The following is an 87,934-nucleotide window of genomic DNA, read 5'->3' on the forward strand; positions in this document are numbered from 1 at the left end:
AGCATCCGGCCGGTCACCGCGGACTCCGGCCCGAGGGCTGCGACCCCGCGCTCGTCATCACGGACGAGGGGCATCCCCAGACGCTCGGCCAGGATGGCGACATCGAGCCCGCCGTCCTCGATATGCACTTCGTGAGGCAGTGGCACGCAGTGCTCGCCCTTGCAGGCGCCATGTGGCTTGATGCTCCATCCGGTGTGGTCGGCGAAACCGGATGAACTCACAGAATTCGATGTCACGAGCATGGCTAACCTCTTTGCACGTTGGGGTTGTGGAAGCGCACCTGCACCGAACTCTCGGTGGCGGTAGTGGACTCAGCTCCTTCTTTCATGCGAAATCCACCCGGCACTAGATCTCGACAGGTTTGAGGGCGTAGTGGTCGAGTCGGGATCTTGCGGAAACCGCCTCCGCAACACGGTCCTCTGTCTGTGCGATGAAGTAGGCCAGCAGCTTCTCGTCGTGCTCGGGACCGGCGCTCATCACGAACTGTTCGAGTTCTTGATCGGCTTGTCGCCAGTCTGTGGGGCGATGGCCGAGGATCTCGCTGAGCCGGTCGAGATCGCGGGCAGCATTCTCACGCCCCACGGCGATGAGTGCTCCTGCCCACTGAGACAGTGCGATTGCCGCATCGCGATTCGCTTCGTCGGTGGGACTCGATGGTGTCATGCGGGTGATCGTGCCCTCGAGAACCTTGGTCACGCGAGAGTAGTACCCCGATGGCGGTGTTACGGGGGCTGCCGGCTCGATGTCGATGCCGACGACCTCGGCGATTGCCCACAGCACGGCGCGGCGGGTCATCAGGTCCCATTGAAGGTACTCCGCCGGTAGGTCATGGGGCGCGAGATTCGACAGTGGGCCACTGAGCGAACTGACCGCGGTCAGCATGAAGGCGGCAGTGTAGAAGCTGAGCACCCCCTGGATCGACGGCCTCGCCCGTTGCCTCTTCGTAGCGTCTCACCAGATGGGCGATGTCAGCTCCGAGCGGTTCCGTGCCCGCTCTGGTCCGCAGCGAAGCCAGATCGAACAGCGGGTCACCGACGTGTGCGGCTTCGAGATCGTAGACGCAGGTGATCTTGCCATCGACATAGAGGAACTGCCCGGTGTCGGCGAGGATGAATGCCGGCCGCCGCCGGCCCTGCGGGACGTGTCGCCGGACCCAGCGAAGCGCGAACTCGACAAGCGGTTCCGGTCCGGTCTTAGTACGACGGTACAGCTTTTCGTTGGCATCTACGTACGCGAGAGCGATACCTTCGGCACTGTCCGGCACCGTGATTCCGGCATCGATGAAGGGCTGGAGATCGAGGCGATGGATCGCGGCGAGTTCATCGATGTACTGCTCCGCGATCGACTCCCGCTGGGCGTCATCGACCGCCTCTGCGATGTCCCGCGTTCCGGGGACTCGGTCCATGATGATGCCGACAGGATCGGTGGACATTCCATAAACATGTGGCACCCTGATCCCGCCGGCCTCGAGTGCCGTGAGGATTGCCGCCTCGCGGTCGAGCCCCGGGAACGGCTCGGCATCGATTTGCTTGTCGCCGCGTACGTAGATGGGGATCTCGTCGCCGTCCCGTTCGACGGTCGCATACCACGCCTTCCGCCAACGGGCCTGGCGTTCCAAAGCCGTGACCGTCCCGCCGACCAACTCTTCTATCTGCAGAGCCAGGCGCTCTTCCTCTGGTGCAGCCTTCGGGTCAGTTCTCCGAGGCGGTTCGTGAGTATCCGTGGCATCCTCGATTCTGACAGGGTGACGTCTAGAGTCGAGCAGCGTTCTCGGCGTATTTGCTGCGCACAGAAGGAAAATGGCATAGCTGCTCTGGTCTGGACAAGCCGCTACGTGGCGTATCTGACACTTCATACACTAGTATGAGCCAGATCACGCCGTCAAGGAATCGGTCGGACCCGCGGGAAAACCGTCGCGCTTCCCGTGCATGCGGCAGCCGTCGACGCGCTGCGCGAATCAGTCGGCCACGAACTGTGTAGATTCACGCCACGCCGTGCACGAATGCGGCTCATCGCTCAAGGTGCATGAGCGAGGCCGAGAATCGTGATCGATCAGTCCTCGAGGACCTTGATGGCGCTCATCGGACAGCGGCTCGCACCGTTTCGTGCGGCCGCCTCCATCCCCGGGGGAACGGTGAAATCGGCGTTGGCGGCGAAGCCGTCATCATCGAGTTCGTACAGGTCCGGCTCGTGCAGGGCGCACATTCCGTGCCCTTCGCATTCGTCGAGGGCGATGTGGATTCGCATGTGGGTCTCCTAGGGGTGAGGGGCTGTTCAGGGCTTGTCGCCGAGTGTAAGTCGGTGTCGCCAGGCGTGGAGATCGGTTTCTGAGGCGCCGGCATCGCTGAACCAACCGTCCACGCCGCCGGGCCATCCGAGCAAGTAGTCGATGACCTCGTTTATGGCCTCGGGCGGTGCGGTCAGCCAACTGGGCGGCAGCGTGGTCCGCGGTCCCGAGTTCGCTCCCTTGGCCTTCCATCGTTCGCGTAGTCGCGCCATGTTGGCGGTGGTGACGAGGTAGTCGTCGCGGACCGCGGCGGGTTGGACACCGGCCGCGAGCAGCAGTGCGGCCACGACCAGACCGGTCCGGTCCTTGCCCGCGGTGCAGTGCACCAGGACGGGGCCTTCGGCGTGCGCGACGATCTGCAGAATGCGGGCCGTTCGGTCGGCCTTGGTCTCCAGCGTCGACCGATACAGGGAGCGCAGATCGGGCGGCAGAGCTTGACCGGGCGCGGCGGCGTCGTTGAGTGGAAGGGCATGCAGCACCGTGCGCTTACCCCAATCGAATCCGCTTCGTTCGCGTTCCGCGGCACCGCGCAGGTCGACGACGGTGCCGGGCGGCCAGCTGGGGACGTTCGCCGGCGCGACGTCATCGACGTGCGGGGCGTCGCCCCGGTAGAGGACTCCGGGGAGGCACTGTCCTCCGTCGACGAGCGGAAGCCCGCCGACGTCGCGCAGGTTGACCAGTTGATCGATCAGGGGGAGCGTCGGGGCGCGCCGCGGTGGTGGTGGATGCGCGGCGGCCAGTTCGCGCAGACGCTTCCGATCGGTCTTGGCCATTGCCGTCTGAGGAATAGTGTCGACTACCACCAGGTGGTCGGGAGCCTTGTAGTCGGCGACCAACGATGCGGTCCACGCACGTAGGTCGTTCAGCGTGGGCGGCTGGAGGGGATCCGCAGGTACCACGAAGGCGACACCGATCTCACCGATCACCGGGGCGCTGTATCCGACGACGGCGGCGTCGCGAACCGCCGGATGCCGGGCGATGACTTGTTCTACCTCGACAGGGTGGACGTTGAAGCCGCCGCGTATGTACATGTCGTTGGCCCGGCCGGCGAGCACGAGGTTGCCCTCCGGCGTGAACATACCGAGGTCCCCGGTCAGCAAGAAGCCATCGGAGTCGAATGCGGCGGCCGAGAGTTCCTCGTCGTGCCAGTAGCCGCGCATCACGCACTCGCCCTTGATACGGACCCGGCCGACTGCGCCGGAGCCGAGAACGCTCCCCGCATCGTCGATGACCTCCACAGTCATCCCATACTGCGGACGACCCACGGTTCGGCACTGCACCTCGGGTGGATCGTCGGGCTCGGTTCCGCACACCGTCGGGGACTCGGTCATGGCGTACCGGACGACCAGCGGTACACCGATGAGTTCGGCGGTAGCCTCAACCAGTTCAGGCGACGCGGGCGCGGTGGCGACGACTCCGACCCGGAGGTGGGGGAAGGAGCTTCGATCGAGCCCGGGTTGTTCGAGCAGCTTGGCCCACTGGGTCGGCACCCCGCCGCCGACCGTCACCCGCTCGTCGGCCAGGGTGCGCGCCATACCGGCCGCCGTCCAAGGCGCGGGCGGGATGATGAGCGCAGTGCCCCACAACAGTTGGTCCCACAGCTTCGACATGTAGCCGGCGTGGGAGAACGGCGTCGACGTCATCCGACGGTCATACGGCGAACTCATGATGCCCGCCGCACGTGCTGAGGCGGCGAGGTTGTCGGCGTCGAACCAGGCGCCTTTGGGCAGACCGGTGGTCCCGCTGCTGAAGATGATCGCCACCGGGTCGCCGCGGTCGACGTCGACCACCGGCGGTTCACCGGAGTCCGAGTACCAGGTCCGCAGTTCGTCGACCCCGACCGATGGCGCCTCGGATTCCGGCGGTGACTGGGTTCCGTGGACGACGAGAGCCGGTGCCGACACCCGCAGAATGGAGTTGACCTCCGTGGGACCGAGCCGTCCGTTGACCCCAGTGGTGACGGCGCCGAGCATCGCTGCGGCGGCATAGCAGGTGGCGTAGTCGATTCCCGAGGGGAGAAGTAGCGTGACCACGTCTCCCTTGCCGACTCCCGCTGCCGCAAAACGGGCAGCCACCGCACGCGCCTGGGACACCCACTGCGCAAACGAAACCCGCGACCCGGGCTCGACGTACGCGTCCCTGTCACCATGGACCCTTGCGGCCGCCTCCAGCAGTTCCCGGGTGTTCGCGAAAGTGTCGGCCAGGGGTGGTGTGTTCTCACTGGTGGCCGGAGCCGCAGCGTTCACGGTTTCTCCGAGCCGAGCAGGACGGTTCCACTCGAGCAGAACCAGCCTCCGGTCCCGCTGACACAGGCGATCTTTGCGTCCGGAACCTGCCGGGCACCGCTTTCGCCCCGCAACTGTCGGGCGGCTTCGACGAGGAGAAACAGCCCGCGCTGGCCGGGGTGGCAGGCTGAGAGGCCGCCGCCGTCGGTGTTGGTAGGCAGTCCACCTCCGAGGCGGAGATTCTGCTCTGCCACGAAGGCTCCGCCTTCGCCCTTTCCGCAGAACCCGAGATCCTCGAGAGTCAGCAAGAGCATGTACGTGAATGCATCGTAGATCTCCGCCACGTCGACGTCGGCGGGAGTGAGTCCCGCTCGCTGGAAGGCGAGGGGCCCGGTCACTGCGGCGGGTCCGACGGTCATGTCCTCCCACTGGCTGGTCAGCATATGGGAGGTGGCATCCGCCGAACCCAGGACCCATACCGGGGCCGACTTGAGGTCGGGTACTCGATCTTCGGCGACCAGAATGACCGCCGCACCGCCGTCGGAGCGGATGCAGCAGTGCAGTTTGGTGAACGGGTCGGCGATCATCGGCCCGGAGAGCACGTCGTCGACGGTGATCGGGTCCCGGTACATGGCCTCGGGGTTCTCAGCGGCGTTGAATCTCGCCGACACCGCGACCTCCGCGAGTTGCTCGATCGTCGTCCCGTACTGGTGCATGTGACGACGGGCGGCCATCGCGTACTTGGAGATCAGCGTGTGTCCGTACGGTGCGTCCCATTGGAGTGGACCACGGGCGCCCCAGTTGATGTTGGCTCCGCGTAGCCCCTTCCGGATGTCGGCACGCGCGGTGGATCCGTAGGTCAGCAGGACCACGTCAGCATGCCCCGCGGCAATCGCGTCGGTCGCGTGCGAGACCATGACCTCCCAGGACGCCCCGCCGACGGAGGTCGAATCGATCCAGCGCGGCTTGAGGCCAAGGTATTCGCCGACGTCGGTCGGAGGGAGCGTGCCTTGACTCGTCGATGCCAGACCGTCGATATCAGCCGGAGTGAGGCCGGTCTCGGCCAGCGCCCGACGACTGGCCTGCGCGATGAGCTCGTAGGCGTTCTTGGTATCGACCCTGCCCACATCGGATAGTGCGATGCCGGCGATGGCCACCTTGCGATTCACTGTGCTGCCTCCAGATCGAGCAGGTCTGCGAGCACATCGGATGCGCTTGCGAACAGCTGCTTGTAGACGATGGCCCGCTTCAGATAGAGATGGGCATCGTGCTCGTAGGTGTAGCCCATTCCGCCGTGCACCTGAATGCTCGCGCCGCCGTTGCTGATCGCGGCCTCGGCCGCGACGGTCTTGGCCGCGAGGATCTGGAACTCGGTGTCGGGGCGACCTGCTTTGAACGCCGCCGCTGCGAAGAACGTCTGCGACGACGCGGATTCGGCGCGGACGGCCATGTCCACGATGGCGTGTTTCACGGCCTGGTGCACCCCGATCGGCCGGCCGAACTGTTCGCGGGTCTTCGCATGCTCGGTGCAGAGCTCGGTGATCGCGTCCGCCAGGCCGGCGAGGTACGCCGAATCCAGGATCTGAGCGCGCCCCCAGATCCAGTCCGACTCCGCCGGGAGCCAGGCGCTGACCCGGCCGGACGACACCGTCGCCCCCGACAGTCGGGTTCCCGGATCGACGGATTCGGACTCGGTGATGTCCCCGAACTCGGCCAGCTCGGCGAGTGCGGCGCCCTCACGGGTCACGAGCAGTGCGTGGCTGCAGCCGGCACAGTCCAGAAGGTCGAAGGATCCCTTGAAGCCGTCGGCTCCGATCTCCCCCTCCCCGCGGAGTTCTGCGAGTCCGATCATCGCACTGCCCTCACCGATCCGGCCGGCGAGTTCCTGATGACCGGTGGCGGCGGCCACCCTGGCGCCGAGAGTCGAGGCGAGGAATGGGCCGACGGCAAGGTGTTTGGCCAGCTCCATGAACAAGATGACTTCGTCATCGATGGATTGACCCGAGCCGCCGTACTCCTCGTCGAGACCGAGGGTGAGGAGACCGAGTTCCGCGCCCTCGCGCCACCCGCCGGGATCCACCAGCTGCGCGTCGCCGCGATGGCTGCGGATCTCGTCGATGGGACGCCGAGAACTGATGAAATCTCCGGCGGCCGCCACCAGGTCTCGCTGGTCTTCGGATGGGAGCAGGTCCATGATGTACTTCCTTCCTTCAGCGGGGGAGTCCGAGGACCCGGTCGCCGACGATGTTCCGCTGAATCTCTGAGGTCCCGCCGCCGATGGACTGGGAGAACGCGTAGAGGTAGTTGCCCACCCAGCCGTCCTTGTCCCAACGGGAGGTGCTGCGTAGGGCGTCGGATCCGATGATGTCCATGGCCAGTGCGGCGACCTCTTTAGCAAGGTCGGCATAGAACAGTTTCAGCATCGAGCCCTTGGGTCCTGGCGTGTCAGTCTGCATACTGCGGCAGATGCCGACGTAGGTCATCGCGCGCAACGACGTCACCTCTGCCCGTGCCCTGGCCAGTCGCCGCGCGATCTCGTCATCGGCGATCGCAGGCCGACGCCCGTCCGGACCGACGTGGTGGCGGGCGAACTCTATGAGGTCTTCGACGACTTTGGCCAGACGGACCTGATTCGCAGTGAAAGCCGTGCCGCGTTCGAACGACAGAGTCGACATCGCGACCCGCCATCCGTCGTTGATCTCACCGACGACGTTCGAGAGCGGGATCCGCACGTCATCGTAGAAGACCTCGCAGAATTCGGCGCCGCCTTCGATGGTCTCGATGGGACGGATCTCGATGCCGGGGCTGCTCATATCGCAGATGACCCAGGTGATTCCCTGGTGCTTGGTGCCGCTGTTGTCGGTGCGGACCAGCAGTTCCTGGTAGTCGGCGATGGTGGCGAAACTGGTCCAGATCTTCTGGCCGTTCACCACGAGCTCATCACCGTCGATGACTGCCTTCGTGCGAAGGGAGGCGAGGTCGGAGCCGGCTTCGGGTTCGGAGAAGCCCTGGCACCAGATGGACTCGCCGCGGAGGATCCGGTGCAGATGAAAGTCCTTCTGCGCCTCGTCGGCCCGCGTGATCAGCGTGGGGCCGGCGTGCGACAGCCCCACGAAGTTGGCATCGATGCCCGGAAAGCCCTGGGCGGCATACTCCTCGTACCAGACGAGCTGCTGCAGCAGCGTCAGTCCGCCGCCGCCGTACTCCTTAGGCCAGGCGATTCCGGCCCAGCCGCCGTCCCATTGGGTCCGCTGCCAGGCGGTGTCGTAGTCCCGGATGCCCGCGGCATCCCGGGGACGGGGCTCGGAAGGCTTGTTCTCCTCAAGCCACGTACGCACCTCGTCCCGGAACTCCAACTGCTCGGTGCTGAAGTCCAAATCCATCTGCCGACCTTCCGTCGTCATGCGTGTGATCTTCGCCCACTATAGTGACGCTATTGTCAGATTCAAAGTGCGAAGAGTCAAGTGTCAGATCTTGTCGGGGGTCTCGACGTACTGTGCCGCCAACGCCTCACTTCCCCGGGCGAGCACCGTCACGTCGGCGCCGACCAGGACGAACGAAGCGCCTGCAGCCATGTACCGGCGTGCGAGGGCGGGGTTGAACGCATTCACGCCCGCGGCCTTGCCGCTGGCTTTGATCTGCGACAATGTCTTCCCGATGAGAGACACCATCGCGGGATGCTCGGGCTGCCCGAGGTGCCCCATCGAGGCGGCCAGATCGGCGGGGCCGATGAACACCGCGTCGATCCCGTCGACGGCCAAGATCTCGTCGAGGTTGTCCAGGGCGGCGGCGGATTCGACCTGAATGGTCAGTGACACGGTGTCATCGGCAGTGATGAGATAGTCAGAAATCCGGTTCCACCGGGACGCTCGGGCGAGGGCGCTGCCTACCCCGCGGATGCCCTCCGGGGGGTAGCGCGTGGCGGCGACCAGATCGCGGGCCTCGGCGGCCGATTCGACCATCGGAATGATCAGATTCGTGGCGCCGATATCGAGTAGCTGTTTGATGGTGACCGGGTCGCCGGACGCCGGCCGCACGAGCACCTGGACGGGGTACGCGGCGAGTGCTTGCAACTGCGCGAGCGTCGACCTGATGTCGTTCGGTACGTGTTCGAGGTCGAGCATCAGCCAGTCGAGACCGGCGCCCGCACAGATCTCCGCGCTGTACGCGTTACCGGACGCGATCCACATTCCGATCTGGGGCCGGTCTCCCTGGATCTGCCGGGCCCAGGCATTGGATCCGGCGGTCATGCGGAGTCCTCCTTGGCGAAGTGGACCGAGACGGTTCCCATGGGGCCGTAGTCCGCGACGAAGGTGTCGCCGGGTTCGGCGAAGACCGGCGCCGTGAACGATCCCGCCAGGATCACCTCTCCGGCGTTCAGCGAGACACCATGGGGGGCGAGGCGGTTGGCGAGCCACGCCACGCCCTTTGCCGGGTGCCCCAGGACCGACGCCGCGACGCCGGAATCCTCGATCACACCGTTGCGGAGAAGCAGCGCCGACACCCATCGCAGGTCGACGTCCATGGGCTTCATCACGCGCCCTCCGAGAACGATCCCGGCGTCGGCGGCGTTGTCGCTGATGGTGTCGACGATCGTGCGGAGGTGCCCGGTGTCCGGATCGGCCATCTGCACACGTGCGTCGAGGATTTCGAGTGCTGGGGTCACGTATTCCGCTGCCCGCAGGACGTCGTAGAGGGTCACTCCCGGCCCGGTCAGCGGTTCTCCCAGGATGAATGCGAGTTCGACTTCGATGCGTGGCCGAATGAACCGGCCGGCCGGCACCACCCCGCCGTCATCGAAGAACATGTCGTCGAGCAGCGCACCGTAGTCGGGCTCGTTGATGGAGACCGCGCGCTGCATGACCTTGGACGTGAGGCCGATCTTGCGGCCCCGCAACTCGGCGCCACCGGCAACCTTCAGCCGGATGAGTTCCCGCTGAACCGCATAGGAGTCCTCGATGGTCATCTCCGGATACTGCAGGGAGATCTGCCGGATCGGGGTCCGGGTCTGTTCGGCCTCATGCAGGCGGCGCGCCAGTTCGGCGATCTCCGACTCGGCCAGAGTTGTGTTGGTCATCGACGCAGGAACTCCACTGCGGCGGGGTTGAACGCTGACGGATCCTCGAAGTGCGGCCAGTGCCGTACCGCAGCCATCGAGAAGACCTCGGAGTTCGGAATCAGGCCGGCGACGATGTGCGCCGTGCTCTGGTACTCGCCGTCATCCTTGCCGGACGCCACCACCATCGTGGGTGCTGCGATCGTGGCCCACTTCTCTTCCGGGATGAGATTGCGATCCCGGGCTTCGGCGTCCTGCAGGATCAGCAGATGATCGATCGTGGTGCGAGTGTCCTCGCGGCGGTAGATCGCCTGGCGGAGCGCAATCAGGTCCGGAAGCCGGTTCGCTTCGTCTGCAATCAGGTGCGCGAACACTTTGTGGAGCGATTCCCAGCTGGGGTTGTTGACCGCCTCGGTGCGCTCGGCACGGATACGTGCCATGTTCGACGCGGTCGCGATGAGGCCGGCGGGGGACATCAGGATCACCTTGTCGACGCGCTCCGGGTACTCGACTGCGACCGCGGCCGACACCCAGGCGCCCAACGACATCCCGATGAAGTGGGCCTTCTCCATCCCGAAGTGCTCCATCACTCCGAGGACCTGCTTGACGTAGACCGCGATCTCGTAGTCGTAGTCGGGCTTGTCGGAGAAGCCGTTGCCCACCATGTCGATCGCGACGCAGTGGAAGTGCTCCGACAGCGCCCTCAGGTTCGGCGCGAATGTCTCCCAGTGGCCGCCGGTGCCGTGCAGCAGGATGGCGTGCGGCTTGTCCGGCGACCCGGCCTCGGCGAACCGGGTTCGCACCCCGTCGATGTCCACGAACCCCTGTCGGAACTCCAGTTCTCGCAGATAGCCCCAGATGCTCCGGTACTCCTCAGTATCGTCGGTCTGTGCGGGGATCGCTGTTTCTGTCATGGCCGGGGCCTCCGTTGCGGTACGTAAGTTTTCACTGTGTGCACTTTCAGTTCTAGCACTTGCAGCGCGTTGAACAGGCTACCTGTCAGGTTTCTTGCCTGCGATCCGCCGAATCGCGGGATTGTTTCTGACACTCGTATACGATATGACTATGAAGTGTAAGAGCAAGAACCTGGGACGGGTCGACCCCCACTCGTCCGAAGGGCACCGGAGCAAGGTTGGGCGAACAGGTCGTCGATGACTATGACCACATACGAACACGAAGACGGCGATCTGCGCCGCACGAGCCGTCGGGAGCTCGCCTCGCTGATCAATGAGTTCGCGGCGGCACGTGTGACGCTGGACTCGAGCGGCAACGGTGATCGGTTGCTCGTCGAAGATCTGGAGAGTGGCGACTTCATCTTCCTGTCGCCCCTGGAGCTCGTCAGCCTGTGCCTGGCGACGCCCGATGACCGCGAGGACTGGCTGCGCGTCGGCAACTATCGCGACGAGCGCCGCGACCGCTCGCTGGGACCCCTGCGGGGCAGCTTCTCATGACTGCGTCGATCGTCGGCTTCGGGATGACCCCGATGTCCCTGACGCCGGGGGACTCTCCGCTCGAACTCGCCTGTCGTGCGAGCCGCGATGCCGTGAGGGATGCCGGGATCGCCCTGTCCGACGTGGACGGGCTGCTCGTCGGCTCGTCGCAGGGCATCCGGCCTGATCGGCTAGGTGTCGGCTTCGCCTCGGCGGGCGGCTTCTCCGATCTCCGACTGCTCGAGCATGTGGAGATCAAGGGCGCCACCACGATTGCGATGATCCAGCGCGCACAGTTCGCCGTCGAGAGCGGTGCCGCGCGAGTGGTGATGTGCGTCTTTGCCGACGCGCCTCTCGTCGCCGGCAAAGCCGCCGGATCCACCTACGCGCAGAGCGGAGGGCAGTCGGGTTCACGGGGGTTGGAGCGCGCAAGCGGCGTACTCGGATCAGTGCCCACCTACGCCCTCCTCGCCCAGCGATGGATGCACGTCAGCAACGGTTCACCGGAAGATCTGTGTGCAGTGGCCACCACGACCCGTGCGTGGGCCCTGGAGAATCCGGACGCAGTCGTCCGCAAACCTCTGGATGTCCAGGGCTACCTGGACAGCCCGATGATCTCCGACCCGTTGCGCCGGCTCGACTGCGCGCGGCCCGTCAACGGCGCGGTAGCCGTCATCGTCAGCGCCGATCCCGCGGTGGGGCATCCGGTGCGCCTGGACATCCGCGGTACCGGACGCGATCACCCCGTCCGTCATCGGCGTTCCGGGGCGGAGTCTTGGTTCGGCGGTGGTCGGCGCTGTGTGGACGACGCGCTGGCCGGCGCCGGGATGAGCCGCGACGACTTGGACACCGTTCAACTCTACGACCCGTTCTCGGTCGTCACCTTGATACTTCTCGAAGAATACGGACTTACCGGGGGAGTGCCGGCGGGCAAGTTCGTCCGCGAAGGCCACACCTCGGCAGGTGGGACCCTGCCGACCAACACCGGTGGCGGGCAGTTGTCCGGTTTCTATCTGCAAGGCATGACGCCCCTCGCGGAGGCGGTGGTTCAGTTGCGTGGCAGCGGAGCAGGGCGCCAGGTGCCCGACGCGACGACTGCGCTCGTCGGCGGGATCGGTGGTCGGATCGATCACCATGCCGCCTTGATCCTGGAGCGTGTGGCATGACTGCCACTTCGGACTGGTTGCTCAGCGAATCCCTGGCCCCGGTGGTGTCCAGTGACCCGCTGGAGCCGCTGTACGCCGGGGCCGTTCGCGGGGTGCTGGTACTCCCGTTCTGCGCCGATTGCTCCCTTGCATTGGACCTCGAGCAGCACGGCTGCGACGGCTGCGGCTCCCTCCGGATCGACTGGCGCGAAACCGCGCGGACCGGGGTGGTGCACTCGTCGACCACCATGCACCGCCTGGAGCCGGGTCTGGTCACCGCAAGCGGTCCCTACCCCATCGTCGACGTCGAGCTCGCCGACGGGCATCGACTGATCATGACGACTGTCGACCCGGCACAACGCGCACCGCAGATCGGCGACACCGTCGCAGTCGCCTTCAGGAACCTCGCCGGAGTAGCCATCCCGGCCGCTCAGCCCATCAATTCCACCGATACGGAGGACACAAATGACAACCATTGAGTCGAAAGCCGACGCCGCCGACGCCGCCGACGACTTCGACGTGTCGAAGATCGTTCAGGAGGATCGCGTACACGGATCCGTCTACACATCCCCGGAGATCTTTCAGCGCGAGATGGACACCATCTTCCGTACCGGCTGGGTCTACGTCGCCCACGACAGCGAGGTCAGCGAGCCCGGTGACTATCTGACCCGCCGGATCGGGACTGAACCGGTGGTCGTCTCGCACGGTAAAGACGGTGAGATCAGGGTTCTGCTGAACCGCTGCACGCACCGAGCCAACAAGCTGTGCAACGCCGAGAAAGGCAACGCCAGTTCTTTCCGGTGCCCGTACCACGGCTGGACGTTCAGCAACACGGGTTCGCTGACGTCGATCCCGATGAAGGACGGCTACGGTGAATCCTTCCGGCAGGTCCGATCTGAGCTCGGTATGGCCGAGGCGCCTCGAGTGGACAGCTACGGCGGATTCATCTTCGCTTCGCTGGCTGCGGACGGTCCCTCGCTGACCGAGCACCTCGGCGGCTCCACCGCCGCGATCGATCGGCTGCTCAACCTGTCGCCGACCGGAACGATCGATCTGCGTGCCAACTGGATGAAGCATCTGCACCACGCCAACTGGAAAATGGTGGTGGAGAACAACGTCGACGGTTACCACGCGTTGTTCACGCACGCCTCGGTGTATGACGCGATCCGCCCCGCAAAGGTGTCGCACATCCCGTCGAAGACAGATGTGGTGGTTCGAGACCTCGGCGACGGCCATTCTGAGATCGACTACTCGGCCGAGTATCGCAAGCTGGACGAGGAGTTCATCTGGTTCGGCCGGATGCCCCGGACCAAGCTGCCCAAGTGGATAGCGGCGCTTGAGAAGAAGTACGGCGAGGAGAAGACCCACGACTCACTGGTCGTCGGACCCCCGCACACGTTGATCTGGCCGAACCTCTTCCTGGCCGAGATGAACGTGATGTATGTCGAACCCATCGGCCCCGAGGAGACGGTCGCGTACACCACCGGGGTGCAGATGCCGGGCCAGGATGAGCTGAACGTCCGCATCCTGCGTCGCTCAGAGGGGGCCATGGGCCCGGCCGGCTTCCTGATCGCCGATGACGGCGAGATCGGAATGCGGAACCAGGCCGGACTGGCGGCCAAGGAGCCCGAGTGGCTGGTGCTGTCGCGTGGTCTGGAGACCGACTTCACCGATGAGACCGGAATCGTCAACAGCGACAAGAGCGCCGAGACACCCCAGCGCGGCTTCTACCGCCAGTGGGCGAGCGTCGTAGGACAGGAGATCAACTGATGAGCACACTCGATGACACCGACGTCCTCGCGGCGGCACTGCGGACATATCCGGCGCCTTCGCCAGAGGTCGCGGCCTTTCTCTACCTCGAGGCCCGCCTTGCGGACGAGGCACGCTACTCCGAGTGGGAGCACCTCTGGGATGACGACGCCCTGTACTGGGTGCCGATGCATCCCGACGACGACCCCGCGACCAACCTGTCGTACATCTACGACAACCGCCCGCGGATCAAAAGCCGTGTCGCACAGCTGAATACGGGGAACAGGCACTCGCAGACACCGCCGTCGGTGATGCGGCGCCAACTGACGAACATGGAAGTGCTGGATAGCGACGAGGACACCGTCACGGTCGGATCGAACTTCGCGCTCTTCGAGTACCGCTACACCCAGCGTATCTGGGCCGGCCGGGTGATCCACAAGGTTCGTCGCCACCCCGATGGCTTCAAGCTGGTGAGCAAGACCGTCCACATGGTCAGCGCCGGTGGGCCGGTCGACACCCTTGCGTTCCTGATCTGAACAAGCTGATCCAATCCCTCGGAGCAGACGCTCCGTGCCGAAGAACTCGGAGCAGACGCTCCGCGCCGTAGACTGTGAGGTAACGTGCTCGTAGGCGACATCCCGAAGAACAACGCTCGTCGATACCCCGATAAGCCCGCGATCGTCGAGTCCGGGCGGACTCATACGTGGAGCGAGGTCGACGAGCGGGCCCGGCGCCTGGCCAATCACTTGCTTGCCGCCGGCCTGAACAAGGGCGATCGGGTCATCGTGATCGCCCGCAACTGCATCGAATGGCCGGAGATCACCTTTGCCTGTGCGAAGGCGGGGCTGGTCACCGTGCCGGTGAACATCCGGCTGGCTCCGGATGAGTTGGCCCATGTCCGCGAGGATTCGGGCGCGGTGGCCGCGGTGGTCCACACCGATCAGGTAGAGCGATTCGGCGCGGAGCTCGGTGATCTGAAGACGCTTCTCGAAATCGGCGGCCGTACGGTCGGCGACGACTATGAGACTGCGCTTCGGGCCGCCGCCGTCGACGATCCGACCCCGGAGTCGTTGCAGCCCGACGACATCCAGTTCATCCTGTACACGAGCGGCACCACCGGGCGTTCGAAGGGTGTGGTCAACACCCACCGCGGGATGCTCGCACAGGCCGTTGACACCAGTCTGGTCACCGAGACCAACCGGAGCGACGTGTTTCTGGCGACGACGCCGTTCTTCACGGCCGGCGGGATGGTACGGACGCTGTCATGGACGTACCTCGGTCAGACGATGGTGATTCACAAGCGTTTCGACCCGCAGGCCGTCATCGACGAGATCGAGCGCAGTGGTGTCACTTTCACCACCTTCATCCCGACCATGCTGCAGCGGACCCTCCGCATCCTCGAAGAGGGCCCCGAACGCGACATGTCCAGTCTGCGCCGGATCAGTTATGGCTCGGCGCCGGTACCTCCGGGTCTGGCCAAGAGGGCCATGGACATGCTCGGATGTGACCTGCAGCAGCGTTACGGATTGACCGAATGCGGCGGGCAGGCCACCATCCTGACGCCGCAGGATCATCGGGACATGGTTGCGGGCAAGACCAGTATCCTGACCTCCTGCGGCCAGGAGACCCCGATGTGTTCGATCCGCATCGTTGACGCGGACGGCAACGAACTGCCGCCCGGTGAGGTCGGTGAGGTCGTGATCCGCAGCGATGCGAACGCCATCGGGTACTGGAACCGTCCGGATCAGACGAAGGAGACGTTCCGCCCGACTGGATTGTGGTCGGGTGACTTGGGGTTCCTCGACGAGGAGCGCTACCTGCACATCACGGGCCGGAAGACCGACATGATCATCTCCGGAGGATTCAACGTCTACCCGGCCGAGATCGAGCGGGTGATCGGACACCACTCCGCGGTGGAGATGGTTGCGGTGGTCGGAGTTCCAGACCCCGAGTGGGGGGAGACCCCGATAGCCGTGGTGGTACCGAGAGGTGAGATCGACGTGGAGTCCGTCACCGCGGAACTCACCGCGCTGTGCCGTGCTGAGCTCGCGGGATACAAGCAGCCGCGCCGTTTCGAGTTCCGAACCGGTCTTCCTCTCGGACCGGCTGGCAAGATCCTCAAGCGGGAGATCGCCGATGCGTTGGTCGCCGCACAGGACACGGTCTCGGCGCCTGCGGTGACGTCGTGACGTCGCCGCAGAGCGAACCCGCCGTCGAACTCATCCGCGCGGAGAATCTCTGGGACCTGCTCACCGAGCGGGTGCGATCGACCCCGACGCGCGAGTTCGTGGTCGATGAACGCGGCCGCCGGTTCACGTTCAAGGACTTGTTGGACCTCGTCGAGTCCACGGCCGCAGCCCTCCACGGTTACGGTGTTCGGGCCGGCGACGTGGTGTCCTGGCAACTGCCGAGCAGTATCGAATCCATGGCGCTGGCGCTGGCGCTCGGCCGCCTGGGTGCAGTGCAGAATCCGATCATCCCTATGCTGCGGGAGAACGAGGTGGAGTTCATCACCGGGCAGGTCGGTACGTCATTGCTTATCGTGCCAGGTGAGTACCGGGGTTTCGGCCATGGTGCGATGGCGACCTCGATCTCCGGACGGATCGATGGGCTGCGCGCACTGATCGTCGACGAGACGTGGATGTCCGGTGACCCGTCGGCCCTGCCGGGCCGGCCTGACCGAGACGATGACGCAACCAGCTGGATCTTCTACACATCCGGCACCACGGCGGCACCCAAGGGCGTCAAGCACAGTGACGCCGGACTGATCTCCGCAGCGAAGACGTTTGTCACCAACGTGCGGGTGACTCCCGAGGAGCGGTGCGCGGCGTACGTCCCGATCACCCATGTCGGCGGCATAGCTCATGTCCTGAGCAGTCTGCTCGTCGGGCACATGCTGATCACCGCTGCCGGGTTCGTGCCCGATGACAACGCGGATCAGTTGATCTCCGAGCGTGCGACCCTCATCGGTTCCGGACTGCCGTTCACCACCGAGTACCTCCGCATCTCGCGTGAGCGCGGTGCTGTACCGCTGTTCCAGTACGCTCGCGCCACCCTCGGCGGGGGCTCCGGAAGGCCCCCCGAACTGAGTGCGGCCGCGGCCGAGAATCTCGGTGGAGTGGGCATCATCTCCGGGTACGGAATGACCGAATGCCCCTACCTGACCTGGGGTAGCCCTGACGACACCGCCGAAGAGCATGCGGTCTTCGAAGGTATGCCAGGTCCTCAAGGCCGGCTGCGTATCGTCGGTGACGGCGAAGCCGAACTGCCCGCCGGAGAGATCGGTGAGATCCGGGTGTACGGGCCGCAGCTGTTCAAAGGCTACGTGGACCCGGCGCAAGAAGAGGGTGCACTCGATGAGCAGGGCTATTTCCGGACAGGTGACCTCGGTTTCCTGAACGAGGCAGGTCGGTTGTCAGTCACTGGCCGCATCAAGGACATCATCGTCCGCAAGATGGAGAACATCTCGGCCCGGGAGGTCGAGGAGGTGCTGATCAAGGACCCGGCGATCGCGGATCTCACGGTGATCGGCATGCCCGACAGCACGTCCGGGGAGCGGGTGTGCGCTGTCGTGGTGCCGGCCGATCCCGCGGTACCGCCCAGTCTTGACTCGGTCCGCGCATTCCTCGCCACCACCAGCCTGAACAAGCGCAAGTATCCGGAACAGGTCGAGGTCGTCGACCGGATTCCACGCAACTCACTCGGGAAGATCACCAAGTCGCAAGTGCGCAGTGACCTTCTCGACTCGCAGCAAAGGTCTCGGTGATCACGATGACGTCCGAATCGAAGGATGCACAAGCGCAGTCCACGGAAACTCAGTACGAGACGGTCGAGTTCGAGGTCAGCGAGCACATCGCCACGATCACGCTCAATCGTCCGGACCGGCTGAACTGCTTCAACGAGACGATGGCCAACGAGATCGCCGAGATATGGGGGCGGGTCCGAGACGACGACGACATCCACGTCGCCGTCCTGCAGGCCAATGGCGACCGCGCCTTCTGCACCGGCGTCGACCTCGCGCAGGGCGCCTGGTGGACCCATATCAACCGGTTCAACCAGGAGGACCCCGGAGTGCTGCTGGGGCCCAAGCAACATCGGGTCTGGAAGCCGGTCGTGTGCGCACTGCACGGCATGGTGGCCGGGGGCGCGATGTACTTCGTCAACGAGTCGGACATCGTCATCTGCAGTGACGATGCGGCGTTCTTCGATCCGCACGCCAACGGGGGCATGGTCTCGGCTCTGGAACCCATGGGGATGCTGACCCGCGGCGTACCGCTCGGCGATGTGCTGCGCTGGGCGCTGATCGGCAGTGAAGAGCGGATGACGGCAGAGACGGCGTTGCGGACCGGGATCGTCACCGAGATCACCTCTCGTGACGAGCTGCGGCACCGGGCTCAGGAACTCGCGACCGAGATCGCGGGCCGGCGTCCGGAAGCGATCCAGGGGACCGTTCGGGCTATCTGGGAATCACTGGACATGACCCCGTCCGTGGCTCTGCGGCGTGGTTTGTCGTACACCCAGGTCGGCAATGTGGGATCCGGGCGTACCGATTCGCGAAAGAACAAGCGCAGCCCCCGCTTTCGCTGATCCGACCCCTACTTTGGACAAGGAGTTCATGTGAGCACATCTACGCTTACCGACCAGATCGCGAGCTACCCACTGCTCATCGACGGCGCCGAGGTGGCAGCCGAGTCGGGCAAGACCTACGACAGTATCGATCCGTTCACCGGTGAACCCTGGGTCCGGGTACCCGACGCCGGTGCAGCGGACATCGACCGAGCTGTCGCCGCCGCGCGGGCGGCACTGTCGGGACCGTGGGGTGACCTGAGCGCAACGGCTCGCGGGAAACTGCTGTGGCGACTGGGTGAGCTCATCGAACGCGATGCCGACGAACTGGCCGAGCTCGAGGTCCGCGACGGTGGGAAGCTGTTGCGCGAGATGTCCGGGCAGATGCGCGGTCTTCCGGACTACTACTACTACTACGCGGGGATGGCCGACAAACTCGAAGGCAGTGTCGTCCCCACCGACAAGTCCAACTTCCTCGTCTACACCACCCACGAACCGGTCGGCGTGGTCGGCGCCATCACGCCGTGGAACTCTCCGCTGCTGTTGCTGACGTGGAAGCTCGCCGCCGGCCTCGCCGCCGGCTGCACGTTCGTCATCAAACCCAGCGACCACACCCCGGCTTCGACATTGGCGTTCGGGCGTCTGTTCGCGGAGGCGGGTTTCCCTCCCGGCGTGGTCAACGTGGTCACTGGCTGGGGACCGGAGACGGGTGCCGCGCTGGCCTCGCATCCGGGGGTCGACAAAATCGCCTTCACCGGGTCGACGGGCACCGGGATCCGCGTCGGGCAGGCCGCGGTGGAGAACATGACCCGGTTCACCCTGGAGCTGGGCGGCAAGTCGGCGCAGGTGGTCTTTCCCGACGCCGATCTGGATGCTGCGGCCAACGGGGTCGTGTCCGGCATCTTCGCGGCGACCGGACAGACGTGCCTGGCGGGATCGCGGTTGCTGGTCCACGAGAGCGTCGCCGATGAGCTGATTCAGAAAGTGGTCGCTCGCGCCTCGACGATCGTCCTCGGGGACCCGAAGGATCCGCGCACCGAGATGGGACCGGTGTCGAATGAACCGCAGTACCAGAAAGTACTGTCGCACTTCGACTCTGCGCGCGAGGACGGTGCCACCATCGCCTACGGCGGTGAACCCGCTGCCGAACTCGGCGGCTACTTTGTGAAGCCCACGATCCTGACCGATGTGACGCCGGATATGCGCGCCGTATCCGAGGAGATCTTCGGACCGGTGCTGACGGTGTCCACGTTCGCCGATGAGGCGGAGGCCGTCGCCGCTGCAAACTCCACCGAGTTCGGACTTGCGGGTTCGGTGTGGACCAAGGACGTGCACCGTGCTCACCGGGTGGCAGCCAAGCTCCGGGCGGGCACCGTCTGGGTCAACGCGTATCGCACGGTCGCACCGCACGTCCCCTTCGGCGGAGTGGGCGCGAGCGGTATCGGTCGTGAAAACGGTATCGATGCCGTCAAGGACTTCACCGAGACCAAGTCCGTCTGGATCGAACTCAGCGGCGTCACCCGCGACCCCTTCACGCTCGGCTGAGGCCCGCACACCTAACGAAAGGTTCAACCATGTCAGCAATCGAAGCCGTCATCGTCGCCGGAGCACGTACTCCGGTCGGTACGTCGTTCAAGGGCACACTGCGTGATACCACGGCGATGGAGCTCGCCGAGGTCGTCGTCTCGGAGGTTCAGAAGCGGTCCGGCCTGGCTCCGTCACAGGTCGATGACATCATTCTCGCCGAATCGAACTACGGCGGCGGCGACGTCGCTCGGTACGCCGCGGTGGTGACCGGGATGCCTCAGGTGCCCGGCCAGTCCCTCAACCGGCACTGTGCCGGCAGCCTCACGGCCATCGGAAATGCTGCCGGGCAGATCATTTCGGGTGCCGAGCGGGCGATCATCGCCGGCGGCACCCAGTCCGTCTCGACCAGCCCGATGCAGGCCTTCCGTACTCCGGGCACCGTGGACCAGTTCACCGAGAAGTGGCTGCCGCCGACCCATCCGGACAGCCCCGAGGCCCCGAATATGGACATGTCCATCACCGTCGGCTGGAACACCGCCGCTGCACTGGATCTCACGCGTGAGGAGATGGATGCCTGGGCCCTCAGGTCGCATCAGCGAGCCGTCGCGGCCATCGATTCGGGGGCGTTCGTCGACGAGATCGTTCCCGTTTCCGCGCGGCAGCAGGACGGTACGTTCGTGGACTTCACCACCGACGAGCACCCGCGTCGCGACACCACGGCTGAGCGACTCGCCGGCTTGAAGCCGATTCACCCGGAGATCGAAGGGTTCTCGATCACGGCGGGCAACTCCAGTGGCGTCAACGACGCGGCCGCCGCGGTGATGGTGGTCGGGTCCGACCTGGCTGCGGCGGAGGACCTGACCGTGCTGGCCACGGTGAAGGCGTGGGCCGCATCCGCTGTCGAGCCGGCGCAGACCGGGCTCGCCGTGCTGGACGTCATTCCGAAGGTCCTGGATCGGGCCGGTATCGGCGTGGCCGATGTTGCACTCTGGGAGATCAACGAGGCCTTCGCCTCCGTGCCCGTCGCGGCGTGCAAGAAGCTCGGTATCAGTGAGGACGTCGTCAATGTTCTGGGCAGCGGCTGCTCCATCGGACACCCGGTGGCGGCGTCGGGCGCACGCATGATCCTCTCGCTCACCAACGAACTGCGTCGCCGTGGCGGTGGCTACGGTGTCGCCGCAATGTGCGCCGGCGGCGGCCAGGCCGGCGCTGTCGTCATCGAGGTTCCCGCCTCCGCGGCCGAGTAGTCCCCATCGAATCGAACAAAGGAAGATCAATGACCCTGGACACTGATGCCGCGAACCGAGTGCTGAACGGACTCCGACCGTTCCCGGTTGCTATCACGACGACCGACGGGGGCTTCGCAAACGGCCTCATGTCGTTGTCTGCAGGCTCTGCCAGCATCATCCCGGAGGCGCCGCGCGCTACCGTGAGCCTGACTAAGTACAACAAGACCCACGACATGCTGCTGAATTCCGGCGTCTTCGCGATGCACATGCTCAGTGCCGGCGATGACGAGGTCGATGCGTCGATGGAGATCCTGATGACCCTGGGCGGTAGCTCGGGCCGGGACGGCGACAAGATCGGCAAACTCCGGACCAAGGAAGGCGTCACGGGTTCGCCGATTCTGCTCGATGCGCACAGCTACGTCGAGTGCCGGGTGATCGGCTCCCTCGACACGCAGGAGAACACGATCTTCGTCGGCGACGTAGTCGCTTCGGAGGTCTTCAGTGACGCGCAGCGGCTCAAGATCGGCGAAGCCTGGTCGAAGCTGCCCGCAGAGTGGATCGAGCAGTACGACGCCAATCACGTGCCGCAGTTGCAGAGCGCCAAGGACCACCGTTTCGGTGAGGGGAACGCGTGAGCGTGGACGCTGAGACCGAGACCGAAGGTCCGCCACTGGGCGCGTGGGAGTTGCCCGAAGAGCTGGTGATGCTCCGCGAGACGGTCAAGGGTTTCATGGACCGGGAGGTGCATCCGCTCGAGTCGACCCTTCCACACGATGCGGCCGGGCTGCCGCGCGAACAGCTTCTTCCGTTGCAGGAAAAGGCTCGTCAGCTGGGTTTGTGGGCGCTCCAGACGCCAGCGGAGTACGGCGGAGCGGGCTTGAGTGTGCTCGGCCAGGTCGTTGTCGCCGAAGAGGCGGCGAAATGCCGTATGGGTGCGTTCTTTCCGGCGCTCGGAGCATTCGGGGGCAACCCGCCCAATGTCATGTTCAAGGCATCCGCCGAGCAGTTCGAGAAGTTCGCACAGCCGATCCTCGACGGTCAGATGAGCAAGGCGTACACGGCGATCAGCGAAGCGAGCGGTGGGTCGGACCCGGCGCGGGCCATCACCCTCAAGGCCGTGCGCGACGGTGGCGAGTACGTGCTCAACGGCAGCAAGATGTGGACCTCACATGCTGAGAACGCGGACTGGGGTGTGGTGTACGCGCGGACCGGTGAAGGCCGTGCCGGGATATCCTGTTTCATCGTCGAGAAGGGAACACCCGGCCTGACCTTCAATCGGATCGGGGTGATGGCGTCGTTCTCTCCGTTCGAATTGCACTTCGACGATGTGCGACTGCCCGCGTCGAATCTGATCGGCGCCGAAGGCGGAGGGTTCAAGCTCGCCAGCGACTTCCTGATCTACAGCCGGATCATTTACGCCGCGGGTCCGATCGGGATAGCGCAGGAGGCGTTGGACACCGCATGCCGCTGGGCGAAGGATCGAGAGGTCTTCGGGGGCAAGCTCGCCGACAAGCAGGGCATCGCCTGGATGCTCGTCGACGCCGAAGTGCAGCTGCGGGCGGCCCGGCTGCTCATGTATCAGGCCGCGTGGAATGCCGACCTCGGTAAAGACGTCAAGGTCGATGCGTCGATCGCCAAGATGTACGGCACCGAGGTGGCCTACAACGTCATGGACAAGTGCATCCAGGTCCACGGCGCCTTGGGCTTGTCTGACGAACTGCCGCTGGAACGGTGGTTCCGCGACCTGCGGGTGAAGCGGCTCGGCGAGGGCGCCACGGAGGTACAGCGTGTCGTGGTCGCCCGCGAACTGTTCAAGTGAAGGTGTGAGATGGCTCTGCAGTTCAACCTGATGTTCCCGATGCGCGCGGTGAAGCATTATCGCGAGTGGATCGGGGACGGCAGTCTCGGCGAGGTCGCCAGGTACTGCGAGGACGCCGGTTTCGACGGTTTCTCCATGAGTGAGCATCCGTATCCGGACCGGAAGTGGCTGGACAGTGGTGGCCATCATGCGTTCGATCCGTTCGTCTCGCTCGCGATGGCCGCCGAGGCGACCACGAGGATCCGGCTGATCACCTATCTGATGGTTGTCGGATACCGAAGCCCGTATCTGGGCGCCAAGGCTGCTGCCAGCCTTGATCTGCTGTCGGGCGGGCGGGTCACGCTCGGTCTCGGAGCCGGCTACCTGGAGTCGGAGTTCAACGCGTTGCGTGCCGACTACGCGGGCCGCGGCAAGCTGTTCGACGAGGGTATCGACGCGATGCGGGCGACGTGGCGTGGCGAGGAGCATCTCGGACCGGCGTTCGGCGTCACGGGGCACGTGGCGTTGCCTTTGCCGCTGACTGAGGGTGGTCCTCCCATCTGGATCGGGGGGAACAGCAAGGCAGCGCGGCGACGCGTGACCGAGAAGGCCGACGGCTGGATGCCCATCGCGCAGAATGCCGAGATGGCCGCGATCACCCGCACGCCTCCCCTCGAGGACGTCGAGGCGCTGCGCACGCAGGTCAGCGCACAGAACAAGCTGCGTGCCGAGGCAGGCAAGTCGGCGATCGACGTCTCATTTGTGCCGTTTGAGAGTGGTGTGCTGCGCACGGGGGGCGCCGCCGAGTTCGTGGCTGCCCTCGGGCCTGCGTTGGCGGCGTATGAAGACGCCGGCGTCACGTGGATCACGATCGAGCCGACCAGCCGCAGCTTCGCTGATTTCAAGACAGACCTCGCCGTGATCAGCGAGGGCCTGATCAATCGGCAGGATGCCCATGTCTAGCCCCGGCGCGGTGTGTGAGGAAGGACAGCTTTCAGCGGCACAGGCCGATGCCTTTGTCGGGATGATCACCGCATTCCGAGACCTGCAGTCAACACTGTGTCTTGTCGCGCCGCCGCCCGAGACGATGACGGAATTGACCGGCGCGATCGAGAACGTGGCCACTCGTCTCAAAGAGTTCGAGGTGGGTGAGGGGGAGCGCTTTGCCCGGGACCTGGGGATGCGCGGGCAAGGCCACCCGGTGCTGATTCCCTACCGGGTCACTGAGCTGTCCGAGACGTCGATGCTCGGGTCCGTGTCGTTCGGACTCGCGAACATGGGGGGTGACGGCACTGCTCACGGTGGTGCGATCACCATGCTGTTCGACGATGTCCTCGGGACGTTCGTCAGCCGCAGGGGGCAGCCGGATTCGCGTACAGCCTTCTTGAAGGTGGACTATCGCAACATCACCCCGGTCAACCGGGAACTGCGGCTGACTGCATCGATCGACAGGATCGAGGGTCGGAAGACCTTTGTGACCGGTGCACTGGCCGACGGCGACGTCGTATGCGCCGAGGCAGAAGCGCTGTTCGTTCGGGTATTGCCGCCTCAACCGTGATCGACGGATCAGCCACGATGGGATCGAGGAGAACAATGACATTCGAGAATGCCGGCGCGTTGGTCACCGGCGCAGGATCCGGCCTCGGGAGGGCTATCGCATGTCGCCTCGCGAAGGACGGCGCGAAGGTGGTCGTCTCGGATATCGATGAAGGAGGCGGAGCCGCGACTGTCGATGCCATCACCGCCGTCGGCGGCAACGCATCGTTCATCCAAGCGGATGTCTCTGATGTCGAGAGCGTCGAGTCGTTGATCGTGGGATCAGTGGAGTACCTCGGGGGCATCGATCTGGCCGTCAACAATGCGGGTATTGCACACACTCCAGGTGATCTGCATGAGTTGCCGATCGCCGAATGGGATGCGGTGATGGGAGTCGACCTGCGTGGCACGTTCTTGTGCATGCGCGGAGAGCTGGCCCACATGGTCGGGGCCGGTCACGGCAAGATCGTCAACATGGCGTCGAACGCCGGCACCAAGAACGCGCCGGGCATGCCGGCGTACACGGCTGCCAAGCACGGCGTTGTCGGACTGACCAAGAACGCCGCGCTGCAGTACGCGCGCCGCAATATTCAAGTCAACGCGGTGGGGCCCGGCACGATCCTGACCGAGGGAATCGTCGCCTTCGGCGCCGATCAGCAGGAGGAATGGGCGGACCTCATCCCGGTCGGCCGCATGGGCACGCCTGAGGAAGTCGCGGCAGCGGTCGCCTATCTGCTCTCGGATGAGGCGGGCTTCGTCACCGGGCACACCCTCCTCATCGACGGCGGACTGATGTGGGATTGATCCGAACCCCGTGACCGAGAAGGGGGTTACTCCGCGAGATCACGTGGTGGTGAACCCATTGCGCACCAGGGCGAAAGCTTCCTCGAGTAGTCGGTCGGGGCGGGCTTCGTTGGATTCGGCCCAGACGGTCAGTGCAGTCCAGCCGGCGTTGAACAGATTCTGAACCAATAACTTGGTGAACAGATCGTCGGAGCTGTGATGCGTGCGGTCCGTGATGAACTCGATGACGGCGGATCCCCAGGTGTTGAACCGCGTCGATCCGAGAGGCCATCCGTTCGACGACTCGGCGATAATGGAAACCTGGGTACGTAGCAGGTCTATCTCGGAGTCGAGATAGGTGAGAATCGCCGGCAACTCCGTGCAGAGCACGGCGATGGGATCCGCAGACTGGGGGGCGGTCCGCAGTTTCTCGGCGAGCGCGGTCGCCTCGTCGGCGGCGCGATCCCAGAGGATGTCGGCCTTGGCGGCGAAGTATCGCAGGAGTGTGCTGCGTCCGATCCCACAGGCGTCGGCGATGTCGGCCATCGTCACCGAGTCGTACCCGCGGTCGGCGAACAGGCGCAGGCCGACTGCCGCGATCGCGGGCTTATCGGTAACACGCGGCCGGCCGCCGCGATTCGTCTTCTGTAGCTCGGTCATCCGCCTCCCCTTCCAGCGCGGAACTCTACTATGCGGAGGGTTGTGGACCTGAGGTCCAAAAGATAGGCTCTGTGATGGGGGACACAGAACACGCCGCACGTGTGCGTGCGGGAATGGAGGACGCAGATGACAGCGGGATCGGTTTCAGTCGTGCACGAGGAGCGGTTCCTCCTCGACGGGGCACTACGGCACTCGGATACCGGGGCAACGTTCGATGTCGTCAACCCGGCCACCGGCGCCAGTATCGGCGTGGTCGCCGACGCGACCGCCGATGACATGGACGCGGCCATCGCCGCGGCGCGGCGCGCCTTCGACACCACATCGTGGGCGACGGACCTCGAGTTCCGGCAGCGGTGCCTGCGCCAACTTCATGACGCGATCACCTTGGAAGTGGAGGAGCTCCGACTCGAGCTGGTCGCCGAGGTGGGTGCGCCGCTGATGACGACCTATATGGCGCAGCTCGACTGGCCATTGTCCGACGGGCTTCTGTGGCCCGCAGAGGCGGCCGGCGAGCTGCCGTGGCACCGGCGTCTCCCGGACAGTTCGCTGCTGGGGATGACGAACATGCGCTACGTGTTCAAAGAGCCCGTCGGCGTGGTCGGCGGCATCATCCCGTGGAACTTCCCCTTCGAGATCTTGATCAACAAGCTCGGGCCCATCTTGGCGACCGGGAACACCGTGGTCATCAAGGCTGCTTCGGAAACTCCGTTCAACGCGACACGGATCGGTCGCCTCATCGCGGAGAAGACGGACATACCCGCTGGTGTGGTGAACGTCATCACGGCCAAGGACACCGCTGTCGCACAGCGACTGATCACGGATCCCCGCGTCGACATGATCTCGTTCACCGGGTCGACCCGCACCGGCCAGCTGATCACCGAACAGTCGGCACCGACCTTCAAGAAGCTTCTCTTGGAGCTGGGCGGCAAGAGCGCCGGCATCATCCTCGACGACGCGGATCTCAACGTTGCCGTGCCGTCAGCGATGTCGGCCTGCATGCATGCTGGGCAGGGATGTGCTCTACCGACCCGGTTGCTGGTCCAGCGTTCCAAGTACGACGAGGCGGTGGCCACGCTCGAACAGGTCTACGCCGCCATTCCCTACGGTGACCCGGCAGATCCCGGCGTCTTCTGCGGGCCGGTGATCACTGAGAAGCAGCGGACGAACATCCTCGATCTGATCGCGCGCGGTGAATCCGAGGGCGGTCGTCTGGTCGTGGGCGGAAAGATTCCGGAGGATCAGCCCAACGGCTACTTCCTGCAGCCGACCCTCTTTGCCGACGTTGACAATTCGACGACGATCGCGCAGACCGAGATCTTCGGTCCGGTCCTGTCGGTCACACCGTTCGACGATGACAGCGACGCGATTCGCATCGCCAACGAGAGTACCTACGGGTTGTCCGGCAACGTCTTCACGGCTTCTGCGGAGCGCGCGCTGAACGTTGCACGAGGCGTCCGTACCGGTTCTTTCATGATCAACGGCGGCCTGTTCTACGGGGCCGACTCGCCCTACGGAGGGTACAAGAAGAGCGGCGTAGGCCGGCAAGGCGGCATCGAGGGATTGGAGACGTACCTCGAGACCAAGGCGGTCGGTACGACCCTGCCGCTCGACATCCCTTGACAGCCACTCGAACCCATCGCGGTGCACGACGACATCGTCGGGCACAACCATCATTGATCCAGAACTGAACGAGGAGAACACATCATGGCAGGAAGAGTCGAAGGAAAAGTCGCCTTCATCACCGGTGCGGCACGCGGGCAGGGGAGAAGCCATGCGGTCCGGCTGGCCGAAGAGGGGGCCGACATCATCGCGGTCGACATCTGCGAGCAGATCGAGTCGAACCCGTACCCGCTGGCCACCGAGCAGGACCTCGCCGAGACCGCCGAGCTGGTGAAGGGGCTTGGTCGTCGGATCGTGACCGTCAAGGCCGACGTACGTGATCGGGCACAGCTGAAGTCTGCGCTCGACGAGGGCCTCGCCACGCTCGGCCACCTCGACATCGTGGTGGCCAACGCTGGAATCCTGCCGATGGCCATGGGCGACCCCCAGGCGTTCGATTTCATCGATGCGGTGGACGTCGACCTCGTCGGTGTGATGAATGCGGTAGCGGTGTCGATCCCGCACCTCGGTAAATTCGGTTCGGTCGTGCTCACCGGGTCCACTGCGGCGCTGCTGCCGGGCGCCACGGACAATCCGGCGATGGGCCCCGGTTCGGCCGGATACGGCTGGTCGAAGAAGACGCTGATGGGGTACTCCGAGCAGCTTGCCCTGCACCTGGCTCCGGAGTTCATCCGTGTCAACGTGATTCACCCGACCAACGTCGACACCCATCTCCTGCACAACGACGGTCTCTACTCGACATTCCGTCCGGACCTGGAGCACCCGACGCGCGAAGACGTCGAACCCGCATTCACGATGTTCCAGGCGATGCCGATTCCCTACGTGGAACCCGTGGACATCTCCAACGCGGTGCTGTACTTCGCCTCGGACGAATCCCGCTACGTGACCGGCCAGCAGTTGCGCGTGGATGCCGGTTCGCTGCTGAAGGTGCCGGGCGGACCCCAGAGCATGTAGCGTTCGCGCACACCGTCGATGCCTACGCTCCGGAATCGGTACTCACGAAAGTTGTGAGCACCGACGCCGGAGCGTAGTGCATCCACGCGGCCCATGGTTCAGGGTTCGGTGATACCGAGCCCTCCGAGAACCTCCTGGGTATCGGCACCCAAAGGTACGGAACGTGCGGTGGCGGGTGTACACCCCTCCCAATCGCTGAATCCTGCCGCGAGCGAAACGCGCCCGAAGTCGAGATGGCGGACGATGTGCAGCATCGCGTTGTCGGCGATCAGCGCAGCGTCAGTCTCTTCGGCCAGGGTGACGATGCGGCATGCCGGTACCCCGATCTCCCGGGCGAGGGAGATCACGTCGTCGACCCGGCGGTGGGACAGGACCTCCACGACATCGTCCGTGGTCGCTGCCAGGGCGGCGAGTAGCGCGGCATCCGACGATGGATCGGTGGCCGCGAAGGCCACCCACCCGTCGGCGCACTCGCGATACGACCGGGACAGAAATGGGCCCGGATAGCTGGGCCCGCCCACCTCGGGAATCGGCGCACCGGCGTACTGCGTGAAGGCGTCGAACTGCAAGAAGGCTGTGGCCTGGGCGAGGGACACGTCGATGCGGGGAATGACGACGGACTTCCGAACGCGCGAGAACAATCCGACAGCGACACCGAGGGCACCCAGGGCTCCGGTCAGAGAATCGTTTGCGCCGAGGGTGGTCAGTGCCGGTGCCCCTGAGCCGCCCTGCGCCGCGGCAAGTCCGCTCATCGACTGGATGACCGGATCGAAACCGGGGAGATCGGAGTCTGCGCCCGTAGTACCGAACGCGGTGACCGAGCATCGCGTGATATCTGCGTTGACGGAGCGGACAGCCTGGTCCCCGAGGTCCAGCCGAGCGGCGGACTGCGGCCGCAGGTTGTCGACGAGGACGTCTGACGTGGACAGCAGTTGCAGGAACCGGCGATGATCGCCGGCCTCGGTGAGGTCGAGGCACACACTGGACTTCCGCTGATTTAACGCCAGGAACGGCAGCGTGAACTCCCGGTACGGGTCACCGCCCGGGGCCTCGACCTTGACGACCTCGGCACCGAGATCGGCCAGAATCGAACCGATCGACGGCGCCGCGAGGAAGGACGCGCTCTCCACTACCCGCAGTCCGGCGAGCGGACCGGTCGTCGATTCCCCTGCGTGGTCGGCGGTCGCCGGCGTCGAAGGCTCGTCCCAGTCGATCTCGGTGAACGGCACGTCGAGCTGGAATCCCGTCGGCCGGGAGGTGTCGATGCCGGTGAGCGAGATCGGCAGGGCCGCCATGTCGACCGGTCCGAGTTCGGGGTGATCTTCGGTGCGGAAGCAATTCAGGTCGCGTGCGAGGTCACTGCGGCGCCATGCCTCCCGATCGGCGACGACTGCACAGGGGACCGACTCGCGGCGAAACAGCTCCAGCCAATGATCGCGAGGCTCGGTGGCGAAGTGCTCTTCGAGTGCGGCTCCCAGTGCGGCCGCCGCCGTAGGGTCGGTCCACATCTTCGTCAGGTCCCCGTCGATGCCCGGCATCACCAGCAGCTCGGTCCGGTCCAGAGCCGACAGCGCCTCGACGAACAACGGGCCCGTCAGGGAGGCGAGAAATAGCCACTGACCGTCGGCCGCCTGGTAGGGGCGCCAATTGGCCATCAGCCCGGTCGTACCGAATCGCACCACGTCGGTATCGATCCCATGGATCATCAAGGCGATGAGCATCAGCGCGACCGTGTGCGGTCCGCTCACCTCCACCGACCTCGAGCCACAACCGCGCTCGCGGCCGACGAGCCCGGCGACTGCGGCAGTCGCTCCAAGGGCCGCGTGTGTCGGTCCGATGAGGTCGACGACACCGGCCACGGGATTCATTTCGCCGAGCGGTGGATGTGCGGCGAGCCCGGTCAGCGCAGCAACCAGCATCGGGTCGGCGGGCAGTCCGCTGGCGGCGTCGTCGTGGGCGCCGTAGGCGGGCATCCACAGCCAGACCGGCTGATGGGCGTCTGGATGCGCGGCCGGTGTCCACAGTCCCCTGTCCTCTGCGGGCCGGTCGGTGAGCACGAGGTCGGCCCGGCGGATCAGGCTGCGCACATCCTCGTCTCCGGCCGTGACATGTCGCTTGCCGCGGTTGCGCGCCGGGTTGGTCTGCTCTTCCGCTGTGTTGACCCGGACGACGTCGGCGCCGAGATCGGCGAGGAGACAACCCGCGAGTTCGGCACCTGTCGTGTGGGAGTCTTCGATAACCCTGATTCCCTGCAGCGGGGCCGACTGCGGGGTGCGGGTCGAGGTGGGGTCTGCCATGATGACGGCTCACTCCTTCGCCGATCTGACCGGCGCCAGACCGATTGTCAAAACAGTTAGAGATTTTACCTACCTCGCAGGATAACCGGCGTCGGTGAGTGGCATCGCGCCTTTGCGATGACCACTCAGGGCGGCCTTCTCCGGTCGCAGGCCGACGAGGGGTATCAGTCGCCCAATCGGTGCATCGGCAAGGTCGTGTCTCCCCTATCTACTGACCGGCGTCGGGCCGTCGAGGAAGACCAAGGAACATGGGAGACACAGCCTGACTGTGGCCTAAATGGCATCGACCCACGACACTGCTCGGTCGAAGAATGCGCGGTTGTTCAAGGCGAGGTTCATCGAGTGTCCTGCACCAGGAAGTACATATGTGCTCAGCTCGGCCCGCGGAAAGAACGGTCGCTCAGATCGGTACAGGCTCTGAGTGTTGGCGCAGTCGGTCAGCGATCCGCCGTCACCCTGGGCACAGAACACCTTGTCCGCGCTGCCGTTGGCGATGAGTACGGGTACGTCGATGTCGAAGGTCGCTGGAATGAAGACGGGGATGGTCGCGAGGATTCCGGCGGTACCGGCCACCCGAGTGGCCTCGTCTGCCTTGACCACCGCAGGGTCGGAGTCGCCGGGTGCGTGGAATGCACCTGCCCGGACGTTGGGGACGCTGAGATAGGTGTAGTCGCCGTCCGGTGTCGTACCCTTGGTGGCCGGGTCGTCCACGGCCGGGCGGACGTTGCCGATGATCTGAGCGATGCCCCCCGGGCCTGGTGCGTGTGAGGCGCCGCTGATGAGCAGGCCGTCTACGTCGTTGTAGGTGCCGGCCTCGAGCATCGCTGTCAGCGAGCCGAACGAGTGCCCCACCAGGACGACCTTGTCCCAGGAGCGACCGAGGCGGCCGTTGCGCATGGCTCGGATGACCTCGTGCACTGCCTGTGCGCTCGATGGCGACGACACCTGCCAGCCGACGGGAAGCGTGCTCTTACCGACGCCGATGGGATCGATGGCCAGGGTGGCTTGTCCGGCGCGCGAGGCGTGCTTGACGTAGGAGTAGCGGCCGCCGAAACCAGGAAAGTCCCAGTACGATCGGTCGTAGGTGGCGCCGGGGATCAGGATCTGCACCACCGAACCCGGGCCCTTGGCATCGGTGCAGTAGGTGCCCGCGATGTGGGAGTTCTGTGGTCCGCCGTGGGTGAGCGCCACAGGAATCTTCACGTCTCTGCAGGTGGTCGAGTCGGCCGGAGCGGCTTCGGCGGCTGGCGCTGCGACGGCACAGGCGCACGCTGCGACGGCCACCGCTGCAGCCCACTTCTTCACGCTGAGAACAAAGTTCATGGATCTACTCCTGCTGTGGAATGCGCCTGAGTGTAGCAACGCAGAGATTGAATCAGATAGAGAGTTAAATATTTCCGATGGCCGCTCGGCAAGGGAGTGAGCGGTGCCGTGCAACAGTCGCAAGACCGCTGCAGAATCGTGACCGGTTGTGTTTGGCTGGTACGACGACGCGATCTCGTCGGACCGTGACAGGTGAAACGATGCCGCTTGCAAGCTCCACGAGGCGGCCGGACAGAAGTACCCGGCACCGGGACTGGCCGACCGGCGGCTCCGGCCGGGTGCGTGGGCCTTCACAGCCCGGTCCGTGGTCGGGTGTTCGCCGGGCGGTTGATCGCACTCGCCGGCATCGACGCGGCGGACCAGCATTTCACACGACTCACGAACCGCTCACACAAGGAGGAAGTCATGCAGGGTGGACCATCGATCAAACATCTCGACGACGTACCCGCCGAGGAAATGCTCCGGTACGAGTTCGAGGATGGGCACACGGCGTCGATCTGGGAGAAGTGGATCGAACTCTCACCGCGCTATTTCGCATTCTGGAACAAGTGGGATCCCGGAGCCATCTCGGGTGAGCACGGGCATACCGGAGACCACAGCAACTTCATCCTGTCCGGCGAGCTGCGGTGCGGCGACATCGTCGCCGGGCCGGGCACGCACATCATGCTCGAATGGGGTGACGTGTTCGGTCCTTGGGAGGCCGGCCCGGAAGGCTGCGAGCTCTATGGGTTCATCGCGGGAGAGGGGTCACCGTTCAGCGGCGACCCAGCCAAGCTGGAGGTGCTCTTGGCCGAGCGTGGAGCGACGCGAGTGCCGCTGCCGATGCCTACGCGGCTACCGCCGTGGATCCTCGCCAATCTGCCCGCGAGCTTGACCTCTGGTGTCACCGACTGGGGTAGCGACGAGTGAGAGGGAGAGCCGGAAGGAGGGAAGTACGACCGTCCGTCGGCCTCGACCCGGCCCGGAGCCGCTGAGGTCAGCGCGGTGCTGCCGGCAGGCGCTCACGCGAACTCTTCTTCGGTATCGGTGGATCTGTCAAAATAGGAAGAGGTATAGCTGATTGTCTGACAGACTGTAGGTATACCTAGTGCTGCTCGACGCCACTGCGGCGTCGACGCCGCAGCAGGTATCTGACATCACTGACACTCTCTATCTGAGGAGGAGAAAGAAATGACCGACCAATGGATTCTCGACTACTTCGCTGCCTGGACTGCTGAGGACCCGGAGGGGGTGGCCAGCTTCGTCACTGATGATTGCGTGTACGAGGACGTGACGGCAGGACACATCTCGCGGGGCCGTCACCAGGTGGCCAATTTCGTCCGGATCTCCAACAGGGTCGTCCCGAATGTGACCTACGACGTCGTGAGCGGGCACAGCACCCCGACGGCTTACGCCGCCGAGTGGATCATGCAGCCGCAGGGCCTGCGGGGCTCGTCGGTCGGCACCTTGGTCGACGGCAAGATCTCGTCGAACCGCGACTACTGGGATGGTGCCACCTTCAAGCTCCCGGAGCCGGCCGAAAAGAAGTAGCCGGCTTCTCGGGGCGTTCGCACCACCGTTGCCCTCCGGTCGCGATCGCACGGCGCTCGATCGCGACCGGTCATTCGGTTCCTCGGCGCCATCAATGACTTAGGAGTCTGTGTTGAACACGCTGTGGCCTTGGCTGCTGGACGAGCCGACCATTTCGGCCAATCTCGAAGCCCGGGCCCGGAGGAGCCCGGATGAGTTGGGGCTTGCCGACGAGCATGGGAATTCGTTGACATGGGCGCAGTTCGATGCGTCCGTGGACCGGGTTGTCGCCGGCCTGGCGGCACAAGGGATCGGGCAGGGATCGCGGGTGTGCTGGCAACTACCCATGCGGATCAGCACCGTGTTGGTGATGTTCGCCCTTCGTCGGTTGGGTGCGCTGCAGGCGCCGATCATCCCGATCGGCCGAAAGCGTGAGGTCTCCGCTGCTGTACGCGCGGTCAATGCCGAGTTTCTGCTGGTGCCGGGGACATGGAACGGCTTCGACTATGTTGAGCTGGCGGGTGATCTGGATCTGGGCGACCTGGCCGCACCGACGATCATGGAGATCGGATCGACGGCGCCGGACGCCGACCCGGATCCGGGGCTGCGTGCGCCTCAGGATCCCGACGAGGTGGCATGGGTGTACTTCACATCCGGTTCGACCGGCCTTCCCAAGGGGGCACGGCACACCGACGGCACCCTGCTGACAACCGGGCGGGCATTCGCCGGAACCGGTCACATCGGCGAGAACGGCGACGATGTCGTGGCGATGGCGTTTCCGATAGCGCATGTCGGCGGCATCGAATTCCTCATCGCCGCCATCTGTTCCGGAACACCTATGGTGATCTCGGAAGCGTTCGTTCCCCAGGCCGCCGTAGAGCTCTACAGCCGGATGGGAGTGACGCTGACCGGTGGAGCGCCTCCCTTCTATCAGGCATTCGCGGCGCTGGCGGAAGCAGCCGCGCCCGCCCCGCTGCTACCGAGCCTGCGCACCTTCAAGGGTGGTGGCGCGCCCTGCCCACCGGAGCTGTACTACAAGGTTCGGGACGCCATGGGGGTGACGGTCGCTCACGACTACGGCATGACCGAGGTGCCGATGGTTGCGGTGGCCGACCCACGTGATGAGCCCGAGGTCCTGGCCAAGACCGACGGCCACCCCATCGAGGGCAACACGGTCCGACTGGTCGATGCCGATGGGCAGGAAGTGACACCGGGCGAGGTCGGCGAGGTCCAGATATCGGGGAGTGGTGTCTGCCGCGGCTATACCGACCCGGTCGAGACCGAAAAGGCATTCACCGATGACGGATGGTTCCGCACCGGCGACCTCGGGCGGATCCATCCCGGCGGTCAGATCGAATTGGTCGGCCGGCTCAAAGACGTCATCATCCGCAAGGGCGAGAACATCTCTCCCCAGGAGATCGAAGAGTTGCTCATCGCCCACCCGGCCATCGCCGAAGTCGCGGTGATCGGTGTTCCCGACGCCGACCGCGGTGAGATGGTGTGCGCCGTCGTGACACCGGCGCCCGATGTCGATCCGCCCGATCTCGCCGCGATCGTCGACTTCCTGAGCCGGGCGCAGGTGATGAAGCAGAAGCTGCCCGAGCGACTCGAGCTGGTGGAGTCGCTGCCCCGGACGGGGCTCGCGAAGATCGCCCGGAACGAACTGCGCACGCGGTACGGAACACCGATCGGCTGAGTTCTGGCCTGAGGCCACCACTACGACAATTGATCGCCGCGGCGCCCGATCTCCCATCGGGCGCCGCGGCGATCAGTGTCACCCCGTGCGGGCGGTTACTCGTCGGGAGTCAGCCGGTGGTCGGTGAGCCCGAGGGGCATGGCACCGTACAGCGCGCGTAGTGCCGTGTCCATTTCGTCGACACGCAACGCACGATCCTCGTTCGGCGAGAAGGAATTCGGACCCAAGCTCCATCGGCGATAGGTACGCAGCATATTGCCGTCGACGCGCAGGACCTGCCCGGTGAGCCACTCGCTGCGAACACTGGCCAGGTAGGCCACCACCGGTGACGAATTCTCCGGGGCGTATGGATCGAAAGCCGAATCGTCGGCCTCGGCCAGAATGCCGCCCGCGGCCTCAGTCATCCGCGTACGGGCCACCGGTGAGATGGCGTTGACCGTGACGCCGTACCGGCCGAGTTCCATCGCCGAGACCACGGTCAGTGCTGCGATCGCGGATTTGGCTGCACTGTACGAGGATTGGCCGACATTCCCGCGCATGCCGGATCCGCTGGTGGTGTTGATGATCCGCCCGGAGACCGCCTCACCCGCCTTGGACCGCTCACGCCAGTGGCCGGCGGCGTGCCGGATCAGGTTGAAGGTGCCCTTCAGGTGGACGGCCAGCACGTCGTCGAAGTCGCGTTCGGTCATCGAGGTGATCATCTTGTCGCGGGTGATTCCTGCGTTGTTCACGACGGCGTGCAGATCACCGTGTTCGGAGACGACCGACCGGATCAGGTCGGCGATCCCGTCGTAGTCGGTTACCGACAGTTCGGCCACCTCTGCCTTTCCGCCGAGCGCCGCGATCTCCCGGACGACCGACCGGGCAGGGGTGTCGGTGTTTGCGGAGCCGTCGAGGCTCACACCCGGATCGACGATGATGACGGTCGCTCCCTGCGCGGCGAGCTCGAGGCTGTGGGCGCGACCCAAGCCCATGCCCCCGCCGGTGACGATGATGACGCGGTTGTCGAGCAGTCCCATGATTCTCTCTTTCGTGTCAGGTCAGACCCAGTAGGTGGATCAGGTTGAGTGATGGATCGGAATCCCGATCGGCAGCAGCCGTGGCGGGCACGAGAGCAGTCGGCGCCCTCACGGAGATTCGGCCGCGGACTCTTCTGCTGTTGCGTCGCGTATCGAGGGATCGATGCTGATGACGGGGCCCGGATAGTGCTCCGGGCGCTCCACCACGTCGACGAGGCGCTCAGCTACCTCCACGGCGGTCAGCGAGGCCGGACGAGCGTCGTCGAGGCTGTGCCCACGGACCATCGAGGAGATCATCAGCTCCCGGATCTCGACGCCGCTGGTGGTCTCCTTGTGCCATGAACGCAGCAATGCGCGCTGCGCGGCCTGGGTCATCGATACCGGCCCCATACCGGGGAAGGTGTGGTCGGCCATCCCGCCGCCCGTGGCGAGATAGACCGCCTCCCTGCGCATCCGAGGAATGAAAGCGCGCGCCGCATTGACGTGGAGGAAGAGGTCGCCGGCGAGGACCTCACGGAGCGATTCGTCGTCGAGCGCGGCGATCGGACGCGGTTCCCATCGCATGGAGGTGGTCAGTACCACCGCATCGACGGCGCTGACGTCGAGGGTCGCGGCGAGCGCTTCCGTGGTCTCCGGCGTTGCGAGAGAGCCCTCGACCACCTCGACGTGCTCCGGAAACCGGTTCCGGAGATCAGCGAGGCGCTCGGCGGAGCGGGCGACCCCGATGACGCGCCACCCGTGTCCGGCGAACACCTCGGCCGCGGCGCGGCCGACGGTTCCGGTAGCTCCGACCAGCAGGACTGTGGGCATGACGGATCCCTCCTCGGGCCTGACCCTGATAGAGTGAAATAGTTAGTACTTTGTATCACGATACCGCGATGTCGCCAACCGCCGAGTTGACATGCGTGTCAAATGGAAACGTGCTTCGACTCCCGGCTAAACAGCCAGGTAGTACGGGTGGAGGCGGTCGCCTTAGGGCGTTTCGACATTCTTCAGTTGTCAGAATCATCAACTTGTTTTAGTGTTCTAGGACATACTCAGGCCGCGCGTTGTCCGTGCGGCAGACTGCGATCAGGAGCACATGCCCGATGACGCAAACTTCGGCTACCGACGACGGCGTGGACCTGCGGAGGCAGGTCCACGCCGTTCTGCACTGCAATATCAACACCGCGGCCCTCGACCAGGCGGTCGCGTACTACACGGCCCTGGGACTGCCGGAGCGGATGCGTTCGGTTTCTACTGACACCGACGGGCGCCCCATGGGACTCGACGAGCACACCGCGAGCGTGACGGCGTTCCATTACGACGGCCGCGGACCTCGCAGCGCGCCCGCGCTCGAACTCGTTGGTTGGCAGGAACCACAGGTGATCGCGCGCGAACTGCGCACCGACGGCCGGGCCGCGGGGTTCGATCGGCTGGGATTGCGGACGCCGGATCCGTCGGCATTCGTGCCGGCGGACGCGCCGCATGCCACCGTCGTGTGCCGGGGCGCCCACGTCGCCGCCCGGCTCATCACCGACCCTGACGGAGCCCCGGTCGAGGTGATCGAGCTCGACCCGGCCGGACTCGTCGACGAGCCCGACGGAACAAAGCTCTCGCACGTCCGCATGGTGAGTACCGACCTCGATCGCACGGCACGCTGGTGGGGTCGACTGGGTTTCACGCCCGCATCCGATGCCCCGGGCGGAACACTGAGCCTGACGGTCCGCGAGGACCCCACCTTCTCGGTGGAGTTCACCGAGGACACCGACGCGGTGCGCCCGGACTGGCGGGCCAATACGCAAGGGCTGTACCGCATCGCACTGGCCGTGGACGACGTCACGGCCGCCTACGAATCACTGGTCGAGAGCGGTGCGGACGTGCCCGAACCGGTCTTCATCCCGATGCCCGATATTCCGACCGGTGGTTTCACCGTGCTCTTCCTCGCCGATCCGGACGGGGCGGTGGTCGAACTGGTGGCCCGACCGCGATCGGCGGTGCGTCGGCCGGCTGAGCCCGCCGGGATTCCCCATCCCGTCGAGGGCTCGGAATGAAGTGGAATGTGGGATGAAAACAACTGTGCAAGCGCAATTCTCGGCCTGCACCACGCGTACTTCGACGAGAGTCGTCAGTGAGGAGATGGATTGATGACCGAAATTCTGGAGGACGCCGTGCCGGTGGCCGCCGACCTGTTCACGTGGCCGGCAACGGAACCGGCCCTGATCGGCGGCCGCGGGTCCGACGGCAAGATCAGCTTCCCCTACCGCAGTCATCGACTGGTCAACGGTGTGCGGGAAGAGCTCGAGCGGGTGGAGCTACCCAGGCGTGGCACCCTGTGGACCTACACCACCCAGGTGTTTCGTCCGCCGTCACCGCCCTACGCCGGTGACGACGATGCGAAGTCGTTCGAGCCGTTCACCGTCGGCTATGTGGAGCTTCCCGGAGCCCTGCGCGTCGAGGCGCGGCTGACCGAACCGGACTGGACGAAGCTGCGGATCGGCCAGGAGATGGAGCTCGTGATCGTGCCGTTCTCGAAGAACGATAAGGGGCAGCCCACACTGATGTACGCGTTCGCGCCTGTCGAAGGAGACAACTGATGAGTTCTGCAGATATCGCGATCGTCGGAGTGGGGCTGCACCCGTTCGGGCGCTACCCCGGCAAATCCGCTCTGGAGATGGGTGAGGATGCCGTCATCGAAGCTCTCGGTGACGCGTCCGCTGATTGGAACGATGTCGACACCCTGTGGGCATCGAGCATGGAGATCAAGAATCCCGAGGCCATCACCGGCCACCTCGGGCTCACCGGAGTTCCGGCTCGTTCGACGTTCACCGGATGTGCATCCGGTGGCAACACCCTTGCCCAGGCTGCCAATTCGCTGCGCCTCGGCGATGCCAATCTGGCCGTCGCCGTCGGTCTCGACAAGCATCCCCGTGGAGCGTTCTCTGATCACCCGTCGGTGTCGGGTCTGCCGGAATGGTACGGCGATCTCGGTCTGTTTCTCACCACGCACTTTTTCGGGATGAAGGCGACCCGCTACATGTACGACCACGGTATCTCCGAGGAGACCTTGGCGAAGGTGGCGGCCAAGGCATTTGCCAACGGCGCCCGCAATCCCGTCGCGTGGCGTAACAAGCCGATCACCGTGGAAGAGATCCTGGCCAGCCCGGTGCTGAACTATCCGCTGCGTCAGTACATGTACTGCGGCCCCGACGAGGGTGCCGCCGCCGCCGTGCTGTGCCGTGCCGAGGATGCCCATCGCTACACCGATACTCCGGTCTACCTGCGGGCCAGCACGCTGTTCTCACGGTCGGAGGGCGCGTTCGAGTTGCTCAGTCCCTCCCTGCCGCTCGAGAGTGCGTCGAGCCCCACGGTGTTCGCCTCGAAAGCCGCCTACGAGCAGGCCGGGATCTCGCCGCAGGATGTGGACGTGATCCAGCTGCAGGACACCGACGCCGGATCCGAAGTGATCCACATGGCGGAGAACGGCTTCTGTGCCGACGGCGATCAGGAGAAGCTGGTGGCCGAGGGCGCCACCGAGATCGGCGGCGCGCTGCCGATCAACACCGACGGCGGACTGCTGGCCAATGGGGAGCCGGTGGGCGCCTCCGGCCTGCGGCAGATCTGGGAGCTGAGCAATCAGTTGCGAGGGCGGTGCGGCGATCGTCAGGTCCCCGATGCGTCGGTCGGTTACGCGCAGCTGTACGGTGCGCCCGGAACCGCGGCCGTCACCATCCTCTCGCTGTAGGGTTCACCGGGCGAAGCAGGGAAGCGCATCGGGAGTGACCGGAGTCGGCTCCTCCCGGTGCGTCCCCGCACCGTTCATCTGGGGAAGTGGCCGGCCACGAGGGATGGAGCTCGAGGTGTCATTGCTGGGACCATCCCAGGACCGCGCGATCGAGAAGTGTGGTCATGAGATCGGCCGCCGGGCCGGGGTCGGTCGGGTGGCTGTCGCCGAGGGTCGTCGTGACCGGTTCGGTCATGCGCACGATCACCGACAGGAAGGTCACGATTGCGGCCGTCGGGTGCGACGACGCTACCGGGCGGCGTCCCCGCTCGACCAGGTCGGCGACGGCATTCCACAGTTGTGCGTTCGTGGGTGCGATGACCGCGTTGACCTGTGCACGCACTGTCGGATCGAACCACGTGCGAACGACTCCGCGATGAGCGCGGTGGAACCGGGTGTAGGTCTGCAGCCAGTCGCGCAGTTGCTCGAGTGGACGGTCCTCGGGTAGATCGGCGATCGCTTGCAGCTGTTCGATCACGTCCGCGAATTCGGCAGCGGTCGCCAGTGTCAACGCGTGCAGTACCTCGGCTTTGCCGCTGAAGAACCGGTAGAGGCTCGCTCGCGATATGCCGGCACTCCGATGCAGATCCTCCACCCCGACCGCGTGGTAGCCCCGCTCGGCGAACAGCCGGGACGCCGTGTCGAGGACCGAACACACGAGCGGATTGGCCCGGTCCGGGTCCGGGTAGTCGTGCGGTCCGGTGATGTGCACTCGCGCGCGTCGGGCGGGGTCCGGCGAGTGGATCAGTTCAGCGACGGCCGTGCGTGGGGTGTCGGGGAACAACAGATACTGAACTGCGAGGGCGAGTCCCTCGGCGTGGTAGTGAGACGGACGCGGTATGTCCACCCCGCGTGCGCGGAAGAGATTGGCCGCGTGGATGATCCTCAACACCGATATGGCGGCGGTCAGTGGGTCGATCCCGGCGATGTCTGCCGCTTCGAGTCGTGCCGCCACGTCGGTGATGTACTTCGCGATGAATGTGGGAGCCGCGATGACGCTCTCGGTGGTGCCGATTCCGGGAAACTCTGCCATGACCACGAGGTTGTCGTCGTAGAGCCGTTCCCAACCGTGCAGCCAGTCAGCGAGAGCCCGAACCCCCTCGGGATCGGGGCCGAGTCCGCCGAGCTGGGTCGCATGTGCGCCGATGTCGAGTTCACACGCCAGCACGAACTCCTCGAAGATCTGCTGTTTGCTCGCGAAGTACTGGTACACACTCGCGCGTGAGGTGCCGGCGGCCCGGGCGATGGAGTCGGTGGACGCCGCGTCGAATCCGACCTCGATGAACAGTGTCGCAGCGCTGCGCAAGATGCGGTCTCGGGTGTCGAGTCCTCGCCGGCCGACAGGGGAATCGGCCGGCGCATATCCGGGGCGGCGGGACGGCGCTTCAAAAGGCATCCCGCCCATTGTTGCCCATCCTGCGACCGCCGGTTCACTTGACATGGGAATCAGCCGGGCTCTTCGCTGCGGGGTGGGTAGGTGTGTTCTGTGCTCTCGGCAGCCCGCTACCGGCCGCGGCGGCTGTATGCGGCAGGGAAGGCTCCTACTCCCGGCCTGCGGTGCCGCCGGTCAGCGGCGGGTGATCACGCCCCAAACGGGGTCTGACCTCAGCACGACTAAGCGGGCCGACCAGCCGGACTCGGTGAATCGTCACACCCTCGAAGCGTGAGGAGGTATCAATCACAGAAAAGTATGGCGTGTTACTGCAATCACAGGTAGCCTACTTAAGACGGCATGTCAGAAACTGGGATGACACGTCAGCGACCTCCGGGTACCCACGATTGCGGTGCAGCCCGTGCCGCCCGGAGCAGGCGATTTCTGCCGACGACAATCGACAAGAGAATTGAGGAAATCCGATGCCGCTTAGAGATGAACATCAGATCGTGTCGGTCGATGACCACTTGGTCGAACACCCCCGTGTATGGCAGGACCGGCTGCCTGAGCGCTTCAAGGAAGCCGGTCCGCGCATCATCGAGGTCGACAACAAGCACCTGTGGACCTACGACGATCAGGTCTTCCCCACCATCGGCCTCAACGCGGTGGCGGGAAAGCCGCCGGAGGAGTGGGGAATGGATCCGGTGCGCTACGAGGACATGATCCCCGGGTGCTACGACCCGGCGGCACGCGTCAAGGACATGGACCTTGACGGGGTCCAGGCGGCGTTGTGCTTCCCGTCGTTTCCCGGTTTCGGAGGCGGCACGTTCTTCCGGGCCAAGGACAAGGAACTGGCCTACCACTGTGTCCAGGCATGGAACGACTTCTACATCGACGAGTGGTGCGGAACTGCCCCGGACCGCTTCATCCCGATGGCGATCCTGCCCGTGTGGGATATCGAGCTGACGGTGGCCGAGGCCAAACGCGTTATCGCCAAGGGGGCGCGCACCGTGTCGTTCCCGGACAGCCCTGTACCGCTCGGGCTGCCGTCGCTGCATTCCGACCACTGGGACCCGCTGTGGGCGGTGCTCAGCGAGGCCGGGGTTCCGGTATCGCAGCACTTCGGCTCCGGCTCCTATGTGCCGGGCTTCTCGTTCTCGTCGATGGCGCCCGTCGCAGGCCAGATGACGATGCCCGACGCGCCGTTTGCGGTTGCCATCACCCTCTTCTCCTCGAACCTGATGTGGACGACGGTCGACTGGCTGTTCTCCGGGAAGCTGCAGCAGTTCCCGGATCTGCAGATCAGCCTTGCCGAGGGTGGCGTCGGTTGGGTGCCATACATCCTCGAGCGGTCGGACTTCGTCTGGGAGCGTCACCGTCACTATCAGGACATCGACTTCGATGCGAAGCCGTCGGATCTGTTCCGGCAGCACTTCTGGGGGTGCTTCATCGACGACGACTTCGGCGTGAAGAACCGGTACGCGATCGGCGTGGACCGGATGACCCTGGAGGTCGACTACCCGCACTCGGACTCCAACTGGCCGAACTCGCGCAAGCGTGCCGCCGAAGTGCTCGCCGAGGTGCCGGATGATGAGTGCTCGCTGATCGTGGAACAGAACGCTCGCCGCATGCTGAGTTTCCCGCGCGTCGCGACCCGTGAGGCTGCCACTGTCAGCTGATCGGTCCTGCGAGAGGCCGGCGGTGTCAACCGCAGTAGCGATGACGCAGGTGCCACGCGCCGGTGTGTACGTTTGCGTCATCGCTACTGTGACCTTTCGGACGCACGAGAGCAAGCAGTATTTCAGACTGAACGACCCCGTCCCACATCGGTCGTCGGCGTGATCGGGAGATGATCAAGGAGGCGATTATGGGCATATTCGATGGCCCCGGAGCCGACCACTCGGGTCCTCCGGAGCGTGAAGAGGTAGATGATCACGACCTGCTGACCTATGGGGAGGCGGGCGTGCGGCTGTACCACGAGGTAGACAAGCAGCGGAGACTCGTTGCGGAGCTCGAGTCCGTGGGCGCCGAACCAGGCGCGATCACGTACGCGCGGGATCGGTTGATCGCGCTCGAGGCCGCTCAGGAACGCAATCGTCGAGCGCCGATCAACGACGAGAACTTCGAGTCGTTCTTCGGCTACAAGGGCACCGCTCGACGTAATACGTGAGGTCGCGACGGCGAGAGCAAATCGGCCTGTGCGAGTGGATCACCACTTGCACAGGCCGATTCCCGTCGGCATGGACGGTTGTTCAGTTGCGGTGCCAGGCCATCATCGACGGCAGTGCCCGGTCGGGTGCGTAGATGTCGAAGACACGGTCGGCGAGCCCACGTTCGAGTTGGTGGTAGGACCCCGCGAGGGCATCGATCTGGAAGGCGCGCCCGACGTAGCGGTGCAGTGGATGCTCAGCCGTGAGTCCGATCGCACCGCAGACCTGCAGGGCGACGTCGGCGACCCCGCGGGTGGCGCGGCCCGCGGCCGCCTTGGCAGCCTGGGCGGGGAGCCGGCCGCCGAACATCCATGCTTCGGTGACCAGTGCGTCGGCGCCTTCGAGCTGCGCGTGGGCCTGGGCCAGCGCATGCCGAGGCGACTGGAATGCACCGATCGGCGTCCCGTACTGGGCGCGGACGGTGACCTGATCGATGGCGATGCGCAGGATCTCCCGAGCGATGGCCACCGATTCAGTCGCCAGCGAACGATGTGCCGCAGCGATCGCGCGGTTCCACTCGGTTGATGCCTCCGTCAGCGGTCCGGTCAACGGCCCGCGGACAGACGTCCAGTAGGTGGATGCGTCGAATGTGTTGAGGCGCTCGCTGACCAACTCGTCGCCGTCGACGACACCGATCGACACCGTTCCCATGGTGCCGGCGACGGGGACGACGAGGCGTTCGCCCGGAACCAGTGGCCCGAGGACGATCCCGGAGACCTGTGAACTGTCCGAACGCGGCGTGTATCCGTCGCTTGCGGCGGGCAGCACAACCCGAGTGGCGCCGCGCAGCGGCAGCGGTGAGAGTTCGGCGAGCATCACCCGGTCCAGGCAGTCCGTCTGCGCCAGAGACTGCCCTTGCGCGCGGAAAAGGACGCGGTCGGCGTCGATCGGGTACTGGCCGACGATGTCGGCCCAGCCCAGTTCATCGAGCCGGGGCGCGACTGCCGTGTGCTCTTCGGTCTCCGCGGACTGGCCTGCTGCGATGTCGCCGAACAGCCGCATCACCGCTTCCTCGACCATCGGCCACGTTTCATCGACCGGGGTGTTGTTGCTCATCGCTTCTCCTTAGGCAGTCGTAGCAGGTGATCGGCGATGATCCCGCGTTGAACCTCGGCGGATCCGCCCATCACGGTCCCAGCCCGTGTGTACCACCACTCGGCTCGAAGGGAATCGAGTTCCGCCGCGTCGACATCGGGGCGTCCACCCACCATCTGATCTCGCCGAACGTCGAGGACGAGATCGTTCACGGCCTTCTCGGCAGTGCCGAACAGTAGCTTGTCGACGCTGCTTTCGGGTCCGACGATCTCGCCACGGGCGAGACGCCGCACAGTCTCGGCGGTGCGCGCCTGCGCGCAGACGACCTGGATGTAGATCTCTCCGAAACGCGCGCGGTCTGCGGTCGAACCCGCAGTGACCATGTACTCACGGAGCCGGCCCAACTCGGTCATCGCCTTGTTCAGTACCGCGTAACCGTACATGCCGCGCTCGTACTGCATGAGGTACATGGTTACCGCCCAGCCGCCGTCGATCTCGCCGATGACGCGCTCGCGCGGCACGTGTACGTCGTCGAAGAAGATCTCGGCGAGTTCGCGCCGGCCGCTCGCTAGGGCGATCGGCCGGACGGTGACGCCGGGGGTGTCGGTGTCGACGAGGACCATGGTCAGACCCCGGTGGCGACTCTCGGGCGTCCCGGTGCGGACCAGCGCGACGACCCGGCGAGCGGTCGGTCCCTGACTTGTCCAGATCTTCTGACCGTTGATCACCAGTTCGTCGCCGTCAACCGAGGCGCGGGTCCGCAGGCTCGCCAGGTCGCTGCCGGACTCGGGTTCGGAGAACGACTGTCCCCACCATTCGCTGCCGTCGAGGTAACCGGAAAGGTACTGCGACGCGAGATCAGGTGCGAAGTGGATCAGCGCGGGCCCCAGAGTCTCCAGGGTCCAATGCTGTGCCGGGATCGGCAGCATCGCGGCACCGATCTCCTCGTAGTAGACGGCGCGGTGGATCTCGTCGCCGCCCAACCCGCCGACCTCGACGGGCCAACCGAGCCGGTTCCAGCCCTGCGCGTACAACTCGGCCAGCACCTTCGAGCCGAAGGCGAGTTCGTCCTCAGCCGAAGTGAAGGAAACCGCGCGCCACTGATCCGCCCAGGACAACTCCTGGAGATAGCGGCGGAAATCGCGGCGATACCGCGACACGTCGGCCCGATACTCCGCGGCATTGTCGACGGCGTTCATGATCTGCCCTCCGGATCATAGGTGGCTTCGGGTAGCCGGCAGGTCGTATCCCCGGTGCCGGGGAGTCTAGTGCTGCACACGGCCCGGCTGCGGTGCAACGGCCCCGGCCGGCTGCCGGGGCCGGCATTCACCGTGCCTCCGCGACTGCCCGTCACGGCAGCTGTGGGGTGTTGAAGATGTTGCGGCTGATCAGGTCGGCGACGAGCGCCGGCTTATCTGCACCGTCGAGCTCGACGGTGTGCCGCACGGTCAGGTTCACGGTGACCTCGTCGACCGGATCGACTTCGACGAGTTCTGAGCGCACGCGAATCCGGCTCCCCGGGGTGACCGGCGACAGGAAACGAACACGATTGAGACCGTAGTTGATTCCCATCTTGCGGTTGTCGACCTGGTAGTTGTCCTTGCTCAGCGACGGGATGAGCGAGAGAGTCAGGAACCCATGGGCGATGGTCGCTCCGTACGGGCTTTCGGTGGCGGCACGCTCGGTGTCGACGTGGATCCACTGGTGGTCGTCGGTGACGTCGGCGAATCCGTCGATGCGAGCCTGGTCGACGGTTACCCAGCGGCTGACGCCCAGGGTCTCACCCCGGGCGCTCACCGCGTCGGCCACTGATGTGATGGTTCTCATGTGTACTGTCGGTCCTTCGTCGGTTCGATAGGTGGGTTAGGGCGTTCGGGCGGGTGTCGAGTCGGAAGACACAGCCGGGTTCGTGCGGAGATCGTCGACGATACTGCGGCGCAACACTTTGCCGGTGGCCGTGGTCGGCAGCTCATCGGCGAGCACGATACGGTCAGGCGTGCGTGAGCCGCGCAGAGCGTCGCGAACGAACGCTCGAAGCTCGTCGGGCTCGGCGGTCGTGTCCGGGGCGGGCACCACCACCGCGACGATGATCTGACCCCACTGCGGATCTTCCACTCCGACAACGGCCACGTCTGCGACGTCGGGGTGTTCTACGAGTACCGACTCGATCTCGGCGGGGGCGATGTTCTCGCCGCCACGGATGATCGTGTCGTCCATGCGCCCGCTGATGAAGATGTACCCGTCCTCGTCGCGCTCGGCGAGATCCTTGGTGGCGAACCAGCCGTCGTCGTCGAGTACTGAGCCCAGTTCGTCGTACCTCCCCGACACCTGGTCACCACGCACGTACAGTTCGCCGGGATACCCGGCCGGCAGGTCAGTGCCATCGGCGGCGCGGATAGCGATCTCGATGCCGGGAACGGACTGCCCGACCGATCCCAGCCGGCGGGCGATCGCCGGATCGTCGGTGTCGAGGGCGGCGCGGTGGTCGTCGGGCGTGAGGACCGCGATCGTCGAGCTGGTCTCGGTGAGTCCGTAGGCGTTCACGAATCCGACGTGCGGCAGGAGCTCGATGGCGCGGCGCACCAACGGTAGGGCGACCTTGGAGCCGCCGTAGGCCAACGACGTGAGCGACGGCAGCGTGGCGCCGGTGCGCTCGAGTTCCGCGACGATACGAGCCAGCATCGTGGGTACCACCGTGGCACTGGTGACGTGTTCCTGCTCGATGAGCCGTACCCATTCGGTGGGGTCGAAGTTCCGCAGGTAGACGATCCGGCGGCCGGCATAGAGGTTGGAGAGGACCGCGCTGACGCCGGCGATGTGATACGGCGGTACACACACCAGGCTCGCGTCGTCGGCGGTCATCGAGGCGAACTCGACGGTCTGCATGATGTAGCTCGCGAGGTTGGCACCCGACAGCTGCACCGCTTTGGGACGCGAGGTGGTGCCGGAGGTGAACAGCACCACCGCGGGGGCGTCCGGGTCGGCGAACTCGTCGACCGGATCGGTGTCATGGGCGCGGGCGAGGAACTCTCCCGACTCGATGGGGGGAATCGCTGTTCCCGCCGAGGCGGCGACGTCGAGGTAGTCGAGGTCGGCGATGACCAGGGGCTGGTCGAGTCGGCCGATGAGCTCGTGCAGTCCCTGCGTCGACAACCGGTAGTTCAACGGCGTGTACGGGACGGCTGCGCGTCCCGATGCCAGCATGCTGACCGCGAGGTCCGCGCCGCCGGTGCCGATGTAGACGACATGCCGCGCGCCGGAGTCGGCGATCACACCCGCGCCACCGCCGGCGAGGGATGCGAGGTCGGCCACGGTCAGCCGCAGCTCGTCGGACACGATGGCGACGCGGTCGGGATGATCGGCGACGGCCATCTCCAAGACCAGATTCATCGACATGTCGTTCTCCTGTTCGTGGACTCGACGCAGTGGCCCACTGAGTGTGCCAGTATAGAGTAAAACAGATATATGATTCCATATCGAACGGGCGCTTCGGCTTCACTCGCCGTCCCTGCTCGCTAGATCGATACCGTTATATGTTTATCAACTAACTGGGGTCTGTGACCAGGTACCGGTGGCAGACGAGAGGAAGGGGAATGCAGATGCTTCTGCGGTGGAGCTCGGGTGGTGGCCGGAGGGTCGCCGGTCGGGGCGATGACCGAACCAGGCGATCGGCCGGGGCGGTGTCGCGGTGAACGCAGTGAACGTGTTGTCGGCCGCCGAGGCCGACGACCTTCGGCAGTCGGTGCGCGCGGTCTGCGATCGCTATGCGTCGTCCGACCGGGTGCGGGCCGCGGCGTTCAGCGCCGACGGATTCGATCGGGAGCTCTGGGAGGTGCTTTGCACGCAGGTCGGCGTCGCCGGCATCGGACTCGAGGAATCGGCTGGTGGCGCGGGGTACGGGACGGCCGCGGTGTCGGTGGTCGGGTCGGAACTCGGCCGCTGCCTGGCCCCCGTGCCCTTCTACTCGTCGGTGGTTCTGGCTCAGTCCTTGCTCGCCGAGTCCGAGGACGACGAGCTCATCGGCGAGGTGCTTCCAGGGCTGATGGCAGGTGAGCGGGTTGCGGCCGCGGTCATCAGCCCAGACGGTGGTGCATGGAGTCCTACCCGGATCTCGGTGAGTGTGAACGACTCGACGCTGGGAGGCCGTGCCGTTCATGTCCTGGGCGGGCCGTGGGTCACCGATCTGGTGGTTGTCGCTGAGGGGGACGCCGGACTGGAGGTGCATCATGTCGACGTCGCCGCCGCGGTCAGCGCCGGCACACTCGACATCACCCCGGAACGTGTCCTCGACGCCACCCGGCCGATGATCACCGTACAGCTCAACCGAGTTCGCTCACGACGGGTCTCCGTCGGGTCGGTCGGCGCGCGCCTCGACGCCTACGCCGACCGTGCTCTGGCGGTGCTGACCGCCGAGCAAGTCGGTGCCAACGAGCGTGTGCTCGAGATGGCGGCGGACTACGCACGGGTGCGTGAACAGTTCGGGCGGCCGATCGGGAGTTTCCAGGCGATCAAGCACAAGTGCGCCGACATGCTCGTGGATCTCGAGCGCGCACGCTCCGCCTCGGCCGCAGCCATCGAGGCGGCCGACGCCGAGGGGCCGATCGCTGCTGAGCTGGAGTGGCGAGCCGCGATGGCCAAGGCTGTCTGCTCGGAGTCACTCCGGTCAGCGTCCCAGGCCAACATCCAGATTCACGGCGGCATCGGTTACACCTGGGAGAATGACGCTCAGCTCTACTTCAAGCGGGCCTGTACCGACGAGGTGATCCTGGGCGGGACCGGCCACCAGTGGGAAACGCTCGCCGCCCAGGCGAAGATCGTATGAGGAGCCAGACACGATGACCACCGATTTCCCGCGGCTGACGACGATCTTCGACCGCACCGACGATCCTGATCGGATCCGAGCCGAGATCCGCGACTTCCTGGACCAGGCACCGAAACCGCCGGGGTTGCGCGACTACGGCCCCACGCCGACGGCCAACGACGTCGAGCCGGGGCGGGCCTGGCATCGGCATCTTGCCGAGAACGGTCTCACCTGCCTGCACTGGCCCAAGGAGTACGGTGGCGCCGACGCATCAGTGGTCGGGCAGGCGATCTTCGCCGAGGAAGCTGCTCGAGCCGGGGTCCCGCGCCAGTTGGGCATCACCGCCATCGACCTGGTCGGACCCGTCCTGCTCGCCTTCGGCACCCCGGAGCAGAAGGAAGCTCACCTCGAGTCGATCCGCACCGGAGACCACATCTGGTGCCAACTGTTCTCCGAGCCGGGTGCCGGCTCGGATCTGGCAGGAATCCGCACCACCGTCGAGCAACGCGACGATGGACGGTGGGTGGTATCCGGTCAGAAGGTGTGGAGTTCGGCCGCCGCGTCGGCGGACTACGGCATTCTGCTCGCTCGCACCGGCCCGGACAAACACAAGGGCCTGAGCGCCTTCATCGTCCCGATGAACGCGGACGGCGTGACCGTGCGGCCGTTGGTCCAACTCGATGGTGAGAGCAAGTTCAACGAGGTCTTCCTCGACGACGTCGTCCTCGACGCCCACGCGATCATAGGCGAACCCGGACAGGGTTGGGCGGTGGCCATGGTGACACTGGGACGGGAACGGCTGACCCTGGGTTCACAGGCAGTCTCCATGTTCCGGCTGCATGAGAAGCTGGTTGAGACCGCGACTGCACGCGGCAGCATGGACCCGGTGCTGGCTCGGTCGCTGACCACCCTGTGGGCACGACTCTGGCTGTTGCGGTACACCTGGCAGCGTGCCATCGAGTCCGGAGATCTCACCTCGCCGACGTTCTCGGTGCTCAAGTTGATGACCTCGGAGGCCGAACGCGACCTCGGTGATCTCGCCACCGACGTGCTGGGCACCGATGCGTGCATCGATCCGGCAGAGGATCCGCTGGTGCATGCCATGCTGGTGGGGCGTGCCCAGACGATCCTCGGTGGTACCAGTGAGATCCAACGGAACATCCTCGGCGAGCGGGTACTCGGACTGCCGAAGGAACCCCGGTGAGTGCACCAGATGCCGCGGCGGCGCTGGTCCGTGTGCTGCGGCCAGGGATGACCGTCGCTCTCGGGGACGGTGTCGGCGCTCCCGGCCGGCTGTCTGATGGCACCGACGTCGCCGAGGCGCTCTCGGCGGCGGCCGCCGAAGTCGGCGGAGTGCGCCTGATCCTCGGGTGGCTGCCGCAGGAGTGCTCCGGCATCGACCCCGGATCCTTCGCCGAGATCGTGGTGATGATGCCTGGGTGGGGTGTCCGGAAGCTGCTCGCGCATCCCTCCGTCAAGTTCCTTCCCACCCGGCTCGGTGCCCTGACCGGACTGCTGGCCGGTCCCTGCCGCCCCGATGTACTGATCACCCGGTTGGCCCCTCGTGACGATGGCTTCGGCTTCGCTACCGAGGTGTCCTGGCAACAGGGGGTCGTCGAGAGCGGCGCGCGCGTCGTCGCCGTCCTGGACGAGGCGCGGGTGGCGGGTGGCGGGGTGATTGACCGTGACCGGGTCGAGGTGCTCGGTACCGCGGGAGATCGTCCCGAAGTCGTCACCGAACGAGCACCGTCCCGGGAGCACAACGCTCTGGCGGACAACGTGCTGAAGTGGATTCCGGATGGAGCCCGACTGCAGTACGGTCCGGGGCAACTGGGCACGGCGCTGCTGCGGAGGGCGGAGGTGGGCCTGCAGATCGACACCGGATTGCTCACGCCGGCGGTGCTCGACCTGCAGGGGCGGGGCTTGCTGCGGGGCGTCCCGTCGACGACCTACCTACTCGGTGATGACGACCTGTATGACTGGGCGGCCGGGCGCGAGGTCCTCCACGGTATCGAGTTCACGCATGACCTCGGTAGACTCAGCCACGGCGACCCGCTGTTCGCCGTCAACACGGCCGTGGAGATCGACCCCGTCGGTCAGATCAACGTGGAAGGCGTCGGTGACAACGTCTTCGGCGGCATCGGTGGACATCCCGACTACTGCACAGGCGCGCGCCTGAACCCGCGGGGACTCTCCATCATCGCTGTACCACACCGGTTCCGGGGAAACTCTCCGCTCGTGCCAGCGCTCACGCGGCCGGTGTCGACGCTGGCGCACGACGTCGATGTCGTCGTCACCGAGCACGGTCACGCCGATCTGCGCGACGCGTCGTGGGAGGAACGGGCACTGCGCTTACGCACCTTGTTCGACGGCTGACACTAGACCACACCACAGGAAGGACATACCTATGCGCAGGAGCATATTCGACGAGGTACATGACGACTTCCGGGCGACGGCCCGGGAGTTCTTCGAGCGGGATTGCGCTCCTCACTCGGAAGAGTGGGAGAAGGACGGCAAGGTCAGTCGCGAGGCGTGGCGCTCGGCCGGCGAGCACGGGCTGATCGGATGGGCACTGCCCGAGGAGTACGGCGGCCTCGGAGTGACGGACTACCGGTTCAACCAGATCGTTTCCGAGGAGATGTTCGCTGCCGGTGCGGTCGGCATCGGGCTCGGCGTGCAGAACGACATCATCGTTCCCTATCTGGCCGACCTCACCACCGAAGAGCAGAAGAAGCGCTGGTTGCCCAAAGTGATTTCGGGCGAGTACATCTGCTCGATCGCGATGTCCGAGCCTGCCGCCGGGTCGGATCTCGCGGGGATCAAGACCACCGCCAAGGACATGGGCGACCATTGGATCGTCAACGGACAGAAGACCTTCATCAGCAACGGGCTGCTGTCGAGTCTGGTGGTTACCGCGGTCAAGACCGATTCGAGTGCGCCCCGGCACAAGGGCATAAGCTTGCTGGTCATCGAAGACGGGATGGAGGGCTTTACCCGTGGCCGCAAGCTCGACAAGATCGGCCAGTTCTCCGCCGACACGGCCGAGTTGTTCTTCGACGACGTCGTGGTGCCGAAGGAGAATCTGCTGGGCGAGGAGAACCGCGGCTTCTATCACCTGGTGTCGCACCTGCCCACCGAACGTCTCGGTATCGCCACGTATGCGCTGCCGATGGCCCGCCGCGCGTTGGATCTGACGAAGCAGTATGCGCTGGACCGCGAAGCATTCGGTCAGCCGATCGGCAAGTTTCAGGTCAACCGGCACGCGATCGTGGAGATGCAGACCCAGCTCGATGCGGCGCAGGTCTATCTCGATCAGTGCGTGCTCGCCGCCAACGAGGGGATCCTCACCGACGAGGACGCGGCCGGCCTGAAATGGTGGACCTCGGAGATTCAGTGGGCCATCGTCGATCGGTGTCTGCAGATGCACGGCGGATACGGCTACATCAACGAGTACGAGGTCGCCCGGTTGTGGCGGGACTCGCGTGTCCAGCGGCTCTACGGCGGTACCACCGAGATCATGAAGGACCTCATGGGCCGCGCTATGGGGTACTGATACCGCAGTGACGTGAAACGAATACCCGGTGGCCAGTTCTCTGGCCACCGGGTATTCGCGTTGGGTCGGTCGACTCTTGGGACGGTCAGTCGGGCCTGATCTCGCCGCCGAGGTGACTACTCCCGAGTGGACTTGTTCTTGCTGCGCTCGAGGAAGGATTCGACGAGTGCACGATGCTCAGGGGTGTCGAACGAGGCGTACTCCTCGGTCAGTGCGTACTCGATCACTCCGGTGACCGCACGCTTGAGGTGGATGTTCAATGCGCGCTTCGTCGACTGCACCGCCTGAGGAGGTGCGGCCGCGATCTTCTCGGCCAGGGCGATCGCCTCGTCGACGACAGTGCCGTCGGCCACGACACGATTGGCCAGCCCGACCTCGACCGCTTGGGCCGCGGGGATGCGGGCACTGGTGAGGAGATACTCCTTGGCGCGCAACATGCTCATCAGCAGCGGCCACGTCGGAGCGCCACCATCAGCGGCAGTCAGGCCCACCCCGACATGGGGATCCGACAGGTACGCTGACTCGGCGATCAGGACGATGTCACTGCATGCGGCGAGGCTGGCGCCGAGGCCGACGGCGGGTCCGTTGACCGCGGCGACGATCGGGAGCGGGCATTCGAGCATCTCCCGGACCAGGTGGCCGGCGCTGTCGATCTCCTTACGGCGTGCGGGCTTGTCGTCCCACAGCTCGACGAAGTGATGGAAATCGCCGCCCGCGCTGAATGCCTTGCCGGCGCCGGTCAGCACGATCGCCCGTGCATCGACATCCTCGGCCAGGTACCGCCAGACCGCCACCAACGCATCATGCAGTGGTTCACTGGTCGCGTTGAACGCCTCCGGCCGGTTGAGGGTCACGATGCGGATCGGGCCACGCGACTCGATCAGCAGTTCCGGGCAGGCGGGGTTGTCCATGGTGTTCACTCCTTGGTGTCCATCTTGTGGGCGTGGTGTGGGAAACGGGGATTACAGGTGAAACGGCCCGCGTGGGCGGATCGGTCAGGGGCTGATCAGATACGACTCGATCAGATCGGACAGCCCGTCGCTCGCGAGGGCGAATCGACCGAGGCTACGCGCGTAGGACCTGGTGCCACCATAGTCGTCGACCCATCCCTGCGCGCGCAGAGTGGTGCGCCCGAGCGGATACTCCGCCGTCACGCCGAGCGCGCCGTGGAGTTGATGCGCGATGGCGCAGACCGGTCCGACGACCTGCCCGGTAACCACCTTCGCCAAGGTGATCGCGTGCTTGGTGCGGTCCGCGCCGAAACCGAACTCGGCGGCCGCGGCGACGGCAAGAGTGGTTGCTGCGCGCGCACGTTCGATCTCGCCGGCCATCTGTGCCAACGACTGCGCGACGGCCTGGAAGGCGGTGAGCGGACGGCCGAACTGTGTGCGTTCCCGGGTATGAGCGACGGTGAGGGTCGCCACCGCGTCGAGTGCCCCGATGATCTGGATACAGCGGGCCCACGCACCCCGGTAGACGATCTCGTCGCCGATCGAGGGCGCGAGCACGTGCAGGGCGTCGTCGCTGATGGTGAACTCCACCCGCCCACGTGACTCGCCGGCCAGATTCTGGCCGGGTGTGATCAGCGGGGACCCGAGGAGCCCGACGGCGGTGCCCTGCGGTCGGCGGATCGCCACGAGAACGTGGTCGGCCTCCTCCGCCCACGGGACCTGCGACGACTGCCCGGAGTGCACGCGGCCTGCGGTCTCGGATGCGCCATCGATGGAGGTGACCGCCACGGTGGTGATCCCACCGGGAAGGGGGATTCCGGCGGTGGCGGCCAGCCACGACCCGATGAGGTCGTGTTCGGCGAGGGGTGTCGACGCGCCCCGCCTGGCCAAGCCGTAGAGGACGACGGCGACCTCACCGGGACCGCTGCCGAGATCGGGTGCGCCGATCAGCTCGTTGAGTCCGGCCTCGGAGAGGGCGTTCCACAACGGCCGGTTGAGTGTGATGCCGGCGTGTCGGTCGGCGGCCCCGTCGGCGGGGTGACGATCAGCGAGGTCGGCCACCAGTGCCCGAAGATCGGTCAGCTCGTCGTCGATCGTCCCCGGTTCCAACACGCCACCGGCCAGCCATGAGGTCAGTGGGGTCGGGGTTCGCGTCGATGTGCTCACTGTGCCGTCATTCCTTTCGCCACCATGCCGCGCAGGATCTCATTGGTCCCACCGCGCAGGGTGAACATCGGCCGGTGGGTCCTTCCGGCGGTGACCAGGGCGGTGAGGTCTTGGTCAGGGGGGAGGTCCTCGAGAAGGTCAGACGCGGTGTCTACTGAATCCTGTTCGAACTGCGTTCCGAGATCTTTGACCAGCGCCGCCCGCAGGGCCTGATCGCGACCGTCGGCCAAGGCGCCGGCCACCGACACCGATAGTTGGCGCAGAGAGAGGAACTTCGCTGCGAGGTGTCCCGCGGTCAGTGCGGTGTCAGCTGTGGCATCGACGGCATGCAAAGTGGCGTCGATGACGGCGGCGGTGGACAGTATCCGGTCGGGGCCACTGCGTTCGAAGGACAGTTCTGAGGTCACCTGCGTCCAGCCGTTGCCGATCGCGCCGAACACCGCGGAGTCGGAGATCTCCACATCGGTGAAGACCACTTCGTTGAAATGATGGAGACCATCGATGGTGACGATCGGTTCGACGAGGAGTCCGGGCGAGTCGATGGGCACGATGAACTGACTGAACCCAGCGTGGCGGTGCGCCGTGTCGAGCGGGCTGGTCCGCGCGAAGACCACGATCTGCTGGGCACGATGGGCGCCGGTGGTCCACACCTTGCGTCCGTTGAGCAGCCATCCACCATCGGTGCGCGTCGCGCGGGTGGTGGCCGCAGCGAGGTCGGAACCGGCCTCCGGCTCGCTCATCCCGATCGCCGAGTACAGCGTGCCCGCCACGATCCGGGGCAACAGCTCCCGCTTCTGCTCCTCGGTGCCGTAGCTCTCCAGACTGGGCGCGACCTGTCGGTCGGCCGTCCAGTGGGCGGCCACCGGCGCACCCGCGGCGATCAATTCCTCCCCGATGACATACCGGTGCAGGAATCCGAGTCCCCGACCGCCGTACTCGGGTGAGACGGTGACGCCGGTGAAACCGGCGTCCGCAAGACGCCTGCTGAAGGCCTCGTCCCATCCCGACATCCAGCTGTCGACGATCGGTCGCCACCCGTGGCTCTGCCGGTCGTGTTCGAGGAAGTCGCGGACCTCGTGGCGCAGCGACAACAGCTCGGGTTCACTGACGGTCAGAGACTCGAAAGCGCTCACCACAGTCATCTCTCTTCCTCCATCGACGCAACGTAATGCTATAAATGTATATCGTATTAGCGTAACGCCCAAGAAGAAGTCGAGGCGAGGAGCTGCTGAATGAGTGAGATTCGATCGATAGGTACCTACCTGCCACCCTGGGAAGTGGCCGGACGGCGGGTGGCAGGACCCGATGAAGATGCGCTGACCATGGCCGTAGCCGCTGGCCGCGTGGCCGATCCCGACGCGCGTGCCGCCCGGGTGGTCCTGGTCAGTCGGGATTTCCCTCTGCTCGAGGGCGGAAACGGCGCTGTCCTGCTGGCCGGTCTCGCGTTGCCGGCCGACACCCCCGTCGTCGAAGTGCTCGGTGGTGGCCCGGCGGTGCTCGACCAGATCGTCGGCGCCGAGCCCGGCACTCTGATCATCGGCGCCGACCTGAGCGCGACAGTCGGTGCGTCTGCACTGCTGACCGGAGATTCCGGCGTCGGCATCGACGGGATCGCTCGTCGCACCGGCAGCCTGCCGGTAACGGCGCGCGCCTCCGACGGCGTTCGTCATGTCTACGGTGACCCGAGGCTCGATCGCGAGGTCGGCCTCAAGACGGCCGTCGACCGGCTGGGACTCGACCCCGCGCTGCCGGTGGTGGCGATCGCCGGTGCGAAGCCCAAGGACCTCGGTGCACTGGCCGTGTCCGATGGTGCCGCGACCGATGCGGCGCAGTCTGCCTCTGGGGTGATCCGCGTGATCGCCGCGATTCTGGAGGTGAGTGCGCCCCTCGCCGGTGGGGTGGTCGCCGTGGAACAGGCGAGTGCTTCGGCGGCTGTTCTCGATCCCGGGAAGGGCTCCGCCGTAGTGGCGCGGTCGGAGGCTCTCATCGGCGAGTTGCCACGGACCCGCACTGCGGACGGGAACGGTATTCCGATCTCGCTAGCTGCCTATGCTCGTGCCTTCGAACCCAAACTCCGCTGGGAGGCGGCCGTGTTCGACGAGGCGCCCGGTATCGACAGCGCCCCGCTGTTCCCGCCGCGGGCGCGGGTCGGTGCCACTGGGAAACTCGCCGACGATTACCGGCTCGAGCCGCTGCCGCGTACCGGCACCGTGTACACCCACACCACGATCCGGATCCCGGTACCGGACCTGCCGAGCCCGTACACGCTGGCCGTGGTCGCACTCGATGACAGTCCGGTTCGCGTATTGCTCAAGGTCACCGCCGCGGTGGCCGGGACGGTGGAGGTGGGCCGGCCCGGGAAGGTCGTCATGCGCCGTGTCGCGGTCCGCGCCGGTGTCCCCGACTACGGTTACGCCTTCTGGCCCGACCTACCCGCCGAGACCGCCGCGTCGTCGGCTGATTCCGCAGCACAAACCGCCCCAGAGAAGGAGGTCGCACGATGAGGCCGGTGGCAATAGTCGGTGCGGGTATGACACCGTTCGCTGAGCACTTCGACCTCGGGATCAAGGACCTGATCCCGATGGCCTATGCCGACTGTGTCTCGCACATCGACAAAGGCATTGACAAGTCGGAGATCGAGGCCGCGTGGTTCGGTGAGCTTTCGACCACCGACGGCTTTCCGTCGGGAATTCTGGCAGACACCCTGGATCTTCTCGATATTCCGGTGACTCGTGTCGAGAATGCGTGTGCCACAGGAAATGACGCGATTCGCAACGCGGCAATCGCCATCGGTTCCGGCCTCTACGACGTCGTGCTCGTGGTCGGGGCGGACAAGGTACGCGAGACGGCGTCGGCCGCCACTTTCTGGGAGTGGGCGGCGATGACCCGGGATACGGCGTGGGACTACCCGCTCGGGCTGGTGGCGCCGGCGAACTTCGCGTTGCACGTCAACCGCTACCTCCACGAATCCCCAGCCACCAAAGAGCATCTCGCGAGGATCGCGGTGAAGAACCACTTCCACGCGCTTAAGAACCCGAAAGCGCAACTGCGCTACGAGATCACCGTCGAGCAGGCGCTCGCCGCGCCGATGGTGGTGGAGCCGTTCGGCCTCTACGACTGCACTCCGCAGAGCGACGGTGCCGCCGCAGTCATCTTGGCCTCGGAGGATGTAGTGGACCGGTACACCGACAAGCCGGTGTGGGTGCGCGGCGTCGGGCTTGGGATGGATCGGGTGATGCATCAGCACAAGCGCGACATGACCACTTTCCCGCCGACGGTCAAGGCTGCGGCGGCCGCCATGTCGATGGCTGGGGTGACACCTGGTGATATCGATGTCGCGGAGGTCCACGACTGTTTCACCGGTGTGGAACTGATCAGCTACGAGGACCTCGGTTTCGCCGATCGTTTCGAAGGCTACAAGCTCGTCGAGAGCGGCGAGAACTACGTCGGGGGGTCGATCCCGATCAATCCCAGTGGCGGGCTCAAGGCCAAGGGGCATCCGCCGGGGGCCACCGGTGTCGCGCAGTGCTACGAGCTGTTCAACCAGTTGCGTGGCGAGGCCGAGAACCAGGTGGACGGAGCGAGTATCGGACTGGCGCACAACATAGGCGGTCCCACCGCGGTATCGGCGGTGACGATCCTCTCCAACGAGCGCAGCTGAGTCTCGGCTGCAGCGCGCACAGGGGTTTCTCTGACGCGGCCCGGCCGAAAGGTCGGGCCGTGTCGCGATGCTGTGTACACCCAGGGATCCAGGCCGATCTGAGTTCGCGATGGCGACGGGAGGGCCCGTGCAATCGATGCTCTCGGATCGGGTGCCCTGCGTGGCCGCTCGACGTCACCCGTCGCTGGTGGTGCCGGCGTCCAGTAGATTCCAGATGAGCTGCGCGATGGTGTCCACGATGTCCTCGGGATTGATCGGCAGCGAGCGTACGTGAATCTGGGTCCAAGTGCGCTCGATCATCGACACCACGCTGAGACCGAGTGCCTCGGGGGCATGCGTGGGCTCAACCTGTCTGCTCCGCAGCGACACCCCGAGAAGGAAAGCGGTCCGCATCACGAGCCGTTGTGCGGTCGCCCGGAACTCCTCGTCGGTCGGGCCCGCCTCGGCCAATGCGTTCATGAACGCGCCGTGCTCGTCCATGAACCGCATGTAGTGGGTAACCCAGGTGCGGACGTCATCGAAGGACGCAGGTCTCGGCAGGGTGTCCCACTCGGAGACCACGGTCATGCAATCGCGGTACGCATCGCGGCCGAGGACCTCGATGACTTCCATCTTGTCCTTGAAGTAGGTGTAGAAGCCCGCTCGGGACACCCCACATGCGTCGGTGATGTTGTTGATGCGAGTGCCGGCGTAGCCGCGTTCCAGAAACAGCTTGCGAGTGCTGTCGAGGATCGCCTCGCGTGCGCGGAGCGCCCGTGGCCCCAAGTGCGCCAACGAGTCGTCGGTGGTTGTGGCCGATGGTGGGGGAAGCTGCGTATCTGATGTCAACGGTCTCTCCTTGGCGGTTGGCCGGCCTCTCGATGGATGCGGGATACGCCGGCCACGGCCGGACGTTCGCCCACTCTACTCGCTAACTTGACGTAAACGTCTAGCGGGAGGGTTTTGGCAATAATGCCGGACGAAGTGGGGTGCATGGAGGTTTCACGTCACCGAGGTAGGGGGCGTCGACGCGAAACTTGACAGTTGCGTCAAAGACGGGCTATCGTCGAAGACAGCAGCCACGCAGGTGCGAGCTGGTCCACATTCCCACCCACGATGGAGTGACCCATGACCGATGAGCAGTTCAAAGACGCGCCGATCTTCGACGCCGATCAGCACATGTACGAGACGCCGGAGGCGTTGACCAAATATCTCCCGGAGAAGTACAAGTCCGCGGTGAATTTCCTCAAGGTCGGCCACCAGACCCGGATCTCGATCCTGGGCAAGATCCGTGATTACATTCCGAACCCGACATTCGACAAGGTGGCCGCCCCCGGTGCCTGGGAGGCGTTCTTCGCCGCGGAGAATCACGAAGGCAAGACCCTCTCCCAGATGGCTCGGGAGCGGGTGATGGAGGCTACTCCGTCTTTCCGCGCGCCGGAGCCGCGCATCGTCGAACTCGACAAGCAGGGGGTGTCGGAGGCCCTGGTGTATCCGACGCTGGCCAATCTCGTCGAGCACTCGGCGAGTGAGGACCCGGAGCTGTGCAGTGCCATGATCCACGCTCTGAATCAGTGGATGCTCGAGACCTGGGGATTCACCCACGAGAACCGGTTGTTCATGACGCCGGTGATCAATCTGGGCCTGCTCGACGAAGCTCTCAAGGAGCTCGAGTACGTGCTCAACAACGGCGCGAAGGTCATCCTCATCAAGCCGGCCCCGGTGCGGAGTTGGAAGGGGTGGCGCAGCCCGGCACTTCCCGAGTTCGATCCGTTTTGGAAAGAGGTCGAGGCCGCGGGCCTTCCGGTCGTGCTGCACGCCAGCCAGCCGCCGCTGGACGACTACATCAACCAGTGGGAGCCGCCGAACAGTGACGTGTTCACCGAGATGAGCGCGTTCCGGTGGATCGCATTGGGGCACCGGGAGATCACCGACATGATCACCAGCCTCATCACGCACGGCACCTTCACCCGCTTCCCGAAACTGCGTGTGGCCAGTATCGAGAACGGCTCGGCCTGGCTGGACCCGCTGTTCCATGATTTCGACGACTTCTACAAGAAGATGCCGCAGGCGTTCCCCGAGCACCCGATCGATGTGTTCAAACGCAACATCTGGGTCAGCCCGTTCTGGGAGGGCTCGGTTGAGGACGTGGTCAACACGGTCGGCTGGGACCGGGTGATGTTCGGCTCGGACTTCCCGCATCCGGAGGGCCTGGTAGAGCCGAAGGGCTACTGGCGTTACGCCGAGGGCATGGACGAGAAGCGGACCTACGACTTCATGGGCGACAATGCCCGTCGCTTCCTGGGTCTGCCGGTCCGCAACCCCGCAGAGCTCGCCACCGTCTGAGCGCGGCGGGCTGCAGGCAGGCGCCAGGCAGTCCGTGTGCCGGTACTATCGCCGTCGACTCCGGTCCACCATCGAGGTGGGCCGGAGTCGGCGGCTTTTCAGTGAACGCGCAGGAGTCGCCCCGGTCTGCGGCAGGTCCCTCGCAGCACTGTGGCCGCCGGTGATCACCGGCGGCCACAGAAGAGATTCACTCACTCGGCTGGTCGCGAGAACTCCACCCGCAGTGCCTTCTTGTCGATCTTTCCGGTGGCCATCTTCGGCAACTCCGGGACGGGGAAGAACCGCTTCGGGATCTTGTACGCTGCGAGGCGATCTCGAAGGAAGCTCCGTAGCGCGTCCGGATCGAATTCCGTTCCCGCCTGCGAGACGATGATTCCGGTGACCGCCTCGCCCCACCGATCGTCCGGCGTTCCGATCACCGCGCATTCGGCGACATCGGGATGGTCGGAGATCGCATCCTCGACCTCGAGTGAGTACACGTTCTCGCCACCGGAGATGACCACGTCCTTCTTGCGGTCGACGATGTGCAGCAGTCCGTCGTCATCGAGGACGCCGACGTCGCCGGTGTGGCACCACCCGTCGCGCAGTGTGTCGGCGGTGGCCGCGGAGTTGTTCCAGTATCCGCGGAATGCGGTGGCGCTCCAGACGATGATCTCCCCGGACTCGCCGGTGGGGACTTCATGCCCGGCATCGTCGACGATGCGGACGCGGTTGCCCGGGAACGGCAGTCCGACTGAGGACAGCCGCCGTTCAGCGAGTGCACTGCCGTCCCGGTCGTGGAATTCGAAGGGCAACCCGGAGGTGATGACCTCGGTCTGGCCATACATGTTGGTGAAGCCGGCGTCGGGCATGGCGGCCATCGCGGCGGCCAGGTTGTCGGCGGTGATCGGTGCGGCGGAGTAGACCACCACCCGTATTCCGCGCAGTGCGGCCGGTGAGTCCCGCGCCGCCCGGACCAGTTCTTGCAGCATGGTGGGGGCCAGGTGCAGCGCAGTGATGCCGTGATCGACGACGGACTGCAGGGTCTCGGCGGTGTCGAACCCTCGGTGCAGGACCACCGTCGCCCCGCGTGCATGTGCTGCGAGCCCGATGGCCATCGCCCCGATGTGGAACATGGGCATCACCAACAGCTGCCGGTCCTGCGAACCCAATCGCATCTCGTTGGTGAGGATGAACGCGATCTCCCGCAGCCCGTCCTGGCCGACGATGCAGCCTTTGGGGCGGCCGGTGGTTCCGCTGGTGTAGATGAGACAAGCGATATCAGTGGCGCGTGCGCGTGACACCGGTTCTTCGCTGGTGCAGGTGACGAACTCGTCGAAGGTGGGGACGCCCTGCGGCGGTACGCCGGCACTCGGATCGAGGCACACGACCTCGATGTCGTCGGGCAGCCGATCGGCCACGGTGGTGAGCAGATCGGCATCGACGAACAGAACCCGCGGTGTCGAGTCGGCGAGAATGGACGTCACCTCGACCGGGCTGAGCCGGAAGTTGACGGTGGCGACCACGATGCCGCTGATCTGCCCCATCGCGAGGACTTCGCCGAACTCAATCGAGTTCCGGCCATAGACGGCGACCCGATCGGACCGGTGCACGCCACGCGATTCGAGTGCTGCGGCCAGCGAACGCGCACGGTCGTAGAGTTCGCGATGGGTCCGTACCCGTTCGCCGGCGATGTAGGCGGCTTGATCGGGAAAACGGGTCGCGTTGTCGACGACGATGTCGCCGACTGTCAGGGGCGCGGTAGTGATGATGAAGACCTCCAGATCGACGCTGTCAACGGGCGTCTGCTCGCGCCCGGGTTATCGCCGGACGGTTCTTACTGCCCGGCGGAGTCAGGCGTGGCAGACCATCCGTCGATGAGCTCATCGACGGAGCTCAGCTGCGCCAACATGGCGACTGAGTGTTTCAGGGCCAGCTCGGTGAATTCTTGGGGCGTGCCGCCCACCGCATCCCGAGGTACCACGACTCGCAGGCCGGACTGGCCGAGGTGAGCGGCGGTGAACGAGATCGCGATGTTCAGTGACACCCCGGTCAGCACCACGGAATCCACACCCAGGCTCTTGAGGACGGGGATGAGCTCTGTGTCCAGAGTGGGAAAGAGGCCATGGTGGCGGGGCACCACGAGATCACGTGGATCGCTCAGAGAAGGCAGTACAGCGACCTCGTCGTGTCCGGGGGACCAGTGTCGGGTCGCCGAGCTCAGCAGCCCCCAGATCCGTGCGGTGCCGACCTCGGTGGCGCCGGCCGGATGGCCCTCGAAGGTCGCGTGGACCACCGGGATACCCTGCGCGCGAGCCGTACCGAGCAGCCGTGCGAGGTTGTCGACCAGAGGGCCGACACCGTCGGCGAGGCCGGGTAGAACAGGGTCCGGACCCAATACGCCGTTCTGGCATTCGACGCAGAGAATGGCGGTCCGGGACCGGGGCACGTCGATGGATCTGCGGCTTTCAGCCGACATGGGGAGTCTCTTTCGTTCCAGCGCGCTGCGGCGCGATGACATTCTGTCCGTAAGCGAGCAGAGATTGCTCGGCGGCCTGCGGCGAGGAGGGGTCGAGGTGGACGATCAGCCAGGTGACCCCGGCGGCGGCCAATTCCTCGATCTGTTCCTGCCCGCGCCGGACGGCGGCGGGGTCGTCGGCGTCGATCAGGGGTGCCTCGACCTGAATATCGACGGATGACGGGTCTCGCCCGGCACGTTCGAGATCATCGGACAGCGCTCGAATCGCCCGGCTCAGTGCGGGCACATCCTCGATCGTGCTGGTGCGGATCGATGCCGACATCGAGGGCGGAGCGATGATCGGGCACCAGCCGTTTCCGTGTGCCACCACCCGCCGCCGCGCCGCGGCACTATTGCCGCCGATCCAGATGGGTGGGTAGGGCCGTTGTTCGGGCGGCTGCAACCACATCGGCCCGACCGCGGTGAAGTCAGGTCCCGAGACGGGCTCGGCCGGGGTCGTCCAGATCTTGACCAGGGCGTCGAGGTGGCTGTCAAGCAGCGCTGCCCGGTCCTCGAAAGGAACGCCGAGGGCCGAGAACTCGGACCGGAGGTAACCCGCCCCGACGCCGGCGATCAGCCGTCCGCCGGACAGGATGTCGATGGTGGTGAGAGCCTTGGCCGCCAGATATGGAGTGTGGAACGGCAGCACGTACAGGAGGGACTGAAGCCGGATCCGGCTGGTCGCGGCGCTCAGAAACCCGAGGGCTACCGCGAGGTCGAGGGTGTCGTGTCCACCGCTGGCACGCCACTTGGCCGAGGGCGCCGGGTGCTCGCTCAGCGCGATCCCATCGAAGCCGGAGCTTTCGGCGAGACCGCCCAGGGACGCGAGCACGGCCGGGTCAAGGAAACCCTCGGCGGCGTTCTCCTCCTCGGAGGGATACGTCATGGTGAACTTCATCGGGTGACTCCTCTCACCGGCCGTGTCGTGTCTCTTCGCATTTTGTCGGTCTACTTGGGCATGAACCGCTGGGCACCGTCGAGACGGAGGACCTCACCGTTGACGTAGCCGTTCTCGAGGAAGAAGGTCGCAGCATCGGCGAACTCCTCCGGGGTGCCCAGGCGCTTGGGGAAGGGTACGTTCGCAGCGAACTTGGCGATCGCCTCTTCGCCGACCGACTCCATGATCGGGGTGCGCATGGTGCCGGGCGCGATGGTGTTGACGCGGATGCCCGCAGAGCTCAGGTCGCGTGCGGCGGCCAGGGTCAGTCCGATGACCCCGGCCTTGGCTGCGGCGTAGGCCGACTGGCCGATCTGCCCCTCATAGCCGGCGATGGAGGCGGTCAACACAAGGGCGCCGCGCTCACCGGTTTCGAGGGGATCGGCTGCCGCGATATTGGCCGCCACCAGACGGGTGATGTTGTAGGTGCCGGTCAGGTAGAGCGAGATGGTCTTTTCGAATCCCCCGAGATCCGCCGGGGAGCCGTCACGGCCGACGATGCGCTGCGCCACTCCGAATCCACCGTGTGCGACAACGCCGTAGCGCAGGCGCCCCAGCTCATTGGCTGCGGTGATGGCGCCGTTGATGCTGTTCTCGTCGGTCACGTCCGTGGAGACGAAGGTGGCCCGCTCGCCGAGTTCGTCGGCGAGCGCCTTGCCCTTCTCCTCGGCCAGGTCGGCGATGACCACGCCGAGGCCTTCGCTGTGAAGTCGACGGACCGCGGCCTCGCCGAGGCCGCCGGCGCCGCCGCTGACGATGGCCGACGCTCCCTGAAACTTGGTGACTGTCATTTGGTGCTCCTTGGTGTTTCGTTACTTGTGAATGGCGGGCTCAGAAGCCCATGTCGCGCCCCACGAGGTCAAGCATGATCTCACTGGTGCCGCCGTAGATGCGCTGAACGCGCGCGTCGCGCCATAGCCGGGCGATCTCATATTCGTTGATGTAGCCGTATCCGCCGTGCAGCTGCAGGCAGCGATCCAGGATTCGCCACTGGGTCTCGGTGCACCACCATTTGGCGCCTGCGGCTTCTTGTGCGGTGAGCGTGCCGTTGACGACCCCCATCGTGGCCTGGTCGAGATACTGCTGCATGACCTCCCGCTCGACAGACATCGCTGCCAACGCGTGCCGGTTGACCTGGAAGTTTCCAATGGGTGAACCGAAGGCTTTCCGGTCGTGAGCGTAGGCCTGGGTGAGAGTGAGCGCCCGTCCCGCCTGAGCGCAGGCGATGATCGCGATGCCCAGGCGTTCGGCCGGCAGGTTGCGCATCAGATGATAGAAGCCACGGTTCTCCTCTCCCATCAGGTTCTCCACCGGCACTCGGACATCGGTGAAGCTGAGTTCCAGAGTGTCGCCGGACCGCTGCCCGATTTTATCGAGCTTCCGGCCCTTGACGAACCCGGGGGTATCGGCCTCGACGACGATCAGGCTCAGCCCCTTGTGTGGGGCTGCGGCATCCGGATCGGTGCGGCACACGACGACGAACAGGTCGGCGAGCAGCCCGTTGCTGATGAAGGTCTTGGCGCCGTTGATGACGAAGTGGTCTCCGTCGCGCCGAGCGCTGGTGGCGACGTGAGCGACATCGGATCCGGCGCCGGGTTCGGAGATCGCGATCGCAGTCACGATGTCACCGGAGATGAATCCGGGCAGCCACCGCTTCTTCTGGTCTTCGGTGGTCAGGTCCCGGAAGTATCCGGACAGGATGTCGTTCTGGACGCCGAAGCCGATTCCGGTAGTGCCTGTGCCGTACATCTCTTCGTTCAGCACGGCGTTGAAGCGGAAGTCGATGGTGCCCGTGCCGCCGTACTTCTCGGGCATCTCCCAGCCGAGGAGTCCGAGCTCCCCGGCGACCTTCCATAGGGCTTTGTCACTATGCCCCTGCTTCTCCCACTCGTCGACATGGGGCACACAGTAGGTCTCGAAGAAGGACCGCGCTGTTTGGCGGAACTGCTCGTGCTCGGGCTCGAAGATGGTCCGTTTCATGCTCTTCTCTCGGGTCGCATCTCAGACTAATAGAGATATTTATATAAAGGTATAGGGACAGAGCCGACCCCGACGACTTGGGGCCGTTCTGGCTGCTGGGTCAGGCGCTGCTGCCGTCCTGACCTGTACCCGGCCGGATGAGTCGTTCGGGGTCGGCGGTGTCGAGTTGAGCGATTAGCGAGAGCGGGACAGAAGCAATGCGCCCGCGAGGTCGCCACCACCCGCGGCGACAACCGCGACCTCTGGGTCGCCGGCCACCTGACGCTCTGCTCCGCGCCCCCACAGCTGCGTGCACGCCTCGTGGAGGTGGCCGAAGCCATGCAGGCGACCCGCCGAGAGCTGTCCGCCCCCGGTGTTGAGTGGCAGCCGGCCGTCGCGGGAGATTCTCCCGGGTTCGGCGACGAACGGGCCACCTTCCCCGCGCTGACAGAATCCGAGTGCTTCCAGCCAGATGATGGTGAGAATCGTGAACCCGTCGTAGATCTGGGCGATGTCCACGTCGTCCTGGCGGAGATCGGTCTGCTGCCACAGTTGCCGTCCCGCATCGACCGCGCACATGGTGGTCCCGTCGTCGGACTGATCCCAGTACGGACGGCTCGACAGTGCGGTGCCCATCGACTCGATAGTGATCGGAGCGTTCTTACCCGTGGCCGCGTCCGATCGCGAGACGATCACCGCGGTGCTGCCGTCGACCGGGATGTCGCAGTCGAGCAGGCACAGCGGCTCGGAGATCATCCGCGCATTCAGATAGTCGTCGAGGTCGATGGCTTCGCGCAGCACCGCTTTAGGGTTGAGTGCGGCATTGGCCCGCTGGTTGACCGAGAGCGCGCCGAGTTGGCTGCGGGTGGTGCCGTGGACGTACATGTGGCGCGCGGCGAGCAGTGCGGCCCAATGTGTCGCACTGACTGCCCCGTGCGGTGCGAGGTACTGCAGCATGCCCGAGACCGGGGCACCCGCGGCAGCGACGGTCGATGCCTTACCCACGCCGCTCGACTGCTGCATCGCGACGATGCCCTGGGCGGTGGTCTCCCAGACTGTGCGATAGCACAGGACATGGTTGGCCAGACCTATCGACACCGCCATCGCGGCGTTGACAATCGCACCGAGTTGTCCGGAGGTCTCGAACCCGCCCGAGAACCAGGCGAGGTCGAGGCCGAGTGCGTCCTTCAGCTCAAAGGCACCAACTCCGGAGAATCCGGGTGACGGGCTGAACTCGCCCGGCCATGTGGCGATTCCGTCGATGTCGGCTGGAGTCAGTCCCGCGTCGGCGATGGCGTCGAGCCCCGCCTCGGTGGTCAGGTCCAGCGGTGAGCGGCCGAGGCGCCGTCCCACCGCAGATTGGCCGACGCCGGTGATGGACGCTGAGATGCCCTTCACTGCGGGTCCTCCTCTCCGGTGGGTGCGACAACGGGTATCCACATGTCGTTGCGCTCCTCGAATTCGATCGTCACCGGCATACCGATGTGCAGCCGGGTCAAGTCGTCGGCGACGACGCGGGCCGTCATCCGCAGATCCGGATCCTCGTCGAGGGTGACCACCGCGATGGCATACGGGTCGCTCACCCCCGGCAGGAACTGCTGACGACTGATGGTGTAGCTGAATATCCGGCCACGCCCTTGCACCGGCTCGTACGAGACCGCTTGGCTGCGACATCGCCGGCATATCGGCTTGGGCGGGTAGATCCACAACTGGCAGTCGTCGCAGCGGGTGATCCTGAGCTGGCCGTCGCTGCCGGACTTCCAGAACTCGAGCGAATCGATGCTGATTGCGGGAACTGGAAGGGCCGCGACCTGGTCGCGATTCACAGGATCGCCGAGCTCACCTTGAGATTGATGAGTTCTTCCTCGGTGTAACCGATGTCGGTGAGGATCGCATCGGTGTGCTCACCGTGGCCGGGGGCGCGGGTGACCTCGACCGGCACCTCGTCGAACTGAACCGGGCTCGCGGCGAGCGCGAACTCGTTGCCGTTGGCGTCGGTGGTCCGCGGCAGATAGCCGTTGGCCTGCACCTGGGCGTCGGAGTGCAATTCGTGGGCGGTTCGCAAGACATCCCAGACACCGTCGAAGCCCTCGAAGGCCTTCTCCCAATGGGCGAGATCCTCGGACTCGAATGTACTGCGCAGTTCGACAGTGCAAGCAGCGCGATTCTGGAACCGCGCCCCGGCGTTGGCGTATCGCTCATCGTCGATCAGGTCGGTCCGGCCGATACGGGTGCAGAAGTCCGCCCAGAATCGGTCGGACTGCAAGAGGACGAATGCCAGGAATCGACCGTCCCGGGTGCGATACATGTTTGCGACCGGGTTGGGCATCTCAGCCAGGTCGTACTTGGGGATGTCGCCGCCGATCACTCCGGCGCCGACGACGTCGGGACCGAGCTGCCAGATCGCGCTGTTGAGGAGCGAGACATCCACCACCGAGGTCTCCCCGGTCCGCTCCCGCTTGAACAGTGCGCCGACGACGCCCGATGCGATGGCGAATCCGGCATACACGTCACCGAAAGCGGGCCGTTGCACCGGAGGGTAGCCGCCGTCGAACGATACCAAGGCGTCAGCGATGCCTCCGCGAGACCAATAGGCGGCCAGGTCGTAGCCGCCACGCTCGGACTGCTCGCCCTTGGTTCCGTACCCATGGCCACGGGCGTAGATGATGCGCGGATTCCGGGCACGCACGGCGTCGACATCGACCCCCATGCGGCGGCGCGAGTCCGGCAAGAGGTTGGTGATGAAGACGTCGGCCGTCTCGATGAGCCGCATCAGCACCTCGAGGCCCTCCGGGCTGCTCGTGTCGATGCCGACGCTGCGCTTTCCCCGATTGGGTTGTTCGATGAAGTGATTGACGGAGTCTCCACCGGCCACGATGCCGGAGTTGATCAGGCCTCGCTGCGGATCTCCGGTCTCCGGGTGCTCGACCTTGATCACATCGGCGCCCCAGTCGGCCAAGACGGCACCGGCGGCGGGCACAAAGGTCCAAGCGGCGAGTTCGACGACACGGATTCCGGCAAGGATGTCGGACATAGTTCTTCCCTTCTGCGGGCCCCGGCGACGTCGCCGGGGCTCAAACGACCAACTTGCTCGAGTGTAGATAGATGTTTAACGAATTGCAGCAAAAACTTGAGCCCGGGTCACCGATTTGTCGGGTCATCGGCCGAGCGGTGTGGTCCGGCTTGATCGGGGTGACTCACGTCGCGGCCACAGAGTGCCGTGGTTCCCCACGCCACTCGGTAAAGTGCAAACAGTTAACGATCTTCCGACCTGTGTCGCACGCCCCCGGGCTTCAGGGGGATCTGAGTGAAGGGACTGACCATGAAGGTGACTAACTTGCGCGAGCCTAAGATGGCGGACCGCGTGGCAGCGGAGCTGCGGCGCCAGTTCATCCGTGGCGAGATCCCCGAGGGGACCATGCTCCCGCCGGAATCGGAGTTGATGGCGCAGTTCGGGGTGTCACGGCCTACGCTGCGCGAGGCGTTCCGGGTGCTCGAGTCGGAGTCGCTGATCGAGATACGGCGCGGGGTGCACGGCGGTGCGCGGGTGTCGCGGCCCGATCGTGAGACGCTCGCGCGTTATGCGGGACTGATTCTGGAGTACGAGGGCGTCAGCCTCAAGGATGTCTATGAGGCACGTGCCGCCCTCGAGACTCCGATGGTCGCCGACCTCGCCAGACGGCGGCCGAAGAAGGCCATCGCCGAACTCGAGGAGATCGTTGCGCGGGAGGCGCAAGCGGCGCAGGGGCGAGATGCGATCGACATCAGTACGGACTTTCACGCCGCGATCGCACGTCTTACCGGGAACGTGTCCATGCAGATGATGAGCGAGATGCTCCATCACATCATCGAGAAGGCCAACCGGACCATGCAGCCTACCGCGGGCGTGCCGGCTGCGAGCGCCTTGCGCCGCGCCAGCAAGACCCACACTATGGTGCTCGATCTCATCAAGAAGGGCGATGTCGACGGGGCTTCGGCTCTGTGGAACAAGCACCTTCGTAAAGCCGAGGAGTACGTACTTTCCGGTAACGAGGCCTCGACCGTGCTGGACCTCCTGGCATGAGAATCCCTATGTCAAGCCGCCTCGTTTTGAGGGAGGAATTGTTGGAGTGCGCGGTGCTTGGCGGGATCGTAGGGAAGGTTGTCTTGCCAGCAGTGCTGGGTGATGTGCAGCCATGCTCGGGCGAGGATACGGACCGCGTGGCGGTGATCGGGGCCTGGGCGGGCGCGTGGGTGCCGGTGGCTCCGGGGCAGCATCGACGAGGTGCTGGTGCAGGACGGCGGGGTCGGTCCTGCCGGAGTAGCCCTGGTTGATGAGCCAGTCACCGAGTCGTTTCGGGGTCAGCCAGTCGATCTTGTCCTGGGTGTCGAAGCGGGTCAGGAATGCCAGGCTGATCGTGGAGTCGATGTCTTTGAACAGTCCGACGGCTGCTGGCAGCACGTTGCGCAGGTGCGCCCGAAGTCGATTGGCAACGGCCACACGGTGATTGATCAGGTCTTTGCGGGCGCGGCAGGCACGTCGCAGGGCGATAGTGGCATCGGTGTCGGGAATCAGTGCCCCGCAACCGGACCCGATCGGTGCGCAGCGTGTCGGCGAGCACAAAGGCGTCGAAACGATCGTCCTTGTTGCCGGCCGAGCCGTAGCGGCCACGCAGGTTCTTGACCTGGTTCAGGGAGATCACGATCACCGTCACCCCGCGGAAAGCATGGTGTCGACGACGGGTCCGTCGGGACGTTCGATCGCGATCTCGTGGACGCGGTGACGAGACAAGAATGTGCGCAGTTCGCGCAGTCCGGACGCGGTGTGTTCGACCATAGTCCGGGCGAGTTTGCGACCTCGGTCGTCGACCACGCTGACGGCGTGGTCGTCGCGGGCCCAGTCCAGACCGGCGGTCACTGCGTTCGGCGGCTCGTCGGGCAGGGCGGTGTCGGTGGTGGGGTTAATCGTGGCTGACTTCACGGCAGCCTTCTCGCTGCTGGACTGAATCGCACTGGGTTGGTTGGAGTCTCCATCGTTTGGAAACGAGGATGTACTCATGCCGAAGGACACCAACCCGGACAAGCCGACCACCCGTCGCTATAGCTCTGAAGAAAAGGCCTCCGCGGTGCGGATGGTCAGGACCCTACGGGCCGAGCTGGGCACCGATCACGGCACGGTGAAGCGAGTGGCGACCCAGCTCGGGTACGGCACCGAGTCTGTGCGCTCGTGGGTGCGTCAGGCCGATATCGACCAGGGCCACGTTGCGGGGGTCAGCACGAGCGAGTCGGCGAGGATGAAGGCCCTCGAGCAGGAGAACCGCGAGCTCAAGCGGGCAAACGAGATATTGAAGCGAGCTGCGAGTTTCTTCGGGGCGGAGCTCGACCGCCAGCACAAGAAGTAGCCGCGTTCATTGACGCCAACTGCGATGATGTCGTCGCGGGTCGGCGTTTGGGGGTCGAGCGCATCTGCGCAGTTCTGCAGGTGGCCCCGAGCAGCTACTACGAGGTCAAGAAGCGGAAACCGTCGGCACGGTCGAAGCGTGATGAGGTGATGGGTCCAGTCGTCTACGCGTTGTGGGAGGACAACTTCCGCGTCTACGGGGCACGAAAGATCTGGAAGGCGGCCCGGCGTGCTGGCCATGACATCGGCCGGGACCAGGTCGCCCGGCTGATGCGCGCCGCCGGGATCGAGGGTGTCCGGCGCAGCAAGCGGGTGCGCACCACCAAACCCGACCCCGGGATGCCGCGCCACCCCGACTTGGTGCGTCGTGAGAGCCTGTCAAGTTTTCTGTGTAAGTCGGTCTGGTGTTCGTGTTAGAGGTGACGGTCGATTCGTTCGGGATAGACCATTGATAACTGTTCGAGAGTGCGTTTCCAGTTCGTGGTGACCGCACCCTCGACGAGGCGTCCGGAGGCTCGTCGATCGGCGGCCTTCTTCCCGCGTTCCCTGGCGCGTTCGCGGGCGCGTTTGTCCTCGATGTTGCAGATGGCCAGCCACAACAGTTTCACTGCCGCGGCGTCGTTGGGGAACTGCCCGCGGTTCTTGGTGACTTTGCGCAGCTGGAAGTTCAACGACTCGATCGCGTTGGTCGTGTAGATGACCTTCCGTAACTCGGGAGGGAACGTCAGGAACGGGATGAACCGGTCCCACGCTGCCCGGAACGACTTCACTGCCGATGGATACTTCCGCCCCATGTCGGAGTCTTCGAACGCGTCTAATGCATCGGCGGCGGCCTGCTCGGTCGAGGCCTGATAGATCGGCTTCAACAGGCGCACGACGGCTTTGCGGTCGGTGTAGGAGACGAACCGCATCGACGCCCGGATCAGATGCACAACACACGTTTGGACCGTCGCTTGCGGCCACGTGGCCTCCACGGCCTCAGCGAACCCGGTCAGCCCGTCACAGCACACGATGAGCACGTCCGCGACTCCGCGGTTGCGGAGCTCGGCGCAGACCCCGGCCCAGAACTTGGCGCCCTCATGCTCCTGGATCCAGATGCCCAGGACGTGTTTGACCCCGTCCATGTCGACGCCGACGGCAATGTGCGCGGCCTTGTTGATCACATGCCCGCCGTCACGGATCTTGACCACGATCGCGTCCAGGTAGATGACCGGGTACAGGGCGTCGAGGTCGCGGGTCTGCCACGTGATCACTTCGTCGGAGACCTCGTCGGTGATCTTCGAAATCGTCTCGTGCGACAGGTCGGTGCCGATCGTCGAGATCAGGTGATGCTGGATGTCTCGGATCGTCATCCCACCCGCATACAGGGACACGATCATCCCGTCGAGCCCGTCGAGGCGGCGCTGCCCCTTACGCACGAGCATCGGCGTGAAGGTGCCGTCCCGATCACGCGGGACGCTGATCTCCACATCGCCGACCTCGGTCGCCAGCGTCTTCGCGCTGTAGCCGTTGCGTGAGTTCGGAAACGACGAGGCGTCGGCGTCACCAGTCTCGTAGCCGACGTGCTCGGTCAGCTCGACGTTGAGCCCTCGCTCGAGGGTGGCCTTCAACAAGGCGTTGAGGAGGCCGTCTTCGCCGGCGATCGGCTGGCCGGCGTCGACCTGGGCGAACACGCCGTCCAACGCTCCGGAAGCGACGAGCTGATCGACGGTCGCTGCTTGACGGCGTCGGCGTTCTTCACGCGAAACAGGTTGATCCACAACCACATTCTCTTCGATGGTCACGAGGTGAGTTCCTTTCAGGAGTGAACATCACCGCTTACACACACCACCTGACACGCCCTTCGCTCACTGATCGGCGCTCGCAACCACACCTGGCATTGGCGCTCAGCCCTATCGACGGTCTGCACGCGCCGGGCAACCACCGAGCCCTGCAGATCTCATGCTGGACATCAATCGCGTCAAGCGAGCGGGGCAGTGACTCGGTGGCACCTCGGGTGCATCAACGCTCCATCTAGAAACGCTGACAATCGAAAGGTAGCCCAGTGAGCGCACCCACGGACATCGACGTCACGGCCTCGTCACCGGACTCGGGACCGCCGCCAGAAGGCGTCACGCGGCCTGGCCACACTGACCACCGCGCAGAAGGACGTCATCCTGTTGGCTGCGGCCGATGCGATCGACGCCGCGGCCGAGACCATCCTGGCGGCCAACGCCGAAGATGTCAGCCGCGCCGAGGAGGCAGGCACCGAAGCGTCCCTCGTCGACCGGCTCCGACTGACCGCCGAGCGCATCGAGGGCATCACCGGCGGCCTGCGCCAGGTCGCGGCGCTGCCCGATCCGATCGGGCAGATCGTGTCCGGCAAGACACTGCCGAACGGTCTGGATCTGCGGCAGGTCCGCGTCCCGCTGGGTGTTGTCGGCTTCGTCTACGAGGCACGTCCCAATGTGGCCGTCGACGGTTTCGGGATCTCGTTCAAGTCGGGCAACGCCGTTCTGCTGCGCGGTTCGTCGTCGGCGGTGATGTCGAACGAAGCCCTCGTCGAGGTGCTTCGGGAGACGCTCACCGCCCACGGAGTCAACGCCGACGCCGTCGCACTCCTGCCGAGTGCGAGCCGGGACAGCGTCACCGCGCTCATCCAGGCGCGCGGCCTCGTCGACACAGCGACCGCGACCGACGTCCTCGGCCCGCTGAAGTCCGCACTGCAATCGCAGGGTGTCGTGATCCACGGCGACGAAGACGGCATGGAGCCCGCGACCGAGGACGACTGGCACCGCGAATACCTGTCGCTCGACATCGCGATGAAGGTCGTCGACGGGCTTGACGAGGCCATCGACCACATCGACACCTACGGCACCCGTAGCTCGCGTGAGAGATTCGCCTGATTCTGGCAGGTCCACGCCGTGCAGACCACGATTTACGCGACGCCGGTGTGAGTCGGCGAGAGCGGAACTGGTTGCCGGACTCTCACCTGCCACGAAGAATTCACCCGTTCGGATGAATGGAAGTCGTGGAATCGACCTCCGAACTGGCTGTCGACCTCCGATCAGGCGAGATACTGCGATACGAACGGGATGGCCTTGTTCGCCGTCTTCCCGTTGAAGCCTTCGCCGATCGCACGCATCTTCCACGTGCCCGCCTCCCGGTGGACGACGGCCATCGTCACGCCGGTGAACGGCATGCCGCCGGCCAAGGTGTAGCGGGCGAGCTCGGCGTTGGTGCTCTGATCGATCAGGCGGCAGTACGCGTTCTGCACCTCGGCGAACGTCTGGCCGCGGTACGACGTGACCACGAAGACGAGATTGTCCACGTGCGGCGGGATCGCCGCGAGGTTCACCGAGATCACCTCGTCGTCGCCGTCGCCCTCACCGGTCAGGTTGTCGCCGGAGTGGATGATCGACCGATCCTTCGATTTGAGATGACCGAAGTAGACGGTCTCCACGCACTGACCCTGCGAGAACATCAGGACCGACGCGTCCAGGTCGATCTCGCTGCTGCCGCCTCCGCCGAAGAAGCCGCGCTTGGGTCGGGGCACCGGATCCCAGCCGAGTCCCATCCAGATCTGGGTGAGATCGACGCCGCCCTCCTTCCGCAGAGACACCTTCTGGCCCTTGACCAGCGAGACGGGGCGGTCCTTCGAGAGGCTGACCTCGGGAGCCGCGGTGGGTTGGGCAGGGGGCTGCTGCTGACCGTATTGGGGCTGGCCGTACTGCGGTTGACCATATTGGGGTTGCCATGCGGTACATCATCTCGGCGGTGATCGCGGGGTCGGAGCGCACGAGGTTGAGCGATGCGAACAATGCCGCTGATTCCGCGTAGTCGGCGGGGATGTTCTCGGCCCGATCGACCTTGGTGAAGATCTTCGTCTCGTGGCTGCCCGGATGCAGTGCCTTGACCTGGACGCCGAACTCGGCGAGCTCGGCGTGCAGCCCCTCGGTGAGCGACGCGACCGCGGCCTTCGACGCCTGGTAGACGGACGTGTACGGGTAGCCGCCGTCGGCGCTGATCGAGCTGACATTGACGATGACGCCGGACCGCTGTGTCCGGAACATCGGGATGAACGCCTTGTTCAGCGCCATCAGCCCGAAGACGTTGGTCTGGAACTGGCGGTGCGCCTGCTCCATGGTGGTCGCCTCCAGTGGCCCGGACTGGAAGTAGCCCGCGTTGTTGATGATCGCGTCGATCCTCCCGAACTGTGCGTGGGCGAGATCACCGAAGGCAAGGTCTGCGGCCTCGTCATCGACGTCTAGCAAAAGCGTCGTCACGCCGTCGATGTCCGCGTGGATGTCGAGGTGGGTGCTTTTGCGGACTGTCGCGACGACGTTCCAGCCTGCTCGGGCGAATCGGCGCACTGCGATGCGGCCGAAGCCGCTGGAGGTGCCGGTGATGACGATGGTCTGCGACGTCATGGGAGTTGATCCCTTCTCAGTGGGTGGAGCCATGGACAGACCCCTCGATCTTAGTACAACATCGTTGCGTTAATTTTGCAACGATGTTGCACTAAACTTGATGGCATGACGGGAACTCCACAGTTCGAGCGGGCGCGCTCGAACGAGGCCAAACAGCTCCGCGAGGGCGCGATCCTGGAATCGGCTCGCACGCAAGCACTGGAACGCGGCGTTCGCGCGGTCACCCTCACAGACATCGCCGCCGGGGTCGGCATGCACAAGTCGACGATGCTGCGGTACTTCGAAACCCGCGAGGAGATATTCCTGCGTCTGGCTGCAACCGAGTGGGCACAGTGGGCCACAGAAGTTACCGCCGTGCTGAGCGAGTCGGATTCACCAGGCCACCCGGATTCGGCGGGTCCCGGAGGGTCAGTGTGGTCGGTTGCCTCGGACCCTCATCAGCGCGTGGCGGCCCTGCTCGCATCGAGTCTGGTCGCGCGACCGCTGTTCTGCGACTTGCTCGCCCACGTACCGCTCAACCTCGAGCGGGGAGTGTCGATGATTGCGGTCAAGGAGTTCAAGCTCGCCGCCATCGGCGCCGCGGGCGCGGTCGCCGCCACGCTACGCGAAGTGTGCGCCCTAGACGTCGACCAGTCGAGGGACCTGGTTGCGACCGCAACCGCGATGGCCGGTGCCCTGTGGCAGATGGCCGCCCCCGGCACCGAACTACGCGAACTGTACAAGAGAGATCCCGACCTGGGGCACGCCGTCGTCGACGCCGAGCCCCGGCTCACACGAATCCTGACCACTCTCCTGGACGGGTATGCACAGCGACTGTGAGGGAACGCTACGGGCGCACGGCTACCGAATCAGCTTCTAGAGGTCGGCCCCGGCGAGGTCCACTTCCGCGGCACCGAGTCGATCGGCCACAACAAGTTCTGGGTTTGCTCGTCCGGCCCGAATCTCGAATAGCTGGCGGTTGTGGAACGCTCGATACATTCCTTGGGCGACCTATCGCATTGTCAGAACGAGAAATGCTGTCCCCCGATGACTACGCCTACCACAGTCTCCGCGGACAGTGCTTCGAGCAACTCCTCCGGTGCGGCACGGGCCAGACACAAATCGGCGACCGCCCCGATTTCCACTCGGCGAACCTGCGCGGGTGCGTCCGGCCGACCGAGGAACAGCCCGAGCGCTGCGCGCGGGGACAGGCGTTCGTTTTCGCCGATCGTCGCCCCCGACGGAGCACGACGTGCGCAGGCCGCGCGCATCGCGGCCCACGAGTCGTGGTGGCCGAACGGCGCGTCGGTACTGCCCGCGAGTGGTACTCCCGCCTCGATGAGGGACGCCAGTCGCCATAGGCCGGGGAGTTCGTCGGCGGGGACGTCTGCGAGATACTGATCGCCACGTTCGGAAACGAAGTTCGGCTGGGTGACCACGGTGATGCCTAGGTCGCCGAGAGTCGCGAGCAGATCGTCTGGGACGACCGCTGCGTGCTCAATCCTGTCGCCGGGCAACGTCCCGACCTCGCGTAGCGCCGTGATGGTGACCACCAGCTGCAGAACAGTGACGCAGTGCACTGCGACCGGTCGTGCCTGGCGCCGCTGGGCAGTCAGCCAGTCGGTGAACTCCGCGCAGTCGACGTCATCGTCGATGATGCGCTTGGTCGGTCCGTGGGTCAGGCGAGGATGTCGGGACTCACCGGGAGCACGCAGCACGTGGAGGCGCTGGGGGAGGGCGCCGTCTGTGAGAGCGCGCCGCAGATCGACGAGGTCTGCGTCAGTGAGATCGGGGGTGGCCTCGGTGACTCCGGTGATGCCGAGAGCGGCCAGATCGTGGCCGAGCACGGTTAGGTCAGTGTCGACAGAGGTATGTGCTGCGAGTACGTGGTCGTCCCGGTACACGCGGCCGGTTGGATGGTCGGCGAGGCCGAGTAGTCGCAACCCGGGGGTGTTGACGAACCACATTGCGCCGGTCCGGTGCTGGATCCTCACTGGCCGGACGGGATCGAGCGCGTCGAGTAGGTGCCGGTCAAGGTCGCCGGCGATGCTCTCGTGGTAGCCGACGGCGCGGATCCAGCCGACAGCGTCGGGTGAGGCAACAGCGAGCGACTCGGCGAGTCCGACGCGGCCGCGAACGGTCGCCGGATCGAGGCGGACCGACAGGGCCGCGGCGGCCATCGCCCGTAGATGCACGTGGTGATCGTGCAGTCCGGGTAGGATAGTGCCACCGAGCACGTCGATCTCTTCCTCACCGCGAGTGGGGGCAAGGCTCGGCGCAACCTCGACGATGCGATCCCCGATGATCCGCACATCAGCTCGCCGGCCGTTGAGGAGCGATCCGCCGACGATCAGCACGGCGTCGCCGATCGGTCGTGGACAAGCTGCTCGACGAATGCTGCGTCGGGCGGCGGCGTGATCGGGATCGCGGGCTGGGCTGGCGGTACGTTCGCATACGAGGGCGGATCGGGGGTGATCGGCAGTGCCGCGTACGTGGCGGCCACTTCGGCCATCGCCACGTCGATGACCTCGCCGCCGCCGCGTCGCAGGGACTCGATCACTTGGTGGGCGGCAGTGATACCGGTCAGCGGGTCGGCGATTGCGTCGCCGCAGAACACCGGTCCGTGCGCACCGGCACCAACAAGACCTCCGGCGACCGCCGCGTCGTCGCCGAATGCGACGCGGTCGGGGTGATCAGGCCCGTACCCGGTGATTCGCACCCATACGCGGCCGGTGCGCGGTGCACGGGAGGCGGCGTCGAGCCCGGTCTGGGCGAGCGCGCGCGGCCGGGACGCCTCGATCACGACGTCGGCGGCATCTAGGAGGCGAGCCACCGCTGCGGTGTCGTCATGCAGATCCGCCCGACATACGTGTTTGCCGCCGTTCATCCAGGTGAAGAAGCTGGAGTCGCCGAGCCGGGTGCCATCCGGTCGGCGCGGGCTCTCCACCTTGACGACGCTTGCACCGAGTTCGCGCAGGATCATCCCGCACAGCGGTCCGGCCCACATAGAAGACAGGTCGACGACAAGCAGATCTGCGTCGATGTGGCGATCGTCGCCCGCCCAATACCTGGTGACGCGCGGCTCGGCGGGTGGTACGGCACCGAGGGCGGAGGCTGGGATGCCGAGGAGTTGAGCGCGGTCGGCGAACTCGGAGGCCGAGGTGCGTGCAGCAAAATCCGCGAGCGCTCGCCACGGGTCGGTTGGCATTGCATTCGATTCGACGACCGCGGCCACTGAGTCGACATCCTGTGGGCGGGAGAGTGTTGCGGCAACCCAGCCGTCGGTGGCGGATAGCAGTCGCGTCGCCCCGCCGGCCGACGTGGCGCCGCGCCGTCGGAGTCCGGTGAGCGCGGCGCGGCCGGCGAGCAGGGCGGCCGCGTCCTGGCGCATGGGTGCGGCGATCGCTCTAGCGTGTTCGAGGACGGCGGCGCGAGAGACGTCGCCGGGGCCGTCGGGGTCTCCGGTTAACCAGGCCAGACCGGTGTCGGCCCAGCTGCCCGCGTGGTCGGTCATCGGCCGATGATGTCGTCGATCAGGCCCCAGTCGAGGGCAGTCGCTGCGTCGATCTGTCGACCGGAAACGGCGAGGTACGCGGTGCGCCATCGTCCAATGCGGCGCGGGATACTGACGGTTCCGCCGGCACCGGGGATCAGTCCGAGGCGCAACTCAGGCAGGCCGAAGACGGTGTCAGGTCGGGCGGTGAGGCGACCGCAGTAGGCAGCCATCTCGATGCCGCTGCCGAGCACGGCACCGTGCACGCGAGCGTGCATCCGCGGGCCGAGTCGGCCCACGACGGCGTCGAGCAAGAGCGCGGGACTGTGCCGGGTACGGGCTAGGTGCGAGTGCGCGGGGTCCGTGAACAGGCCGAATTCGCGCAGGTCGCCGCCACTGCAGAAGGATCGGCCGTTGCCGGTGAGGACGACGTCGGTGATCGCCGGGTCGGCGATGACGATGGTGAGTGCGTCGATGAGTTCGGCGCGCAGCGCGTTGCTAAAAGCATTGTGTCGGTCGGGGCGGTTGAAGGTGATCGTGAGGGTGTTGTCGGTGCGGTCGATCAGGACGGCGTCGTCCTGTTCGTGGCGGACGCGGGGTTTCTGAGCTGCGAGCCAGCGGGCGAACTCAGGGCCCGCCTGGAGGGTGGAGTAGGCGAGGGACTCGGCGGTCAGGCCCCGCCGGGTGCCGACGTCTGGGCTGTTGACCCGCAGAACGTCATCGCAGATCGCAGTCGCGATCGGATTCGCGGTGACGGTGGCTCGGATGTCGGAGATGGCGGCGTCGATCGATTCGACGGGAACTAGTCGTGGATCCCTTGTACGCGCCTCGGTGAGGGTGAACATCACCTGGTCGGCCAGGGCGTCGGCGGCGGTGCCCGGTTCCGGAGGTCCGGTGCAGACCGCGATCAGTGGGGTCTCAAACTTCTCGAAGGGTTGCTGGGGGCTGTCGCAGCGATCGGCGTCGACGACGATCAGCTGGGGCATAACGTCGGCGATCACGCTGTGACCGTACGCATTCGTCCGGGAGTGAGGGATTGCTCAGGCATGGTGCATTTGCTTCAGGTGCGGGGTTTCGAAGTCAGGACGGCGACTCTGTGTGTTGCTGAAGAAGCCGCGCTCGATTCACATTACCAAGAGATCAATTATCTCGTCTCCGTGTAGAGGAGGTGTGAGTTCTCGAGCAGTCGATGGGAATCGAGATAGAAGGCATCGCAACACGATTGCGGATACCACTGGATCGATGGGATAGTTGAGATCTCGGGCGACTAGTGCTTCGACGATTGCGAGGTCAAGAGTCGTCTGACCGTAGTCGCCCAATTGGGTGACCAGGTCAGTGTCTGCTAGTCGGATGCCCGCGAGGAGTTGGGGACCACCGCTGGTCGGCACTCCCGAGGAGCTGCGCGAGATGTTCGTGGCCGAGGCCGAGCGTGGCGTCGACCTGATGATCGTGCGGTTCCACGACCGAGCCGAACCCGACACGATCGACGTGTTCGGCCGTGAGGTGATCGCACCGGTCGAGGAGGTCATCGGCTCGGCGCGAACCGATCAACGACACGGCGACAGAACGAATACCGAGAAGGAGACGCAATGAGATCACTGAAGCGGTCCGCAGGGAGGTCGACGCCTCTGTCCCGACAAGGCCTGGACGCGGTGCGGCTGCTCCTGCGTGCTTCGGTCGGCGGGACGATGGTCGCGCACGGACTCAAACACGCGACCAGTCTCACCGGCACGGCGGGATGGTTCGAGTCGATCGGCTTCCGCAAGCCGAAGATTCAGGCGGCGGCAAGCGCCGTCGTGGAGACAGGGGCGGGTGTCGCGCTCATCGCTGGTGCGGGGACGCCCTTAGCGGCCGCGGCGGTGGTCGGCACGATGGCGGTCGCGGGCCGATCCGTGCACGTGAGTAACGGCTTCTTCATCACCGCCGAGGGCTGGGAGTACGTCGCCAACCTGGCGGTCGCAGCCGTGGTGTTGGCGGGCGTCGGACCGGGCCGGTGGAGCGTGGACCGACGACTCGGCATCGACTCCGCACTGACCGGCGATACGGCAGCCGCGTTCGCCGCAGGAGTGGGCGCCGCAGGTGCGCTCGGGCAGCTGGCGGCGTTCCACCGGCCGGGTGCGCGGCCCTGAGGAGATGACGCCGTGCCCGATAACGACTCCTCGTCGGCGCTGCATCCGCGCCACGGCATCCACGAGCCGATGAAATCGACCCCGAAGCTGGCCCGAGGCGTTCGTCGGCGGACGACCGCCGTCGACATCGACTACGTGCCCGACAACGGACATCTGATTCTCACGGGTTCGGCGCGGGACAGTCGGATGGACTCGACCGGGTCGATCTTCGTGAGCCCAACCGACCGGGTGCGCGTCGAAATGGACTTCCTGAACGGCCGCACCGTCACCGACGTCACCGCCGACCCCTGGGACCCGAGTCTGGGCGGGCTGGTGGGATCGAGTGCATCGTCCGGCTTTCGGACCCGACTCGCCGAACTCGTCCCGGACCACGTCGCACGACGCAGTCGCCTCCACCTGATGCTCGACGACGTGCCGGTGGCGGCGTTGATCGGTGGCAACAGCGTGTCGTACCAGGTGGCGGGCATGCGTTCGGCGGCGAGTGTGGCCCAGCATGCGGGCGGTGCCGGATACTGTGCCGGATACGCCGACGACGCGACGATGATGACGACCCTGCGCGCCGAGGGTGCTCTCCCGTTGCCGACCGGACCGGAGACGCCGGACGTGCTCGCGAGCGCGATGCCCGACCAGTGGCAGCCCCTCGGACCGACGGCGGTGCTGGGCATGCGTCGGCTGAGGCGGATGGACGTCGCACGCGGCTGCTGCATAGAGCCCGTATGCGACCGGCTTTGATGAGGTTCGGCGTACTGTGTGGGTCTTTGTGTGGCGGTCGGCGATCCATTCCTTGCTCGCCTGCCTGCTGACTGTGGGTTTGGTGGCGTCGTCGAGGCGGCGTTGGAGAATCAGGAAGCCGCCGAGCGCCAGCACAGGCCAAGACCCTAGGAGCATCACGAGCATGAACGTTGACAGCTCTTGGTCGGTGTTCGCTGGTGTGGCTACGCCCGCTGCAGTTACCAGGTCGGTGCTGGTCATGTGATTATTCATCCGCTCATGAGGTTCTGTTGTGGAACGTTTGGCGCGGTCGGTGCGAACACGGTGTGGCTAGCCTGCCTGATCGTTGATGTCGTGTGCGATCGACCGGCGGTGGTCGGGCAGGGCGTTGGTCTGGTGATCGGCGGCGCTGAACACTTCGGTGAGTAGTTCCTGCAGGTGGAGGTCTCGGACGCTGTAGAGGCTGCGTCGTCCTTCTTTGCGTGATTGGACGAGTCCAGCGAGTTTGAGTTTGGCGAGGTGCTGGGAGACCGTGGGCCGCGCGGCCTGGAGGTCGTCGGTCAGTGCGGCCACGTCGTACTCGCGTTGCCCGAGGATCCAGAGGATCCGCATCCGTGTGGGGTCGGCGAGCATGCGAAGCAGGGACGAGGCGGCATCGATGACGTCGTCGGACGGCCCTTGTGCGCCCCAACCTCTTACTTCATCATGTGCATACATGAGCACCAGTATGTCATAGTGGGCCTGTTCGCGACCGAGTCTGATCGGCCGTGGCGGGTGAGGAGGCGGCAAGGCAATGACGAGATCGTTGTTTGGGGTGCGTGATTACCGGCATCTGTTTGGTGCGCAGGTGGTGGCGTTGGCGGGCAATGGGCTGGCGACGGTCGCGTTGGGACTGTTGGCGTTCAAGCTTGCTGGTCCGAATGCGGCGGCGGTGTTGGGGACGGCGTTGACCATCAAGATGGTGGCGTACGTGCTGGTGGCACCGGTTGCGGGAGCGTATGCGGGCCGGTTCAATCGGCGCGGTCTGTTGGTGAGTTTGGATGTTGTGCGTGCCGGGGTGGTGGTGGCGCTGCCGTTCGCTGATCAGGTGTGGCATGTGTACGTTTTGGTGGCGTTGATGCAGTCGGCGTCGGCCGCGTTTACCCCGACGTTCCAGGCGGCACTGCCCGATGTTCTGCCCGATGAGAAGCAGTACACCTGAATCGCACTGGGTTGGTTGGAGTCTCCATCGTTTGGAAACGAGGATGTACTCATGCCGAAGGACACCAACCCGGACAAGCCGACCACCCGTCGCTATAGCTCTGAAGAAAAGGCCTCCGCGGTGCGGATGGTCAGGACCCTACGGGCCGAGCTGGGCACCGATCACGGCACGGTGAAGCGAGTGGCGACCCAGCTCGGGTACGGCACCGAGTCTGTGCGCTCGTGGGTGCGTCAGGCCGATATCGACCAGGGCCACGTTGCGGGGGTCAGCACGAGCGAGTCGGCGAGGATGAAGGCCCTCGAGCAGGAGAACCGCGAGCTCAAGCGGGCAAACGAGATATTGAAGCGAGCTGCGAGTTTCTTCGGGGCGGAGCTCGACCGCCAGCACAAGAAGTAGCCGCGTTCATTGACGCCAACTGCGATGATGTCGTCGCGGGTCGGCGTTTGGGGGTCGAGCGCATCTGCGCAGTTCTGCAGGTGGCCCCGAGCAGCTACTACGAGGTCAAGAAGCGGAAACCGTCGGCACGGTCGAAGCGTGATGAGGTGATGGGTCCAGTCGTCTACGCGTTGTGGGAGGACAACTTCCGCGTCTACGGGGCACGAAAGATCTGGAAGGCGGCCCGGCGTGCTGGCCATGACATCGGCCGGGACCAGGTCGCCCGGCTGATGCGCGCCGCCGGGATCGAGGGTGTCCGGCGCAGCAAGCGGGTGCGCACCACCAAACCCGACCCCGGGATGCCGCGCCACCCCGACTTGGTGCGTCGTGACTTCACCGCCACGGCGCCGAATCAGTTGTGGGTCACCGACCTGACGTTCGTGCCGACCTGGGCCGGCGTCGCCTACGTCTGCTTCATCATCGACGCCTACTCACGCACGATCGTCGGGTGGCGGGTCGCCTCACACATGCGAACCACGATGGTCCTCGACGCGATCGAGATGGCCCGATGGTCACGCGGCACCCAACTGACCGGACTGCGATGTCACAGCGATGCCGGGTCGCAGTTCACCTCGATTCGCTACGGCGAGCGCCTCGCCGAGATCGGAGCAACTCCCTCGATCGGCACCGTCGCAGATTCCTACGACAATGCGCTGGCAGAGACGGTCAATGGCTACTACAAAGCCGAACTCATCCGCGGCCCTGCCCGCGAGGGTCGGCCGTGGAAGACCGTCGAGGACGTCGAGCTCGCGACGCTCAGCTGGGCCCACTGGCACAACAACGACCGCCTGCACGGCTATCTCAATGACGTGCCGCCAGCAGAGTTCGAGGAGACGTTCTACGCTACGAGACGGGCCGACCAGACCCTGGTCGGAATCCAATAGCCCGAGCCTCCATCAGACCCAGTGCGATTCAAGTTTCCTGTGTAAGTCGGTCTAGTGTTCGATTTAAAGGTGATGGTCGATTCGTTCGGGATAGACGATGGAGAGTTGCTCGAGAGCGCGTTTCCAGTTCGTGGTGACCGCGCCCTCGACGAGGCGTCCGGAGGCTCGGCGGTCAGCAGCTTTCTTCCCTCGTTCCTTGGCGCGTTCGCGGGCTCGCTTGTCCTCGATGTTGCAGATCGCCATCCACAACAACTTGACCGCGGCGTCGTCGTTGGGGAACTGCCCGCGGTTCTTCGTGACCTTGCGTAGCTGGTAGTTCAGCGACTCGATCGCGTTGGTCGTGTAGATCACCTTCCGTAGTTCGGGAGGGAACGCCAGGAACGGGATGAACCGGTCCCACGCCGCCCGCCACGTCTTCACCGCCGACTGGTACTTACGTCCCATGTCCGAGTCTTCGAACGCGTCCAGGGCGTCGGCGGCGGCCTGCGCGTTCGGCGCCTGGTAGATCGGCTTCAACAGCCTGACGACGGCCGCGCGGTCGGTGTAGGAGACGAACCGCATCGACGCCCGAATCAGGTGGACCACACAGGTCTGCACGGTCGCCTGCGGCCAGGTCGCCTCGATGGCGTCGGCGAACCCGGTCAGCCCGTCACAGCACACGATGAGCACGTCCTGGACCCCGCGGTTACGCAGGTCAGCGCAGACACCGGCCCAGAACTTGGCGCCCTCGTGCTCCTGGATCCAGATCCCGAGGACGTGTTTGATGCCGTCCATGTCGACGCCGACGGCGATGTGGGCGGCCTTGTTGATCACGTGTCCGCCATCGCGGATCTTGACCACGATCGCATCAAGGTAGATCACCGGGTAGAGCGCGTCGAGGTTGCGGTTCTGCCACTTGGCGACCTCGTCGGCGACTTCGTCGGTGATCTTCGAGATCGTCTCGTGCGAGAGCTCGGTCCCGATCGTCGAGGCCAGATGATGTTGGATGTCGCGGATCGTCATGCCGCCGGCGTAGAGCGAGACGATCATGCCGTCGAGGCCGTCCAACCGGCGTTGACCCTTGCGGACGAGCATCGGGGTGAATGTGCCGTCTCGGTCGCGGGGCACGTTCAGCTCGACATCACCGACCTCGGTCGCGATCGTCTTCGTGCTGTACCCGTTGCGCGAGTTCGGGAACGCCGAGGCGTCAGGGTCTCCGGCCTCGTAGCCGACGTGCTCGGTCAGCTCGGCGTTCAACCCGCGTTCGAGGGTGGCCTTCAACAGGGCATTGAGGAGGCCGCCTTCGCCGGCGATCGGTTGACCGGCGTCGATCTGGGCGAACACCCCGTCGAGGGCGCCGGAGGCGACGAGCTGGTCGACAGCTTCGGCCTGGGCACGTCGGCGTTCTTCACGCGTAACAGGTTGGTCCACAACCACATTCTCTTCGATGGTCACGAGGTGAGTTCCTTTCAGGAGTGAACATCACCGCTTACACACACCATCTGACACGCCCCGCAGCAAGCGGGTGCGCACCACCAAACCCGACCCCGGGATGCCGCGCCACCCCGACTTGGTGCGTCGTGACTTCACCGCCACGGCGCCGAATCAGTTGTGGGTCACCGACCTGACGTTCGTGCCGACCTGGGCCGGCGTCGCCTACGTCTGCTTCATCATCGACGCCTACTCACGCACGATCGTCGGGTGGCGGGTCGCCTCACACATGCGAACCACGATGGTCCTCGACGCGATCGAGATGGCCCGATGGTCACGCGGCACCCAACTGACCGGACTGCGATGTCACAGCGATGCCGGGTCGCAGTTCACCTCGATTCGCTACGGCGAGCGCCTCGCCGAGATCGGAGCAACTCCCTCGATCGGCACCGTCGCAGATTCCTACGACAATGCGCTGGCAGAGACGGTCAATGGCTACTACAAAGCCGAACTCATCCGCGGCCCTGCCCGCGAGGGTCGGCCGTGGAAGACCGTCGAGGACGTCGAGCTCGCGACGCTCAGCTGGGCCCACTGGCACAACAACGACCGCCTGCACGGCTATCTCAATGACGTGCCGCCAGCAGAGTTCGAGGAGACGTTCTACGCTACGAGACGGGCCGACCAGACCCTGGTCGGAATCCAATAGCCCGAGCCTCCATCAGACCCAGTGCGATTCAACCCGTGCCCTGTCGTACTCCCAGCTCGCCTCGACGATGGAGACGTTGCTGAGTCCGTTGCTGGCGGCACTGTTGATCAGCGTGATCGACTTCCATTGGCTGTTCGCTGGAACGGCGGCGGGGTTCCTCGCCTCGGCGGCGTTGGTGGTGTCCAGTCGGGTACCCAACGCTGTCCTTGTCGGTGGCTACCGAGTTCGTGACCGAGTGTTGTCGGGGGCTCGGGTCTTCCTTGCAACCCCGCGACTGAGGGGTTTGATGGGCCTGAATCTGGCCGTCGCCGGGGCGGGGTCGATCGTGATGGTCAATACCGTCAACCTCGTGCAGGACACACTCGGGCGCTCGGCCGCTGATGTGGCGTGGCTGCTGACCGCGAACGGGCTCGGGGTGTTGGTGATCGCCTTCGCTGTGCCCGTGCTGGTCGCTCGGTTCGGTGACCGTGCGGTGATGCTCACCGGTGCCGGCGTCTTATGTGTAGCTGCGGGGTGCGCGGTGGCGTTCACGTTCACCAGCACCGGTCTGTGGCATTT

General features: G+C 65.4%; 81 protein-coding genes and 5 pseudogenes. 44 read left to right on the forward strand and 42 right to left on the reverse strand.

Annotated features, from left to right (window positions below):
- Positions 1 to 215: hypothetical protein (locus tag GH2_RS21810; RefSeq protein WP_169802484.1), on the forward strand; the 215-nt coding region annotated here is incomplete at its 5' end.
- A gap of 130 nt (positions 216 to 345) precedes the next feature.
- Here the strand turns inward: GH2_RS21810 and GH2_RS21910 are convergent.
- The 10 genes from GH2_RS21910 to GH2_RS19250 all read right to left on the reverse strand — a co-directional run bounded on the left by GH2_RS21910 (position 346) and on the right by GH2_RS19250 (position 10,482).
- Positions 346 to 882: a hypothetical protein gene (locus GH2_RS21910; RefSeq protein WP_204701059.1), complete on the reverse strand. Its 537-nt coding sequence runs from the start codon at positions 880 to 882 to the stop codon at positions 346 to 348.
- Positions 827 to 1,618, reverse strand: coding sequence for a phosphotransferase (locus tag GH2_RS21915; protein WP_204701053.1), 792 nt, complete (start codon positions 1,616 to 1,618; stop codon positions 827 to 829). Before GH2_RS21915 ends, GH2_RS21910 begins: the two co-directional genes overlap by 56 nt.
- Before the next feature lie 434 nt (positions 1,619 to 2,052).
- Positions 2,053 to 2,247: a ferredoxin gene (locus tag GH2_RS19215; protein WP_066171936.1), complete on the reverse strand. Its 195-nt coding sequence runs from the start codon at positions 2,245 to 2,247 to the stop codon at positions 2,053 to 2,055.
- Positions 2,248 to 2,274: 27 nt separating this feature from the next.
- The gene (locus GH2_RS22060) at positions 2,275 to 4,533 is read right to left on the reverse strand and encodes an AMP-binding protein (protein WP_244885437.1); all 2,259 of its coding nucleotides are present in this window, start codon (positions 4,531 to 4,533) and stop codon (positions 2,275 to 2,277) included.
- Positions 4,530 to 5,681: an acetyl-CoA acetyltransferase gene (locus tag GH2_RS19225; protein WP_066171938.1), complete on the reverse strand. Its 1,152-nt coding sequence runs from the start codon at positions 5,679 to 5,681 to the stop codon at positions 4,530 to 4,532. The genes GH2_RS22060 and GH2_RS19225 overlap by 4 nt, the downstream gene beginning before the upstream one ends.
- The gene (locus GH2_RS19230; protein WP_066171940.1) at positions 5,678 to 6,706 is read right to left on the reverse strand and encodes an acyl-CoA dehydrogenase family protein; all 1,029 of its coding nucleotides are present in this window, start codon (positions 6,704 to 6,706) and stop codon (positions 5,678 to 5,680) included. Before GH2_RS19230 ends, GH2_RS19225 begins: the two co-directional genes overlap by 4 nt.
- Positions 6,707 to 6,722: 16 nt before the next feature.
- On the reverse strand, positions 6,723 to 7,895 hold the full coding sequence (locus GH2_RS19235) for an acyl-CoA dehydrogenase family protein (RefSeq protein WP_066172054.1): 1,173 nt from the start codon (positions 7,893 to 7,895) through the stop codon (positions 6,723 to 6,725).
- An 84-nt stretch (positions 7,896 to 7,979) separates the two neighbouring features.
- Positions 7,980 to 8,762: an aldolase/citrate lyase family protein gene (locus tag GH2_RS19240; RefSeq protein ID WP_066171942.1), complete on the reverse strand. Its 783-nt coding sequence runs from the start codon at positions 8,760 to 8,762 to the stop codon at positions 7,980 to 7,982.
- Positions 8,759 to 9,589, reverse strand: a complete 831-nt coding sequence (gene hpaH / locus GH2_RS19245; protein WP_066171943.1) for a 2-oxo-hept-4-ene-1,7-dioate hydratase — start codon at positions 9,587 to 9,589, stop codon at positions 8,759 to 8,761. Before hpaH ends, GH2_RS19240 begins: the two co-directional genes overlap by 4 nt.
- A complete protein-coding gene (locus GH2_RS19250) occupies positions 9,586 to 10,482 on the reverse strand; it encodes an alpha/beta fold hydrolase (RefSeq protein WP_066171945.1) in 897 nt (298 codons plus the stop codon). The genes hpaH and GH2_RS19250 overlap by 4 nt, the downstream gene beginning before the upstream one ends.
- 243 nt (positions 10,483 to 10,725) lie before the next feature.
- On the opposite strand from GH2_RS19250, the gene GH2_RS19255 reads away from it, so the two are divergent.
- The 15 genes from GH2_RS19255 to GH2_RS19325 all read left to right on the forward strand — a co-directional run bounded on the left by GH2_RS19255 (position 10,726) and on the right by GH2_RS19325 (position 25,352).
- Positions 10,726 to 11,019: a hypothetical protein gene (locus GH2_RS19255; protein ID WP_066171947.1), complete on the forward strand. Its 294-nt coding sequence runs from the start codon at positions 10,726 to 10,728 to the stop codon at positions 11,017 to 11,019.
- Positions 11,016 to 12,164 carry a thiolase family protein gene (locus tag GH2_RS19260; RefSeq protein WP_066171949.1) on the forward strand — a complete coding sequence of 383 codons (1,149 nt, stop codon included), beginning with the start codon at positions 11,016 to 11,018 and terminating at the stop codon, positions 12,162 to 12,164. The genes GH2_RS19255 and GH2_RS19260 overlap by 4 nt, the downstream gene beginning before the upstream one ends.
- Positions 12,161 to 12,622 (forward strand): Zn-ribbon domain-containing OB-fold protein, encoded by a 462-nt coding sequence (locus GH2_RS19265; protein ID WP_066171951.1) that lies wholly within the window; start codon positions 12,161 to 12,163, stop codon positions 12,620 to 12,622. The genes GH2_RS19260 and GH2_RS19265 overlap by 4 nt, the downstream gene beginning before the upstream one ends.
- On the forward strand, positions 12,609 to 13,913 hold the full coding sequence (locus tag GH2_RS19270) for an aromatic ring-hydroxylating oxygenase subunit alpha (protein ID WP_066171953.1): 1,305 nt from the start codon (positions 12,609 to 12,611) through the stop codon (positions 13,911 to 13,913). The genes GH2_RS19265 and GH2_RS19270 overlap by 14 nt, the downstream gene beginning before the upstream one ends.
- The gene (locus tag GH2_RS19275; RefSeq protein WP_066171955.1) at positions 13,913 to 14,428 is read left to right on the forward strand and encodes an aromatic-ring-hydroxylating dioxygenase subunit beta; all 516 of its coding nucleotides are present in this window, start codon (positions 13,913 to 13,915) and stop codon (positions 14,426 to 14,428) included. Before GH2_RS19270 ends, GH2_RS19275 begins: the two co-directional genes overlap by 1 nt.
- Positions 14,429 to 14,512: 84 nt before the next feature.
- Positions 14,513 to 16,081, forward strand: coding sequence for a class I adenylate-forming enzyme family protein (locus tag GH2_RS19280; RefSeq protein ID WP_066171956.1), 1,569 nt, complete (start codon positions 14,513 to 14,515; stop codon positions 16,079 to 16,081).
- Entirely contained in the window at positions 16,078 to 17,658 is a 1,581-nt protein-coding gene (locus tag GH2_RS19285; RefSeq protein ID WP_066171958.1) for a class I adenylate-forming enzyme family protein, read from the forward strand. Before GH2_RS19280 ends, GH2_RS19285 begins: the two co-directional genes overlap by 4 nt.
- Positions 17,659 to 17,663: 5 nt before the next feature.
- Positions 17,664 to 18,479 (forward strand): enoyl-CoA hydratase/isomerase family protein, encoded by an 816-nt coding sequence (locus tag GH2_RS19290; RefSeq protein ID WP_066172056.1) that lies wholly within the window; start codon positions 17,664 to 17,666, stop codon positions 18,477 to 18,479.
- Positions 18,480 to 18,536: 57 nt separating this feature from the next.
- Positions 18,537 to 20,003, forward strand: a complete 1,467-nt coding sequence (locus tag GH2_RS19295; protein ID WP_174545368.1) for an aldehyde dehydrogenase — start codon at positions 18,537 to 18,539, stop codon at positions 20,001 to 20,003.
- 29 nt (positions 20,004 to 20,032) lie between these two features.
- Positions 20,033 to 21,232, forward strand: a complete 1,200-nt coding sequence (locus GH2_RS19300) for a thiolase family protein (protein ID WP_066171960.1) — start codon at positions 20,033 to 20,035, stop codon at positions 21,230 to 21,232.
- A 29-nt stretch (positions 21,233 to 21,261) separates the two neighbouring features.
- Positions 21,262 to 21,849: a flavin reductase family protein gene (locus GH2_RS19305; RefSeq protein WP_066171961.1), complete on the forward strand. Its 588-nt coding sequence runs from the start codon at positions 21,262 to 21,264 to the stop codon at positions 21,847 to 21,849.
- 68 nt (positions 21,850 to 21,917) lie between these two features.
- Complete coding sequence (locus tag GH2_RS19310; RefSeq protein WP_066172057.1) at positions 21,918 to 23,033, forward strand: acyl-CoA dehydrogenase family protein; 1,116 nt, start codon at positions 21,918 to 21,920, stop codon at positions 23,031 to 23,033.
- A 9-nt stretch (positions 23,034 to 23,042) separates the two neighbouring features.
- Positions 23,043 to 23,975 (forward strand): LLM class F420-dependent oxidoreductase, encoded by a 933-nt coding sequence (locus tag GH2_RS19315; protein ID WP_084247638.1) that lies wholly within the window; start codon positions 23,043 to 23,045, stop codon positions 23,973 to 23,975.
- A complete protein-coding gene (locus tag GH2_RS19320; protein WP_066172059.1) occupies positions 23,968 to 24,570 on the forward strand; it encodes a PaaI family thioesterase in 603 nt (200 codons plus the stop codon). The genes GH2_RS19315 and GH2_RS19320 overlap by 8 nt, the downstream gene beginning before the upstream one ends.
- 35 nt (positions 24,571 to 24,605) lie before the next feature.
- The gene (locus tag GH2_RS19325) at positions 24,606 to 25,352 is read left to right on the forward strand and encodes an SDR family NAD(P)-dependent oxidoreductase (RefSeq protein ID WP_066171963.1); all 747 of its coding nucleotides are present in this window, start codon (positions 24,606 to 24,608) and stop codon (positions 25,350 to 25,352) included.
- 39 nt (positions 25,353 to 25,391) lie between these two features.
- On the opposite strand, the gene GH2_RS19330 is transcribed toward GH2_RS19325, so the two are convergent.
- A complete protein-coding gene (locus GH2_RS19330; protein ID WP_066171964.1) occupies positions 25,392 to 25,991 on the reverse strand; it encodes a TetR/AcrR family transcriptional regulator in 600 nt (199 codons plus the stop codon).
- A gap of 126 nt (positions 25,992 to 26,117) precedes the next feature.
- Here GH2_RS19330 and GH2_RS19335 point away from each other — a divergent pair, with 126 nt between their 5' ends.
- Positions 26,118 to 27,611: an aldehyde dehydrogenase family protein gene (locus tag GH2_RS19335; RefSeq protein WP_066171966.1), complete on the forward strand. Its 1,494-nt coding sequence runs from the start codon at positions 26,118 to 26,120 to the stop codon at positions 27,609 to 27,611.
- A gap of 84 nt (positions 27,612 to 27,695) precedes the next feature.
- Positions 27,696 to 28,565, forward strand: a complete 870-nt coding sequence (locus GH2_RS19340) for a mycofactocin-coupled SDR family oxidoreductase (RefSeq protein WP_066171968.1) — start codon at positions 27,696 to 27,698, stop codon at positions 28,563 to 28,565.
- 98 nt (positions 28,566 to 28,663) lie between these two features.
- On the opposite strand, the gene GH2_RS19345 is transcribed toward GH2_RS19340, so the two are convergent.
- Together GH2_RS19345 and GH2_RS19350 are read right to left on the reverse strand one after the other, a co-directional pair.
- Positions 28,664 to 30,862 (reverse strand): CoA transferase, encoded by a 2,199-nt coding sequence (locus GH2_RS19345; RefSeq protein ID WP_066171970.1) that lies wholly within the window; start codon positions 30,860 to 30,862, stop codon positions 28,664 to 28,666.
- 273 nt (positions 30,863 to 31,135) lie between these two features.
- Positions 31,136 to 32,185, reverse strand: coding sequence for an alpha/beta hydrolase (locus tag GH2_RS19350; protein WP_169802485.1), 1,050 nt, complete (start codon positions 32,183 to 32,185; stop codon positions 31,136 to 31,138).
- A gap of 405 nt (positions 32,186 to 32,590) precedes the next feature.
- Here GH2_RS19350 and GH2_RS19355 point away from each other — a divergent pair, with 405 nt between their 5' ends.
- The 3 genes from GH2_RS19355 (at position 32,591) to GH2_RS19365 (ending at position 35,390) form a co-directional block, all read left to right on the forward strand.
- Positions 32,591 to 33,094 carry a cupin domain-containing protein gene (locus GH2_RS19355; protein WP_066172060.1) on the forward strand — a complete coding sequence of 168 codons (504 nt, stop codon included), beginning with the start codon at positions 32,591 to 32,593 and terminating at the stop codon, positions 33,092 to 33,094.
- Positions 33,095 to 33,355: 261 nt separating this feature from the next.
- Entirely contained in the window at positions 33,356 to 33,715 is a 360-nt protein-coding gene (locus GH2_RS19360; protein WP_066171973.1) for a nuclear transport factor 2 family protein, read from the forward strand.
- A 109-nt stretch (positions 33,716 to 33,824) separates the two neighbouring features.
- Positions 33,825 to 35,390 (forward strand): class I adenylate-forming enzyme family protein, encoded by a 1,566-nt coding sequence (locus tag GH2_RS19365; RefSeq protein ID WP_244885438.1) that lies wholly within the window; start codon positions 33,825 to 33,827, stop codon positions 35,388 to 35,390.
- Positions 35,391 to 35,485: 95 nt separating this feature from the next.
- Here the strand turns inward: GH2_RS19365 and GH2_RS19370 are convergent, their stop codons facing one another.
- Positions 35,486 to 36,409, reverse strand: a complete 924-nt coding sequence (locus GH2_RS19370; protein ID WP_066171977.1) for an SDR family NAD(P)-dependent oxidoreductase — start codon at positions 36,407 to 36,409, stop codon at positions 35,486 to 35,488.
- 108 nt (positions 36,410 to 36,517) lie between these two features.
- Positions 36,518 to 37,219 carry an SDR family oxidoreductase gene (locus GH2_RS19375; RefSeq protein WP_066171979.1) on the reverse strand — a complete coding sequence of 234 codons (702 nt, stop codon included), beginning with the start codon at positions 37,217 to 37,219 and terminating at the stop codon, positions 36,518 to 36,520.
- A 278-nt stretch (positions 37,220 to 37,497) separates the two neighbouring features.
- On the opposite strand from GH2_RS19375, the gene GH2_RS19380 reads away from it, so the two are divergent.
- The 3 genes from GH2_RS19380 (at position 37,498) to GH2_RS19390 (ending at position 40,133) form a co-directional block, all read left to right on the forward strand.
- The gene (locus tag GH2_RS19380; protein WP_084247640.1) at positions 37,498 to 38,442 is read left to right on the forward strand and encodes a VOC family protein; all 945 of its coding nucleotides are present in this window, start codon (positions 37,498 to 37,500) and stop codon (positions 38,440 to 38,442) included.
- Between the two features lie 93 nt (positions 38,443 to 38,535).
- Entirely contained in the window at positions 38,536 to 38,985 is a 450-nt protein-coding gene (locus GH2_RS19385) for a Zn-ribbon domain-containing OB-fold protein (RefSeq protein ID WP_066171983.1), read from the forward strand.
- Complete coding sequence (locus tag GH2_RS19390) at positions 38,982 to 40,133, forward strand: thiolase family protein (RefSeq protein WP_204701055.1); 1,152 nt, start codon at positions 38,982 to 38,984, stop codon at positions 40,131 to 40,133. Before GH2_RS19385 ends, GH2_RS19390 begins: the two co-directional genes overlap by 4 nt.
- 118 nt (positions 40,134 to 40,251) lie before the next feature.
- On the opposite strand, the gene GH2_RS19395 is transcribed toward GH2_RS19390, so the two are convergent.
- Positions 40,252 to 41,568 (reverse strand): TetR/AcrR family transcriptional regulator, encoded by a 1,317-nt coding sequence (locus tag GH2_RS19395; RefSeq protein ID WP_169802486.1) that lies wholly within the window; start codon positions 41,566 to 41,568, stop codon positions 40,252 to 40,254.
- 458 nt (positions 41,569 to 42,026) lie between these two features.
- On the opposite strand from GH2_RS19395, the gene GH2_RS19400 reads away from it, so the two are divergent.
- Both GH2_RS19400 and GH2_RS19405 read left to right on the forward strand, forming a co-directional pair.
- Complete coding sequence (locus GH2_RS19400; RefSeq protein ID WP_066171988.1) at positions 42,027 to 43,223, forward strand: amidohydrolase family protein; 1,197 nt, start codon at positions 42,027 to 42,029, stop codon at positions 43,221 to 43,223.
- Between the two features lie 188 nt (positions 43,224 to 43,411).
- Entirely contained in the window at positions 43,412 to 43,714 is a 303-nt protein-coding gene (locus GH2_RS19405; protein WP_066172061.1) for an acyl-CoA synthase, read from the forward strand.
- Between the two features lie 82 nt (positions 43,715 to 43,796).
- Here GH2_RS19405 and GH2_RS19410 read toward each other — a convergent pair whose 3' ends face one another.
- From GH2_RS19410 to GH2_RS19425, 4 genes are all read right to left on the reverse strand, one after another.
- The gene (locus GH2_RS19410; RefSeq protein ID WP_066171990.1) at positions 43,797 to 44,810 is read right to left on the reverse strand and encodes an acyl-CoA dehydrogenase family protein; all 1,014 of its coding nucleotides are present in this window, start codon (positions 44,808 to 44,810) and stop codon (positions 43,797 to 43,799) included.
- Positions 44,807 to 45,988 carry an acyl-CoA dehydrogenase family protein gene (locus GH2_RS19415; RefSeq protein WP_066171993.1) on the reverse strand — a complete coding sequence of 394 codons (1,182 nt, stop codon included), beginning with the start codon at positions 45,986 to 45,988 and terminating at the stop codon, positions 44,807 to 44,809. The genes GH2_RS19410 and GH2_RS19415 overlap by 4 nt, the downstream gene beginning before the upstream one ends.
- A gap of 151 nt (positions 45,989 to 46,139) precedes the next feature.
- Positions 46,140 to 46,616, reverse strand: coding sequence for a MaoC family dehydratase (locus GH2_RS19420; protein ID WP_066171995.1), 477 nt, complete (start codon positions 46,614 to 46,616; stop codon positions 46,140 to 46,142).
- A 36-nt stretch (positions 46,617 to 46,652) separates the two neighbouring features.
- Positions 46,653 to 48,185, reverse strand: a complete 1,533-nt coding sequence (locus GH2_RS19425) for a class I adenylate-forming enzyme family protein (protein WP_066171997.1) — start codon at positions 48,183 to 48,185, stop codon at positions 46,653 to 46,655.
- A gap of 292 nt (positions 48,186 to 48,477) precedes the next feature.
- Between GH2_RS19425 and GH2_RS19430 the strand changes: the two genes are divergently transcribed.
- The 4 genes from GH2_RS19430 to GH2_RS19445 are packed head-to-tail and all read left to right on the forward strand — an operon-like array spanning position 48,478 to position 53,143.
- Positions 48,478 to 49,611 carry an acyl-CoA dehydrogenase family protein gene (locus GH2_RS19430; RefSeq protein WP_307825500.1) on the forward strand — a complete coding sequence of 378 codons (1,134 nt, stop codon included), beginning with the start codon at positions 48,478 to 48,480 and terminating at the stop codon, positions 49,609 to 49,611.
- 13 nt (positions 49,612 to 49,624) lie between these two features.
- Positions 49,625 to 50,794 carry an acyl-CoA dehydrogenase family protein gene (locus GH2_RS19435; protein ID WP_066171999.1) on the forward strand — a complete coding sequence of 390 codons (1,170 nt, stop codon included), beginning with the start codon at positions 49,625 to 49,627 and terminating at the stop codon, positions 50,792 to 50,794.
- On the forward strand, positions 50,791 to 51,966 hold the full coding sequence (locus tag GH2_RS19440; RefSeq protein WP_066172002.1) for an acetyl-CoA hydrolase/transferase C-terminal domain-containing protein: 1,176 nt from the start codon (positions 50,791 to 50,793) through the stop codon (positions 51,964 to 51,966). Before GH2_RS19435 ends, GH2_RS19440 begins: the two co-directional genes overlap by 4 nt.
- Before the next feature lie 31 nt (positions 51,967 to 51,997).
- On the forward strand, positions 51,998 to 53,143 hold the full coding sequence (locus GH2_RS19445) for an acyl-CoA dehydrogenase family protein (protein ID WP_066172005.1): 1,146 nt from the start codon (positions 51,998 to 52,000) through the stop codon (positions 53,141 to 53,143).
- Positions 53,144 to 53,259: 116 nt separating this feature from the next.
- On the opposite strand, the gene GH2_RS19450 is transcribed toward GH2_RS19445, so the two are convergent.
- From GH2_RS19450 to GH2_RS19460, 3 genes are all read right to left on the reverse strand, one after another.
- Positions 53,260 to 54,054, reverse strand: a complete 795-nt coding sequence (locus GH2_RS19450) for an enoyl-CoA hydratase/isomerase family protein (RefSeq protein WP_066172063.1) — start codon at positions 54,052 to 54,054, stop codon at positions 53,260 to 53,262.
- 84 nt (positions 54,055 to 54,138) lie between these two features.
- Positions 54,139 to 55,260 (reverse strand): acyl-CoA dehydrogenase family protein, encoded by a 1,122-nt coding sequence (locus GH2_RS19455; RefSeq protein WP_244885440.1) that lies wholly within the window; start codon positions 55,258 to 55,260, stop codon positions 54,139 to 54,141.
- On the reverse strand, positions 55,257 to 56,402 hold the full coding sequence (locus GH2_RS19460; protein ID WP_174545367.1) for an acyl-CoA dehydrogenase family protein: 1,146 nt from the start codon (positions 56,400 to 56,402) through the stop codon (positions 55,257 to 55,259). The genes GH2_RS19455 and GH2_RS19460 overlap by 4 nt, the downstream gene beginning before the upstream one ends.
- Before the next feature lie 90 nt (positions 56,403 to 56,492).
- Here GH2_RS19460 and GH2_RS19465 point away from each other — a divergent pair, with 90 nt between their 5' ends.
- Both GH2_RS19465 and GH2_RS19470 read left to right on the forward strand, forming a co-directional pair.
- Positions 56,493 to 57,764, forward strand: coding sequence for a Zn-ribbon domain-containing OB-fold protein (locus GH2_RS19465; RefSeq protein WP_066172007.1), 1,272 nt, complete (start codon positions 56,493 to 56,495; stop codon positions 57,762 to 57,764).
- On the forward strand, positions 57,761 to 58,921 hold the full coding sequence (locus tag GH2_RS19470) for a thiolase C-terminal domain-containing protein (protein WP_066172009.1): 1,161 nt from the start codon (positions 57,761 to 57,763) through the stop codon (positions 58,919 to 58,921). The genes GH2_RS19465 and GH2_RS19470 overlap by 4 nt, the downstream gene beginning before the upstream one ends.
- A gap of 174 nt (positions 58,922 to 59,095) precedes the next feature.
- Here GH2_RS19470 and GH2_RS19475 read toward each other — a convergent pair whose 3' ends face one another.
- On the reverse strand, positions 59,096 to 59,749 hold the full coding sequence (locus tag GH2_RS19475; protein ID WP_066172011.1) for a TetR/AcrR family transcriptional regulator: 654 nt from the start codon (positions 59,747 to 59,749) through the stop codon (positions 59,096 to 59,098).
- A gap of 279 nt (positions 59,750 to 60,028) precedes the next feature.
- Between GH2_RS19475 and GH2_RS19480 the strand changes: the two genes are divergently transcribed.
- Positions 60,029 to 61,246, forward strand: coding sequence for an amidohydrolase family protein (locus GH2_RS19480; RefSeq protein ID WP_066172014.1), 1,218 nt, complete (start codon positions 60,029 to 60,031; stop codon positions 61,244 to 61,246).
- A gap of 191 nt (positions 61,247 to 61,437) precedes the next feature.
- Here GH2_RS19480 and GH2_RS19485 read toward each other — a convergent pair whose 3' ends face one another.
- From GH2_RS19485 to GH2_RS19520, 8 genes are all read right to left on the reverse strand, one after another.
- The gene (locus GH2_RS19485) at positions 61,438 to 63,009 is read right to left on the reverse strand and encodes an AMP-binding protein (RefSeq protein WP_307825502.1); all 1,572 of its coding nucleotides are present in this window, start codon (positions 63,007 to 63,009) and stop codon (positions 61,438 to 61,440) included.
- A 53-nt stretch (positions 63,010 to 63,062) separates the two neighbouring features.
- On the reverse strand, positions 63,063 to 63,746 hold the full coding sequence (locus GH2_RS19490; protein ID WP_239589152.1) for a cysteine hydrolase family protein: 684 nt from the start codon (positions 63,744 to 63,746) through the stop codon (positions 63,063 to 63,065).
- Entirely contained in the window at positions 63,694 to 64,641 is a 948-nt protein-coding gene (locus tag GH2_RS19495) for a TIGR03619 family F420-dependent LLM class oxidoreductase (protein ID WP_066172020.1), read from the reverse strand. The genes GH2_RS19490 and GH2_RS19495 overlap by 53 nt, the downstream gene beginning before the upstream one ends.
- 50 nt (positions 64,642 to 64,691) lie before the next feature.
- Complete coding sequence (locus tag GH2_RS19500; protein WP_066172022.1) at positions 64,692 to 65,471, reverse strand: SDR family oxidoreductase; 780 nt, start codon at positions 65,469 to 65,471, stop codon at positions 64,692 to 64,694.
- Between the two features lie 40 nt (positions 65,472 to 65,511).
- Entirely contained in the window at positions 65,512 to 66,660 is a 1,149-nt protein-coding gene (locus GH2_RS19505; protein ID WP_066172023.1) for an acyl-CoA dehydrogenase family protein, read from the reverse strand.
- A gap of 174 nt (positions 66,661 to 66,834) precedes the next feature.
- The gene (locus GH2_RS19510; protein ID WP_066172025.1) at positions 66,835 to 68,037 is read right to left on the reverse strand and encodes a thiolase family protein; all 1,203 of its coding nucleotides are present in this window, start codon (positions 68,035 to 68,037) and stop codon (positions 66,835 to 66,837) included.
- Entirely contained in the window at positions 68,034 to 68,465 is a 432-nt protein-coding gene (locus GH2_RS19515) for a Zn-ribbon domain-containing OB-fold protein (RefSeq protein ID WP_066172027.1), read from the reverse strand. The genes GH2_RS19510 and GH2_RS19515 overlap by 4 nt, the downstream gene beginning before the upstream one ends.
- Positions 68,462 to 69,673: a CaiB/BaiF CoA transferase family protein gene (locus GH2_RS19520; protein WP_066172029.1), complete on the reverse strand. Its 1,212-nt coding sequence runs from the start codon at positions 69,671 to 69,673 to the stop codon at positions 68,462 to 68,464. Before GH2_RS19520 ends, GH2_RS19515 begins: the two co-directional genes overlap by 4 nt.
- Before the next feature lie 288 nt (positions 69,674 to 69,961).
- Here GH2_RS19520 and GH2_RS19525 point away from each other — a divergent pair, with 288 nt between their 5' ends.
- Positions 69,962 to 70,702 carry a FadR/GntR family transcriptional regulator gene (locus GH2_RS19525; RefSeq protein ID WP_066172031.1) on the forward strand — a complete coding sequence of 247 codons (741 nt, stop codon included), beginning with the start codon at positions 69,962 to 69,964 and terminating at the stop codon, positions 70,700 to 70,702.
- Between the two features lie 259 nt (positions 70,703 to 70,961).
- On the opposite strand, the gene GH2_RS22065 is transcribed toward GH2_RS19525, so the two are convergent.
- Positions 70,962 to 71,333, reverse strand: a complete 372-nt coding sequence (locus GH2_RS22065) for an IS110 family transposase (protein ID WP_307825501.1) — start codon at positions 71,331 to 71,333, stop codon at positions 70,962 to 70,964.
- Positions 71,330 to 71,599, reverse strand: coding sequence for an IS110 family transposase (locus GH2_RS22070; RefSeq protein WP_239589153.1), 270 nt, complete (start codon positions 71,597 to 71,599; stop codon positions 71,330 to 71,332). Before GH2_RS22070 ends, GH2_RS22065 begins: the two co-directional genes overlap by 4 nt.
- A 76-nt stretch (positions 71,600 to 71,675) precedes the next feature.
- Here GH2_RS22070 and GH2_RS21445 point away from each other — a divergent pair.
- Positions 71,676 to 72,391: pseudogene (locus tag GH2_RS21445) on the forward strand (IS3 family transposase); the annotation flags it as partial.
- A gap of 41 nt (positions 72,392 to 72,432) precedes the next feature.
- Here GH2_RS21445 and GH2_RS19545 read toward each other — a convergent pair.
- The gene (locus tag GH2_RS19545) at positions 72,433 to 73,779 is read right to left on the reverse strand and encodes an IS256 family transposase (RefSeq protein WP_372434605.1); all 1,347 of its coding nucleotides are present in this window, start codon (positions 73,777 to 73,779) and stop codon (positions 72,433 to 72,435) included.
- Positions 73,780 to 74,121: 342 nt separating this feature from the next.
- Here GH2_RS19545 and GH2_RS19550 point away from each other — a divergent pair.
- Positions 74,122 to 74,877: pseudogene (locus tag GH2_RS19550) on the forward strand (aldehyde dehydrogenase family protein); the annotation flags it as partial.
- A gap of 188 nt (positions 74,878 to 75,065) precedes the next feature.
- Here the strand turns inward: GH2_RS19550 and GH2_RS21450 are convergent.
- On the reverse strand, positions 75,066 to 75,620 hold the full coding sequence (locus tag GH2_RS21450) for a TerD family protein (RefSeq protein ID WP_372434604.1): 555 nt from the start codon (positions 75,618 to 75,620) through the stop codon (positions 75,066 to 75,068).
- Between the two features lie 259 nt (positions 75,621 to 75,879).
- A pseudogene (locus GH2_RS22225) lies at positions 75,880 to 76,461 on the reverse strand (SDR family NAD(P)-dependent oxidoreductase); the annotation flags it as partial.
- A 72-nt stretch (positions 76,462 to 76,533) separates the two neighbouring features.
- Here GH2_RS22225 and GH2_RS19565 point away from each other — a divergent pair.
- Positions 76,534 to 77,247: a TetR/AcrR family transcriptional regulator gene (locus GH2_RS19565; RefSeq protein WP_066172038.1), complete on the forward strand. Its 714-nt coding sequence runs from the start codon at positions 76,534 to 76,536 to the stop codon at positions 77,245 to 77,247.
- A 182-nt stretch (positions 77,248 to 77,429) separates the two neighbouring features.
- On the opposite strand, the gene GH2_RS19570 is transcribed toward GH2_RS19565, so the two are convergent.
- Genes GH2_RS19570 through GH2_RS19580 form a run of 3 tightly spaced genes read right to left on the reverse strand, consistent with a single transcriptional unit; the run spans position 77,430 to position 80,886 of the window.
- Positions 77,430 to 78,764 carry an amidohydrolase family protein gene (locus GH2_RS19570; protein WP_066172039.1) on the reverse strand — a complete coding sequence of 445 codons (1,335 nt, stop codon included), beginning with the start codon at positions 78,762 to 78,764 and terminating at the stop codon, positions 77,430 to 77,432.
- Complete coding sequence (locus GH2_RS19575; RefSeq protein WP_066172041.1) at positions 78,758 to 79,921, reverse strand: CoA transferase; 1,164 nt, start codon at positions 79,919 to 79,921, stop codon at positions 78,758 to 78,760. Before GH2_RS19575 ends, GH2_RS19570 begins: the two co-directional genes overlap by 7 nt.
- On the reverse strand, positions 79,918 to 80,886 hold the full coding sequence (locus tag GH2_RS19580) for an enoyl-CoA hydratase/isomerase family protein (RefSeq protein ID WP_084247645.1): 969 nt from the start codon (positions 80,884 to 80,886) through the stop codon (positions 79,918 to 79,920). Before GH2_RS19580 ends, GH2_RS19575 begins: the two co-directional genes overlap by 4 nt.
- A 364-nt stretch (positions 80,887 to 81,250) precedes the next feature.
- On the opposite strand from GH2_RS19580, the gene GH2_RS19585 reads away from it, so the two are divergent.
- Genes GH2_RS19585 through GH2_RS19595 form a run of 3 tightly spaced genes read left to right on the forward strand, consistent with a single transcriptional unit; the run spans position 81,251 to position 82,761 of the window.
- Positions 81,251 to 81,493, forward strand: coding sequence for a hypothetical protein (locus tag GH2_RS19585; RefSeq protein WP_066172043.1), 243 nt, complete (start codon positions 81,251 to 81,253; stop codon positions 81,491 to 81,493).
- The gene (locus tag GH2_RS19590) at positions 81,490 to 82,029 is read left to right on the forward strand and encodes a DoxX family protein (protein WP_066172045.1); all 540 of its coding nucleotides are present in this window, start codon (positions 81,490 to 81,492) and stop codon (positions 82,027 to 82,029) included. The genes GH2_RS19585 and GH2_RS19590 overlap by 4 nt, the downstream gene beginning before the upstream one ends.
- A 12-nt stretch (positions 82,030 to 82,041) precedes the next feature.
- Positions 82,042 to 82,761, forward strand: a complete 720-nt coding sequence (locus GH2_RS19595; protein ID WP_066172046.1) for a hypothetical protein — start codon at positions 82,042 to 82,044, stop codon at positions 82,759 to 82,761.
- A gap of 309 nt (positions 82,762 to 83,070) precedes the next feature.
- Here the strand turns inward: GH2_RS19595 and GH2_RS19600 are convergent, their stop codons facing one another.
- Positions 83,071 to 83,457, reverse strand: coding sequence for an ArsR/SmtB family transcription factor (locus GH2_RS19600; protein WP_066172068.1), 387 nt, complete (start codon positions 83,455 to 83,457; stop codon positions 83,071 to 83,073).
- Between the two features lie 76 nt (positions 83,458 to 83,533).
- Between GH2_RS19600 and GH2_RS19605 the strand changes: the two are divergent.
- Both GH2_RS19605 and GH2_RS19615 read left to right on the forward strand, forming a co-directional pair.
- Positions 83,534 to 83,938: pseudogene (locus GH2_RS19605) on the forward strand (MFS transporter); the annotation flags it as partial.
- A gap of 54 nt (positions 83,939 to 83,992) precedes the next feature.
- Positions 83,993 to 85,260, forward strand: a protein-coding gene (locus tag GH2_RS19615; protein WP_157086159.1) for an IS3 family transposase whose coding sequence is annotated in 2 segments (ribosomal slippage) — positions 83,993 to 84,296 and positions 84,296 to 85,260 — 1,269 coding nt in all. Because the reading frame shifts where the segments join, the coding sequence is not laid out codon by codon here.
- A gap of 63 nt (positions 85,261 to 85,323) precedes the next feature.
- On the opposite strand, the gene GH2_RS19620 is transcribed toward GH2_RS19615, so the two are convergent.
- On the reverse strand, positions 85,324 to 86,670 hold the full coding sequence (locus GH2_RS19620) for an IS256 family transposase (protein WP_372434606.1): 1,347 nt from the start codon (positions 86,668 to 86,670) through the stop codon (positions 85,324 to 85,326).
- A gap of 82 nt (positions 86,671 to 86,752) precedes the next feature.
- Between GH2_RS19620 and GH2_RS19625 the strand changes: the two are divergent.
- Positions 86,753 to 87,376, forward strand: a pseudogene (locus tag GH2_RS19625) (IS3 family transposase); the annotation flags it as partial.
- A gap of 67 nt (positions 87,377 to 87,443) precedes the next feature.
- On the forward strand, positions 87,444 to 87,934 hold a 491-nt coding region (locus GH2_RS22230), incomplete at its 3' end, for an MFS transporter (protein WP_369692257.1).

This window comes from Gordonia hydrophobica NBRC 16057, assembly GCF_001592365.1.
GTDB lineage: Bacteria > Actinomycetota > Actinomycetes > Mycobacteriales > Mycobacteriaceae > Gordonia > Gordonia hydrophobica.

Excerpts from the sequence above, each read along its gene's own strand:
- GH2_RS19600 (WP_066172068.1), bottom strand. The coding sequence starts at position 83,457 with ATGTATGCACATGATGAAGTAAGAGGTTGGGGCGCACAAGGGCCGTCC.
- GH2_RS19480 (WP_066172014.1), top strand. The coding sequence starts at position 60,029 with ATGACCGATGAGCAGTTCAAAGACGCGCCGATCTTCGACGCCGATCAG.
- GH2_RS19465 (WP_066172007.1), top strand. The coding sequence starts at position 56,493 with ATGAGTGAGATTCGATCGATAGGTACCTACCTGCCACCCTGGGAAGTG.
- GH2_RS19520 (WP_066172029.1), bottom strand. The coding sequence starts at position 69,673 with ATGTCCGACATCCTTGCCGGAATCCGTGTCGTCGAACTCGCCGCTTGG.
- GH2_RS19435 (WP_066171999.1), top strand. The coding sequence starts at position 49,625 with ATGACCACCGATTTCCCGCGGCTGACGACGATCTTCGACCGCACCGAC.
- GH2_RS19460 (WP_174545367.1), bottom strand. The coding sequence starts at position 56,402 with ATGACTGTGGTGAGCGCTTTCGAGTCTCTGACCGTCAGTGAACCCGAG.
- GH2_RS19360 (WP_066171973.1), top strand. The coding sequence starts at position 33,356 with ATGACCGACCAATGGATTCTCGACTACTTCGCTGCCTGGACTGCTGAG.
- GH2_RS19375 (WP_066171979.1), bottom strand. The coding sequence starts at position 37,219 with ATGCCCACAGTCCTGCTGGTCGGAGCTACCGGAACCGTCGGCCGCGCC.
- GH2_RS19260 (WP_066171949.1), top strand. The coding sequence starts at position 11,016 with ATGACTGCGTCGATCGTCGGCTTCGGGATGACCCCGATGTCCCTGACG.
- GH2_RS19565 (WP_066172038.1), top strand. The coding sequence starts at position 76,534 with ATGACGGGAACTCCACAGTTCGAGCGGGCGCGCTCGAACGAGGCCAAA.
- GH2_RS19235 (WP_066172054.1), bottom strand. The coding sequence starts at position 7,895 with ATGGATTTGGACTTCAGCACCGAGCAGTTGGAGTTCCGGGACGAGGTG.
- GH2_RS19255 (WP_066171947.1), top strand. The coding sequence starts at position 10,726 with ATGACCACATACGAACACGAAGACGGCGATCTGCGCCGCACGAGCCGT.
- GH2_RS19395 (WP_169802486.1), bottom strand. The coding sequence starts at position 41,568 with ATGCCTTTTGAAGCGCCGTCCCGCCGCCCCGGATATGCGCCGGCCGAT.
- GH2_RS21910 (WP_204701059.1), bottom strand. The coding sequence starts at position 882 with ATGCTGACCGCGGTCAGTTCGCTCAGTGGCCCACTGTCGAATCTCGCG.
- GH2_RS19335 (WP_066171966.1), top strand. The coding sequence starts at position 26,118 with ATGACAGCGGGATCGGTTTCAGTCGTGCACGAGGAGCGGTTCCTCCTC.
- GH2_RS19495 (WP_066172020.1), bottom strand. The coding sequence starts at position 64,641 with ATGAAGTTCACCATGACGTATCCCTCCGAGGAGGAGAACGCCGCCGAG.
- GH2_RS19380 (WP_084247640.1), top strand. The coding sequence starts at position 37,498 with ATGACGCAAACTTCGGCTACCGACGACGGCGTGGACCTGCGGAGGCAG.
- GH2_RS19580 (WP_084247645.1), bottom strand. The coding sequence starts at position 80,886 with ATGCCCCAGCTGATCGTCGTCGACGCCGATCGCTGCGACAGCCCCCAG.
- GH2_RS19420 (WP_066171995.1), bottom strand. The coding sequence starts at position 46,616 with ATGAGAACCATCACATCAGTGGCCGACGCGGTGAGCGCCCGGGGTGAG.
- GH2_RS19410 (WP_066171990.1), bottom strand. The coding sequence starts at position 44,810 with ATGAGCAACAACACCCCGGTCGATGAAACGTGGCCGATGGTCGAGGAA.
- GH2_RS19425 (WP_066171997.1), bottom strand. The coding sequence starts at position 48,185 with ATGTCGATGAATCTGGTCTTGGAGATGGCCGTCGCCGATCATCCCGAC.
- GH2_RS19445 (WP_066172005.1), top strand. The coding sequence starts at position 51,998 with ATGCGCAGGAGCATATTCGACGAGGTACATGACGACTTCCGGGCGACG.
- GH2_RS19250 (WP_066171945.1), bottom strand. The coding sequence starts at position 10,482 with ATGACAGAAACAGCGATCCCCGCACAGACCGACGATACTGAGGAGTAC.
- GH2_RS19415 (WP_066171993.1), bottom strand. The coding sequence starts at position 45,988 with ATGAACGCCGTCGACAATGCCGCGGAGTATCGGGCCGACGTGTCGCGG.
- GH2_RS19505 (WP_066172023.1), bottom strand. The coding sequence starts at position 66,660 with ATGAAACGGACCATCTTCGAGCCCGAGCACGAGCAGTTCCGCCAAACA.
- GH2_RS19275 (WP_066171955.1), top strand. The coding sequence starts at position 13,913 with ATGAGCACACTCGATGACACCGACGTCCTCGCGGCGGCACTGCGGACA.
- GH2_RS19305 (WP_066171961.1), top strand. The coding sequence starts at position 21,262 with ATGACCCTGGACACTGATGCCGCGAACCGAGTGCTGAACGGACTCCGA.
- GH2_RS19315 (WP_084247638.1), top strand. The coding sequence starts at position 23,043 with ATGGCTCTGCAGTTCAACCTGATGTTCCCGATGCGCGCGGTGAAGCAT.
- GH2_RS19405 (WP_066172061.1), top strand. The coding sequence starts at position 43,412 with ATGGGCATATTCGATGGCCCCGGAGCCGACCACTCGGGTCCTCCGGAG.
- GH2_RS19575 (WP_066172041.1), bottom strand. The coding sequence starts at position 79,921 with ATGACCGACCACGCGGGCAGCTGGGCCGACACCGGTCTGGCCTGGTTA.
- GH2_RS19400 (WP_066171988.1), top strand. The coding sequence starts at position 42,027 with ATGCCGCTTAGAGATGAACATCAGATCGTGTCGGTCGATGACCACTTG.
- GH2_RS19265 (WP_066171951.1), top strand. The coding sequence starts at position 12,161 with ATGACTGCCACTTCGGACTGGTTGCTCAGCGAATCCCTGGCCCCGGTG.
- GH2_RS19230 (WP_066171940.1), bottom strand. The coding sequence starts at position 6,706 with ATGGACCTGCTCCCATCCGAAGACCAGCGAGACCTGGTGGCGGCCGCC.
- GH2_RS19355 (WP_066172060.1), top strand. The coding sequence starts at position 32,591 with ATGCAGGGTGGACCATCGATCAAACATCTCGACGACGTACCCGCCGAG.
- GH2_RS19240 (WP_066171942.1), bottom strand. The coding sequence starts at position 8,762 with ATGACCGCCGGATCCAATGCCTGGGCCCGGCAGATCCAGGGAGACCGG.
- GH2_RS19370 (WP_066171977.1), bottom strand. The coding sequence starts at position 36,409 with ATGGGACTGCTCGACAACCGCGTCATCATCGTCACCGGCGGGGGCATG.
- GH2_RS19585 (WP_066172043.1), top strand. The coding sequence starts at position 81,251 with ATGCCCGCGAGGAGTTGGGGACCACCGCTGGTCGGCACTCCCGAGGAG.
- GH2_RS19590 (WP_066172045.1), top strand. The coding sequence starts at position 81,490 with ATGAGATCACTGAAGCGGTCCGCAGGGAGGTCGACGCCTCTGTCCCGA.
- GH2_RS19310 (WP_066172057.1), top strand. The coding sequence starts at position 21,918 with ATGCTCCGCGAGACGGTCAAGGGTTTCATGGACCGGGAGGTGCATCCG.
- hpaH (WP_066171943.1), bottom strand. The coding sequence starts at position 9,589 with ATGACCAACACAACTCTGGCCGAGTCGGAGATCGCCGAACTGGCGCGC.
- GH2_RS19350 (WP_169802485.1), bottom strand. The coding sequence starts at position 32,185 with ATGAACTTTGTTCTCAGCGTGAAGAAGTGGGCTGCAGCGGTGGCCGTC.
- GH2_RS19215 (WP_066171936.1), bottom strand. The coding sequence starts at position 2,247 with ATGCGAATCCACATCGCCCTCGACGAATGCGAAGGGCACGGAATGTGC.
- GH2_RS19345 (WP_066171970.1), bottom strand. The coding sequence starts at position 30,862 with ATGGCAGACCCCACCTCGACCCGCACCCCGCAGTCGGCCCCGCTGCAG.
- GH2_RS19385 (WP_066171983.1), top strand. The coding sequence starts at position 38,536 with ATGACCGAAATTCTGGAGGACGCCGTGCCGGTGGCCGCCGACCTGTTC.
- GH2_RS19500 (WP_066172022.1), bottom strand. The coding sequence starts at position 65,471 with ATGACAGTCACCAAGTTTCAGGGAGCGTCGGCCATCGTCAGCGGCGGC.
- GH2_RS19325 (WP_066171963.1), top strand. The coding sequence starts at position 24,606 with ATGACATTCGAGAATGCCGGCGCGTTGGTCACCGGCGCAGGATCCGGC.
- GH2_RS19525 (WP_066172031.1), top strand. The coding sequence starts at position 69,962 with ATGAAGGTGACTAACTTGCGCGAGCCTAAGATGGCGGACCGCGTGGCA.
- GH2_RS19490 (WP_239589152.1), bottom strand. The coding sequence starts at position 63,746 with ATGTCATCGCGCCGCAGCGCGCTGGAACGAAAGAGACTCCCCATGTCG.
- GH2_RS19330 (WP_066171964.1), bottom strand. The coding sequence starts at position 25,991 with ATGACCGAGCTACAGAAGACGAATCGCGGCGGCCGGCCGCGTGTTACC.
- GH2_RS19340 (WP_066171968.1), top strand. The coding sequence starts at position 27,696 with ATGGCAGGAAGAGTCGAAGGAAAAGTCGCCTTCATCACCGGTGCGGCA.
- GH2_RS19290 (WP_066172056.1), top strand. The coding sequence starts at position 17,664 with ATGACGTCCGAATCGAAGGATGCACAAGCGCAGTCCACGGAAACTCAG.
- GH2_RS19450 (WP_066172063.1), bottom strand. The coding sequence starts at position 54,054 with ATGGACAACCCCGCCTGCCCGGAACTGCTGATCGAGTCGCGTGGCCCG.
- GH2_RS19470 (WP_066172009.1), top strand. The coding sequence starts at position 57,761 with ATGAGGCCGGTGGCAATAGTCGGTGCGGGTATGACACCGTTCGCTGAG.
- GH2_RS19270 (WP_066171953.1), top strand. The coding sequence starts at position 12,609 with ATGACAACCATTGAGTCGAAAGCCGACGCCGCCGACGCCGCCGACGAC.
- GH2_RS19320 (WP_066172059.1), top strand. The coding sequence starts at position 23,968 with ATGTCTAGCCCCGGCGCGGTGTGTGAGGAAGGACAGCTTTCAGCGGCA.
- GH2_RS19300 (WP_066171960.1), top strand. The coding sequence starts at position 20,033 with ATGTCAGCAATCGAAGCCGTCATCGTCGCCGGAGCACGTACTCCGGTC.